This window comes from Pseudomonas sp. LTGT-11-2Z, assembly GCF_003691445.1.
In the GTDB taxonomy this organism is placed as follows: Bacteria; Pseudomonadota; Gammaproteobacteria; order Pseudomonadales; family Pseudomonadaceae; genus Aquipseudomonas; species Aquipseudomonas monteilii.
In genome coordinates this window covers 4,171,092-4,281,229 of sequence record NZ_CP033104.1, presented here as the reverse complement: position 1 = coordinate 4,281,229, position 110,138 = coordinate 4,171,092, and the positions used below count along the sequence as shown (strand labels likewise).

The following is a 110,138-nucleotide window of genomic DNA, read 5'->3' as shown; positions in this document are numbered from 1 at the left end:
GCTTTCCGCCAGCACAGCCTTGACCCCCAGCAGGTTGGTGCCCTTGGCTGCCCAGTCGCGGCTTGAGCCGGTGCCGTATTCCTGGCCGGCAATCACCACCAGCGGGGTGCCTTCCTGCTGGTAGCGCATGGCCGCGTCGTAGATCGACAGCTTCTCGCCGCTGGGTACATGCAAGGTGTTGCCGCCTTCTTCACCCGCCAGCATTTCGTTGCGAATACGGATGTTGGCGAAGGTGCCGCGCATCATCACTTCATGGTTGCCACGCCGCGAACCGTAGGAGTTGAAGTCGCGTGGCTCCACCCCCTGCTCACGCAGGTAGCGCCCGGCGGGGCTGTCGGCCTTGATGTTGCCGGCCGGTGAGATGTGGTCGGTGGTCACCGAGTCGCCCAGCAGTGCCAGCACACGCGCACCCTGAATGTCGACGATCTGTGGCGGCGGGCCGCTGATGCCGTCGAAGAACGGCGGGTGTTGGATGTAGGTAGAGTCGGGCTGCCACACGTAGGTGGCGGCCTGCGGCACCTCGATGGCCTGCCATTGCGCATCGCCGGCGAACACTTCGGCATATTCCTTGTGGAACATCGCCGTGTCGACCTTGGCTACGGCTTCGGCAATTTCCTGCTGGCTGGGCCAGATGTCGCGCAGGTAAACCGGCTGGCCGTCTTTGCCGGTACCCAGCGGGTCACGCGTCAGGTCCAGCCGTACGCTACCGGCCAGGGCGTAGGCCACCACCAGCGGCGGCGAGGCCAGCCAGTTGGTCTTGACCAGTGGGTGCACACGGCCTTCGAAGTTGCGGTTGCCCGACAGCACCGACGCCACGGTGAGGTCGGCGCTGCCGATGGCTTTCTCGATCGCTTCATCCAGCGGGCCCGAGTTGCCGATGCAGGTGGTGCAGCCATAGCCGACCAGGTCGAAGCCCAACTGGTCGAGGTAGGGGGTGAGCCCGGCGGCCTTGAAGTAGTCGGTGACCACCTTGGAGCCCGGTGCCAGCGAGCTCTTGACCCAAGGTTTGCGTTGCAGGCCCTTTTCCAGCGCCTTTTTCGCCACCAGCCCGGCCGCCATCATCACACTGGGGTTGGAGGTGTTGGTGCACGAGGTAATCGCTGCAATCACCACGGCACCATCGCGCAGGGTGTGAGTCTGGCCTGCATGGTTGTAGTCGATCTCGCCCGCCTGGTCGGCGTTGCCCACCGCTACGCCGCCGCCACCTTCGCTCTCCAGGCGGCCGACGTCCTTGGCCAGTGGTTTGGGTTGCAGCTCGATGAAGTGGTCAAAAGCCTGGCTGACCTGGCCCAGCGCTACCCGGTCCTGTGGCCGTTTAGGCCCGGCCATGCTGGCTTCGACCTCGTGCATGTCCAGCGCCAGGCTGTCGCTGAACAGCGGTTCCTGGCCAGGCAGGCGCCACAGGCCTTGAGCTTTGCAGTAATGCTCGACCAGTTGCACGGTCGCTTCGGGGCGGCCCGACAGGCGCAGGTAGTCCAGGGTCACCTGATCGACCGGGAAGAAACCGCAGGTGGCGCCGTATTCCGGCGCCATGTTGGCAATGGTCGCCCGGTCGGCCAATGGCAGCTCGGCCAGGCCATCGCCGTAAAACTCGACGAACTTCCCCACCACGCCTTTCTTGCGCAGCATTTGCGTAACCGTCAGCACCAGGTCAGTGGCGGTGATACCTTCGCGCAGCTTGCCGGTCAGCTTGAAACCGATCACTTCGGGGATCAGCATCGACACGGGTTGGCCGAGCATGGCCGCCTCTGCCTCGATGCCTCCGACACCCCAGCCGAGCACGCCCAGGCCATTGATCATGGTGGTGTGCGAGTCGGTACCCACCAGGGTGTCGGGGAAGGCGTAGGTGCGGCCATCGGCTTCACGGGTCCACACCGTGCGGCCCAGGTACTCCAGGTTGACCTGGTGGCAGATGCCGGTGCCCGGCGGCACTACGCGGAAGTTGTCGAAGGCGCTCTGGCCCCAGCGCAGGAAGGCATAACGCTCGCCATTGCGCTGCATTTCGATATCCACGTTCTCGCCGAAGGCTTGCGGCGTGCCGTAATGGTCGACCATTACCGAGTGGTCGATCACCAGGTCCACCGGTGACAGCGGGTTGATCCGCTGCGGGTCGCCGCCGGCCTTGGCCATGGCGGCGCGCATGGCGGCCAGGTCGACCACGGCCGGCACGCCGGTAAAGTCCTGCATCAGCACCCGCGCCGGGCGATACTGGATCTCGCGGTCAGAGCGCCGCTCGCTTAGCCACTGTGCAAGGGCGCGCAAGTCGTCGCCGGTGACGGTATGGCCGTCCTCCCAGCGCAGCAGGTTTTCCAGCAGCACCTTCAGCGACATGGGTAGGCGTTGCAGGTCACCCAGCTGGCGGGCGGCCTCGGTAAGGCTGAAATAGTGATAGGTCTGGTTGCCGACCTGGAGGGTCTTGAGGGTGTTCAGGCTGTCGAGCGAGGGCATTGCCAACTCCTTCTACGCCGGTGCCCGGCAATTACTCAAGGTCTGCCGGTGTCACCGCTCTGTTTCGGTCCGCACGGTACGGACCTGGCTGAAAGGTCAGGTTAGACCGCTTTACGGCCCCTGACCCTTTTCTGGACCGGCGGGGCGTGTCGCAGGTTCCGATCTTCCTTTATCATCGCCGCCCTGCCGGCGCCTGTTGCGCGCCAGCCGTAGTGGAGTGAGAGATGAATACCCTGTTCATGCATTGCCGGCCCGGTTTCGAGGGCGAGGTTTGCGCCGAAATCAGCGAACATGCCGCCCGCCTGGGCATTGTCGGCTATGCCAAAGGCAAGCCACAAAGTGCCAGCGCCGAGTTTGTCTGCAGTGAAGACGGCGGTGCCGAGCGGTTGATGGGGGCGCTGCGCTTCAACGAGCTGATTTTCCCTCGGCAGTGGGCCCGTGGCGGTTATGTCGAGTTACCGGAAAGTGATCGTATCAGTGTGCTGCTGGCGCAGTTGACCGACTTCCCGGTGTTCGGCAGCCTGTGGCTGGAAGTGCTGGACAGCAACGAAGGCAAGGAATTGTCCACCTTCTGTCGCAAGTTCGAAGTGCCGCTGCGCAAGGCCCTGGAAAACGCCGGTCGCCTGGTCGACGACGCCAGCCGCCCACGGTTGCTGCTCACCTTCATCAGCGGCCGGCGGGTGTTTGTCGGCCTGGCCCCGGCCAACAACAGCGCGTTGTGGCCCATGGGCATCCCGCGCCTGAAATTCCCCCGCGAGGCACCCAGCCGTTCGACCCTCAAGCTGGAAGAGGCCTGGCACCAGTTCATCCCGCGTGAGCAGTGGGAACAGCGCCTGGGCGATGACATGACCGGTGTCGATCTGGGTGCCTCGCCGGGTGGCTGGACCTACCAGCTGGTACGTCGTGGCATGCTGGTGACGGCCATCGACAACGGGCCGATGGCCGAAAGCCTGATGGACACCGGCCTGGTGCAGCACCTGATGGCCGACGGTTTCACCTGGCAGCCGAAGCAGCCGGTGGACTGGATGGTGTGCGACATCGTCGAGAAGCCGGCGCGCACCACTTCGCTGATCGAAACCTGGCTGGGTGAGGGGTTGTGCCGCGAGGCAGTGGTCAACCTTAAATTGCCGATGAAGCAACGCTATGCCGAAGTACGCCGGTTGCTCGACCGCATGGAGGCGACGTTCAAGGCGCGCAAGATCAGGGTATCGATTGCCTGCAAGCAGCTGTATCACGACCGTGAGGAAGTGACCTGCCATCTGCGCAGACTGGACCTGAAGCCGCGCTGATTTCGGGGGCTGCAAGCCAGCCCCTTGGTTGAAGCGAGCCTATGCGCGACAATAACGATCATTTGCGGAGCCCCCCATGACCGATTTCACCCCCGATGCCATCCTCGACGCCACCGGCCTGAATTGCCCGGAACCGGTAATGATGCTGCACCAGCACGTGCGCAACCTGGCGGCTGGCGGCCTGCTGAAGGTCATCGCCACCGATCCGTCGACCCGCCGTGACATTCCCAAGTTCTGCAACTTCCTCGGCCACGAATTGCTGCAGCAGCAAGAGGACGCCGGCACCTTCCTGTACTGGATCCGTAAAAAAGCCGACTGAAGCGCTCTGGAACACGCCCCGCGTTGCGCCTACACTGCGTTCCCCAGACAGGAGAGCGCCATGCTGATAGTTGCCGACGAGAACATCCCGCTGCTCGATGCCTTCTTCCAGGGTTTCGGTGAAATTCGCCGCTACCCGGGCCGAAGCCTCGATGCCGCCAGCGTCAAGGACGCCGATATCCTGCTGGTGCGCTCGGTGACCAAAGTCGACCGCCAGCTGCTCGAAGGCAGCCGCGTACGCTTTGTCGGCACTTGCACCATCGGTACCGATCACCTGGACCTGGACTACTTTGCCGAAGCCGGCATCCGCTGGAGCAGTGCGCCGGGCTGCAATGCACGCGGCGTGGTCGACTACGTGCTGGGCAGCGTACTGACCCTGGCCGAGCTCGATGGCGTGGCACTGCCCGATCGCGTGTATGGCGTGGTGGGTGCGGGTGAGGTGGGCGGCCGCCTGGTGCGGGTGCTTCACGGCCTGGGCTGGAAAGTACTGGTGTGCGACCCGCCGCGCCAGGCCGTCGAGGGTGGCGACTACGTCAGCCTCGAGACGATCTTGCAGCAGTGCGATGTGATCAGCCTGCATACCCCGTTGCAGCGTGCCGGCGAGCACCCGACCTGGCACTTGCTGGGCCAGGCGCAGTTGGCGCAGTTGCGCCCAGGGGCCTGGCTGATCAACGCCAGTCGTGGCCCGGTGGTGGACAACGCTGCCTTGCGCGAGCTGCTGCTGGACCGTGAAGACGTGCATGCGGTGCTGGATGTGTGGGAGGGCGAGCCGCAGGTCGACCTGCAACTGGCCGACCTGTGCACGCTGGCTTCGCCGCACATTGCCGGCTACAGCCTCGATGGCCGCCAGCGTGGCACGGCGCAGATCTACCAGGCGTTGTGCCGCTTCCTCGGCGTGGACGAGCAGGTGCAACTGGCAGACTTGCTGCCCCGGCCGCCACTGGCACAAATCGAACTGGATGCCGGCACCGACCCGGCCTGGGCCTTGGCGACCCTGTGCCGCGCCGTGTACGACCCGCGCCGCGACGATGCGGACTTCCGCCGCAGCCTGAGCGACGACCCGCAGCTGCAGCGGGCGGCGTTCGACCAGTTGCGCAAGCAGTACCCGCCACGTCGCGAGATCGAAGGGCTGGCGGTGCGCTTGCGGGGTGAGTCGCCACAGTTGGCGCAGCTGGTCAGTGCCTTGGGTGGGGTGCTGGCCTGATTCAGGCCAATAAAAACCCGGCGCGAGCGCCGGGTTGCAAATAATTCGTCGGTCAACCTTTGCGTACGCGCTCGGCCCGGCTTTCTTCCAGGGCCTTGCAGGCCTGCTGGATCATTTGCTCGGTGATCGGCACTTCGCGCCCCTGGGCGTCGATGATCGAACCGCACACCTGCGGTTGCGGGGTGGTCCGGGGCTTCTGGTTGTCACTGCCATGCTGCAAGCTCATGCACTGTCTCCTCATCAGGTTCAAGCTCAAGTTAGCCCTGCGCCGTGACTGGCCTGTGACAGCTTCTGTGTCACGGCAGCAACAGTCCAACAGAAACCAGGTGAAAGCTCCAGCGACTGGTTATACCGATGGGCTATAGCAACCTGCGGGCATTCCCACAGCCTGGATGAGTGGTAGTCTGCGGTTTCCCCCGCATTATGGTCGTCGCCATGCCCGAATCGGTTTCCCCACGTCAGCGCCGCGCCTTGCGCCTGGCCTGGCAGTTCGTCCGCCCCTATCGCCGGCAAGTGCTGCTGGCCTTGCTGGCCCTGGTGGTCACTGCCGCCATCACCCTGTCGATGGGGCAGGGCATCCGCCTGTTGGTGGACCAGGGCTTCATGACCCGCTCCGCGCACCAGCTCAACCAGACCATCGGGTTGTTCCTGCTGCTGGTGCTGGCCCTGGCGGTGGGCACTTTCAGCCGCTTTTACCTGGTCTCGTGGATTGGCGAGCGGTGTGTGGCCGATATCCGTCGCGCCGTTTTCGATCACCTGATCGGCCTGCACCCCGGCTTTTTCGAAGACAACCGCAGCTCCGAGATCCAGTCGCGGCTGACGGCGGACACCACCTTGCTGCAGTCGGTCATCGGCTCATCGTTGTCGATGTTCTTGCGTAACGCGTTGATGGTCATCGGCGGCGTGGTGTTGCTGTTCATCACCAACCCCAAGCTCACCAGTATCGTGGTGGTGGCCCTGCCGTTGGTGTTGGCACCTATCCTGCTGTTCGGTCGCCGGGTGCGCAGCCTGTCGCGGCAGAGCCAGGACCGGGTGGCCGATGTGGGCAGCTACGTGGCCGAAACGCTGGGGCAGATCAAGACGGTGCAGGCCTACAACCACCAGGCGCACGACCGCGAACTGTTCGCGGGCACCGTCGAAGCAGCGTTCAGCGTGGCCCGCAAGCGGATTGCCCAGCGTGCCTGGCTGATCACCCTGGTGATCGTGCTGGTGTTGGGGGCGGTGGGGGTGATGTTGTGGGTCGGCGGCATGGACGTGATTGCCGGGCGTATTTCTGCTGGCGAGCTGGCTGCATTCGTGTTCTACAGCCTGATCGTCGGTAGCGCCTTCGGTACCCTCAGTGAGGTGATCGGCGAGCTGCAGCGTGCCGCCGGTGCCGCCGAGCGTATTGCCGAACTGTTGGCTGCGCGCAGTGCAATCCTGCCGCCCGAGCTGGCGCAGGCGCTACCAAAACAGCGGGCCAGCGGGCACATCGAATTGCAGGAGGTGGTGTTCGCCTACCCGTCACGGCCTACGGTGGCGGCTGTCGATGGCCTGAGCCTGGCCATCGAACCTGGGCAGACCGTTGCCCTGGTTGGCCCCTCGGGTGCAGGCAAGTCGACGCTGTTCGATTTGTTGCTGCGTTTTTACGACCCACAGCAAGGGCGCATCCTGCTCGATGGTCAGGCGATTACCGCCCTCGACCCTGACCAGCTGCGCCGCCAGTTCGCCCTGGTGGCGCAAAACCCCTCGCTGTTCCGTGGCACGGTGGAGGCCAACATCCGTTATGGCCGGCCCGAGGCGACCCTGGCAGAAGTCGAGGCAGCCGCCCGCGGTGCCTATGCCGATGAATTCATCCGGCAGCTGCCGCAAGGCTACCAGACGCCCTTGGGCGAGGGCGGTATCGGGCTTTCCGGTGGGCAGCGGCAGCGCCTGGCGATTGCCCGGGCGTTGCTGGTGGATGCGCCGATCCTGTTGCTGGATGAAGCCACCAGCGCCCTCGACGCACAGAGCGAGCACCTGATCCAGCAGGCGTTGCCCAGCCTGATGGCCGGGCGCACCACGCTGGTGATCGCCCATCGCCTGGCCACGGTGCAGCATGCCGAACGTATCGCGGTCATCGACAAGGGGCGGCTGGTGGCGGTGGGCACACACCGTCAGTTGATCGAGGAAAGCCCGCTGTATGCGCGGTTGGCGGCCTTGCAGTTCACCACAGGGTAGGGTGTCGCGGTTTTGTAACATTTTTGTAGCAATTGCCTGAGAGTATCTGCCTCAACTGTTGCGTAAGTGCTCGACCTGGCTGCCATTGCTTGATGGCAGCTTTTTTTTGGCCTGGCAGTAATGGGGGCTGCACAGCGGCCCCAGCCCTCTCTCTCTGGTTCCGAGACCCTAGATGTTGCGTAAATCCCTCAGAGTGCAAATTCTCTCGCTGCTCGGCGGCAGCCTGGCGGCGATGTTGCTGATCGCCCTGGTGTGTTTCCAGTTCCTATCGTCCAGCGTGCGCGGTTATGCCGAGCTGGTCGACGGGCCGCTACGGGCCTCGCAATTGATCGACGAAGCCAACCTGCAATTCAAGATACAGGTACAGGAATGGAAGAACGTGTTGCTGCGCGGGCGCCAGCCAGCGGACATGGACAAGTACTGGCAGCAGTTCCAGGCCCGTGAACAACAGGTTCAAGAGCTGCTCGGGCAGTTGATCGACAGCAGCGACGCCAGGCTCAAGGCGCAGTTGCAGCAGTTGCGTGACAGCCATCGGCAGTTGGGCCAGGCCTATGCGCAGGGCCGCCAGGCTTTCCTTGCCGCAGGTGGTGACCCGGTAGTCGGCGACCAGGCGGTCAAAGGCGTGGACCGTGCCGCCAGCGAGCAGATGAGCGAACTGGTCGAGCAGCTGCGTGCCGATGCGCGCCAGCGTGCGGCCAGCATCAGCGCCAGCGCCGAGCGCACGGTATGGCTGGGCTTGCTGGTGATGTTGGCTTCGGCGGTGCTGGTGGGGCTGCTCAGCCTGTGGCTGGTCAACCGTAGCCTGATCGAGCCGATCCGCCAACTGATCGAGTATGTCGCACAACTGAGCCAAGGGCGTTTCGCCGCCCGGGTCGATAGCCGCCGTGAAGATGAACTGGGGCGCCTGGCGCGGGCTGCCAACACGCTGCGCGACTTCCTTGCCGATACCGTTGGCCGCCTGCAGGACAACGCGCAGGAGCTGGAAGGCGCCAGTGGCCAGTTGCGTAGCATCGCCGGCGACATGGCCCGTGGCACCCACGACCAGTTCCAGCGTACCGACCAGGTGGCCACGGCCATGCACGAGATGTCCGCCACCGCTCAGGAGGTCGCCCGTCACGCCGCCGAGGCCGCTCGCGCGGCAGATGACGCCGACCACAGCGCCCAGGCCGGCGAGCAGGTGATGCAGCAGACCATCGACATTATCGGTGTGGTCAACCGTGAAATCGCCGGTACGGCGTCGGTAATCCGCGACCTGGAGCACGACAGCACGCGCATTGGCAAAGTGCTGGAGGTGATCCGTGGCATCGCTGAGCAGACCAACCTGCTGGCGCTCAACGCAGCCATCGAAGCGGCCCGTGCTGGCGAAGCCGGGCGTGGGTTTGCAGTGGTTGCCGATGAGGTGCGCAGCCTGGCCCAGCGCACCGCTGCATCGATTGCCGAGATTCACCAGATCATCGAAGCCGTGCAGTCGGGGGCGGTAGAAGCGGTCAAGGCGATCGAAAGCGGCCAGCAGCGCAGCGAGGAGGGGGCCGAGCAGGTGCAGCAGGCCGGGCAGATGCTGCAGCGCATCACCCAGTCCGTAGAGGCGATCCGCGACATGAACCGACAAATCGCCACGGCGGCCGAAGAGCAGACCAGCGTAGCCGAAGACATCTCGCGCAACCTGATCGAAATCACCCGTATTGCCACGGCCAACCAGCAGGCAGTGCAGCATACCGAGCAGGCCGGGCAGCGCTTGCATGGATTGTCGGGGCAGTTGGGTGAGGTGACCTCGCGCCTGACGGCCTGACCGTTTTCAGGCACAACAAAAAGCCCGCGCAAGGCGGGCTTTTTGCTGCGATTTTGGTCGGAGAGACAGGATTCGAACCTGCGGCCTTCTCGTCCCGAACGAGACGCGCTACCTGGCTGCGCTACACTCCGATGAACAAAATCCTACTGCATCCCGTTTTTGCACACAAGCCCTTGTTGTTTAAAGGGGCTTTGCAAAACGGGCGCCTGGATCACAGCTCTTTGACTGTGCGGATCTGGTCCTTGTTCAGGCGGGTGCGCTTGCCATCCAGTTGCTCGAATTCGTAGAAACCGGAGTCTTCATCATACTTCGGGGTGTCCGTGGCCTGGATTTCGCGGCCATCGTTCAGGGTAATGACGGTCGGCGAAGCGCAGCCGGCAAGGGCGCCCAGGCCCAGGGCGAGCAGGAAGGCAGGTAGGGTCCGTTGAATCATCGTGTTTCTCCAGTGCGATGGTGCTAGATGTCAGTTAAGACGCAGGGTGTCCATGCAAGTTCCTTCTTTAGTGCAGCATAGCGGCAAACCCGGCCTATTGACCGAGGGCAATCGCCATGGGCGCAACGTCGGGAAAGGTGCGCTGTGATATAACTGCGGCCATCTCATCCTGTTGTGACGGACACCCATGAAAGCCAAGGCAGATACCCCCTTCGTGGCGCTGAACATCGCCGTGCTCACGGTCAGCGACACCCGTACTTTCGACACCGACACCTCCGGGCAGCTGTTCGTCGATCGCCTGAGTGCAGCCGGCCACCGTTTGGCCGAGCGCGTGCTGCTCAAGGATGACCTGTACAAGATCCGCGCCCAGGTTGCCACTTGGATCGCCGATGACAACGTGCAAGTGGTGTTGATCACGGGGGGGACCGGCTTTACCGGCCGCGACAGTACGCCCGAGGCGGTGGCCTGCCTGCTGGACAAACAGGTGGAGGGGTTTGGAGAGTTGTTCCGGCAGATCTCCGTGGCCGACATTGGCACATCCACTGTGCAGTCGCGTGCCTTGGCCGGGCTGGCCAACGGTACCTTGGTGTGCTGCCTGCCGGGCTCGACCAACGCCGTGCGCACCGGCTGGGATGGCATCCTTGCCGAACAACTCGATGCCCGCCATCGTCCGTGCAACTTCGTTGCGCACCTGAAGCAGGCAGCGGCCTGTGACAGCCGTGGCTGAGGCCGGCCAGGCCCGGCCGCTGATGCCGGTGGAGCAGGCCCTGGAGCAACTGCTGGCGCTGGCCGAGGCGGCGCCCATCCACGAGACCGAAAACCTGCCGTTGGCCGACGCCGAAGGCCGCGTGCTGGCCACCGACCTGGTGGCCTCGCTCGACCTGCCGCCCTGGCCGAACAGCGCCATGGACGGTTATGCCTTGCGCAGCGCTGACTGGCAGGGCCAGCCGCTGCCGGTCAGCCAGCGCATTTTTGCCGGGCATGCGCCACAGCCGCTGCAGCCAGGCACCTGCGCGCGAATCTTTACGGGTGCGCCGGTGCCGGAAGGCGCCGACTGCGTCGAGATGCAGGAAAACACCGAAGGGCTCGAAGATGGCCGGGTACGCTTTCTTGAAGCGTTGCAAACCGGGCAGAACATACGCCCTCAGGGCCAGGAAACCCGCAAGGGTGAGCAGGTAATGAGCGCCGGCACCCGCCTTGGGCCGATCGAACTGGGCCTGGCGGCGACCCTGGGCCATGGTCGCCTGGATGTGGTGCGCAAGGTACGGGTGGCGGTGCTGTCCACCGGTGACGAGCTGGTCGAGCCCGGTTTGCCGCTGGGCCCTGGGCAAATCTACAACAGCAACCGTCGGCTGCTGGTCAGCTGGTTGCAGCGGCTGGGCTGCGACGTGGTCGATGCGGGCATCCTGCCGGATGACCTTGCACGTACCCGTGCCTGCTTGGCCTCGCTGGGCGACGTTGACCTTATCTTGTCTACCGGCGGTGTCTCGGTGGGTGAGGCCGACTACCTCGGTGCAGCCCTGCGCGAAGCCGGCGAGCTGGCGTTGTGGAAACTGGCGATCAAACCGGGCAAACCGCTGACCTTCGGCCACTTCCAGGGCGTGCCGGTGATCGGCCTGCCGGGCAACCCGGCCTCGACCTTGGTCACCTTTGGCCTGCTGACCCGGCCCTACCTGCTCCGTCGTCAGGGGGTGGCCGATGTCACGCCGCTGCGTTTCGACATGCCGGCGGGCTTCGACTGGCCCAAGCCTGGCACGCGCCGCGAATACCTGCGCGCGCGCATCGAACAGGGCCAGGTGCGCATCTACAAGAACCAGAGCTCGGGGGTGCTGCGCAGTGCCGCCTGGGCCGAGGGCCTGGTAGAGGTGCGCGAAGGCAGTACGCCGAAACAGGGCGATAGCGTGCCGTTCATCCCGTTCAGCGAGCTGCTTGGCTGAGCGGCCCAGCCAGGCACTGCCCAGCGGTGCGGCCTCGGCGGGTGCTGCCTGGGCCAGGCGCATGTGCACGTTCTCCAGTTGCTGGGCCGCCACGCTCCAGTCGTGGCGTTGACGGGCGAATTGCCGCCCGGCATCGCTCAGTTGGCTCATGCGCCAGGGCTGGTTGAGCAGTTGGGTGATCAGCAGGGCGAGCTGGTCACCGTCATCACTGCCCAGGTAGTGCTCACCGTTGTTCGCGGCCAGGCCCGATACGCCTTTGCCGGTGGTGATCACCGGCAGGCCGGCGGCCATGGCCTCGAGGATTTTTACTTTGGAGCCGCCGGCATAGCGCAGCGGGGCGAAGAACAGTGCCGAACGCTTTTGCAGCTCGCGCAGGTCAGGGCGGTAGCCGAACCATTCGATGCGCGGGTCGTTCCAGTGCAATTTCCAGCTGATTGGCAGCGCATGCCCGGCTATCGCCAGGCGCACCGCCGGGTTGCTCATCCACACTTGCGGCATGATGTCTTCCAGCGCCCACTCGATGGCTTCCAGATTGGCGCCATACTCGAAGTTGCCCACGAACAACAAGCGCTGGCTATGCAGCGCCGGTTGCACGTGCTGGTAGAAATCACAATCCACACCATTGACCACCACGTTCACCGGGCGCCCGCTGATCTGCGCGATCAGCTCGGCATCGTGAGCGCTGACCGCCACCAGCTCGGTAGGTTGGCGTAGCACCCGCTGTTCCCAGCGCCGGTAGCGCCAGCGGTCAAAGGCATTGAGCGGGCGTAGCCAGAGCGGCAGGCGGTCGTGGCAGGCACCGCCCATCACGGACTCCAGCGTGTGCTCGCTGAGCATGTAGGGCAGCCCGCGTGCCTGCAAAGCCTTTTCGAACGGCTGGAAGCTGTAGCTGTGCTCGATCTGGATCACGTCCCACGGTTCGTCCAGCAATTGCTCGAAGCGGTGCCGCAGGCAAGGGGACAGGCCATTGATGATCGCCCGCATGGGGTAGTCGATGATTGGCGAAGCCAGCAGGTTCAGCGGGCTGTGCAGTGGCCGACGGGGTAGCACGATCAGCCGCTCGAGTAGCGGCTCCAGGGCTTCGCGGGCCGCATCGCTGAGCGGGATTTTCGACTGCACCAGCAGGGTAATGCGGTGGCCTTGCTGTGCCAGTGCGCGCATCAGGTGGTATTGCCGGGTCTTGCTGCCGCTGGTAGTTGGCCAAGGCAGGTACGGCAGTGTCCAGAGAATGCGCATGACCCGAAATCCTCGCTGAGGGCTGCGGATGAAAAGACGCGCCCATCGGCAGCGCTATGCACACCACTGCCGGGGGCGCGTCCATGGCCAGGATCGAGATTGGCCCGGCGAACAGAAGTCAAAAGGCTGACATCCCTGGGGAAAATGTTGGCCTGGGTCAAAAACTTGTCAAAAGTTCATCTTCTGAGCATAGCCGCGCATTGTCGGGTGTGGGAAAAAGACCGCGCCTGCTTCGTTATTTTTTTGCACCCATGCAACGATCCGTTGCTGCGTATGGTCGAGATCTGGGTGGTTCAAACTCACGGAGAAGCGCAATGCAAGGGCGCAAGGCAATGCTGATCTTGCACGGTAAGCAGGCGATGAACGAGGAACTGCGCAGCGCTGTGCATGACCTGCGCGGTACCGGCTGGGCGCTGGATGTACGTGTCACCTGGGAGGCGGGTGATGCGCAGCGGCTGGTTGGTGAGGCACTAAGCGCGGGCTACAGCCATATCGTTGCCGGTGGTGGGGACGGCACTTTGCGCGACGTGGCCGAAGCCATGGGGCTGGCCGGCGCCGATGCCAGCCTGGCGCTGTTGCCCCTTGGCACTGCCAACGACTTCGCCCGAGCCGCTGGTATACCGCTGGAGCCTGCTGCGGCTCTGGCGTTGTTGAACACGCCGGCCCAGGCGGTAGACCTGGGCCAGGCTGGCGACCAGTTGTTCCTTAACATGGCCACAGGCGGATTTGGCAGCCAGGTCACCGCCAGCACTTCCGAAGACCTGAAAAAAGTGCTGGGGGCGGCGGCCTACCTGTTCACCGGCTTGTCGCGCTTCAGCGAACTGCAGGCAGCTTCGGTGGAACTGCAAGGGCCAGATTTTCAGTGGCAAGGGAGCTTGCTGGCACTGGGTATCGGTAATGGCCGCCAGGCTGGGGGAGGGCAGGTGCTATGCCCTGAAGCGGTGGTGAACGACGGTTTGCTGGACATCGCCATCCTGCCTGCGCCGCAGGAAGTGGTTGGGGCTTTGCGCGATCTGCTGGCCGGTGATGGCCTGTTCGTTCGGGCGAGGCTGCCCTGGGTGGATATCAAGAGTTCGCAGGGGCTGGATATCAACCTCGATGGCGAGCCGTTGCAGGCCGACAACCTGCGCTTTCAGGTCAGGCCAGCCGCGATACGCCTGCACCTGCCGGTCGGGTCGCCATTGCTCAGTCGTCCAGGCTGATGATCTTCTCGCGTACGGCAAACAGTACCAGGCCAGCCACGTCATGAATCTGCAGCCGCTTCATGATTTGCGAACGGTGGGTTTCGACCGTCTTGATAGACAGGCCAAGGCCTGCAGCGATTTCCCGGGTGGACTTGCCGCGTACGATCAGGCGCAGGATTTCCAGTTGCCGGGCCGTGAGGTTATGCCGCTCGCCAGCGGCCTGCTTGCCCTGTTTGGTGTGCCGTAGCGCCTGGTTGATGACGGTGTGGGCGATGGCCGGGCTGAGGTAGCGCTCGCCGTTGCGCACCGCGCTCAGGGCCTGTTCCAGCTCGGTGGCGCTGGTGTCCTTGAGCAGATAGCCGTGGGCGCCGCTTTCCAGTGCCCGCATGATCAGGTCGGGGTCGGTATGCATCGACAGAATCAGCACTTTGCAGGCGTTGCCGCTGGCCCGCAATTGAGTCAGGGCGTCCAGGCCGCTGGTGGAGCGCATCGAAATGTCCAGCAAGACGATATCGGGCGCCAGCGTGCGCACCTGTTCGAGCAGTTGGCCGCCATCGTCAGCTTCGCCGATCACGTCATAGCCAGGGATGTCACAGACCAGCGCGCGCACCCCGGCGCGGATCAGCGAGTGGTCGTCAACCAGCAGCAGTCTACAGGTCATGGGTAGCAGTACTCCGGGCACGTTGCTGGCTGCGCGGGGGCCAGGGGAAGATCGCTTCGATCTGCGTGCCCAAGCCAGGCTGGCTGGTGATGTCGAGGCTGCCCTGCAACGCGGTTACCCGCTCCTGCATGCCGGCCAGACCGCGCTGGCCGGCCTCGGCCGGGTGCCGGGCGGGGATGAAGCCACGGCCATCGTCGTGGATCGACAGTGCCAGCCCTTCAGGGTTGCGCTGCAGGCGGATGACCAGGTTGTTTGCCTGGGCGTGGCGCAGCATGTTGGTTACCGCCTCCTGGGTAATGCGGAACACGGCCATGGCCACGGCTTCGTCGATGCCGCCCAGGCGCTGGTTGCACGCCAGGCTCCAGTGAACGCTGCTGCTGGCCAGGGTACGTACCAGGTGCGCGCGCAGGCTGGCTTCCAGGCCAAGGCTGGCGAGCTGCCGGGGGTTGAGCAGGGCGGACACATCGCGCACGTTGCCCAGGGTGTCATCCAGCGTGCCGCGCAGTGCATCGCAGTGGCCCTGCAGCTCGTCGGGTATACGCCGCTGCAGCCACTGCAACTGCAGCTTCGCAGCGGTCAGCAATTGGCCGATGTCGTCGTGAAGTTCGCGGCTCAGATGCTGACGTTCGTCTTCCTGCACCTTGAGCATGCGCTCGGCCAGTTCGGCCGGGCGCAGGCTGATCGACCTGGCGCCCAGCCCCAGTTGAACGGCGGCGCCCAGCGTCGCGACCAGATGCAGCACCAGCAGGCTGGCCGGGATGGCCTGGTTGGCCAGGTACAGCGCCAGGTTCGCAACCAGCGAGGCCACGCACAGCCCGACCGTTGCCCAACGCAGCAGGGCAGCGCGGGAGCAGCAACGCAGAGAAGTCTTCAAGCGTGGGGACATAAGTAGGAAAGCCACTGAAGTATTGCTGATGGAGGCCTTGCACAATGCTGGTCAGAGGCTTTGGCGCAGTACTTTCGATGTTTTTTCGAATGCGTGGTCTTGCAACCTTGGTTCAGGTTGCAAGCCTTGGTGGGGGCGCATATTACCACTTTGGATTGCATCGGTCGCGGCTGGGAAACGCTTTGAAACGCCTGCTAGTCCGGTCTTTTCGGGTAGCAAAGTGCCACCCTTTAATCGTGCAGTACGCACTTGTGCTGTAACTAGCGTGCTCAGGGTTCAACTTGGGCCACTGAAACGCTGGAGAACTTTCCAAGTTTGACCATGGTAGGGCTTGAACAGCGGTACTTAGTTGCACTATGCGTCAATTAAAGCGCCGGGTTAGAGCGGTCAGGGCGGCTGCTGGCTGCCACTTCACCTTGGGTGTGAATGCACACGCTGCCTTGCTCATCGCATGACGTACAGGCTGACGCAAAAGGTTGTTGCACGACTTTCGCCAACTCACCCAGTAGCACCAGTTGCTCGCCGATGTCCAGGTTCAGCCGCCCGGTACGGGTGTCGATCAGTTCCAGTTGCCAGGCCAGTAGGGTCAGGCACTCCCCTATCGCGGGTAGGGCTGCACGTTGTAGGCAACCACCGTGGCAGGCTGGGGCGAGCAACTGTTGAAGGGCAGTGGTGTAATAGGCGACTTCACGCAGGCCCAGGCGTGTGGCCTGGCGGGCGAGGCTGTCGAGGGCGTTGCCCAGGCAGCGGCAGGCATCCAGATCATTGTCGATCAGTTCCAGATGTTGCAGGCATTCCTGGGCCTGGGTCAGCAGTACCTGGGCATCCAGCAGGAAGCCCTGCGGGGCGTCGTCGAACGATAAGGCAGTGTCCATGGTCAGGTCCCCGCGCGTGGGGTAGGCGCAGGGGACGGGCACGCCGAAACGATAGCTAGCAAAAGCCTGACTCCATTCATGCAGTGAGAATGGCGTCACATTAATGGCTAAAGGATATCGCGAACATCAGGTTGCACCCGATTGCGACTAAGGGTTTCCCTGATGTGGGGCCAGGGTGGGGAACTTTTGCAGCACCCTCGGTTTATCCCGGTGTGCCCGCAGTAAAACATGATGGTAAAGTGATATCAATTGCCTTTGCGGTATTTTCCCGCAAGGGTCAAGGTGCGCGTGAAACCGCCGATACAGGGTAGATGATTTCACCTTTTCCGACTCAAACCTGGGGGTTTCCAATGGCTGGCATTCTCGACACGGTAGACCAACGCACGCAATTGGTGGGTGAGAACCGCCTGGAAATTCTGATGTTTCGCCTGGCCGGTCGCCAGTTGTTCGCGATCAACGTGTTCAAGGTGCAGGAGGTGCTGCAACTGCCCAAACTGACCTTGATGCCCCAGCGCCACGCCTTCGTCTGCGGTGTGGTCAACCTGCGCGGGCAGACCCTGCCGGTGATCGACCTGTCCCAGGCGATTGGCATGCGCCCGCTGCAGCCGGGGCCGGACAGCACCATCATCGTCACCGAGTACAACCGCTCGGTGCAGGCCTTCCTGGTAGGTGGTGTGGACCGTATCGTCAACATGAACTGGGAGTCGATCATGCCACCGCCTTCCAGTGCCGGGCGCCAACACTACCTGACAGCCATCACCAAGGTTGATGACAAGCTGGTGGAGGTTATCGACGTAGAGAAGGTGCTGGCCGAGATCGTGCCGTACAACGCCCGGGTCTCCGGCGACAAACTCGCCGACCCAGTGCTGGCCCGGGCGCGTGGCCGCGAGGTGCTGCTGGTGGATGACTCCAGCGTGGCCTTGGCGCAGTTGCGCGATACGCTGTCCCAGTTAGGCGTGAAACTGCATGTGGCCAGTGATGGCCTGAAAGCGCTACGTATGCTCAAGGGCTGGGCCGATGCCGGTGAAGACGTATGCGAGAAGCTGCTGATGGTATTTACCGATGCCGAAATGCCGGAAATGGACGGCTACCGGCTGACCACCGAGATCCGCAGTGATGCACGCCTGCGCCAGCTTTATGTGGTGCTGCACACCTCGCTGTCGGGCAGTTTCAACGAGTCCATGGTGAAAAAGGTGGGTTGCGACAACTTCCTGTCCAAGTTCCAGCCTGATCGCCTGGTCGACGTGGTCAAGCAACGCCTGCTATTGGACACCGCCACTGCGTGAACCCTGGGCCGGCCAGGTATAAGCTTGGCTTTTGGCATGACACGAGGCAGCAGGGATGTTTCTCAGTGAGTTGTATCGATACCCTGTGAAGTCGGGGCAGGCGCAAAGTCTGCAGGCTTCACCGGTTGGGTTGCTGGGGTTGCAAGGTGACCGGCGCTGGATGGTGGTCGAGGAAGAAAACGGACGCTTCCTGACCCAGCGCGCATGGCCACAACTTGGCCAGCTGCAGGCGTGTGCAGACGACAGCGGCCAGTTGCTGCTGCAGGCGCCCGGGCAGGCACCGTTGCGGGTACCTGTACCCGCTGCCGACGAAGCCCTGCGTGGCGTGACCATTTGGCGCGATACGTTGCGAGTGCCTGATGCAGGCGATGAAGTGGCGGCCTGGCTGAGCGAACTGCTAGGCAAGGCCGTGCGCCTGGTGCATTGCCCGGAGCAGCGTGCGCGCTACCTGCCCAATGGTTATGGTTTCAACAGTGACCGGGCGGCGTTTCCGGATGGTTTCCCCTTGCTGCTGATTGGCCAGGGCTCGCTCGACGAGCTCAGCCGGCGTGTTGGCCGGCCCATGGAGATGCTGCGCTTTCGGCCCAACCTGGTGGTGCACGGCGCTGAACCCTTCGCCGAAGATGGCTGGAAGCGGATTCGTGTCGGCAGCTTGGTGTTTCGTGTGCTCAAACCGAGTGTGCGGTGCATATTTACCACGATTGACCCGGCTACCGGGGAGCGCAGTGCCGACCGGGAGCCGATGGCCACGCTCAAGACCTTTCGCGAGAAAGAGGGGGATGTGCTGTTCGGGCAGAACCTGGCGGTGGATGGGAATGGGTGGCTCGAGGTGGGGATGAAAGTGGAAGTCCTTGAATAACTGTTTGTCCGTATTGGCCCCTTCGCGGGTTTACCTGCGAAGAGGCCGGTTCAGGCTCGGCGAACCTTACATGTCATCGAAATACCGCTCGTGCCAATCCACCAGCGGCTGTGGCGAATTCAACTTCTGCCCGTAGATCACCGAATACGACAGCACGTTTTGCACATACTGGCGTGTTTCGTCGAACGGGATCGACTCCACCCACACATCGAAGCTCAGGTGCTTGGCGCCTTTCAGCCACTGGCGAACGCGCCCGGGCCCTGCGTTGTAGGCCGCCGAAGCCAGCACACGGTTGCCGTTGAACTGGCTGTGCACCTGGCTCAGGTACGCGGCGCCCAGCTGGATGTTCTTGTCCGGGTTCAGTACCTGCGCCGGTGACGCCAAGGGGATGCTGAACTTGCGAGCGGTTTCCTTGGCTGTGGCCGGCATCAGTTGCATCAGGCCGCTGGCACCCACCGGCGAGCGCGCATCCTCCATGAATGCACTTTCCTGGCGGGTGATGGCGAATACCCAGCTCGAATGCAGGCCGCGGACCTTGGCTTCGCGCACCAGCGTGTCGCGGTGGGCCATCGGGAAGCGGATGTCCAGATCGTCCCAGTACTGCGCCTGGCTAATGGTGCGGATAGCCGGGAAGTACCAGCGCAGCTCATAGCCCAGGCGCGCCTGGGCAACCATTTCGTCGCGGTTGAAGTGGCGGCTGACGTGGTACCACTCGCGGCGGCCTTCCACGATCTGGCCGCGGGCGTGGAATTCCAGCGCGCGCTGAATGCCGGGTGTGTTGCGTACCTTCTTGACCAGTTGCGGGCTTAGCAGCAGCGGCTTGTTGTTCAGCTGGTAAGGTGTTTGTGCCCGGTCGGCAGCAAGGAAACCATAGAAGTCACGCTCACGCGCCACGGTTTTGTACAGCAGCGGGATCTGCGGGTTGTTCGGCTGTGCCAGCTCCAGGCTGCGAGCCTGCCAGTATTTCCAGCGGCTGCTGCTGGCCAGGTCCTGGGGCAGGCGCTTGGTCAGCTCGTAGGCGTCTTCCCAGCGGCCCAGGCGTAGCAGCAGTCGCAGGCGCCACTCGCTGACGGTGTTGTCCCGTAGCTCTGGGTCGTAGCGGGTCATCAGGTCGAGGGCGCGCGGGTCGTAGCGGCGTGCCAGGGTCAGGCCGATTTCACGGGCGATGGCCACTTTCTCGTCGCGGGAAAAGTGCATGCGCTGGGCGTAATCGTCCAGCAAGGCCATGGCCCGCTCCGGGTCCTGGCGGGCCAGGCGGCGCAGGCCGAGGCTGACCACGTCGGACATGGCTTCGTTGACCGGGGTGAAGCGCGACGGCTGGTTGAGCAGCTCAGGTTTTTGCGCTACGTCGACCAGCAGGCGCCCTTGCGGGCCGAGGGTGGTCAGGGTCTTGATCAGGTTGTTGGCCAGGGCGTAGTTGCGAGCCTGGGCCGCCAGCTTGGTACGTTCCCAGCGCTTGGCCTCGGTCAGCTGGCCTTCGGCGGCCCACATGCCGAACAGCGTGTCGCACGCGGCAGGTTGTGACTTGCCGACGTTCCACAGTTTGTCGGCCGTGGCGTAGCCCTCGGCACGCAACCCATGGCTGAGCTGGTACTGGCCGTTGAGGCAGTCCAGTTCGGTGAAGTTGAGCTTGGGGTCGTAATATTTGACGAAGGTGTCCCACTCGCCCCGTTCGGCCAGCCAGCGCAACCAGCGCAGTTTCATCCAGTTGGCCTGGGGCAGGTCGCCGTGCTTGGCGAGGAAACCTTCGATTTCCTGGTTGCTGGCGCTTTTCAGGCGGGCGGTAAGCTCGTCGTAGGCCAGGTAGGGCGTCAGCGGGTAGTCGTTCAGGGCCTGGGCATAACGCAGGTACGGGCCTTTGTCGCCTTTGGCCAGCGCACGCTTGGCCTCGTCGTAGTACTGGCGTTGCAGGGACAGGTCGGTGGCCTGCGCCGCGCAGGTGGCAGCGGTAAGCAGGAGGCAGGATGCAATATGTAACAGGCGGCTGCGCATGATACGTCCGGGCAGTTGAACCATGGGGAAGTGACGGCGGAGCCAGCACTGTTGAAAGCTATTGCCTTAGCTTAGCTGTTTGCCGGCAGCGGGTGAAAGGACTGTGCTTGTATCGGGATATTAAGTTCGACCAGATGTCGCCAGGCACTCGCCGGTTGGCCTGGCGGATGCCGTCGAGGGCCAAGTCAGGTAGAATGCGCGCCCGATTTATGGAGACCAACATGACCCTGCTCAAATTCAGCGATGTGTCCCTCGCATTCGGCGCCATGCCGCTGCTGGACAAAGTGTCCTGGCAGATCGCTCGTGGCGAGCGGGTGTGCATCATCGGCCGCAACGGCACCGGCAAGTCGAGCATGCTGCGCCTGGTCAAGGGCGAGCAGAAGGGCGATGACGGTGAAATCTGGCGTGCCCCGGGCCTGAAGATCGGCGAATTGCCGCAGGAACTGCCGGTGGCCGACGAACGTACGGTGTTCGATGTGGTGGCCGCTGGCCTGGACGGCGTGGGCGAGTTGCTGGCGCAGTTCCACCACCTGAGCATGAACATCCAGGGTGACGAAGACCTGGAAAAGCTCATGCACGTCCAGCACGAGCTGGAAGCCCGTGATGGCTGGCGCCTGCAGCAGGTGGTAGAGAGCACCCTCAGCCGCCTGCAACTGCCCGCCGACAAGACCCTGGCCGAGCTGTCCGGTGGCTGGCGCCGCCGGGTGCTGCTGGCTCAGGCGCTGGTGTCCGAGCCCGACCTGTTGCTGCTCGACGAGCCCACCAACCACCTGGACATCGGTGCCATCGCCTGGCTCGAAGAAGCCTTGCGCGGCTTCAACGGTGCGGTGCTGTTCATTACCCACGACCGTTCCTTCCTGCAGAACCTGGCCACTCGCATCCTCGAGCTGGACCGTGGCGGCCTGATCGACTGGAACGGCGACTACGCCAGCTTCCTGGTGCACAAGGAGGCGGCACTGGCCGCCGAAGAGACGGCCAATGCGCTGTTCGACAAGCGTCTGGCCCAGGAAGAGGTGTGGATTCGTCAGGGCATCAAGGCCCGTCGTACCCGCAACGAAGGCCGTGTGCGTGCGCTGAAAGCCTTGCGTGTGGAGCGTGGCGAACGCCGCGAGCGCCAGGGCAAGGCCAACATCCAGATCGAAGCGGCGGAAAAGTCCGGCAAGCAGGTGATGGTGCTGGAAAACGTCAGCTTCCATCACCCTGACGGGCCGATGCTGGTCAAGGACTTCTCCATGGTCCTGCAGCGCGAGGACCGTATCGGTCTGCTGGGCGCCAACGGTACCGGCAAGACGACCTTGCTCAAGATGATGCTCGGCGACCTTGAACCGACCGCAGGCAAGGTAGAACGCGGCACCAAGCTCGAAGTGGCCTATTTCGACCAGATGCGCCACCAGCTCGACCTTGAAAAGACCGTGATCGACAACCTGGCCGAAGGCCGCGACTTCATCGAGATCGACGGCCAGAACCGCCACGTGCTGAGCTACCTGGGCGACTTCCTGTTCAGCCCGCAGCGTGCGCGCACGCCAGTCAAGGCGCTGTCGGGTGGTGAGCGTGCTCGCCTGCTGCTGGCCAAGCTGTTCAGCAAGCCGGCCAACCTGTTGGTGCTCGACGAACCGACCAACGACCTGGACGTGGAAACCCTCGAGTTGCTCGAAGAGGTGCTGTCCAACTACAAGGGCACTGTGCTGATCGTCAGCCACGACCGGGCCTTCCTCGACAACGTCGTCACCAGCACCCTGGTGTTCGAAGGCGAGGGCAAGGTGCGCGAGTATGTCGGGGGTTATGAGGACTGGATTCGCCAGGGAGGCTCGCCAAAGCTGCTGGGCGTGACCGAGAGCAAGGGCGGCAAGTCGGCCCTCAACAGCGCGGTGGTGGAGAAGGTCGAGGCCAAGCTTGCGCCTGTTGCTGTGCCGGTGGTGGAAGAGGCCTCGAAGAAGAAGCTCAGCTATAAGCTGCAGCGTGAGCTGGAGATGCTGCCGGGGCAGATCGACGCGCTGGAGCAGCGCATGGCTGAAGCCCAGGAAGAAGTGAATGCGGCGGGCTTCTATCAGCGGCCGATTGCGGAGACTTCGGCGGTGCTGGCCAAGATCGAGAAGCTGCAGGGTGAGCTGGATGTACTGGTAGAGCGCTGGGCTGAGCTGGAAGGCTGATCAGATTTCAATCTGTACCGGCCTCTTCGCGGTTTTACCCGCGAAGAGGCCGGTACAGGTTAAATCATTCCCTCTTCAGCAACCGCACCGCCAGCACATCACACGGCGCCCCATGCAGCACGTCATTGGCCGTGGAGCCCAGCAACAACGCCAGGCCGTGACGGCCATGGCTGCCGACCACGATCAGGTCGCATTTCTGGTCCTTGGCCAGTTGATGGATTTCCTGGCGCGGCTGGCCATAGGTCAGGTGTGAGTCGCCGCGGTTGATGCCCGGGTATTTGTTGAACAGGCGGTCCATGCGCTCCTTGGCCTGGTCGAACTGCTGCTGTTGCAGCTGCGACAGGTCCATTGGCACGTCACCGCCGAACGCCATGGCCATCGGTTCGACGATGTGCACCAGCGACACCTTGGCGTTCGAAGGCGCGGCCAGCGCCATGGCGCGTTTGATCACCGGGTCGCATTCTTCGGTCAGGTCGACGGCGACCAACAAATGTTCGTATTGCATGAGCGGTACTCCTGACAATCGCGATAGAAGAAGTATGGTCGCTTTCGGGCGGGTCTTCCGTGAAAAATGGCTAACCAGCTCATTTGCAACGCTTTATGGGATCTACTGATATGACGGTATTGCTGGTGGTGTCAATCCTTGCGCTGATTCTCAGCCCGCTTTCCTGGCTGCGTTCCTCGCGCAAACAGAGCGAGCAGATGAAACTGCGCCTGGAAGCACGGCGCATGGGCCTGGCCATGCAGCTTGCGCCGCAGCAATGGCCGCACTGGCTGGAAAAGGAGCCGCCAAGCCCTTGCCCGCAGTACCACCGCGCCCGGCGCCGTGGGCACGAGGACAACTTCAGCTTCTGGCAGGTCAGCCCGGGGGTGTGGTGGAACCAGTGGCGTGAACCCTGCGAAGACCCGCGCTTCGTGGAGGCCCTGGCGCGCTTGCCGGCGAGCGTTTACAAGGTCGAGGCGGATGCTCGGATGATCGCGTTGTACTGGACTGAGCGGGGCGATACGGCTGTATTGCAGGATGTTGCCTACTTCCTCGAAACCCTCGCCTGAATCATGCTCATACGCCTTCTAGGGGCGGGTAGGCATCAGCCCGGTTAATCTGGCCTGAAACGACAAAGCGGCGGCTCGGCAGAACCCTGAAGGGGTGGGGTGCCAAGTCGCCGCTTTGCGTTCTGCTGCGCAGAAAAGGCCAGGCAGGCCGGGTATTCATTCAAGCAATTGGCAGTGTAGCCGCCCAGGATTGCCGTGCAAGTGGAAAGTTGCAGCACACTGCAAGTGGCTGTGGTCAATCGCTGACATGAATGGCCGGCGATCACTGTCATCATGTTTTGTACCAAGACGATACAAAATGACTGGAAAGTCGCGTTTTCGCCATGCTCGTGAGCATTTGACAACGCCGATCTTTTCGGAGAATGTGTGCACACCCAAATCAAACGGGCGTATGAATTGAGCGTTTGTATGTCATGACGCCAAGCCATACTTCCGACTAGCGCGCTGACGGGTGTGCCTGGGGCGGGGCAGTTAGGCCTGCTTTTGCTGCAGCGATCGGCGTGTACAGTTCAGCTTCCATATCGTGGAGATCAGTTGATGATTTACGAAGGTAAAGCCATCACGGTTAAGGCTCTTGAAAGTGGCATCGTCGAGCTCAAGTTCGACCTCAAGGGTGAGTCCGTCAACAAGTTCAACCGCCTGACCCTGAGCGAGCTGCGCCAGGCCGTCGATGCCATCAAGGCCGATGCCTCGGTCAAGGGCGTGATTGTCAGCAGTGGCAAGGACGTGTTCATCGTCGGCGCCGACATCACCGAGTTCGTCGACAACTTCAAGCTGCCCGAGGCCGAACTGGTCGCCGGCAACCTGGAAGCCAACCGCATCTTCAACGCCTTCGAAGACCTCGAAGTGCCGACCGTTGCCGCCATCAACGGCATCGCCCTGGGTGGTGGCCTGGAAATGTGCCTGGCCGCCGACTACCGGGTCATGTCCACCAGCGCCAAGATCGGCCTGCCGGAAGTCAAGCTGGGTATCTACCCGGGCTTCGGCGGCACCGTGCGTCTGCCACGCCTGATCGGTTCGGACAACGCCATCGAGTGGATTGCCGCCGGCAAGGAAAACCGCGCCGAAGACGCCCTGAAAGTGGGTGCCGTCGACGCTGTGGTCGCCCCTGAGCTGCTGCTGGCCGGTGCCCTGGACCTGATCAAGCGCGCCATCAGCGGCGAGCTGGACTACAAGGCCAAGCGCCAGCCGAAGCTGGAAAAGCTCAAGCTCAATGCCATCGAACAGATGATGGCCTTCGAAACCGCCAAGGGCTTCGTCGCTGGCCAGGCCGGCCCGAATTACCCTGCGCCGGTCGAAGCCATCAAGACCATCCAAAAAGCTGCCAACTTCGGCCGCGACAAGGCGCTGGAGGTCGAAGCCGCAGGCTTTGCCAAGCTGGCCAAGACCTCGGTTGCCGAAAGCCTCATTGGTTTGTTCCTGAACGACCAGGAGCTCAAGCGCAAGGCCAAGGCGCATGACGAAATCGCCCACGACGTGAAGCAGGCTGCCGTGCTCGGCGCTGGCATCATGGGTGGCGGTATCGCTTACCAGTCGGCGGTCAAGGGCACCCCGATCCTGATGAAGGATATCCGCGAGGAAGCCATCCAGCTGGGCCTTAACGAGGCTTCCAAGCTGCTCGGCAACCGCGTCGAGAAGGGCCGCCTGACCCCGGCCAAGATGGCCGAGGCGCTCAACGCCATTCGCCCGACCCTGTCCTATGGCGATTTCGCCAATGTCGACATCGTCGTCGAAGCCGTGGTCGAGAACCCGAAAGTGAAGCAGGCCGTGCTGGCTGAGGTGGAAGGCCAGGTGAAGGACGATGCGATTCTCGCCTCCAACACCTCGACCATCTCCATCAACCTGCTGGCCAAGGCGCTCAAGCGCCCGGAAAACTTCGTCGGCATGCACTTCTTCAACCCGGTGCACATGATGCCGCTGGTGGAAGTGATCCGAGGCGAGAAATCCAGTGAAGTGGCGGTCGCCACCACCGTGGCCTACGCCAAGAAAATGGGCAAGAACCCGATCGTGGTCAACGACTGCCCGGGCTTCTTGGTCAACCGTGTGCTGTTCCCGTACTTCGGCGGCTTTGCCAAGCTGGTCAGCGCCGGTGTCGACTTCGTGCGTATCGACAAGGTGATGGAAAAGTTCGGCTGGCCAATGGGCCCGGCGTACCTGATGGACGTGGTCGGCATCGACACCGGCCACCACGGCCGCGACGTGATGGCCGAAGGCTTCCCGGACCGCATGAAAGACGAGCGCCGCTCGGCCGTTGACGCGCTGTACGAAGCCAACCGCCTGGGCCAGAAGAACGGCAAGGGCTTCTATGCCTACGAAACCGACAAGCGCGGCAAACCGAAGAAAGTCTTCGACGCCACCGTGCTGGACGTGCTCAAGCCTGTCGTCTTCGAGCAGCGTGAAGTCACCGACGAAGACATCATCAACTGGATGATGGTCCCGCTGTGCCTGGAGACCGTGCGTTGCCTGGAAGACGGCATTGTCGAAACCGCCGCCGAAGCCGACATGGGCCTGGTCTACGGCATTGGTTTCCCTCCCTTCCGCGGTGGTGCGCTGCGCTACATCGACTCGATCGGTGTGGCCGAATTCGTTGCCCTGGCCGATCAGTACGCCGACCTGGGGCCGCTGTACCACCCGACCGCCAAGCTGCGTGAAATGGCCAAGAACGGCCAGCGCTTCTTCAACTGAGCGGTCAACGAGCTAGAGCGAGAGATTTGATATGAGCCTGAATCCAAGAGACGTGGTGATTGTCGACTTCGGTCGCACGCCAATGGGCCGCTCCAAGGGTGGCATGCACCGCAATACCCGCGCCGAAGACATGTCGGCGCACCTGATCAGCAAGCTGCTGGAACGCAACGACAAGGTCGACCCGAAAGAGGTCGAGGACGTGATCTGGGGCTGCGTCAACCAGACCCTGGAGCAGGGCTGGAACATCGCCCGCATGGCCTCGCTGATGACCCAGATCCCGCACACCTCTGCAGCCCAGACCGTCAGCCGCCTGTGTGGCTCGTCGATGAGCGCGCTGCACACGGCTGCCCAGGCGATCATGACCGGCAACGGTGATGTATTCGTGGTCGGTGGCGTGGAGCACATGGGCCACGTCAGCATGATGCACGGCGTCGACCCCAACCCGCACCTGTCCTTGCACGCCGCCAAGGCTTCCGGGATGATGGGCCTGACTGCGGAAATGCTCGGCAAGATGCACGGCATCACCCGTGAGCAGCAGGACCTGTTCGGCCTGCGTTCGCACCAGTTGGCCCACAAGGCCACGGTCGAAGGCAAGTTCAAGGACGAGATCATCCCGATGCAGGGCTACGACGAGAACGGCTTCCTGAAGGTGTTCGATTTCGACGAAACCATTCGCCCGGAAACCACCCTCGAAGGCCTGGCATCGCTCAAGCCTGCGTTCAACCCGAAAGGCGGTACCGTCACTGCCGGCACCTCGTCGCAGATCACCGACGGCGCCTCGTGCATGATCGTGATGTCTGGCCAGCGCGCCATGGACCTGGGTATCCAGCCATTGGCGGTGATTCGTTCGATGGCGGTGGCCGGTGTCGACCCGGCAATCATGGGCTATGGCCCGGTGCCTTCGACCCAGAAAGCCCTCAAGCGTGCCGGCCTGACCATGGCCGATATCGACTTCATCGAGCTCAATGAAGCCTTCGCCGCACAGGCCCTGCCAGTGCTGAAAGACTTGAAAGTGCTCGACAAGATGGATGAGAAGGTTAACCTGCACGGCGGCGCCATTGCCTTGGGCCACCCGTTCGGTTGCTCCGGGGCACGTATTTCGGGCACCCTGCTCAACGTCATGAAGCAGAATGGCGGTACCCTGGGGGTGGCGACCATGTGCGTCGGCCTCGGCCAAGGTATCACCACTGTCTTTGAACGCGTCTGATCGCGTAGCGGGACAGCAGCCGGGGCCTTGTGCCCCGGTTTTTGTTTTTTTCAGGTTCAAGTCAAGAGGGTGCGCAACATGCAGATACAACCAGGCGTATACCGGCATTACAAAGGGCCTGAGTACCGTGTCTTCAGTGTTGCACGGCACTCCGAGAGCGAAGAGTGGATGGTGTTCTACCAATGCCTGTATGGTGATTACAGCTTCTGGGTACGGCCACTTTCGATGTTCCAGGAGTCTGTCGAGGTTGACGGCGAGCAGGTGCCACGCTTTGCTTTGGTCAAGGTCGAAGAGGGGCTGCCTGGGTTGCTGGGCAAGTCGCACGCATGATCGTTCGAGCTTGACCTCACCCTTTTGCCACTATATATAGCGGTGCCGCGTCTGGCACCTGACGCGTTTTTCATCTTCAGATTCAGGAATACTCCGATCCATGGGCAAATCGCTGGTCATTGTGGAATCCCCGGCCAAGGCCAAGACCATCAACAAGTACCTGGGCAACCAGTACGTGGTGAAGTCGAGTATCGGCCATATCCGAGACCTCCCCACCAGCGGTTCGGCCAGCGCGAGCAAAGAGCCAGCCGCCAAGCGTGGTAAGGCCGCGGGTGAGGCTCCGGCCCTTTCGCCAAAAGAAAAGGCCCGTCGCCAGTTGGTGGCACGCATGGGTGTCGACCCTGACCATGGCTGGAAGGCCAAGTACGAGATCCTGCCTGGCAAGGAAAAGGTGATCGAAGAGCTGCGCCGCCTGGCCAAGGATGCCGACACCATTTATCTCGCAACCGACTTGGACCGCGAAGGGGAAGCCATTGCCTGGCACCTGCGCGAAGCCATCGGTGGTGACGACACCCGCTACAAGCGCGTGGTGTTCAACGAAATTACCAAGAAGGCCATCCAGGAGGCCTTCTCGCAGCCAGGCGAGCTGGATATCGACCGGGTCAATGCCCAGCAGGCCCGCCGTTTCCTCGACCGTGTGGTCGGTTACATGGTTTCGCCGCTGCTGTGGGCCAAGATTGCCCGTGGCCTATCTGCCGGCCGTGTGCAGTCGGTGGCGGTAAAGCTGGTGGTGGAGCGCGAGCGCGAAATCCGCGCGTTCATCCCGGAAGAGTACTGGGAGATCCACGCCGACCTGGGCACCGCCAAAAACGCCAAGGTGCGTTTCGAGGTGGCGCGCGAGAAGGGTGAGGCGTTCAAACCGCTGAACGAAGCCCAGGCCATGGCTGCGCTGGAGAAGCTCAAGGCCTCCAGCTACAGCGTGGTCAAGCGTGAAGACCGCCCGACCAGCAGCAAGCCATCGGCACCGTTCATTACCTCCACCCTGCAGCAGGCGGCCAGTAACCGCCTGGGCTTCGGGGTGAAGAAAACCATGATGATGGCCCAGCGTTTGTACGAAGCTGGCTACATCACGTATATGCGTACCGACTCGACCAACCTGTCGGCCGATGCCCTGGACATGGCGCGCAGTTACATCGAGCGCGAGTTCGGCAAGCAGTACCTGCCGGAAGCACCGCTGGTATACGGCAGCAAGGAAGGCGCTCAGGAAGCGCACGAAGCGATTCGTCCTTCTGACGTGAATACCCACCCGACCAAGCTCAGTGGCATGGAGCGTGACGCCGAGCGCCTGTACGAGCTGATCTGGCGCCAGTTCCTGGCCTGCCAGATGCCGCCGGCGCAGTACCTGTCCACCAGCGTCACCGTGGCGGCAGGCGACTTCGAGCTGCGCGCCAAGGGCCGCATTCTCAAGTTCGACGGTTACACCCGCGTGCTGCCACAGCAGAGCAAGCCGGGCGAAGACGACGTACTGCCAGAAATGGTCCAGGGCGAAGCGCTGAAGCTGATCCAGATCGACCCGAGCCAGCACTTCACCAAGCCGCCGGCGCGCTTCACCGAAGCCAGCCTGGTCAAGGAAATGGAAAAGCGCGGCATTGGTCGCCCGTCGACCTATGCGGCGATCATCTCGACCATCCAGGACCGTGGCTATGTGACCTTGCACAACCGCCGCTTCTATTCCGAGAAGATGGGCGACATCGTCACCGAGCGCCTGTCGGAGAGCTTCTCCAACCTCATGGATTACGGCTTTACCGCCGACATGGAAGAGAACCTCGACGACGTGGCCCAAGGCGAGCGTGACTGGAAGAACGTGCTCGACGAGTTCTACGGCGATTTCAGCAAGAAACTGCAGACTGCCGAGTCCAGCGAAAACGGCATGCGCGCCAACCAGCCGACCATGACCAACATTGCCTGCAAGGAATGTGGCCGGCCGATGATGATCCGCACCGCTTCCACGGGTGTGTTCCTGGGTTGCTCGGGTTACAGCCTGCCGCCGAAAGAGCGCTGCAAGGCCACCGTCAACCTGGTGCCGGGTGACGAGATTGCCGCTGATGACGAGGGCGAGTCGGAGTCGCGCGTGCTGCTGGGCAAGCATCGCTGCCCGATTTGCGCCACGGCGATGGACGCCTACCTGCTGGACGAGAAGCACAAGCTGCACATCTGCGGCAACAACCCGGATTGCGCCGGCTACGAGATCGAGGAAGGCAACTACCGCATCAAGGGCTACGAAGGGCCGAGCCTGGAGTGCGACAAGTGCGGCAGCGAGATGCAATTGAAAACCGGCCGGTTCGGCAAGTTCTTCGGTTGCACCAACCCGGCATGCAAGAATACCCGCAAGCTGCTCAAGAGCGGCGAGGCTGCGCCACCGAAGATGGACAAGGTGGACATGCCTGAACTCAAGTGCGAGAAGGTCGACGACACCTACGTGCTGCGTGACGGCGCTTCGGGGTTGTTCCTGGCGGCTAGCCAGTTCCCGAAAAACCGCGAAACCCGTGCGCCGTTGGTGTTGGAAATTGTGCCGCACAAGCATGAGATCGACCCCAAGTACCACTTCCTGTGCGAAGCGCCGCAGAAAGACCCGGAAGGCCGCCCGGCGGTAATCCGCTACAGCCGCAAGACCAAGGAGCAGTACGTACAGTCCGAGGTTGATGGCAAGCCGACCGGCTGGAAGGCGTTCTACGACGGGAATGCGTGGAAGGTTGAAGACAAGCGCTGATTCTTCAGTGCAGCAATTGGGGCCGCTTTGCGGCCCCAATCATTTATGATGCATGTACTCGCCTTGCAGCCTTAGGGAGGCCACTGAAATGGCCCAGGAACTGTATACCCGTACCAACCAGAAACTGTTCTTCGCCGGCCTCGCCCTGGAGTCCATGGCCAAGGCCGAGCAAAGCCAGGCCATGAACGCTCAAGGCCTGGTGCAAGCCGAACGCGAATCGGCGCTGTTCCATCTGTACGGCGCGCTGCTGGGCCTGTGTCATGAGATCGGCGGCTTCTACCGCCTGCCGGTTGTTGCAACGGTCGAGCAAGCGCTGGCTGACGATACCTTGAACGGCATCGCCATCCCGGAAGTGGCTGAGCTACTGGAAATCGCCCGCCAGCGTGAAACCTGGCTGGCGCAAATGCTGGATGCTTATGCCAATTTGTTCCGACCACCTGTCGCGAAGAAGGCGCCGAAAACTGACGTTACCCAACCCCTGATCCAGGCCGTCAACCTCGATGAGCACGAGCATCCTGCACTGTCGCGTGCCGAGCTGGAAAGTTGGCGCAACAACCTCAAGAGCTTGGTGAGACGCTTCCGCGACGCGTTGAGTGAGTGCTGATAGCCGCAACGGCTGGTACACTAGCGGCCTTTCGCGGAGAACTGCCATTTATGTCTACGTCGTTTCTGGAAATTGTCGAGTTGCCTGATGGCCGCATCGAACTGCGTCGCGCCGAGGATGAGGGCTCTCTGGTAACCCTGGATTTCTCGGAAGACGCCAAGGTGTTCCTGCAGGGCCAGCATGTGGAAGTGGCCAAGGCCATGCTCAGTGTGGGCGTGCAGATGGCCGGTCGCCTGATGGATGGCGAGCTTGAGCGTGATGAAGGGCCGCGTGTGCTGCACTAAGGGTGCAGCAACGTGTCAGGCTTTTTGAAGTGACAGGCAAAGCCTGAACATCAGCCGAGGCGGATGTTCAGGCTTTGTGCATTTCCGGCACTGGCCGCGCGTAGCAACTGTTGGCGTGCAGTGGCATTGACGCTACCCAGCCAGCTCACCACGGTGTGGCTGAGGCCAAGGCGCAAGGCCTCGCAGGCTAGTTGCAGCGGGCTTTGATTGCTGCGAGGTTGCAGCAGCAAAATACGTTCACGGTTGAGCCCGGCATCGCGCAACCAGGCCTGGGTCAGGCTGGAGGGCGGAGCGATCAGGGTCAGCCAGCGGGCCTCGTCCTCTTCGCTCAGCTCGCGCAGTACCGGTGCCAGCAGGCTTTGGCAGTGCCCAGGGGCGCCGCGCAGCGACAGTTCGCTGAACAGCTCGGGTTGGCTGCTCTTGCGTGCCAGTTCACTGGCTTTCAGGCCCGGTAGCACGGGCTGGGCGAGAAAAGCTTCGAACAGGGGCAACTGGGCTTGCTCGGGTGCGTGAATGAACTGCTGCATGACGCCTCCTGGATCAGCGGCGAATGACGCCGACGCTCAAGCCCTCGATCACCAGCTCCTGTTCTTTCAGGTCGACTTCGATGGGGGCGAATTCGGGGTTTTCGGCAAGCAGCCATACCTTGCTGCCCTCACGCTTGAAGCGCTTCACGGTTACTTCGTCGCCGATGCGGGCCACCACGATCTGGCCGTTGCGGGCTTCGCGGCAGGTGTGTACCGCCAGCAGGTCGCCGTCGAAGATGCCGACGTCTTTCATGCTCATGCCGTGTACGCGCAACAGATAGTCGGCTTGGGGGTGGAAGAAGGCGGGGCTGATGTTGCAGGATTGCTCGATGTGCTGTTCGGCAAGGATCGGCGCACCGGCAGCAACCCGGCCGATGATTGGCAGGCCGCTTTCTTCGGCTTTGGCTTCCAGGCCGGGAATGCGGATACCACGGGAGGCGCCCGGGGTCATCTCGATGGCGCCTTTGCGGGCGAGTGCCTTGAGGTGTTCCTCGGCGGCGTTGGGCGACTTGAAGCCCAGCTCCTGAGCGATCTCGGCGCGCGTCGGCGGGAAGCCGTTGTCTTCCAGGCAGCGTTTGATGAACGCGAGAATTTCGGCTTGGCGTGGCGTCAGTTTCAACATGGTGAGCGCTCTGTCTTTTTGTACAGTGACTGGGATTATATACAGTACTGGATGCGCTGCAAGCCAAAAGGCGCAATAAACAGCAGAGGTGGCGCTTGCAGCCGGCCGTCTGGCGCTTTTAAATGGCGACCGCCCGGTCACCGAGCCTTGACAGAAGCGGGGCTGAAACGTATGTTTCAAACACTTGTTTGTCTGGCGGAGTACCCGGAGTAGTCATGGCCCAATCGGAAACCGTTGAACGCATTCTCGATGCTGCCGAGCAGCTGTTCGCGGAAAGGGGGTTCGCCGAAACCTCGTTGCGGCTGATTACCAGCAAGGCCGGGGTCAACCTGGCGGCCGTCAACTATCATTTCGGCTCCAAGAAGGCGCTGATCCAGGCTGTGTTCTCGCGCTTCCTCGGCCCGTTTTGTGCCAGCCTGGAGCGTGAGCTCGAGCGGCGTCAGGCCAAGCCGGAACAAAAACCCAGCCTTGAAGAGCTGCTGGAAATGCTGGTGGAGCAGGCGCTGGCGGTGCAGCCTCGCAGCAACAATGACCTGTCGATCTTCATGCGATTGCTGGGCCTGGCTTTCAGCCAGAGCCAGGGCCACCTGCGGCGCTATCTGGAAGACATGTACGGCAAGGTATTCCGCCGCTACATGCTGCTGGTCAACGAGGCCGCGCCACGCATTCCACCGCTGGAGCTGTTCTGGCGTGTGCACTTCATGCTCGGCGCCGCAGCCTTCAGCATGTCCGGTATCAAGGCCCTGCGGGCGATCGCCGAGACCGACTTCGGCATCAATACCTCGATCGAGCAGGTGATGCGCCTGATGGTGCCGTTCCTGGCGGCCGGCATGCGTGCCGATAGCGGTGTCACCGATGACGCCATGGCCACCGCCCAGTTGCGCCCGCGTACCAAGACCAGCGTCAGCGCTACCACCGCCAAAGCCTGAAGGCTGGGCGGGGCAGGGCGCTTCGGCTAAGCTAGCGCCCATGCCCGACCTCGATCTGTTGCACATTTCCCTTGCTGACCAATGCCTGTACGGTTTTGCCCGTGGCCAGTTGCGCGTGCGCGTGCCAGTGTCCACGGCGCGTAACGGAGTCGGTGAGCGCAACGGTTCGGGGTGTACGCCGCGCGGCCTGCATCAGGTGCGGGCAAAGATTGGCGCAGGCCTGCCGCTGAATGCGGTATTGGCCGGGCGGCGCTGGACGGGTGAGGTGTGGTCGCCGGAGCTGCACGCGCAAAACCCCGAGCGCGACTGGATTCTCACCCGCATCCTCTGGCTCAGCGGCTGCGAGCCTGGTGTCAACCGCCTGGGTGCGGTCGACACGTTCCGCCGCTATATCTACCTGCATGGCACTCCGGATACGGAACCCATGGGCGTAGCGTTGTCCCATGGCTGCATACGCCTGCGTAATACCGACTTGCTAAGCCTGTTCGAGCGGGTGCCGGTCCATTGCCCGGTGCGCATCGAACAAGCTGCCTGCCCCCAGTGGGCTTCTCTCAGTCTTCAATGAAGGATTACCCATGACCGTCAGCCTGCAAGGCTCCCTGATGGTGGATATCGCCGGTAAATGGCTGACCGCCGAAGACCGTCACTTGCTGCGCCAGCCCGAAGTGGCTGGCCTGATCATCTTTGCCCGCAACATCGATAGCCCGCGCCAGGTGCGTGAGCTGTGTGCGTCGATCCGCGCCATTCGCCCCGACCTGATCCTGGCGGTAGACCAGGAAGGTGGCCGTGTGCAGCGCCTGCGTCAGGGCTTTGTGCGCCTGCCAGCCATGCGTGCGCTGGCCGACAATGACAATGCCGAGTACCTGGCCGAGCAATGCGGCTGGCTGATGGCGACCGAGGTGCTGGCGGTTGGCCTGGACCTGAGCTTTGCCCCGGTGCTCGACTTGGACCACCAGCGTAGCGCCGTGGTTGGCAGCCGCGCCTTCGAGGGTGACCCGCTGCGTGCCACGCAACTGGCCGGGGCCTTCATTCGCGGCATGAATGCGGCGGGCATGGCCGCTTGTGGCAAACATTTCCCGGGGCATGGCTGGGCCGAGGCCGACTCGCATGTGGCCATCCCTACCGATGAGCGCAGCCTTGAGCAGCTGCGCCAGGCCGACCTGGTGCCGTTCACCCGCCTGAGCGGGCAACTGGCAGCGGTGATGCCGGCGCATGTCATCTACCCGCAGGTCGACAACCAGCCAGCCGGTTTCTCGCGGCGCTGGCTGCAGGACATCCTGCGTGGCGAGCTGGGCTTCGACGGGGTGATCTTCAGTGATGACCTGTCGATGGCCGGGGCACATGTGGTGGGTGATGCGGCCAGCCGTATCGAGGCGGCGCTGAGTGCCGGCTGTGACATGGGCCTGGTGTGTAACGACCGGGCGGCGGCTGAGCTTGCACTGAGTGCGGCGCAGCGGATGAAAGTGAAGCCCTCGCCGCGAATTGCGCGGATGCGTGGGCAGGGGTTTGCGCGGACCGATTACCGACAGCAGCCGCGCTGGCTGGAGGCGTTGGGGGCGTTGAAGGAGGCCCAGCTGGTTGATTGAGCCGAAGCGTAGGTCTTGAGTTTTCCGGGGTTGCCGAGATCGAGCGCCGCCCGCGCGGCGCTCGATCTGACGGGCGACAAAACCCTCAAGTCATGCGCCCCGAAACACTCACCGCCCACGCTTCCCCGGCAGCGGCGCAAACAACGCCTCGATTTCCTCATCCCCCATGCGCCATTGCCCAGCCTGCCCGCCATCCAGCAAGCTCGCCGCCAGCGCCGCCTTCTCTTGTTGCAGCAACTGGATCTTCTCTTCCACCGTACCCCGGGTAATCAGCTTGAACACGAACACCGGCTTGTCCTGGCCAATGCGGTAGGCGCGGTCGGTGGCCTGGTTTTCACTGGCCGGGTTCCACCAGGGATCGAAGTGGATCACCGTGTCCGCAGCCGTCAGGTTCAGCCCCACACCACCTGCCTTGAGGCTGATCAGGAACACGTCGCTGTCACCTTGCTGGAATTGCTGTACCGGCGTGCGCCGGTCGCGGGTGTCACCGGTCAGCAGGCTGTAACGGATTTTGCGCTTTTGCAGTTCTTGCTCGATTAGCGCCAACATCGAGGTGAATTGCGAGAACAACAGTACCCGCCGCCCTTCGCTGAGCAGTTCTTCGAGCATTTCCAGCAGCGCTCCCAGCTTGCCCTTGTCGGCCTGGTTACCCTTGCTTTCCACACCCTTGACCAGGCGCAGGTCGCAGCACACCTGGCGCAGCTTGAGCAGGGCGTCGAGGATGACGATCTGGCTGCGGGCGGCGCCATTGCGGGCGATTTCGTCGCGCACTTTCTTGTCCATCGCCACGCGCACGGCCTCGTAGGTGTCGCGCTGGGCGTCGCTCAGCTCCACCCAGTGCACCATCTCGGTCTTGGCAGGCAGCTCGGTGGCCACCTGTTCCTTGGTGCGGCGCAACAGGAACGGGCGAATGCGTGTAACCAAGTGAGCCAGTCGCTCGCTGTCGCCATGGCGCTCGATGGGGGTACGGTAGTCCTGGTTGAAGCGCTTCAGGTCACCCAGCCAGCCGGGCATCAGGAAGTGGAAGATCGACCACAGCTCGCCCAGGTTGTTTTCCATTGGCGTGCCGGTCAGGCACAGGCGCTGGTTGGCCTGCAGCTCGCAGACGGCGAGTGCGGCCTTGCTGGTGCTGCTCTTGATGTTTTGCGCCTCGTCCAGCACCAGTACATGCCAGGGTTGGCTGCGCAGGTGTTCGAGGTCGCGTGGCACCAGGGCGTAGGTGGTCAGCACCAGGTCGTAGTCGTGCAGCGTGGTGAAATGCTTGCTGCGCCCTGGGCCTTGCAGGGCCAGCACGCGCAGGTCGGGGGCGAAGCGCTGGGCTTCGTCCAGCCAGTTGGGCACCAGGCTGGTCGGCATCACTGCCAGGGCGGGAGCGGTCAGTCGCCCGGCCTGCTTTTCCAGCAGCAGGTGCGCCAGGGCCTGCAGGGTCTTGCCCAAGCCCATGTCGTCGCCCAGGATGCCGCCGGTGCCTATTTCGCGTAGTGCCTGCAGCCAGTTAAGGCCCTGTTGCTGGTAGGGGCGCAGGCTGGCCTGCAGCCCTGTCGGCGGGGCTACCTGCAAGTCGCGGGCGTCGCGCAGGCGGCGGCCCAGATCCCGCACATGTGCGCCGCCTTCCCAGTGCAGGGGCAAGCCTTCGATCTCGTTCAGGCGTGCGGCATCGGCGCGGTCCAGGCGCAGGGACCGGCCGGCTAAGTCTTCGTGCAGGTACAGCTCGCCCAAGGTGCCCATTACGGCCTTGATGCGGCCGTAGGGCAGGGCAACGCGCAGGGCCGAAGCATCGAGGCGGCCGCGGTTGAGGTCGATCAGCAGGTGCTCGTCGTCGCTGCGCCGGGCCAGTTCGCTGGGGCGCAGCAATTCCGGGTTACTGCGCAGCAGTTGCAGTACGATCGGCAGCAGGCTGTGGCGCTGGCCGTCGACCACGATACCCAGCTCCAGGTCGAACCATTCATGGCCGGGGGCTTCGTCGATGGTGGCGTACCAGTCGTCCACCTCTTGCAGGTTGAAGGCGAAATCGCGGTGGATGTCGATGTCCCACCCGGCTTCGCGCAGGCGCGGCAGGCCTTCGCGGGCAAAGCGCAGCCAGGCTTCGTCGTCTGGCAGCTGAAACATCTCGCCGGCGCTGTCGGGCAGGGCCTTGCTTTGTCGGGTGGCGGCTTTGAAGCCCAGGTCGCGCAGCACCTTGCGCAGCGCCTGCTCGGCCTGCGGCTGGCGGCGGATGCGCTGGCTGGTGTTGTCGACCAGGCGGGTCAGCGGTTTTTCGTCGCTGCCGCTGGCGCGTAAACCGTCATAGTCGAACGCCAGTGCGGCCCGATGCTGCATCTGCCGCTGCATGCGGCCGGTCTTGGGCATGTAGGCGCTGAATTCGAGGCTGCCCAGCGTCATTTGCGGCCTGGGTTGAATACTGTCGATCTCTTCACTGCGTACGCTTGTAGGCGTTGGAACCTGGCGATTCAGCGCATTCAACCGGTGGCTCAGGGGGATGATCAAGTGTTCGGGCACCGTAGGTGCGCTTGCCAGTTGGCTGGCAATGAACGGGTCAAGGCCATGTTCAAGCTTGCCAGTCATGCCCGTTTGAGTATCGATGTAGTAGAGCGGGTCGAGCGGCAGTGCCACGTCATGCATCCGTTCGTCATTGTGCCACGAACCGCGATAGCTGCCGTTCTCAAGCCTCATCCAGCGGAACTCGGCTTGCAGGGGCGGCCCAGGGATTAATGGCAACTGTTGCTCGGCATGAATCAAGCGCCCACTGGCAAGTGCGAATTCATACAGCTCTGCACCTTGTTTACCTTCCAGTCTTGCGATGGGCATGCTGGAATTATTGGCAAGGGCGTCAATCAACCTGAGGATGCGCAGATCTTCATCTGTGACATAACGCGGCGTGTAATAGAGCATTTCAGGCAGCGAGCTGGCACGCCCCAGGTTCAGCTGACCATCGGCTTCGCGGGTGCCTTTGGATACGCTGAGCGTGCAAACGCCATGGTCGTTAACGACCTTGTAGTAGAGCGAGGGGCCTTTGCGCTTGGCGGGTTCAGCGGGCTTGGTCGGGACTTCCAGAGTTTCGACCCAGTGGGCGAGTTCAGGGGGGAGGTCGAGCGAGTGCTGGGTCGTTTCGGCAGGTGCAGGCAGGGTGTCCTGATCGCCTTCGCCGCAATCCGGGCCCTGTTCCAGCAGGTAAAGTGCAGCGGCGCAATGCTTGCAGTTCTCACCTACTGGGCATGTGCAACTGCCCTCGCATTCCAGGCCATCTTCAGTCATGTCCAGGGTTATGCGCTGGTAGTAGGTGCGGCCCGCTGAGCCTGTACACTCAGCGCGGATCGTCATGCCCAGGATCGATATGATCGCGCTTCTGCCTTCATCGGCATAGTCCCGACCGCGCCGCAGGGTCTTGCGATCAAACGACATAGTCCAGCCATTGTGCGCCCGCACAAAGAACTGCGCATCGCTCTCGCTCACGTCACTGCTCCATCATCTCCGGGTCCACCACCGGCATTTTCGGCGTACCCGGTGGCGTCACCTTCAGCAGCACGGCCAGGTGGCCGCCGTCGAGGAAGGTCAGCTGGCCGCCCTTGACGTTGCTGTTGCTCTGCTTGAACTGCTCGCTTTGCAGCACGTTGCCGTTGCCGTCCAGCTGGTTGACCCAGAAGTTGGCGTCGACAGTGATGAAGCGGCCTTCGGCGATGCTCAGGTTACCTTCGATGGGGAAGTGGCCGAACTGCTCAGCACCTTCGCCCAGGGCAATGCGGCTGGGCTCGCTGCCCACTTGCTGCTGCCATGCCTTGTGCATCAATACGGTGTAGTCGGCAGTGGCTTCCAGGCGGGTGGCTTCGTCCTCCAGCGCCAGGCGGCGCTCGGCATCCTTTTCCAGGCGTGGGGCGCCGGCGCTCCAGTTTTCCGGGGCGAACGGGCTGGTGAAGGCGGGCACGCTGTTTTGCCGCACCAGGATCATTTCAACCTGATACAGGCCTTCGGCGAAGGCGGCTGGCGCAAACAGCGCCAGCAGCAGGGTCAGGCTACGGATGGCACGCATGGATCTTCCTTAGGCAGGCTGTGGGGTCAGGCGCTCGAACAGCGCCTCCAGGGTGTTGAAACGTTCGTCGGGGCGCTCCATCGGCACCAGGAAACGGAACTGGGTCGCACCTTCGAACTTGTAGCGTTTGGGCTGCCCCTGGATCAGCTTGATCAGGGTCAGCGGGTCGACCGGGGTTTCGGCCTCGAACTCGAGCTTGCCGCCATTGGGGCCGGCGTCGACTTTCTTGATGCCGAGCTTTTCCGCAAGCAGCTTGAGCGAGGTCAGGCGCATCAGGTTCTTGGTCGGCTCCGGCAGCAGGCCGAAGCGGTCGATCATTTCCACTTGCAGGTCTTTGAGGCCTTCTTCGTCGGCCGCCGAGGCAATGCGCTTGTACAGGATCAGCCGTGCATGCACGTCGGGCAGGTAGTCTTCGGGGATCAGCGCCGGCAGGCGCAGGTTGATCTCCGGGCCACCACCCAGTGGCTGTTCGAGGTTCGGCTGGGTGCCTTTGCGAATCGCCTTCACCGCACGTTCGAGCATTTCCATGTACAGGGTGAAGCCCACCGCCTGGATCTGCCCGCTTTGACCTTCGCCCAGCAGCTCGCCCGCACCGCGGATTTCCAGGTCGTTGGTGGCCAGCACGAAACCGGCGCCCAGGTCCTGGGTGTTGGCGATAGCCTCCAGGCGTTTTTCGGCGTCGGCGCTGACTTTCTGCCGGGTGGGCGTGAGCAGGTAGGCGTAGGCCTGGTGGTGGCTGCGGCCGACCCGGCCACGCAACTGGTGCAACTGGGCCAGGCCGAACTTGTCGGCACGCTCGATGACGATGGTGTTGGCGCTGGGCACGTCGATGCCGGTTTCGATGATGGTCGAGGCCACCAGCACGTTGAAGCGCTTGTGGTAGAAGTCGCTCATCACCTGTTCCAGCTCGCGCTCGCGCATTTGCCCGTGGCCAATGCCGATGCGCGCCTCGGGTACCAGTTCGGCGAGGTCGGCGGCGCATTTTTCGATGGTTTTCACATCGTTGTGCAGGTAGTACACCTGGCCACCGCGCAGCAGTTCACGCAACAGCGCTTCCTTGACCGTGCTCATGTTCTGCTCCATGACGAAGGTGCGCACCGACAGGCGGCGCGCTGGCGGCGTGGCGATGATCGACAGGTCGCGCATGCCCGCTACCGCCATGTTCAGCGTGCGCGGAATCGGCGTGGCGGTGAGGGTAAGGATGTCGACCTCGCTGCGCAGGGCCTTCAGTTGCTCCTTCTGGCGCACGCCAAAACGGTGTTCTTCGTCGATGATGGCCAGGCCTAGGTCCTTGAAGCGCACATCGTCCTGCAGCAGCTTGTGGGTGCCGATGAGGATGTCGATCTTGCCTTCGGCCAGGTCGGCGGCAGCGGCGGCCACTTCCTTGGCGGATTTGAAGCGGCTCATCACTTCCACGGTCACCGGCCAGTCGGCGAAGCGGTCGCGGAAACTGTTGTAGTGCTGCTGGGCGAGCAGGGTGGTGGGCACCAGCACGGCCACCTGGCGGCCGCTGTGCACAGCGATGAACGCGGCGCGCATGGCCACTTCGGTTTTGCCGAAGCCGACATCGCCGCACACCAGACGGTCCATCGGCTTGGGTGCCAGCATGTCGGCACGCACGGCTTCGATGGCGGCTTGCTGGTCCGGGGTTTCTTCGAAAGGGAAGCCGGCGCTGAAGGTGGCGTAGTCGGCAGACGGGTCGGCAAACGCATAACCCTTGCGCGCAGCGCGGCGGGCATAGATGTCGAGCAGCTCGGCGGCCACGTCGCGCACCTGTTCGGCGGCCTTGCGCTTGGCTTTCTGCCAGGCCTCCGAGCCCAGCCTGTGCAACGGCGCCAGCGCGTCGTCGCTACCGGTGTAGCGGGCGATCAGGTGCAGGTTGGCCACTGGCACATACAGCTTGGCGTTCTCGGCGTATTCCAGGGTAAGGAACTCGGCGGCCTGGCCGTCGATTTCCAGGGTGGCCAGGCCCAGGTAGCGTCCTACACCGTGGTCGATGTGCACCACTGGCGCGCCTTCGCGTAGTTCGGTGAGGTTCTTGATGACGGCGTCGTTGGCGGTTTCGCCACGCTTGTCGCGGCGTCGGCGCTGCATCACCCGCTGGCCGAACAGCGGGCTTTCGGCCACTAGGGCCAGGCCTGGGTCGTCCAGCACCAGGCCGTCGTCCAGCGGAGCAATGGTGATTGCCAGGCGCTCGCTGCCGGTAATGAAATCGTCCCAGCCGTCGACGGTATGCGGGCGCAGCTTCAGCCGGTCGAGCAGTTCCAGCAACACTTCGCGGCGGCCCGCCGATTCGGCGGTGAACAGCACGCGGCCGGGGAACTGGTCGAGGAAGTTGGCCAGTTCGGCCAGTGGCTGGTTGGCCTTGGCCTCGATGGCCAGGTTGGGCAAGGCGCGTGCCGGGAAGCGCTCGCGGCCCGCGCCCGGGTCGAGGTCTTCGCTGCTGACCACCACCCGCGGCCACTGCTTGAGCCGGGCAAAGCAGTCTTCCACCGGCAGGAACAGCTCGGCCGGTGGCAGCAGTGGCCGGCTCAGGTCGCCGCGACGGTCTTCATAGCGCCCGCGTACGTCGTTCCAGAAGTGTTCGGCGGCCTGCTCCACACCGGGCAGCGAGAACACCTGGGTGTCGGCTGGCAGGTAGTCGAACAGGGTCGAGGTTTCTTCGAAGAACAGTGGCAGGTAGTACTCGATACCGGCGGGGATGATACCGCTGGCCAGGTCTTGGAAGATGGCGCTGCGGCGGAAGTCGACGTCGAAGCGCTCGCGAAAGCGCGCCTTGAAGCGGGTCACTTCCTCTTTCTGCATCGGGAATTCGCGTGCCGGCAGCAGGCGCACCGAATCCACCTTGTCGATCGAGCGCTGGGTCTCGGGGTCGAAGGTGCGCAGCGTCTCGATCTCGTCATCGAACAGGTCGATACGGTAGGGCAGTTTGCTGCCCATCGGGAACAGGTCGATCAGCGCGCCGCGCACGGCAAACTCGCCATGCTCGTACACGGTGTCGACGCAGCGATAGCCGCTGGCCTCCAGGCGCGTACGCATCTGTTCCACGTCGATGGTCTGGCCCACATCCAGCACCAGGCTGCTGCCTAGCAGAAAGCGTGTGGGAGCCAGGCGGTGCAGGGCGGTGGTGACCGGCACCACGAGGATGCCGTGGCTCAGCTCCGGCAGCCGGTACAGGCTGGCGATGCGCTGGGAAATGATGTCTTGGTGTGGCGAGAACAGGTCGTAGGGCAGGGTTTCCCAATCGGGGAACGGCAGCACCGGCAGGTCTGGGGCAAAGAAGCGCAGCTCCTGTTCCAGACGGTCGGCGGCCTGGCTGTCGGCCGTCAGCAGCAGGGTGAAGCGGCCAGCGCTGCTGGCGGCCTCGGCGATGGCAAGGCTGAGGGCGGCACCGGGCAGGTTGCCCCAGGTTTGTTTGCCGGCCGTGGCCGACATTTGCGGTAGGCGCAGAACTGACACGGGAGATTGCACTCCAAGCGTTGCGGCAAAGAGACCGATTGTACCGGTGCCAGTGCCGCCTGTCAGGCTTGAAAGGGCATGAACGCTGGCTTGCGTGACTGCGACAGGCGCTCATTGCCGGTTCCGCGTTGGGGCGTCATAATGTAGCCCCTTTTTTCTGTCCCTACATGTGGAAGGTTCCCGTGACTCAGAAGCCCGACCAGTGTCTTGGTGAGTGGATTGATCGTGAAGCCCTGGCTGAAGCGATGATCCCGCTTATCGGTCAGCTCTACCGCAACAACAATGTGGTGAGCTCGATTTATGGCCGCAGCCTGATCAACCGTTCGGTTATCTCGATCCTCAAGGCGCACCGCTTTGCGCGTCATCGTCAAGCCGACGAAACCGAACTGTCCGTCCACGAGACATTCCCACTGCTCAAGGCCATGAGCGAGCTGAAACTGGGCGCCGCTTCGGTCGACCTGGGCAAGCTGGCCAACAAGTTCAAGCAGGAAGGCAATGGCCGCACTGCCGAGCAGTTCGTCCGTGAAGAGCTGGCTGACGTGGTTGGCCAGCAGAACGCTTCGGCCCGTAAAGGCACCGACGTTGTCCTGTACGGCTTCGGCCGCATCGGCCGCCTGCTGGCGCGCATCCTGATCGAGAAGACTGGTGGTGGCGACGGCCTGCGCCTGCGCGCCATCGTCGTGCGCAAAGGCGCCGAAAACGACCTGGTCAAACGTGCCAGCCTGCTGCGTCGTGACTCGGTTCACGGCCCGTTCGATGGCACCATCACCATCGATGAAGCCAACAACACCATCACCGCCAACGGCAACCTGATCCAGGTTATCTACGCCAAGAGCCCGAGCGAAGTCGACTACACCCAGTACGGCATCGACAACGCGCTGATCGTCGACAACACCGGCGTATGGCGTGACGCTGACGGCCTGGGCCAGCACCTGGCCTGCCCGGGCGCTGCCCGCGTGATCCTCACCGCACCTGGCAAGGGCGCGCTGAAGAACATCGTGCACGGCATCAACCACGGTGACATCGCCGCCGATGACAAGATCATCTCGGCAGCTTCCTGCACCACCAACGCCATCGTGCCGGTGCTCAAGGCCATCAACGACCAGTACGGCATCGTCAACGGCCACGTCGAAACCGTTCACTCGTTCACCAACGACCAGAACCTGATCGACAACTTCCACAAGGGCAGCCGCCGTGGCCGTGCCGCGCCGCTGAACATGGTTATTACCGAAACCGGCGCCGCCACTGCTGCCGCCAAGGCACTGCCAGTGCTGAAGGGCAAGCTGACCGGCAACGCCATTCGCGTGCCGACGCCGAACGTTTCGATGGCCATCCTGAACCTGAACCTGGAAAAGGCCACCTCGCGCGACGAGATCAACGAGTACCTGCGCCAGACCGCCATGCACTCGGAACTGCACAAGCAGATCGACTACGTCAGCTCGCAGGAAGTGGTTTCGACCGACTTCGTCGGCTCGCGCCACGCCGGTGTGGTTGACGCTGAAGCCACCATCGCCAACGACAACCGCGTTGTTCTGTACGTCTGGTACGACAACGAGTTCGGTTACAGCTGCCAGGTGGTTCGCGTGATGGAAGAGATGGCCGGTGTGAACCCGCCAGCGTTTCCACGCTAATGCGCTTGTAAGGCAATGAAAAAACGGGAACCTTCGGGTTCCCGTTTTTTTTGGCTGGAGTAAGTTGTGTGGCGTCTGTTAGATCGAGCGCCGCCCGCGCGGCGCTCGGTATGTGCCACACCACAGAATCCAAGCCAAGCACCCAGGAACCGATTTTTTGCGCAAAGCCTTACTGTCCTTCCTCCTGCTGCTAACCGCCTGCAACCAAGGCCCTACCCTGGAGCGCCTGGGTGGCCCGACCATGGGCAGCAGCTACAGCATCCAGTACGTCCGTGAGCCCGGCGGCCCGGCGCCGGAACAGGTGCAAGCGGCGGTCGAAACCATCCTGGGCGACATCGACCAGCACTATTCGACCTATCGCGCAGACTCCGTTGTCAGCCTGTTCAACCAGTTGCCCGCCAACCAGTGCCTGGCGCTGCCGCCCGACATGCTCGAACTGGTCAACCTTGGCCAGCACCTGGCCGAGCAGAGCGATGGCGCCTTCGACCTCACCGTCGAGCCCTTGCTCAACCTGTGGGGCTTTGGCCCTCAGGCCCGCCACGAGCAGGTGCCGGACCCGCAAGCCCTGGCCCAGGTGCGCCAGCGCGTGGGCTACCGGCACTTGCACATCAAAGGCCAGGCCCTGTGCAAGGACGCCCCGGTGCAGCTCGACTTCAACAGCATGGCCGCCGGCCATGCCGTCGACCTGATAGCCGCTCGCCTGCAAGCCATGGGCGTAACCCGCTTTGTCGCCGAGGCCACTGGCGAGCTCAAGGCGGTCGGCCGCAAACCCGATGGCAGCCCTTGGCGCATCGCCCTGGAACTGCCCCGCGAAGACCGCCAGATCGCCCGGCAGATCATCCCGGTCAATGGCCTTTCAGTATCAACCTCGGGTGACTATCGGCACTATTTCGAGCAGAATGGCCGGCGCTATTCGCACGCCTTCGATGCCCGCCTGGGGCGCCCGGTGCAACATGACCTGGCCGCCGTCACCGTGCTAGACGCTTCGGCGCTGCAGGCCGACGGTTATTCGACGCTGCTGCTGATCCTTGGCCCTGAGCGTGGCTGGGATTTTGCCCTGGCGCATGGCCTGGCTGCGGTATTGGTGACTCGGGCCGAGGGTGGCTTCGTCTCCCGAGCTACGCCCGCATTCGAACGGGCGGTGAAAGGCGATTGAAAGCGCAGGCAGGGATGATTGCCGCCAGGGAATGGGTAAACCATATGTAGTGCGGGCGAAATTGGCCTACGACGCGACCAAGGGTTAATGTGCGCGGCGTTCACGCTTGATTAGACTGCACCCGAATTTTCTCATGACGCCCCGGCGGCATGATCGCGCCCCGCGAGCGACCGTGGCTTGCGGGCCAGTTCTGAAGGAGTACGCATGGCTGTCTACAACTACGACGTAGTGGTGCTGGGTTCCGGCCCGGCCGGTGAAGGCGCGGCAATGAACGCCGCCAAAGCAGGGCGCAAGGTAGCGATGGTCGATGACCGTCGCCAGGTTGGTGGCAACTGCACCCACCTGGGTACCATCCCGTCCAAGGCACTGCGTCACTCGGTGCGGCAGATCATGCAGTTCAACACCAACCCGATGTTCCGTGCCATCGGTGAGCCACGCTGGTTCTCGTTCCCGGACGTGCTGAAAAGCGCCGAGAAGGTGATTGCCAAGCAGGTGGCATCGCGCACTGGCTACTACGCCCGTAACCGCGTTGACTTGTTCTTCGGCACCGGCAGCTTTGCCGACGAGCAAACCGTCGAAGTGGTGTGCCCGAACGGCGTGGTGGAAAAACTCAACGCCAAGCACATCATCATCGCCACTGGCTCGCGCCCGTATCGCCCGGCCGACATCGACTTCCACCACCCGCGCGTGTACGACAGCGACACCATCCTCAGCCTCAGCCACACCCCGCGCAAGCTGATCGTGTACGGCGCCGGTGTGATCGGTTGCGAATACGCCTCTATCTTCAGTGGCCTGGGCGTGCTGGTAGAGCTGGTGGACAACCGTGGCCAGCTGCTGAGCTTCCTGGATTCGGAAATTTCCCAGGCGTTGAGCTACCACTTCAGCAACAACAACATCACCGTGCGCCATAACGAAGAGTATGAGCGCGTCGAAGGCCTGGACAACGGGGTTGTCCTGCACCTGAAGTCGGGCAAGAAGATCAAGGCCGACGCCTTGCTGTGGTGCAACGGCCGTACCGGCAACACCGACAAGCTGGGCCTGGAGAACATCGGTATCAAGGTTAACGGCCGTGGCCAGATCGAGGTCGACGAGGCCTACCGCACCAGCGTGTCGAACATCTACGGTGCAGGCGACGTGATCGGCTGGCCAAGCCTGGCCAGTGCCGCCCATGACCAGGGCCGTTCAGCGGCTGGCAGCATCGTCGACAATGGCAGCTGGCGCTTCGTCAATGACGTGCCGACCGGCATCTACACCATTCCGGAGATCAGCTCGATCGGCAAGAACGAGCAGGAGCTGACCCAGGCCAAGGTGCCGTACGAAGTGGGCAAGGCCTTCTTCAAGGGCATGGCGCGTGCGCAGATCGCCGGCGAGCCGCAGGGCATGCTGAAGATCCTGTTCCACCGCGAAACCCTGGAAATCCTCGGCGTGCACTGCTTCGGCTACCAGGCTTCGGAAATTGTCCACATCGGCCAGGCGATCATGAACCAGCCGGGTGAGCACAACAACCTGAAGTACTTCGTCAACACCACGTTCAACTACCCGACCATGGCCGAAGCCTACCGGGTAGCTGCCTACGACGGCCTGAACCGGCTTTTTTGAGCGGCTCCGACCGGTGGCCTGAGCCGGTCGGAGAGACCGATTTCAACCCTACCCGAGGGTGGTCTTGGCCAAACCGGGAAAGTCTGTAATCAGGCTGTCCACGCCAAAGTCAGCGAGCCGGCGCATCAGTGCCGGTTCGTTGACCGTCCACACCGACACGTGCAAGCCCTGGCCCTGTGCTTTCAACAGGCGCTCGGGGGTGCACAGTGTCCAGTTCAGGGCCAGTATCTCGCAGCCGTAGTTCTGCGCCACCTTCAACGGGTCGAGCCAGGCGTATTCGGCTACCAGCCCGCGTTTCACGTCTGGCACCAGCTCCTGGGCTGCGCCCAATACTTCGCGTGAGCTGGAGGTGATGGTTACCTTGTCCAGCAGGCCGTATTGCTGGGCCAGTTCGCGGATCGCCAGCACGGTGGTGGCGGCGCGGGTGCGCGAAGCGCTCTTGACTTCCAGCTGCCAGTGCTCGAACGGGCACTTCTCGAACAGTTCTTCCAGTTTTGGAATAGGGCAGGGCTGCACATGGCCCGGGCCGCCTTTACGTGCGTCGATTTTCACCAGGTCGGCGGCCGGGTGCTCGACCACCTTGCCGCGTTTGCCGGTGGTGCGCTTGAGGGTAGGGTCGTGTATCACCATCAGCTCGTTGTCGGCCGACAGGTGCAGGTCCAGCTCGCAGCGGGTGACGCCGTGGGACAGGCACTGGCGAAAGCTGGTCAGGGTGTTCTCGGGTGCTTCGCCCTTGGCGCCGCGATGGCCGTAGATCAGGGTCACGTTCGTTCCTTCAAATCAGGGGGAAATAGGCTCAGGAGGCGGGGTCGTTCTGTTCCAGCTGCTGGCGCCGTTGTTGTTGCTGGCGCTGCAGGATGTAGCGGGCCAGCAGTTGACGCTGGGCGTCGGTCATGTCGGTAAACTCGGTGCCGACCTCGAAGCCGCCCTCCGGGCGCGGGTCGCAATGGGTGACCTTGCCGCGCAGCAGCAGGCCATGGGCGCGCGGCATCAGCACCATTTTCACTTTTACCCGGGTGCCGGGGGCAATCTGCGTGGCCTGGGCGAATTCGATACCGCCTTCGGAGATGACCACCGGCAGCGGCTGGCCGACTTCGCCAAGCAGGGTTTGTGCAACCACCGCGCTAAGCAGGTCGAGGCGCTTGTTCTGCGCCCGCAGGAAGGCAGCGAGGGTGCGGTCCTTGTCACTCAGCTGGCGCAGCAGGTGCTGTGACTCGAAGTCGGACAGATGCAGTTCGCTGAGCAGGTTGAACAGCGGGGAATCATCTTGCAACACATCTGGGTCGAGGGCTTCGGCCGCGCTGAGGGGGCTTATTTGAAGTGCGATCCGATCTTCGATGCGGTAGTATTCGCGGCGATCTTCTTCGTCTAATGTCGTCATGGCGAACCCAAGGTAGCGGCGGTGGTCCGAGTGTAAAGCCGCCGTAGGCGCCTCGCCACAAGGACGTTCCCTTTCATCCGAACAAGCCCCGACATGTTCAGACCTCTTTTCGCATTCATCGGTACGCGTTATACCCGTGCCAAACGCCGTAATCACTTCGTCTCGTTCATTTCCCTGACCTCGATGATCGGCCTCGCCCTGGGCGTGGTGGTGATGATCGTGGTGCTGTCGGTGATGAACGGTTTCGACCACGAGATGCGCACCCGCGTGCTCGGTATGGTCCCGCATGCCACGCTGGAGAGCGGCCAGCCCATAACCGACTGGCCTGCCCTTGCCCAACAAGTAAAGCAGAATCCGCAGGTGGTGGCGGTAGCGCCTTTCACCCAGATGCAGGGCCTGCTGACCCATGACGGCAAGGTGCAGAAGGTGCTGCTCAACGGCATCGACCCGGCCCGCGAGCGCGAGGTGTCGATTATCGACAACTTCATCTTGCAAGGCCGCCTCGACCAGCTGGCGCCGGGCGAGTGGGGCATCCTGATAGGCGACAAGGCTGCGGCCAAGCTGGGTGTGACCATTGGCGACAAACTCACCTTCGTCGCCCCCGAAGTCAGCGTGACGCCTGCCGGCATGTTCCCGCGCATGAAGCGCTTCACCGTGGTGGGCACCTTCCATGTGGGCGCGGGGGAGATCGACGGCTATCTGGGCCTGACCAATATCAGCGACCTGTCCCGCCTGCACCGCTGGAAGCCCGACCAGGTACAGGGCCTGCGCCTGAAGTTCGACGACCTGTTCCAGGCGCCACGGGTGGCCTGGAGCATTGCCCAGCAGCTGGGTGACCAGGAGTACTACAGCCGCGACTGGACCCGCACCCACGGCAACCTGTACCAGGCCATCCGCATGGAAAAGGCCATGATCGGCCTGCTGTTGCTGCTGATCGTGGCGGTGGCGGCGTTCAACATCATTTCCACACTGGTGATGGTGGTGAACGACAAGCGTGGTGACATTGCCATCCTGCGCACACTGGGCGCCACGCCCGGGCAGATCATGCTCATCTTCATGGTCCAGGGCACGGTAATCGGGGTGATCGGTACCCTGATCGGCGCCGTGGTCGGGATTGTTGCCGCGCTGAACGTGAGTGCGGCGATCGCCGGCATCGAGAAACTGATCGGGCACAAGTTCCTCAACGCCGACGTGTACTTCATCGATTACCTGCCCTCGCAGATCCAGGCCCAGGACGTGTACATGGTCTGCGGTGCGGCGCTGGTCCTGAGTTTCTTCGCCACCCTGTACCCGGCCTGGCGTGCGGCCCGCACCCAGCCTGCAGAGGCGCTACGTTATGAGTGAGTCGCGCATGAGTGATAAAGCCGTTCTGAGTTGCCGCAACCTGGGCAAGTCCTACGACGAGGGCCCGGAGTCGGTGCAGGTGCTGTCCGGGCTCAACCTGGAGCTGCACGCCGGCGAGCGGGTGGCCATTGTCGGCAGCTCCGGTTCGGGCAAGAGTACCTTGCTCAACCTGCTGGGCGGCCTCGACCGGCCGACCCAGGGCAGCGTCTGGCTGGCCGGCGAAGAACTGTCGGCGCTGGGCGAGCGCGCCCGTGGCCTGCTGCGCAACCGAGAGCTGGGCTTTGTCTACCAGTTCCACCACCTGTTGCCAGAGTTCACCGCCATTGAGAACGTGTGCATGCCGCTGCTGATCGGCCGCACGCCCATCCCCGAGGCCCGTGAGCGCGCCGAGGCGCTGCTCAAGCGCGTGGGCCTGGGCCATCGCCTGAACCACAAACCGGCCGAGCTGTCCGGTGGTGAGCGCCAGCGTGTGGCGATTGCCCGGGCCCTGGTCAACCGCCCTGGCCTGGTGATGCTCGACGAGCCGACTGGCAACCTCGACCACCATACCGCCCAGGGCATCCAGGAGCTGATGCAGGAGCTGTCCAGCGCCTCGCGCACGGCGTTCCTGGTGGTGACCCACGACCTCAACCTGGCGCGGCAGATGGACCGTGTATTGAAGCTCGACGACGGCCACCTGGTGGCCATCTGATCGACTGCCCGGGGTGGCAGGTGCCGCCCCGTTTTCCTGTTTTCACTGGGTGATTCCGTACATGTTCAGACCCTTGCCCATTTTCATCGGCGCGCGCTACACCCGAGCCAAGCGTCGCAACCACTTCATCTCGTTCATTTCGATGACCTCGATGATCGGCCTGTCGCTGGGTGTGCTGGCGATGATCGTGGTGTTGTCGGTGATGAACGGCTTCCAGCGTGAAATGAGCGCGCGCATTCTTGGCCTGGTGCCGCATGCTGCCATCCTGGGCGTGCAGCCGATGGACGACTGGCACAAGGTGGCCGACGCGGCCCTGCAGAACCCGGCGGTGATGGCGGCAGCGCCGATTACCGAAATGGAAGGCATGCTGTCGTACAAGGGGGCGATGCAGCCGATCCAGGTGGGCGGTATCGACCCGGCCGAAGAGGGCAAAGTCTCTATCGTTGGCCAGCACATCGTGCAGGGCCGCTTGCAGGACCTGCAACCGGGTGAGTTCGGCGTGGTCATCGGCGAGCTGACGGCGCGTCGCTTCCGCCTGAACACCGGCGACAAGCTGACCCTGATCGTGCCGGAAATCAGCAAGGAGCCGGGCGGGATTACCCCGCGTATGCAGCGCCTGACCGTGGTCGGTATTTTCAAGGTGGGCGCCGAGCTGGACGGTTCGCAGGCTTACATCCACGTGGCGGATGCCGGTGAGATGCAGCGCTGGGCGCCGGGCCAGGTGCAGGGCGTGCGGTTGAAACTGCATGACCTGTATGCCGCGCCGCAGGTGTCCAAGGCCATCGCTGCCGGGCTGGGCGATGCCTACCGCGCCGATGACTGGTCGCACACCCAGGGTAGCCTGTTCAGCGCCATGAAGATGGAAAAGACCATGATCGGCCTGTTGCTGATGATGATCATTGCGGTGGCCGCGTTCAACATCATCGCCACCCTGGTGATGGTGGTGAACGACAAGGGGCCGGACATTGCCATCCTGCGTACCCTGGGCGCCACGCCGGCGCAGATCATGGGCACGTTCATGGTTCAGGGCAGCCTGATCGGCATTGTCGGTACGTTGATTGGTGGCGTGCTGGGGGTGATTGCGGCGTTCAATGTCAGCCAGATCGTTGGATGGCTGGAGCGGGTGAGCGGGCAGCACATCTTTACGTCGGATGTGTACTTTGTCAGCAGCTTACCATCGCAGTTGCAGTGGGGGGATGTGGCGATCATCTGCACTGCGGGCCTGGTGATGAGCTTTTTGGCGACCATTTACCCGGCATATCGGGCATCGCAGGTGCAGCCGGCGATTGGCCTGGCGGTTTGATGTTTACCTGAGAGTCTGGGGGCTGCGAAGCAGCCCCAATTTCAACGATCCTGAGTGAACTCGATCAAAAACCGCGTCCACCCATCCTCGCATTCCGCCCGGATGCACCCGCCATGGGCCTGCACGATCGACCGGGTAATCGCCAAACCCAACCCCGCATGTTCGCTGCTGCCTTCCCGTCGCGCAGGGTCGACCCGGTAGAAGCGGTCGAACAACCGTGGTAGCGCCGCAGGGTCAATAGCCTGCCCGGTATTGGCCACGCAGATTGTAGGCCCCGGCTCCAGCGTCACCCTTATCTGCCCGCCCGCCGGGGTAAACCGCAGGGCATTGTCCAGCAAGTTGGACAACGCTCGCCGCAGCATATGCCGGTCGCCCTGCAACACGGCTTCTCCCTCACGCAACATCTGCACCCCGCTGTCCTCGGCGAGCGGCGCGTAGTACTCCAGCAGTGCATCCACTTCTTCATGCAACGCCAGCGGCGCCTGCCCCGGCACCAGCAGGCCGTGATCGGCCTTGGCCAGGAACAGCATGTCGTTGATCATCTGCGCCATCCACTGCAGCTCTTCCAGGTTGCCATGCAGCGCCTCGCGGTACTCCTCCAGGCTGCGGGGGCGGGTGAGGGTGACCTGGGTGTGGGTCAGCAGGTTGGACAGGGGCGTACGCAGCTCGTGGGCGATGTCGGCAGAAAACGCCGACAGGCGCTGGAAGGCATCGTCCAGGCGTTGCAGCATGGCGTTCATGCTGGTGGCCAGCTCGGCCAGTTCTTCGGGCATCTGCGCCACCGGCAGGCGGGTGGTGAGCGAACGTGCCGACACGCCAGCGGCCACCTGGCCCATTTGCCGCAAAGGGCGTAGCCCACTGCGTGCGGCCCAGGCGCCAAGCAGCGCGGTGGCCAGCGCCGACAGGCCGACGGTTAGCCAGATCAACCGTTGCATGCCTTGCAGGAAGTGCTGGTGGTGGGTGATGTCCAGGTAAAGGGTGAGTTGCGGCGACGGTGTTGTGCCTTGTGCCAGGTGCATGGCCAGGCTGCGGTAGTCGGTACCTTGCGCGTGCAGGGTAGCCAGCCCGGCGGGCCGTGGTGCCTGCGGCAGCCCTGTGCGGCTTTCGAACCAGGTGGTGCCGTCGTTGCCGCTGATGCGCAAGGCCAGGTCGGCCTGGTGGCTCAGCTCATCGTGCAGGGCGGGCAGGCGGGCCTGTAAATCTTCCGGCGTGCTGATGCCGGCCAGTTGTGCGCGGAACAGCGACAGGCGCGAGTCCAGCAATTGTTGGTCCAGCTCGACGAAATGCTGCTCGCTGGCCTTGCTGAACAACAGGCCGGCACCAAGCGAGACGGCTGCTGTGCAGGCGGCGAACAACAGGGCCAAACGGCTGCCGAGGGAAAGCCTGCGCATCAATCTGCACGCTCTTCGAGTACATACCCCATGCCGCGTACGGTGTGGATGAGTTTGTTGGGGTGCGGGTCGTCAATCTTCAGTCGCAAGCGGCGGATTGCCACCTCGATCACGTTGGTGTCGCTGTCGAAGTTCATGTCCCATACCTGCGAGGCAATCAGCGATTTTGGCAGCACCTCGCCCTGGCGGCGCAGCAGCAGTTCGAGCAGGGCGAACTCCTTGGCGGTCAGGTCGATGCGCTGGCCGGCGCGCTCGGCGCGGCGGCGGATCAGGTCCAGGCGCAGGTCGGCCAAGCTCAGGATGGTGTCCTGGCCGGGGTTGGTGCCACGGCGCAGCAAGGTGCGCACCCGGGCCAGCAGCTCGGAGAAGGCAAAGGGCTTGACCAGGTAATCATCGGCGCCCAGCTCCAGGCCGTGCACGCGGTCTTCGACGGCGTCGCGTGCGGTGAGGAACAGTACCGGCGTGTCGAGGCCGGCCTGGCGCACCGCTTGCAGGATTTGCCAGCCATCCCTGCCGGGCAGCATCACGTCGAGGATCAGCAGGTCATGGTCACCGGTCAGCGCCAGGAACTGGCCGGTTTCGCCATCGGTGGCCAGTTCGGTGGCGAAGCCGGCTTCGCTCAGGCCTTGGCTCAGGTACTGGCCGGTGCGGGCCTGGTCTTCGACGATCAGCAATTTCATTGGGTAGCTTGCCTCCAGCAAGGGCCGGGTGATGCTTGAAATGATACGTGACTATCCCGGTCGTCACTCAAGCTGACAACGTTGTAATCTCCCTGTCAGGTTGCCGCCAGCCGTCCCCGACTAAGGTCGCCTCATACTGTTGTGCATGCCCGGAGTCATCATGAAACACCTGTTCATCGCCGCCACCCTTGCCTTGGTCAGCCTGCCAGCCTTTTCTGCCGAGGCGAAAACCTTCGCCTTCGGCGAGCCGGCCCCGGCGGCCAAAGCCAGCCGCACGGTGGACGTGGTGCTCAAAGACATTGCCTTCGAGCCCAAGAGCCTGCAGGTAAAAGCCGGTGAGACGGTGCGCTTCGTGCTGGTCAACGAGGGCAAGCTGCCGCACGAGTTCAACCTGGGTGACAAGGCCATGCATGCCGAGCACCAGAAAGAAATGGTCGCCATGCAAGGCAGGATGTTCACCCAGGCCATGAATCATGAAGGCATGGATCACAGCCAGATGATGGATCACGGTGGCGGCCATGGTCACGGCGGTGGCAATACCGTGCTGGTAATGCCCGGCCAGCGCGCCGAGCTGACCTGGACCTTCCGCCAGTCGGCGCCCATCGAGTTTGCCTGCAACGTACCAGGGCATTACCAGGCCGGTATGGTCGGGGCCTTGACCATCGAGTGACTTGCCCTGCAAGGCGGGGTGCAAAACCGGTAAACTAGGGGCAATTTCGAACCTTTAGGTCAGTTTCCATGCATCCCGCTGCCGAACACTCCCCGCTGGGCAAATCCAGCGAATACATTGCCACCTACTCCCCGGAGCAGCTGTTCCCGATTCCGCGTACTGCCAAGTGGGCCGAGCTGGGCGTCACTGCGCAGACCTTGCCCTGGCAGGGCGTGGATTACTGGAACTGTTTTGAGCTGAGCTGGCTGCTGCCGTCGGGCAAGCCTGTGGTGGCGATCGGCGAGTTCGCCATTCCGGCTGATTCGCCGAACATCATCGAATCCAAGTCGTTCAAGCTGTACCTCAACTCGCTGAACCAGACGGTGTTCGCCTCGCTGGGCGAGTTGCAGGCGTGCCTGGAAAAAGACCTGTCCGCTGCCGCTGGCAAGCCGGTGGGCGTGAAAGTGCGGACCTTGGCCGAGGTCGAGGCCCAGGGTGTGGTGGCTTTGCCGGGGCTGTGCATCGATGCGCTGGATGTGGCCATCAGCAACTACGAGCAGCCGCAGCCAGAACTGCTGCACTGCAACCCGGAGCGGGTTGTGGAAGAAACCTTGCACAGCCACTTGCTGAAGTCCAACTGCCCGGTTACCGGCCAGCCGGACTGGGGCAGCGTGGTGGTCGAGTACAAGGGCAGGGCGCTGGACCATGCCAGCCTGCTGACCTACCTGATCAGCTTCCGCCAGCATGCCGACTTCCACGAGCAGTGCGTGGAACGCATTTACCTGGACTTGAAGAACCTGCTGCAGCCGGAGCACCTGACGGTGTATGCGCGTTATGTGCGCCGGGGTGGGCTGGACATCAACCCTTACCGCAGCACCGGGGCCATCAGCCCGCAGAACACGCGGCTGGTTCGGCAGTAAGGTATGGGGGCCGCCAAGCGGCCCCCGGCTATTTCAGATCCCCATGCTGTGCAGCGAGTTGGCAATACTGCGCAGGGTGGCGGTGAGGTCGGGGTGGTCGGCCTCGAAGCGTTCGATCGCCAGGTTCACGCCATCCACCAAGTTGTTGTCCGGCGTGGCTTCCTCAAGTTTCAGTTGCGCCTCAATCTGGCGCGCTTCTTCGTGCAGCGCGGCCAGCTCTTCTTCCGAAAGCGGTACGTTGCGGTCCAGTTGCTCGCGCAAGCTGTTCAGGCGCTCTTGCAATTCGCGGGCAGGCATTGGCAGTTCTCCATCAATGGCTTGGCAAGCCATGGACCTCAGCGAAGCGGCAAAGGTTCTGGCCTGTCTTCAGCGTAATCCACCTGCCGCCGCTTTGCATGATCCGTGTCAAAGGTGCTGTATCAGGGTTTTTCACCTTTGCGCCGGCGCTGCGCGATGTCCTGCAGGCAGGTATCCAGTGCTTCGAGGTGGTCGATTACCGAATGCACGCCCAGGCTGAACAGCTCCAGCGTCGCCTTGCCGCGGGCCAGGTCTTGTTCCTGTGTACTCATGGCTTGCCATTGCTGCGAGCTGCGGTCGCAGAGCGGGCTGCAGGCCGCCAGGCCCACCGTCCACAGGCCCGCGTTAAGGCCCGACTGCAGCAGGCGCGGGTCGCCGCTGACCAGCACGCAGCCGTCCAGGCGTTCGCTGTCCAGGCTCATCAAGGCCTGCCAGCAGGCATTGGGCGCTGGCCAGCGGACGCCGTTGACCAGGTGCCCTGGCAGCCAGTCGGGCAGCACATGGGCCAGGCGTTTGCTGTGGGCGGCGGTGAGGTCATCCAGCCAGATGCACGGCACCTGGCGATGACGCAGGCTGGCGAGGGTGGCCAGTGCGCCGGGGGCGGGTGAGGGGGCGCCGCCATTGGCAGCCTGCACCAGGCAGCCGCGCAAGCCGAACAGCACAGCAGTGAATGCAGGTGCAGCGTCCATGGCAACTTCCCCCAAATAGTCCGCAGGCTATTCGCTGATTGTTACCGGCCTGTGACAGGCTCGCCCGCGCAACAGTTGTTCACAAAATATTGAGCAAAAATGTGTAAAGCTGTTTATCAGGCCGCAAGCCTCTATACTGCCGCCTTACCAGCAGCGCGCCCCGTTGCGCGTGCGGCCGAGAAATTCGATGGAGAGACATCTATGCGTAGGATCGGTGCCAGTGTGATCGAACGAGTCACCCAGGCCTGTGTCTGTGCCAGCTTGCTGCTGGCGCCCGTGGCAGCCACCCAGGCCGCCACCGAGGAAGATCCCTGGGAAGCGGTCAACCGCCCGATCTTCCGTTTCAACGATACCCTCGACACCTATGCCCTGAAGCCATTGGCCAAGGGCTACCAGACGGTCACCCCGCAGTTCCTTGAAGATGGCATCCACAACATCTTCCGCAACCTGGGCGACGTGACCAATCTGGCCAACGACCTGCTGCAGCTCAAGCCTCATGCAGCGGGCGTGGACACTGCGCGGCTGATCGTCAACACCACGTTCGGCCTGGGCGGCTTCTTCGATGTGGGTACCAAGATGGGCCTGCAACGTAATGACGAGGACTTTGGCCAGACCTTGGGTTATTGGGGCGTGCCGAGCGGCCCTTACGTAGTCATCCCGCTGCTGGGGCCGAGCACCGTACGTGACGGCGTAGCCAAGTACCCGGACACCTACACCAAACCCTACCGCTACATCGACCATGTGCCGACGCGCAACTCGATCTTCGCCCTGGATGTGGTCGACACCCGTGCCGACCTGTTGTCGGCCGAAAAGCTGATTCAGGGTGACAAGTACATCTTCATTCGCAACGCCTACCTGCAGAACCGCGAGTTCAAGGTGAAGGACGGCGAAGTCGAAGACGACTTCTGATCCGTGAGCCTGGGGCTGCAACGCGGCCCCAGGTTCAGTGCATCGCCAGAATCCGCAACCCGAACTTCTGCTGCCCGCCCGCCTGGTCGGCAATCCATACCACTTCGGTGCTGGCATGCAGCCCTTTCAGCGCCGGGTGGTCTGAGTCGATCCGCACCTCGATATGATCCCCCACCAGAAAGCGCTGCGGTGCTTGCACCTGCATGCCGCCGCTGGACAGGTCCAGGCACACGGCCGCAATCACCTGGCCCTCATGCAACAGGCTGACCTCGGTGTCGAGGCGCATACGGATAAAGTCGCGTTTCTCGCTGTGGCTGGAGGGCGTGTGGGGCATGCTGCATCCTTCCCATCGGGTTGCGCTGGTCGACTTTCTTATAACTCCCGGTGATTTGCCCTGTAAAGAGCGGCGAGGTCGACCCTTGCATGCTTGAAACCCCTGCCGGATGGGAGTACCGTCTGCGCCTTACAAGGTAGCTCTGACAGTTGCCGGAGAGTTGCCGGGCAGGTGTTCTTGTCCTACAACTCAAGTAGAGTGTGACCCTAAAGAATTCCCGTAGCTGGCCGTCTGCCTTGCCGACACCGCTGCACCAACCTAAATCGGCGCCGTTCGCCCACATGCAGAAAACCAGTGCAACGCTGCTGATCATCGATGACGACGACGTGGTCCGTGCGAGCCTCGCCGCCTATCTTGAAGACAGTGGCTTCAGCGTCCTCCAGGCCGGTAATGGCCAGCAGGGGCTTCAGGTCTTCGAAGAACACCAGCCCGACCTCGTGATCTGCGATCTGCGCATGCCGCAGATGGGCGGCCTCGAACTGATCCGCCAGGTCAGCGAGCGCGCGCCGCAGTTGCCGGTGATCGTGGTGTCTGGTGCCGGCGTCATGAGTGATGCGGTGGAGGCGTTGCGCCTGGGCGCCGCCGACTACCTGATCAAGCCGCTGGAAGACCTGGCCGTACTCGAGCATTCGGTGCGCCGCGCCCTCGACCGTTCGCGCCTGGTGCTGGAAAACCAGCGCTATCGCGACAAGCTCGAAGCCGCCAACCGCGAACTGGAGGCCAGCCTGCACTTGCTGCAGGAGGACCAGACCGCCGGTCGCCAGGTGCAGATGAACATGCTGCCGGAAAGCCCCTGGGCAGCCGGTGAGTTCGCTTTCGCGCACCAGATCATTCCGTCGCTGTACCTGTCGGGTGATTTTGTCGATTACTTCCGCGTGGACGAGCGGCGCATTGCCTTCTACCTTGCCGATGTTTCCGGGCATGGCGCGTCGTCGGCCTTTGTCACCGTGCTGTTGAAGTTCATGACCACGCGGCTCATGTTCGAGCTCAAGCGCAGCAGGATGCGCGAGTTCAAGCCGTCGGAAGTGCTTAGCCATATCAACCGCGGCCTGATCAATAGCAAGCTGGGCAAGCACGTCACCATGGTCGGCGGTGTGATCGACGAAGAGTCCGGTCTGCTGACCTACGCCGTGGGCGGTCATCTGCCGCTGCCGGTGCTGTACACCCCCGATAATGCCCGCTACCTGGAAGGCCGTGGCCTGCCGGTGGGGCTGTTCGAGGAGGCCACCTACCAGGATCTGGTAGTGGAGCTGCCACCGCAGTTCAGCCTCAGCCTGATGTCCGATGGCATTCTGGACCTTTTGCCGGGTGACACGCTCAAAGATAAAGAAACCGCCTTGCCGGAGATCGTCAAGGCAGCAGGTGGCAGCTTGGATGGGCTGCGTCAACGATTCGGATTGGCTACGCTTGGGGAGATGCCGGATGATATCGCCCTATTGGTGTTGAGCAGGAACCTTCAATGAGTACCGGTAGAATCCAGTTCGCCGAGCAGAGTGGTACCTTCGTACTGAAATTTGTCGGTGAAGTGCGCCTGACCCTGTGTTCGGCGCTGGATGCGACGATCGAGAAGATTTTCACGGCGTTGAACTTCTCGGCGATTGTCATCGACCTGACTGAAACCGAAAGCATCGACAGCACCACCCTGGGCCTGCTGGCCAAGCTGTCGATCCTGTCGCGGCAGAAGGTGGGCTTGCTGCCGACTGTGGTTACCACTAATCCAGACATTTCCCGGTTGCTGCAGTCGATGGGCTTCGATCAGGTGTTCAACATCGTCGATCGCCCAATCCCGTGCCCGGAATGCCTGACCGACCTGCCATCGCAGGACCAGAACGAAGACGTGGTGCGCTCCAAGGTGCTGGAGGCGCACAAGATCCTCATGGGCCTGAACGACTCCAACCGCGAAGCGTTCCATGACCTGGTCAACGCGCTGGAGCGAAGCTGACCTGTTGCCTGGCTACCGCCCGGCAACAAACTCGGTTGCTTCAGCGCCGCCGGCATCCAGCTGAAGTACCCGCACTGGCCGCCCCTGTTCGTCGAAGAACACCTGCCCCAACCCCGCCCCGTTCCAAAGCCGCTCTCCAGCCTTGCTGTGGCTGGGCGTACGCGGTACCACTTCCATCTCCCGGCGCCTGGTGAACCAGTTCAACGGCGAGCGTGGCGAATACAGCCAGCGGTTGAGCCGGTCGAGCACATCCAGCAAACGCCGGGGGAACTCGTTCTTGATCCCGCTGCTGGTCACCTGCCACAAGTGCGGGCTGCGCTGGCGGTGGCGGATCAGCACTTCATAGACGAACGAGTAGTGCACATCCCCGGACAGCACCACATAGTGCCCCGGTGTACGGGAGTGGCGGAAGATGTTGAGGATGACCTGCGCCGCCCCTCGGTGGGCCATCCAGTTTTCGGCATCTACCAAGAGTGGATAGCCTAGCCAGCTGAACACCTTTTGCACCGTCTCGATCAGCTTCACGCCAAAAATCGGCGCAGGTGACACGATGACCGCAGACGGGTGGTCGAGCAGTGCTTGCTGCAACTCGCTCAGCGCCTCCCAATCGAGCAGGCCGGACGGCTTGGCCAAACTGCTTTCACTGCGCCAGCGCCGGGTGCGGGTGTCCAGCACCAGCAGGGGCGGGTTTGTGGGCAGGCTGAAGTGCCAGCCCTGGAAGCGCAACAGCTCGTCGATCAGCTCATCCTGGTGTTGGCTGGTCAGCGCCTGGCATTGCTCGGTCAGTGGCTTGCAGCCGTCCGGGTTGTTACCCCAGGCCTGGCACAGCAGGTAGCCGAGCAGGGCGTTGCCGATAATGCGCCGCGAGAACGGATGGCCGTAGGCGGTTTCTTCCCACTGTGCCGAGAGGTTCCAGTCGTCGGTGATGTCGTGGTCGTCGAAAATCATCAGGCAGGGCAGGTGGGCCATCACCCGCGCCACCTGGTCGAGGTTGTCGGCAAACGCCTGGATCAATGGCAGCTCTTGCCGGTAACGGGCCTGGCGCTGGTCGGTAAGACCGGTGGGCATGTCCAGGTTCACCAGTTGCCAAGGCACCGGTGACCACACCAGCAGGTACATGGCCATGACCTCGGCGAAGGTCACCAAGTGGTTGTCGGCGTTGCTGGACGAGAAAATCGGCTTGCGCTTGCCGCCAAAAAAACGCTCGCGCAAGGTGTCGTTGTGTTCCTGCGCCGGCAGCAGGTCGGCGCGGTGGTAGTAGCTGGCCGGGTGCTGGTAAAGCGCCTGGCTATCCGGCACCACCGCACCCTCCAGCTGCTCGTCGAACAGGCCCAGGCGCGCGATCAGGGTATGGATGGCGCGCAGCATGGGGCCGGCGACATCGTCGGCGTACACTTGGTCGCCGGTCATCAGCAGCACGGCCGGGCGGTCTTCGGGCTTTGTGCAGGCCTTGAGCAGGCGATCGGCGCACAACAGGCCATCGGCAGCGGGGTGGTGCGGCTTGCGGCAGGAACCGTGCAGCAAGTGGTCGAGGCGGTCGCGCAGCACCAGGCTTGGGCGCTGGGTGCCGGGGTAGAGCAAGTGTGGCGCCCAACTGGCGATGCCTTGACCGTTGATCATCAGATCGTAGTCAAGCAGCTGGTTGCAGGGCAGGGGATTTGCGAAGTGGATATCCAGCAGGTGAATGAAGGCCTGCTGGCCGACCGGGAGAACCTGGCAATCGACCTGGGCCTCGCCTGCGGGGCAGATGAAATCGGGTTGCAGCGGTTGGGTGGCGACCAGCCAGATGGCCAGGCGCTGGGGCTCCAGGCGGCGCAGTACCGGGCCGGCGAGCACGAGGGGCAATGGGGTAGAGGGGGTCATCGACAGCTCGGGTGGCTATGCGGGCCTCTTTGCGGGCAAGCCCGCGAAAAGGCCCTGGAATTCAGTACACAACTAAAACAGGGCAAAACAAAACGGGCGGAAAATGCTGAACACCTCCCGCCCGTCAGGCAAACCCGAACTGTATCAGGCCTTTTCAGCCATTAACTTCTCCAGCTTTTCCTGGTCCCGCGCAAACTGGCGGATACCCTCGGCCAACTTCTCGGTGCCCATGGCATCTTCGTTCATCGCCCAGCGGAACTGGCTTTCATTCAGCTGCTGCTTGGGTTCACCCGCATTGCCAGGCTTGAGCACGCGCGGCAGCTCACCCTGGTCATCGCTCAACTGCTGCAACAGCTCAGGGCTGATTGTCAGGCGGTCGCAACCGGCCAGTTGTTCGATCTGGCCGATATTGCGGAAGCTGGCGCCCATGACCACGGTGTCGTAGCCATTGGCCTTGTAGTAGTCGTAGATGCGCGTGACCGACTGCACACCAGGGTCTTCGGCGCCCACGTATTCCTTGCCGGTGCTTTTCTTGTACCAGTCGTAGATACGGCCCACGAACGGAGAAATCAGGAACACCCCGGCATCGGCGCAGGCTTGTGCCTGGGCGAAGGAGAACAGCAGGGTGAGGTTAGTCTGGATGCCTTCCTTCTCCAGCTGCTCGGCGGCACGGATGCCTTCCCAGGTGGAGGCCAGCTTGATCAGCACGCGGTCTTTGGAGACCCCGGCTGCGTCATACAGCCCGATCAACTGGCGGGCTTTGGTCAGCAGAGCCGCTTCATCGAACGACAGGCGCGCATCCACTTCAGTGGAGATACGCCCCGGGATGGCCTTGAGAATGCCCGAGCCCACGGCCACTGCGAACTTGTCGCAAGCCAGGTCGACATTGCCCTTGGCATCGGCCTTCACCTGCGTGAGCAGATCGGCATAGCCCGGGATGGCGGCGGCCTTGAGCAGTAGCGACGGGTTGGTGGTGGCATCGACCGGCTTCAGGCGGGTGATGGCATCCAGGTCCCCGGTGTCGGCGACCACGGTGGTGAACTGCTTGAGTTGTTCCAGCTTGGAGGTCATGGGCGTGCTCTGTCCTGTGCAATGACTCGACATTACCCGAGCCCCGACGGCCGCTCAAGGGCCGTCGAAACCATGCAGGCAAGCGGTGGAAGCAGGCTTGCCCGCGAAGGGCGGTGCGAAAGGTGAAGATTCGAGTCGCAAGCCGGCCCGAGGTTCCCAATCCCGCCTTGTCACCGCCCTTGCAACAACTCCACTGCCTGATCAAACACCGCCAACGGCTCAGCGGCCTTGTGAATATCCGCCGACAGCAATTGGCGGAAGCGCCGAGCGCCCTTGAACCCCTGCGCCAACCCTAGAATGTGCCGGGTAACGTGATGCATCGCGCCACCACTTGCCATATGCGCCACGATGTAAGGGCGCAGCTGTGCCAGTGCCTCGCTACGGCTGACCACCGGCGCCGCGCTGCCAAACAGCTGCTGGTCTACCTCGGCCAGCAGGTAAGGGTTGTGATATGCCTCACGCCCCAGCATCACGCCATCGAAGGTTTCAAGGTGCGCCTGGCATTCGGCCAGGGTCTTGATCCCGCCGTTGAGCACGATCTCCAGGTCCGGGAAGTCGGCCTTCAACTGCGCTGCCACGTCATAGCGCAGCGGCGGGATTTCGCGGTTCTCCTTCGGCGACAGCCCCTCCAGGATCGCGATGCGCGCATGCACGGTAAAACTCCGGCAGCCAGCCTCTCGCACCTGCCCAACGAAGTCGCACAGTTCGGCGTAGCTGTCGCGGCCATTGATGCCAATGCGGTGCTTGACCGTCACCGGCGTCGACACCGCATCACGCATGGCCTTCACGCAATCGGCCACCAGCGCCGGGTGTGCCATCAGGCAAGCGCCGATCATGTTGTTTTGCACCCGGTCGCTCGGGCAGCCGACGTTGAGGTTGACCTCGTCGTAGCCGGCCTCCTCGGCCAGGCGCGCGCAGGCAGCCAGGTCGGCGGGCACACTACCGCCCAATTGCAGGGCCAGCGGGTGCTCGGAGACGTCGTGGCGCAGGAAGCGGTGGGCGTCGTTGTGGAGAAGGGCGCCGGTGGTGACCATCTCGGTGTAGAGCAGGGTTTGGCTGGAGAGCAGGCGCAGGAAGAAGCGGCAGTGGCGGTCTGTCCAGTCCATCATAGGTGCAACGCTGAAGCGGCGTGACGGCTCAGGGCGCGTGGTTTGTGGCTTTGAGGCTGATTCTAGGGGCATTCTGGTCTACGCATTTTTGTACCATTTTTGGGCGTTTTTGGGCGTTTTTGGTGTGACAGTGGTACGATGTACCACCGCCACTCACGCTTGGGCCACCGAAAATCATGGCAACGATCAGAGCAAGGAAAAAGGCCGATGGGACGGTCAGCTACACCGTCCAGATCCGCCTCAAGAAAAAGGGTGTCATAGTTTACCAAGAAGCCCAGACATTCGCCCGCAAGCAGGCTGCTCAAGCCTGGGCGAAGCGACGAGAGACCGAATTGGCGGTACCTGGTGCGATCGAGCGGGCCAGCCGCAAGGGGCACACGGTCAAGGAGATGATCGAGCGCTACCTGATCGAGGCGGAGAAAGCCCGGCCTCTCGGTGAAACCAAGCGGCTTACTCTCAATGCCATCAAGAAGAGCTACTTGGGGGAGAAGGTCGATTCGGACATCGGCCAGCAGGTCCTGGTGGATTATGCGCTTTGGCGCATGGGGCCAGAAGGTGGCTCCGTAAAGCCTCAGACTGCCGGCAATGATTTGGCTCACCTGGGTTCGGTTCTTTCCTTGGCCAGGGCGGCTTGGGGGTATGAGATCAATCCCTTGGCAATGTCCGACGCTCGTCTCGTCCTGAAGAAGTTCGGTTACAACATGCGGAGCCGCGAGCGAGATCGCAGGCCTACATTGGATGAGCTCGATAAAGTGATGGAGCACTTCTTCGAGATGCTGCAGCGCAGGCCGTCAGTCATCCACATGCCTAAGGTGGTGGCGTTCGCGATATTTTCGACAAGACGAATGGACGAAATCACGCGCATCCTCTGGGACGATCTGGATGAGCACCGGAAAGCAGTGAAAGTGCGGGATATGAAAAACCCCGGTCAGAAGCTGGGTAATGATGTCTGGTGTCACTTACCAGATGAGGCATGGCAGATTGTGCAGAGCATGCCGAGGGAGTGCCCGGAGATATTCCCGTACAACACTGACTCGGTCGGTACTGCTTGGGCTAAAGCGTGCAAGATGAAAGGTATCGAGGACCTGCACTTTCACGATCTACGCCACGAAGGTGTGAGCCGGCTGTTCGAGATGGATTGGGATATACCCAGAGTTTCGAGTGTATCTGGCCATCGCGATTGGAACTCGATGCGGCGTTATACCCATTTGCGCGGTCGAGGAGACGTGTATAAGGGCTGGAAGTGGTTGGACCAGATTATCCAGGCGCCGGTGAAGCTCGGCGCCCGGGTAGGCTAGTTAGCTTGCGCGTAGAGGTTTGTTCAACTGCGCGCATTCAAGCCGCGCAGCTTCCCTTTGTCGGTCCAGGTACATGGCCAGATCAGCGATATGCACGCCTCTGGCACTTTTCTGACTAGCTTCGAGCCTGGTTATCGGAAGCTGGATTTGTCCGGCCAGCACCTTTCTTTGAAACATATCAGGCGTCAAGTGCGTGAAATAGTCGGTGCATACCTGCTCTATTGAGATAATGGCTTTGCCATTGTATTGCGCCATTAGAACGAAAGCGGTGTTCATGCACGCCTCCCCAGTGCTCGTTTTGCCGCCACATTAGCCATGTAGGCTGACCATTTATCGCTCTCGCGCAGTTGGCGGATTCGACTGCATTTCGAGTGTCGCCTAGTCGACCTGCCTTTGCCGCATACATCGCAGATGGCAGGCAGATCGAGGCTGTGTGAGGCCATGGGTGGCCTGGTGCGCTCAGTCATAACTCACTGCCTCGCTGCCATTGTTGATGGCGTCCAGTGCGGCTTGGTCAAGCAAACGATGCATGTGGTTAGTACCTTGCTCATCCTCACGCTGCAGTTCGTGGATGATTTCCTGTATCAATAACGTGCCGTTCTGGATGCTGATCGGAGCGCCTCTGTAGTCGACCGGCCATTCCGGTGAGCAAGTGACTGCGTGTAAGAGGCACTCGGTGGTGATGCGGATAACCAGTTGGTCGCCTTCGACTCCCACCGTTGGCAGCACGTCGATTAGCTCGGCCGATTTCGCAGTTGTTGGAGTTAGGATGCGATCCAGCTCATCAGCTACGTCCTGCATGCCAACAGCTGCTGCTGCGTCAAGGGCTTGCTCCAGCAGCTCATTGGGCACACTAACCATTCGGTTGGTGTCGTTCATGGCTGCGCCTCACGTGCCATTTGGCGATCCAGGCGTTCGATCTCGGCCAAGATCAGGGCGCCGGCCTTGATGAGCATCAATCGCGGGCTGGTTGGCTTCCAGTGCTCTTTCGCCCAAGGCCAGAGTCCTGTTGGTCTTGAATTGAGGTAGTCGATGTGATCGTCTTGGCTAGCGCCCCTAGGATCTGCCCAGAATGCGTAGGCGCCTGCAGCCTGGGCGAGTTGCCCCGTGGTGTATTGGTCGTCACGCTCAAGGGTGTGGCCCTCTTCGCGAACTTGACGGCGCCGTTCAGCCAGCAGGTCTCGGATTGCAGTGCTCCAGGTTGGGCTCTGTTCCTCAAGCAGCTCGCGGGTCTCCTTGATCTGGTCGTTGAGGCCCTGGTCACTCACGCTGGTGTGTTGGACCCAGTCCTCCAGTAGGGAGCAGGATCTTTCGGCCAACAGGAGAAGCTGGAAGTTGAGGTCGGGCTGCTCGCCCTCCGCTTTGTCGAGGCTGTGGCAAGACGCTGCACCGGCGCAGGGGAGGCCGGAGAGCTGGATATTGCTGTCGGGCTTACAGCCCTCGGCGTTTATATGGCGGTGGCGCTCGATCTCGGCGATCAAGCCCAACACTGTCGCGGGCGGTAGTGCCGTCCCATAGTCATTCAGCGCGGCGGAGTCGTATTGGTTTGCGGCAGCAGCAGTGGCGAGTGCCTTCAGTCTGATGATGTCGATAGTCATGCTGTAGCCCTCCGGCTGATGATGAAGCCAGCTGCCTGGCGGACCTTCGAGCAACTCTCGTGATTACCTTTGGTTCGCGGCTTGTTGCAGACATCACACATAACGGACATCGCCGCCCGGCAGAGGGGCTGCATGCCTGTTGGGGTGCGTGTCGTAGGGGTGTAGGTCCGTGAGGTGGTCACAGCGAATACCTCTCATGGGGGCGGCGGGCGTTCGGGCTTAGTGCTAGGTGCTCGTAGCCGGTGATGTTGTTAACAGTCGGTAACGTGCTTTCCGGAATGTTTACAGTCGGGCGCTGGTGCGGTTGGACCAGGGCAGCGATGAGCACGCAGGCCAAGATCAGGCTGACCAGTTGCCAGATGCTTGTTGCTTTATGCACTTTGGCGGCCCTCGTTGAGCTGGCTCAGTACCTGTTTGCTAGCCAGATCGAACAGTTCGTCTGCGGAAACAGGCCTGACGGACTGCTCGAAGTTGCGCACGGCGTCAAACCGGGTGCGGTACAGCCCGGCCTGGCCGAGCCAAGCGGCTGCATTGTGCTCGGCGTTTGACACCGGACAGCCGTGAGCTTCTGGGACTGAGCCATCATGGGTGCGCCTGCATTTCCGGCAGTGATACAGGCCGCCGTCGTCTGCCTCGCTCATGTACCAATCATGGTGATGCGTGCTCATGCGGCCTCCCGCTGGTACAGATCGATCAGATCTTTGGCGTTTGCGGCGATCAGGTCTTCCGCTTCGTCGGGGCATACGCTGTTGCCAATCAGCCGGATCTGGTTGGTGTTACTGATGGCGCGCCACTCCAACTCGCCGGTGCGCTGGTTCTCGAATAGCCCTCGATCAAGGATGTAGTCAGGGCTGAAGCCCTGTGCAAGCTTCAACTCTGGCGCCTTCAGCATGCGCAGGGTGAAGTCGACCACCGCGTAGTCGCCCAACAGCACCAGGTCGGCCGACTCAGGGAAGTGCTCGGGCAGATAGGTGTGCAGGAAATGGGCGCACTTCCGGGCTCGCTCCATCAGTTCCGGCGGCAGAATGGCGGCTGGCACTTGCACGATGGTGACCAGCGCCATGCGCTCTCTCGTTGGCAGCGTGTGCATAGGCTCTTCCACGCCTTGCCACTGCCCGCCCGTGCCGTAGTACTTCACCAGGTAGGCGGTGGCCAGCCGCTGATTAGTGCCTCGTCCGAGAATGGTGCTCAGTGGAGCCTTTGCAGCCCGCCCGTCACCGTTGTAGAACCCGCCGTTAGCCTGCTCGAAGTGACACGCGGCCAAAGCGTGTTGCCCGCTGCCTGTGGTCAGGGCGTTGACGGGCTGCAAAAGGCTGCTGCTGGTGCAGCCCTTGCGCAGCGTCACCATGGCGGCAGTGGCCATTGCCTGTTCGCCCCGGTTTGCTCCGGTAATGGTTCGAACTGCCTCTGTGACAGGATAACCCGAGCGCTCACCATGGTGGGTCAGATGCGTGAGGTGTGCTGCTGCCATGGCGAAGTGGCCACCCTTCACTTGGGCAACTTGGGTGCGCAAAGGCTCTGCAATGCTGAAGGTTCGCTGGTTGCTCGCGTTGGCGAACTCGGTGAGGCTGGCGGCAGCCAGCTGCCGATCGTTCAACGGGATGACAAACGGTTGCTCGGCCAGCACGGTGTGCCGCCAGAATCCCTTCGCGACCCGGCGGCAGGTGTTGTCTACCAGCGGGCGCTTGCGGTCGAGGATGCTTTTGCCCAGGTCGGAAAAGTCGATGCACTCCGCCGCGGTTCGCCATGGCAACTGGTCGGCCTGAGGGTTCTCGTGTCTCTTGGGTTTGGTCCACACAATGGGACGGCCATCGGTGCGACCGATCAGGAACAGGCGCTTGCGGATGGTCGGTGACCCAGCGTTGGACGCACGGCGTTCTTTCCATTGCACGTTGCAGCCTAGGCCGCGCACCAGAGCTTCCATGGGAACCCACTGGCCGATGCAGTCCATGATTTCCGCCATGTCGGGATGATCGGCAGGCAGGCCGGTGGTAAGGCAGGATACGAACGCCCTGAAGGTGCGGCCCATCTCGGTCTTGAGCGGTTTACCAGCATCGTCCAGCGGTCCCCAAGCCTGGAACTCCTCGACGTTCTCCATGAGGAACAGGCGCGGGCGTGTCGCAAATACCCAGCGGACAACGACCCATGGCAAGGAGCGAACACTTTTGCTGCGTGGCGCGCCACCTTTGGCCTTGGAGAAGTGCCGGCAGTCCGGTGAAGCCCACAGGATGCCAACTGGCTGGCCGCCGGTTGCCTTCAGTGGATCAACTTCGTAAATGTCGCTGATGTAATGTCGGGTCTTGCGGTGATTAGCTCGATGAACAGCGATAGCAATAGGGTTGTGGTTTATGGCCACATCCGGGTCGCGATAGGCGCGTGCGCCGCCGCTGCTGGCTCCGCCCGCGCCTGCGAACAGATCCACGTACAGCTCCCGCTGGAAGGGAAGGGCCTGCTGCTGCGCGCCTGCAACGTTGATGTGTTGAGCGGTCGTCATGCTGCCACCTCAGCGCTTGCGGCACTGGCTGGGGTTTCGCGCAGTTGGGTGTGAATGCGTTTAGCCAGACCGTCCAGTCCTGCGGCTTGTAGCCTGGCACGCGATGCCTGCTGAGTTGCCTTCATTGCGGTTAACGTCCGCTCGGTGAGGCTCAGGGTTTCCAAGGCGCTGATGAGCAGCTCGTAATCCGCCCTGGTCACTGCCAGTCCGGTATACGACATGATCCTGGCTTCGAGCTCGCGGACGTTGCCTTTGAGATGGGCTACAGCCATGTGGTGCTTGCGCTGGCTCGCCTCGGCTTGAACTCGCGCTTCGTCCAGGTCCACCTGCAGGCTTTGTATCTGCAATTTCAGATCGGCCTGCAGACGCTGTTTCCCGATTTCCAGGCCCCTGTTGAAGGCACGATGCCGAGCTTTCGCGAACAGGAAAGGCAGGATGGCCAGGGTGACCAGAAAGATGATGCCCAGGGCAAGAACTTGTTGATGCGGTTGCATGTGCTGTGCTCCAAATGCAGCCCTCCGCCGTTGGTGTGAGAGTCGGCGGAGGCCATATGCCCCTGATGGCCGGGGCCGCCTGGTCAGGCAGATTGGGTAGAGCGTTCGGCCTGCCGGTCGAGATAAGCGGCAAGGTTGTGCAGGTAGATCACGTGCTGGGCTTTCTTCGAGCTGTCGATCTTGCTCAGCTGAAGATCAATACGTCCTTTGTTGATCAGCTCTTTGAACCGCCTGTCTGACCCGATGTGGGGGAAATATCGCTCTCTGACGGCAGTGAGCGTTGGGCAGGGGGTGGTCCACTCGCTGCGGAGCTGTTCCAGCGTACTCATGCGCATTTCCCGATACCGTCAGGGCTGGGCCGAAGCTTCGCGCGGACTGCTGCTGCGAGCTGCTCTTTAGTGGCTCCCGTCACTGCAGCGCAGACATCGCCCTGGTCGTCAGTCACCACGGCGCCAAGGGGAAGCTGTCGGTTTACGGTGGCGATAACGTAGGCTGTCTGACCCGTCTGCAGGACCTCTTCAACGCTGACTTGCGCCTCCATGAGAGCAAGCGCTTCTTCCGTTTGGGCTGCGGAGTCAGCCCGGCCATTCGCGATGTCCTGCACAAAATCTCTCAAGGACTGGCACTTGGTGGAGAGGGCGCGCGGAAGTTTCAGGCTGCTGCAAAGCGGCCCAAGGGTCACCTTGATGCTGTGATGCGTACTGTCATTTTCGATCTCGATCTGTGCATCGACCGTGGCTTCGGGACGCTGCAATTTGCAGGTCGCAGTGCCGCCGTTATCCAAGGTGCGTTGCAGCAGCATGATCTGGCGAAGGGAGATCCTGAATTCGCTCATGCAGCACCCCCATTGGCAGGTACAGCATGGGCTTTACCTTCGAGCGTGACGACCAGCTGCAAGCCAGTGCTGCGCTGGAATGCCTGTATTTTTGCCACGCTGCTGCAGGCGGTTGGATGGATCAGAATTGCTACCGATCCGTTGTGCTGTGCTGATTTCATTCTTCGTGTCCTTGATGTGAGAGAGGGGCACGAAGCTGAAATTAGCAAAAGCTAAATAATTGTTCAATAGCAGATGCTAAATTGCATGGGCGTGGTTGCGCCCCGGCGGATGGCCGGTAGGACACAACCCGAGAAGGCGTTAGAGCTTTTTCGCGTTCCAGGCCAGTAGGACACGGGCCTGGATATGCATCCGCTCGATCATCGACTCGTCGATGGTAATCGGCGGGTAGATAGGATTGTCGGAGATCATTCGGAGCTGGCCCCCAGTCAGACGCTGCAGGCGTTTGATGTAGAGATCGCCATCGAGGGTGAAGACATAAATTGCGTCTGTCTTCACTTCGGTGATCCCGCGATCCACAAGCAGGGCATCACCGTCTGCGAATGTGCCAGACATGCTGTCGCCGTCGCCAGTGATGATCGCCAGGTTGTCGATGTTGGAGAAACTTAGGCCCTGCATCCTGAGCCAGTCTAGGTGAACCGTCATGTCGCGGATGACTTCAATGTGCATTTCCGGGGCTGCCTTGCCATGCCCCATAGAAGCCGCGACATCGAGATGCGGAATCAGAACGTAGTTCTTGTCCTTTGCTGCCCTGGTGGGCAGGCGAACCACGTTGGTTGGGGCTGCGATGGAGGGTTCCTCCATTGGAGGAGATGTCAGCGTCCCTGCTGCAAGCCCAATCTTGAGCTCGAGATTAAGCGCAGCCTTTTCCCCCAGCTTGCGATGGCCGTTGAGCAGTTGCGACAGGTACGACGCGTCTAGGTCGTGAGCCTCGGCGAATTCCTTCTGGCTCAGGTTCCCCATGATCGTACGGAGGGAGGCGATGCGCCTTTCGTTAATGTCCATCTGCAGATGATTGCTTTCCGTTAGCAAACAGTAAATTACGAGTTGCTATTGCCTTCATAATTAGCAATTGCTAATCTGCTGGGCATTGGAGGTGTCTATGACGCTTAGCGAATATTTGAAAACGATAGACAAGGAAGGGGTCGACGCCCTCGCACGGCACTGCGGAACATCGGTCGGCCAACTGAAGCAAGTGGCTTATGGGAACCGCCGCGCAGGTGCGGGGTTGGCTGTCAATTTGGATCGAGAAACGGGAGGAGAGGTTACTTGTGAATCGCTGCGACCGGACATTGACTGGGGATACTTGAGGCAAGGAAAGGGGTAAGAACGCTGGGCCAGGACTCTCACCTCCCAGCCCAGCTATGACAGTACGAAGCACCATCACTCTCGTCGGCCGGTGGCCTCTCTCACAAGTTCAGCCGGACGACTATTACCACATGCCATGCCCGCACAGCACGCAAGGCACAGCACACAGGTCGTGGTCGTAGGATAGGTCTTACATGATCCTATGACTAGGCCGTAAACCGAGGATTTACGGTTATGAGCAGGATTGATCTTTTGCCGGGCGCAGGTCCGGTACTCACTTTGCGACAAGCGCTCTATCGCGCGGGTCGTGATTATCACGGCGGTATCACCAGGCTGGCCTTCGACATGGGGCTCGAGGTGGATGCCCTGCAGAAGAAGTTGCACCATGCCGACGACCGCCGCTGGCCAACCCCTGACGAACTGGAAGAGATCGTGCAGTGGACCGCTGATCCTCGGCTGCTTGATGCGCTGGTTCGTCCTGCCGGTGCGGTCTGGTATCGCCCCAAGCCTGTGCCTGCTACCAACGATGCCTTGCAGGCGGTTGCGAAGCTTCTGGCCGAGTCCGGTCAGTTCGTGGGTAGCCTGCATGATGGTGCCTCGGACAACGTTTGGACCTTGGCGGAGGTGTTGAATCTGGAGCAGCGGGGCATGGAAGTCATCCGACAAGTTCTCGCCATCATGGCGGGCGCGCGCGAAGCCATGGAGGACGCAAGCCATGGCTGATGCCGTCGATTTTGCCAATGACCGCGCTGAGTATTTCCTCCAGTTGTCGCTGCAGCGTCTTGCGCGGCTTCCGGTCAAGCCAAGCGCGCAAATCTGCGAAGACTGCGATGAGCCCATCCCGCTGGCCCGTCAATTGTCAGTCTCCGGTTGCGAAACCTGCATCGATTGCCAAGAGTTGCGGGAGCGCCGGAGATGAGCGAACGCCCAACTCCTACCACAGCTGATTGGGCGCGGCGTTACATTGAAACCTTCGGTCTGGCTCTGGTTCCTATCGAACCGGGTGAAAAGGGGCCGAAGGGTGCCGGATGGAACAAGCCTGGTGGCTATTTCACGGATGCCTCGAAAGCTGAAGCGTTCTGGACTGCGAGCCCGAACCACAACCTCGGTGTTGTGCTTGGGCCGAGTCGTGTCTGCTCGCTTGATGTTGACGATGTCGAGCTAACCCGGCAGGTGCTGCAGCAGACGCTTGGGCTCGATGTCGACGCACTCGCAGACGCGTACCCCACCTCCGTGGGCAACCCTGAACGATTCCGCGTGATGTTCCGCGTCCCTGAGGGGGTGGAACTGAGTCGCCACGCCTTGGTTTGGCCAAACAGAAACGACCCGGATGGCACCATCTACAAAGGGCTCATGGTCCAAGTGAAAGCTGCCATGGACGCCGGGGATGCAGGTCGCGAGGCCGCTTTCCGCATGGCGGCTGAGCCTTTCAAGAAAGTGACGGTGTTCGAGTTGCGGGGTGGCCTGGTGCAGGACGTATTGCCCCCATCCATTCACCCGGGCACGCACAAACCATACACATGGCGTACCCCTCCGACAGCTGATGGCTTGCCAGAGCTGCCTGACGACTTGTTGGCAATCTGGCAGGACTGGGATGAGTTCAAACCGAAGGGGGAGGCCGTTTGCCCTTGGAAACCGAAGGCGGCAACACCTGTGCCTGCAGCTCGTCCCATGGCCAAACCATCAACAGCTACAGCACGCTCTGGTGAGCGGCTCCCCGAGGTCATCCCTGAATTCAATCGTATCCATGACATCGCAACGATGATTGAGGCGCACGGTTACAAGCGCGTCGATGGGAAGTGGTTGAGCCCGCACAGCAGCTCAGGCATACCCGGTGTGACAATCACGGAGGGCAAGCTTTACTCGCATCACACCTCGGACCCGCTGGCGAACGGACACAAGAATGATGCATTCGATGTGTTCTGCATCCTGGAGCACGACGGCGACCAGAAGGCTGCGACTAGGGCGGCAGCTCGGATCCTGGGTATTGACGCGAAGTCACGTCCGCCGGCACCGCCGCCATTGGGCGAACTTCCCCGTGCCCCATCGGTAGTGGAGCCGGCCGAGCTGCCTCCGGTCGTCGATAGCAATGTCGAGCATCTTCCCCGCACCCCATCAGACGTCGAGGCCATCAGCCCGGCCGACTCCTCGGCCACCGGGGGGCCGGGGGGAGATGCCCTGGACATTGATGCTGCAATGCGCCGATTTGCCCTGGTCGAAGGTTCCACGAACGTATGGGACTTCGACAAGCGACGGTCGATGAAGCGGACAGGCTTCGAGGCCTTGGTCGGCAAGCCACTCTCGAAAGCGTGGATGGAGCGGACCGACAAGAAGCTCATCGCTTTCGAGCAGGTGCAAGAGCTTGAGCAGGCCCGGAAGATGTCCAGCAAGAAGGGTGGAGCGCTGAAGCTTGAACCGCTCGACCGGTACATCTACATCGATGGGACAAAAGAGGCCTGGGATCGTGAGAAGAAGCGTCGGTTGCCCGAGGGCAGCGTCAAGATGGCCTTGGGGGATGCCTATCAGCTCTGGCTGAACAGCCCGGAACGGCGGGTGGTGGACGTCGATCACATCGTGTTCGACCCAACGATGACCAAGGACCCGGCTATCTACATCAACACTTTTGAGGGCTTGCCGCTTGAGCCGGTCCGTGACGATGCTGCGTGCGAGAACCTGCGGTGGCTGATCTCGTTCCTTTGCAACAATGACGCCGAAGCGTTGGATTGGCTGGTCAAGTGGCTGGCCTATCCGTTGCAGCACATGGGCGCAAAGATGGACACCGCGATTCTGTTCCACTCAACCATGGAAGGCTCGGGCAAAAGCCTGCTGTTCGCGGACATCATGGGCGAGCTATACGGTCGCTACGGTGCCACGGTTGGCCAGGCACAGCTGGAGGGCAATTTCAACGCCTGGCAAAGCGGCAAGCTTTGGGCCGTGTTTGAAGAGGTGGTGAGCCGTGACCAGCGCTACAACCAGGTAGGCAAGATCAAGCACATGATCACCGGTAAGACGGTGCGCATGGAATCCAAGTTCATCAACGGCTGGGAAGAATCCAACCACATGAACTCGGCGTTCTTGAGCAACGAGATCATGCCATGGCCGATCAGTGAAGACGACCGCCGGATGCTAGTGATGTGGCCACTGGAGACTCTGCCCGCCGAAAGGCAAAAGGTTATTGCCCGAGAGTTGGCCAACGGTGGGGTGGCTGCCTTGTACGGATGGCTGCTCGATGTCGACCTTGGGGATTTCAACCAGCGCACGCGTCCGCCAAAAACTGAAGCCCGCCAGAGGCTTGTTGAGCTGAGTCGCACGGCTTGGCAGACCTTCTTCTACCTTTGGCGAAACGGCGAGTTGGGGCACGGTCTATGGGGCTGCTGCCTGACTTCCGATGTGTACGCCATGTTCCTTGAGTGGTGCTCCCACAACAAAGAGAACTCCATGAGCCACACGAAGTTCTCGCTGATGTTAAGCGCGAAGGTGGAGAAGACACGCCCTATCCCCTGGACTGATGGCAGCTCTCGCCGATTTGCGGCGTTCTTTGTGCCCAGCGAGGGTGATCCTTCCCTGCCCCCATCCATGAAGTCGGCCGAGCTGGGCAAGACCGTTGTCGAGTGGCGTGCCCGAGCAAAGCTGGCGGGCTGGAACGTCGACAGTTGGGACCACATCAAGAGGCTTGCGGCATGACTCTGCCATTAAGTGTGTTGGGTGTGTTGGGTTTGTGTTGGGTTGGTTTCGGTAAGCCAACACACATTCAGGCCCCGGAATCTGTGGCTTTGGGGGTATGTGTGTTGGGTGTGTTGGGTTTGTGCGCACGCGCGCGCGCGCGATTTTTTTTAATCGCTGAAATCGAACGGGGAGGAAATCTCTATGCGAACCCTGAAAAACCCAACACACCCAACACACTCAACACAGTTACTTCCAATCCATTGAATTCATTGAGTTTTGAGTGTGTTGGGTTTGTGTTGGGTTTGCCAAATGCGTGTTGGGTACTGGCCGGGGAGGGCTGGCGATGACGAAGGACCAAGGATTGCGCCTACAGGGGCAGGTGGATCACGCGCTGCACCGCATCGATATGGCGGCACTTATCGACCAGTCCGAACGCCTGCGTCTGGTGGCCGAGCTGATGAAGCATTGGGGAGAGCGGCGTGGGCAGCTTGGGCTGGATGCCAGCTTGGGCAGTCAAATGGGCAGCATCATGGAATGGAAGGGAGCTGCACCGCGCGGAGGCTCATCCGGTTCGCGAATTTTGGTCAGCGGTGCAGGCCTTGATCACGCGGCAGCAGAGGTTGACGCGGCAGTGGTCCAGCTGGAGCGGCGTGATCCGCGCGGGGCTACGCTGGCCAAGCTGGCCCAACTGCGCTACCTGTATGGGGCCACGGTGCGCGAGCAGATGCGCGAGGTTGGGCTGGCTGAGGACGCCGACCGTACCTACCGAAACTGGGTTAAGGCCCTTCACCTGCAGGTGTTTGCCATCCTGGCCGCCCGCGCTGGCCGCGTCCGCCAGCAGACCGTTCGTCGGGTGAATATGCGACTTGCGTGCAACATTGATGAGACATAACCACCACATGGCGACGAACCGAAAATAGGCCCTTTTCGGTTTTTCCGGTGGCATGTAAAAAGGCGCCACGATATCAAAAGTGCGCTTAGGCGCTTCCCCCACAAGCACTGTGCTGTGCAAGCCGCTCCGAATTGTCGGCGCACCGAGAACCCTGCCAACTGGCGGGGTTTTCTTTTTCCGGCGCCGTGCTTTGCCAATGAGGCTTACATGAACAGCGAGCAACAAACGTTAGCCGAACTGCCGATCTGGATGGTGATAGTGCTGTCCCTAGTCGGCGGTGTTTCGGGAGAGATGTGGCGGGCGGATATGGCGGGCGCTCGCGGTTGGGGGCTGATTCGCCGGTTGGCGTTGCGCTCTGGTGCCTGCGTGACCTGCGGTCTTTCGACAAACATGCTGCTGTACGCCCTCGGCGTTTCGGTATGGGCGGCAGCAGCGGTTGGTTGCTTGGCTGCGATGGCCGGTGCCGATGTCGCGATCAGCCTCTACATGCGCTGGGCCGCCAAGCGGCTGGGGCTGGGGCAGGTGCCGCCGGTCGGCGGTGAGGGGGGGCAGTGATCCCCGCCGGGGAGTGGGGCGTGCGGCGCCCGTCGATTTTTGGGTCCTCCCCCGGGGCCGCCCCCTACACGGGTGCGCAGACTCGCGGTTTCCCTGCAGCTGAAGTTCCTGCAGGGATGTCCGTCTTTTCAAGGACTTAGTGATGGGCAAGACAGTCAGCAAGCTCGAGCTGGCCGAGATCATCGGTCGTGATGAGCGGACCCTGAGCCGTTGGCAGAAGGACGGCATGCCAGTGATCGAGTTCGGCGTGGGTCGTGGCAACGAAAACCAGTACGACACCCAGCTGGTGATCGAATGGCTCATGCGACAGGCCGCACTGAACGGCAAGAAGGAATCGACGCGTGACCGCCTTGACCGATTGCGCGGTGACCGCGAAGAAATCGCGTTGGCCCGCGAGCTGGGCGAGGTGGTGATTGAGGCCGAAATGGTTGAGCGCTTCGAGGCGGTGATTACTGCTGCGAAGATCGAGCTGCTCAATACCTTCCCTGATGAGTTGGCGGCGACGTTATCAGCCAGGTATGGCGTGCAGGTCGATGACCAGCTGATCCGCGAGCCCATCGAATCAATACTGAGGAGGTTGTCCGCGTATGACGAGGACGACGATCTCGCTGGGGATTTTGACGAGTCGGACGACGAGGAGGGCTCTGAAGAAGACGGCGAGTAAAGCCATGGCCCGGGTCTGCCGTAAGTGGGCGCCCCCGCCAAGAATGACCATCGCCGAATGGGCCGACAGATTCCGCTGGCTGGCCCCCGAAGAGTCAGCTGCACCAGGTAAGTACCGCTTCGAGATGACCCCGCATCTGATCTGGCCGGGTGGACCGCTAGAAGCGCTGGACGATCCGAATGTATTCGAGATCGTGGGGCGCAAGTCAGCACAGGTAGCCTGGACGTCGGGCGTGCTGGGTAACGCCATCGGCAAATGGATTGATCTCGACCCTTCGCCCATCTTGATCCTGTTTCCCAAGGCTGAAGCGGCCAAGCAGTACGTCGCGGAAAAGCTGGAGCCGATGATCGAAGCTACCAAGCGGCTGCGGAAGAAGGTCGACCTGCGCAGTCGAAAGTTGCAGCAGCGCCAGGACTTCAAGCGGTTCCCCGGCGGCTTTCTGAAAATGGTGGGCTCCAACAGCCCGGCCAGTGTGAAGTCCACGCCGGTGCCTCGGGTCGCCATTGAAGAGCCTGATGATTGCAACCTGAACCTGCGGGGGCAGGGGGACAGCATCAAACTGGCGAAAGAGCGTCTCAAGACGTTCCGCCGGTCGAAGATCATCATTGGTGGCACACCGACTATCAAGGGCCTGTCTGCCATCGACGCCGAGCTTGAATTATCCGATAAGCGTGTTGGCTTGGTGCCGTGCCACGGTTGTGGCCAGTCCCACGCGCTGAGCTTCGACCACCTGCACTGCGACGAAGACGAGCATTACTTCCACGAGGTGTACGGCAAGCGCCGACCGGAAACGGCTTACTACGCGTGCCCGCACTGCGGCGAGATCTGGGATGACCATCAGAAGAACGCCAACCTCGCGCATGGATACTGGGAAGCGACGGCTGAATTCCGTGGTATCGCCGGCTACATCCTCAATGAGTTGTATGCCAAGTTCCATGGCTCCCGCTTCGAGGTGCTAATGGAAAAGAAGCTGCAGGCGGAATACGCCGTGCGACAGGGCAACATCGGTCCGATGATTGCGTTCACCAACAGCTCAATGGGTGAAAGCTACGAGTACAAGAGCGACGCGCCAAAGACGGACGAGCTGGAGAAGCGCGCCGAGCCCTATGCCGAGATGACTGCCCCGAAGGGCACGCTGTTGGTCACGGTCGGCGTCGACGTTCAGGGTGATCGTCTCGCCCTGGTCATGGTCGGTTGGGGGAGGGGCGAGGAGTCCTGGCGATTGTACTGGGGCGAGCTACCAGGCAACCCCATCGATCCGCACGACCCGGTGTGGACAGAACTGGACAAGATCATCGCGACTCCCATACCTACCGAAAGCGGTGCGCAGCTTGCCGTGTCGGCAGTCAGCGTCGACAGCTCTGACGGTAATACCAGCGACGCGGTGTACACCTACGTTCGAGATCGCCAGCGTTTCAACATCATGGCAATCAAGGGCGCGTCCATCGACAGCCGGGATAGGGAGATTTTCACCAAGCCGGCCCAGTCGGCAGACACCAGCCAGGACAACACCAAGGCCTCGAAGTACGGCTTGCGCGTGTTTATCGTCGGTACCCACAAGGCCAAGACGCTTATCGATGGCCGGATGAAGCTCAAGGGCGCTGGGCCGGGGCGGATGCACTGGTACAGCGAGATCCGCTCGGACTACTACGAGCAGGTGACCAACGAGGTGCTGGCGCCGCACCCGCGTAACCCCAGCAAGATGGTCTGGCAGAAAAAAGCAGGCCGGCGCAACGAGGCGCTGGACTGCGAGGTGTACGCCTTGCACGCGGCTCGCAGCCTGAAGACGCACCTGCTGCGTGATCACGAATGGGACCAGCTGGAGCAGCAGCTGCTTCAGCCCACCCTCTTCACAACTGAGCAGGCGGTGGCGCCGGTTCCCCGCCGTGCGGTTGCGCGCGGCAGAGGCACACGGAGCCGCGTCAGCTAATCGAGGTTCACCATGACAGATGCACAACAACGTCTCGACGAGGTCCGGGCGGCGATCTCGAACGTCCTGAAAAACGGGCAACGCTTGCGGCGACAGGATCGAGAGGTCCAGCTGGCTGAGCTGAACAGCTTGCGCTTGCTGGAGAAACAGTACGCCACCGAGGTTGCTGCGGAAACGGCTGCCCGGCAGGGCCGTGGCCGTAACCGCGTTTCCTACGTGGGGATCTGACCATGTGGCCGTTCCGAAAGCGGGATTCGGCTGCCGAGCAGCTAATGACCGAAGCTATCCGTGTGGCCAGAGCATCAGTCGAGGGGCAGCAGATCGTTGCCCAGGGCGGCGGCGGCGGCGTCGAAACCCGCTGGCGGGGCGCCTCTCGGGTGCTGCGCAGCGTTGCCAGCTGGATCCCTGGCCTGGGTAGCCCTCGGCGTGACTTTAACCACAGCGAGCGCCGCATGCTGGTGGCCCGCTCCCGCGATGCGATGCGCAATCACTTGATCGCCCGCGCGGCGATTACCCGGTTGCGCACTAACGTTGTGGGTACCGGGCTGGTCTGCCGTGCCCAGGTCGATCATGAGGCGTTGGGCCTGACCGAGGAAGAGGCAGAGCAGCTCAACAGCCAGCTGGACCGCCTGTGGTCGCTGTACGCCGATGATCCACGTGAGTGCGATGCCGAAGCATCGCTCAACCACTACCAACTGCAGGCCTTGGTGCTTGTCTCGTCGATGCTGGCAGGTGACGTATTTGTTGCCAGCCCCGATCAGGAACGGCCTGGTTGCATCTTCAGCACCCGATTGCAGCTGATCGAGTCGGACCGTGTAGGCAACCCGAACGGCGGAATGGACCGGGCGGACCTAGTAGAGGGGGTGGAGTTCGACGGACTGGGCGCTCCAGTTGCTTACCACGTATGCACTGGCTACCCCGGTGAGCATGTGCTGGGCAAGTCTCTGCAGTGGGAGCGGCTGAAGGTGTTCGGTGCTGAAACCGGGCGTCGCCGGGTGCTGCATGTGATGGCTGACAAAGAGCGGCCAGGGCAAAAGCGCGGCGCACCGTACCTGTCACCAGTGCTTGAGCCACTGCAAAAGCTGGAGCGGTATAGCAGCGCAGAGCTGATGGCAGCGGTGATCTCGGCAATGTTCACCGTTTTCATCAAGAAGGGCGACAACTTCAATAACAACAACCTGCCGATGTCCGCACTGACGGAGGAGCAACCGGGAGGTGATGACACCTCCGACGGTGCAATAGCACTGGGGGAAGGGGCCATCGTTGACCTCGGCGTGGGTGAGGAGCCAGTGGTGGCCAACCCCAGCCGGCCCAACGCCCAGTTCGATCCGTTCTTCACCGCAGTGGTGAAAGAAATCGGCGCCGCCCTGGAGCTGCCGCTGGAGGAATTGCTGTTGCATTACAGCAGCAGCTACAGCGCTGCCCGGGCGGCCATGCTACAGGCCTGGCGGTTTTACAGCCTACGCCGCTGGTGGCTGGCCTGTGATTTCTGCCAGCCAAGCCGCGAGTTGATCATCGACGAGGCCGTTGCACGGGGCTTGGTCGATTTGCCGGGTTACAACGATCCAGCCAAGCGCAAGGCCTATTGCCAGGCAATCTGGATTGGCCCGGCCCGTGGCGCGATTGATGAGCTTAAGGAAGCCAATGCGGCGGGTAAGCGCATCGAGATCGGCGTGAGCAACGAGACGCTGGAAACGGCGGCAATGACCGGTGAGCCCTGGCAGCAGGTTATCCGCCAGCGCACTCGTGAGGTTGCATACCGACGCGAGCACAACATGCAGGCCCTGCCGAAGAGCGGGCTCGAGTCTCCGCCTGAACATAACCCCAAAGAGGAATAAGCATGCCTCGAGCACTTGAGCTGGCTGCCTCGCAGCCCTGGCTGATGATGCCCGACGCCTTGGACAACCTGCTGACCATCTCCGACCGCATGGGCGATCCGGTGGCTTTGGCGACCAAGCGCGGCGAGCGGCTGGACGAAACCCGACGAGTCATCATGCGCGGCAGCGTAGCGGTGGTGCCAGTCACCGGCCCGATCTTTCGGTACGCCAACCTGTTCACCGAGATCAGCGGAGCAACCAGCACTCAGATCCTGGCGACCGACATCCAGCGCGCGCTGGACGACCCCAAGGTCAAATCCATCGTGCTCAACATCGACAGTCCAGGTGGCGTGGCCTCGGGCATCAACGAACTGGCCGAGATGATCTACGCCGGGCGGGACCGCAAACGGATTGTTGCCTACATCGGCGGCATCGGTGCTAGCGCGGCCTACTGGATCGCCTCAGCAGCGGGCGAGATCGTTATCGATGAGGCCAGCCTGGCTGGCAGCATCGGCGTCGTTGTCGAGGCCGTGGTCGAAGACGAAAAGAAGACCGGTCGCACGCGCTATCAGATTGTCAGTCGCAACGCACCGAACAAGCGGCCCGACCTCGGCACTGAGGAAGGCCGCGCCAAGATGGGCGAGACCATCGACGCGATGGCTGAAGTTTTCGTGGGCAAGGTTGCCCGCAATCTCGGCGTGGCTGCCGAAAAAGTGCCCGAGATGGGTGACCACGGCGGCATTCGTGTCGGCGTCGACGCCGTCAAGCACGGCCTGGCCCACCGCGTGGGCTCGCTGGAATCCCTGATCACCGAACTGGCCAAGCCGGCCATCAACTCTCCAAGGATACACACCATGACTACCGTCAAGACCACGGCAGAACTGCGCGCGGCCATTGCCGCTGGCACCGACCCAAACACTATCGAGATCGCCCAGGCCGATCAGCCTGACACCGTAGCGATCCGCGCCGAGGCTGCCACCGCTGAGCGTGAGCGCATCAAGGGTATCAACAGCCTGGCAGTCAAAGGCTTCGAGAAGGAAATCGGTGCGGCAATCGACGATGGCAGCTCAGTGGAAGCCACCGCGCTGGTGCTGTTCAAGGCCTCACAAGATCGCGGTATCTCGCTAGCCGGGATCAAGGGCGATGCGCAAGGCGTCACCGGCACCACCCCGCCGGAAGGCGGCAAAGGAGGCGAGCGCAAGGTCGCCGTCAGCGCAATCGTGTCTGGCGCCACGCGCCGTTAATTAGGAGCCCCTCATGGCAAACCCCGACCGCAAGACCTACCTGCCGCGCGAACTCTCGGCAGGTGATTTCCCCATCGTGATGGACACCGGCGTCATCGCTGCGGGCCAGCAGTTGTCCCGTGGTGCTGTGCTGGGCCAGGTCACCGCCTCTGGTGAATATCTGCTGTGCAAGGCCGCAGCTGAGGACGGCTCCCAGACGCCTACGGCGATCCTCGATCAGGACGTAGACGCCACTGATGGCGCAAAAAGTGCGCCCATTCGCCTGACCGGCCAAGTGCTGGGCAGCCAACTCACCCTAGGTGAGGGCTTGACCCTGGCGGCTGCGAAAGCGGCGCTGCGTCCTCTCTGCCTTTTCGTTCGTTAATCGGAGCCCACATGACTGACATTTTCGACACCCTGACCATGCTGGAAGCCGTTGAGCAGATGCCGACGCCGCGCCGCTTCCTCATGGACACTTTCTTCAACGCTTCTGCCCCCGAGACCTTCCCGACCGAGACGGTGACTATCGACATCGTGAAAGGGCAGCGCAAAATGGCGCCGTTCGTCCATCCGACCCTGCCGGGCAGCGTGTCGCTGCGCACCGGCTTCTCGTCTTCCACCTACCAGCCGCCCTACATTCAGCCCAAGCGCGTGACGCGGGCCGAGCAGATCTTGAAGCGCAGTGCTGGTGAAACGCCATTCTCGACCCGTACCGCCCTGGAGCGTGCTGGCGAGCGGCTCGGCCGTGACCTGATGGACCTCGACGGTGAGATCACCCGCCGTGAAGAGTGGATGTGCGCCCAGGCACTGACCACCGGGCGTATCCGGGTTGTTGGTGACGGTGTGGACGACACGATCGACTTCCTGATGGAGGACACCCATAAGGTCGCCCTCGCCACCGGCCGTTGGAATACGGCAGGTTCCGACCCCATTGCCAACCTGCGTCAATGGCGCCGCCTGATCGCCAAAGACTCCGGGCGGTCTGCCAACGTCGCTGTGCTTAGTGGCGAGGCGCAGGATGCCTTCCAGAGCAATGAACTGGTGATGAAGCAGCTCAACACCCGGCGTGTGGATATGGGCTTGATCAAGCCAGAGGAGTTGCCCGACGGGGTCACTTACTTGGGCTACCTCAATGACCCAGGTGTCGATCTTTACACGTATGACGAGTGGTACCTGGCTGATGAGGGCGGTGAGATGCCGATGGTGCCAGCTGGTGGATTGATCCTCGGTTCCACCTCGACCCGTAACGCCATGTTGTACGCGGCAATTCAGGACTTGGACGCCATCGAGAGCGGCCTGGTAGAAGCTGCGCGTTTCCCGAAGAGCTGGGTCACCCAAGAGCCGAGCCAGCGCTGGCTGAAGCTGCAGTCGGCCCCGCTGCCCGGGATGTTGGAACCAAACGCTTTCCTCTACGCCAAGGTGGTGTGACATGGCTGCCAAGATCGAGTACGTGGTGGTGGACGGCTGCATTCAGGATGGGACAAAGGTCGTCAAAAAGGGCGAGGTCTTCATGTCGTCCAACAAGGAGGTGCTGGAGCTGCTTATCGAAGAGGGGAAGATTGCTCCTCGCGGCAAGCTGCCGAGCAAGGACGAACAAGACGACGGTGACTGATCGTGGGCTTCCGTGACCAGGTGGCGTTCATGGACCGGGCGCTGCTGGATGCCCTGGGGGACGAGGCTGAAATCGAAGGGGTAGCCGATCCGGTACCGGGGTTCTTTTCGGCCCCCTGGCTCCAGCCCAAGCTTGGCCAGATCAACACAGGGGTCCGCGAGCCTGTTTTTGCCGTTCGTATCGCCCATGCGAATGGCATTAAGGAGGGGACGCACCTGGTGATCAAGCTTGCGCCCGAGGATGGTGGTGGGCGTTACGTCATCGCGGGCAGGAAGCCTGACGGGACCGGTTGGATCAACCTGACACTGCGTGAGGTGCGTTCATGAGTGTTGGCAGTTACCACAAGGAGTCGGCAAGCAGCGGCCTGATCACGCTGCAGGCAAGGCCCCAGGACGTAAGAGGCTTTGAGCAGTTCGCTCAGTTGGTGCCCAAAGCTATCGCTGCAGCGCAGCGGCGAGCCATCAATAAGACCCTTCGCTGGCTCAGAGCCAAGATTGCCCGCGAAGTAGGTGTTCAGGAGCGCATCGCTATATCTGCCGTGCGAAAGCGCTTGCTGGCTTACCCAATGGGCAGCAACGGTCAGGGCAAGCTTTGGTTCGGGATCAAACCGATTGAGGCCAGCCGCGCTGGTCGGCCTCGGCAAACTCGCTCCGGGGTATCGGTAGCGGGGCGGCATTACAAAGGTGCCTTTTACCGCCGGGTTTATGGCGACCAGGCTGACATCTGGATCCGCGCGGGCAGCAAGCATTTCACGGATGAAGACTACCCCGACAGCATGATCGAGGCGCGTCGAAAGGGGCGCTCGGGTTGGATTGCTGAATCCAGCAGCATTGGCCGTTTCCCGCTAGCCAAGGCAAAAATCTCACTAGAAGACGTCCGGCCTCATTTCGAGACCTGGACCAATCGCGCCCACGACCGGTTGCTAGTGGTCATGAAGCAAGAGTTGAACTTCGAGCTGCAAAAATTTTTGCGGAGGACTGGCAATGGCTGATGAGCCGATACCGCTTTCCCAGGTATACGCTGCGATTGAGCAGCACATCGGGGCTGCAATACCTGGTCTCGCTTATGTCGGAACCATGCCAGCAGGCATCGATGTCGTTCCGGTGCCAGCCGTCGTGTTGGAGCTGGCCGGGTTTGATGATGCGGACAAGGATCCGGGTACCGGTGAGACCGCAGTTGATGCCCGTTTTGAGGCGCGCGTGATCGTGGGGGCCGAAGAGGAAAACTGCCTCCATGTAGCTGCGTTTGTCGCGGCTCAACTGGCTGTGTTGCTGCGTATGCAGTCATGGGGCTTGGCTGTGGAGTTCGCCCAGTTTGTGCGGGCGGAGCGGGACTGGAGCCGGCCAGAGCTGGATAGTTTCGCGGTTTGGGTCGTCGAATGGACTCAGATTATTTACCTGGGCGAAGAGGAGTGGCCCTGGCCCCGAGAGCCCGGCCCATTGAAGTTCGCCTTCGACCCGGACAGTGGCCCCGGCAACGAGGATCAGTATCGAGAGCCGGAGGCGCTGGCATGAGTTACGCGGCCGCGCAGATGGACCGCATGCTGGCCGGCCTGGTGATCCCCTGTTACGTCGTGGCGGTCGACCTGGTCGCCGCCAAGGTGCGGGTGACCGACGGCGGCGACTGGACGAGCGCCTGGGTGCGCTGGCATGCCCTTGCCGCTGGCAAGGCCCGCCACTGGCGCGCGCCGAGCATGGGCGAGCAGGGTGTGCTGGTGAGCCCGAGCGGCGAGCCTGCGCAAGGGACGTTCGTTCCAGGGCTGTATGGCAACGCTGGTGCCCAGCCGGACAACCGCGACCATGTCGAGGTGTGGCGTTTCGATGATGGCGGCTCCCTGGCCTACGACTGGGCGGCCAAGAGCTACACCATCAAGCTGCCCAGTGGCACGGTCAACATCGAGGTCGGCAGCAGCAAGGCAGTGATCACTGACGCTGCGATCAATGCCGAGTCGGCCGCGATCAAGGCCAAGGCGCCGGTCATCACCTTGGAAGGCAGCGTGGAGATTGTCGGGCCGTTACGCGTAACGGGCGACATCCTCGGCCTTGGGAAAATCATCGACACCGCCGGTAACACGGCGAACCACAAGCACTGACAGCCCGCATTCGCGGGCTTTGTCTTTTCTGGAGCCTCACATATGGCAGTCAAGAAAACCGCCGAGACTGACGCGGCAACGGATGCGGCCGAATCCGCAGTTGCACCTGGTGCCGACGGCACCGACACCGTCGTTGCAGCCGCTGAGTCGGCCGGCGTGACCTTCACCGACCGCGTTTTCACCTCGCGCTCGCTATTCCTGCAGGCCGGTGATGACCTGCGCGAGTTCAAGGTGCAGGCCGGCCGCGTGACCGTCCAGGCCGACGACGCCGAGGCGCTGGCGTTCCTGCGTGGCCTTACCGACCTGCAGCAGCTGGATGGCTAAGCATGATCGGCCTGGACCGCAGGACCGGCCAGAAATCCACCGGCCTCGATCATTTGAAACAGTCGATTGAGGACATCCTGACCACGCCCCTGGGTAGCCGCCGGATGCGGCCTGAATACGGCTGCAATCTGCGCCGCTTTGTCGACCTGCCAGTTAACGAGGGCTGGAAAAGCGCCGTGCAGGCCGAGGTCGCCCGCGCCCTGGGCCGCTGGGAACCGCGCCTGCAGCTGGAGCGCGTCAACGTCGTTTCGGTGCTGGATGGCCAAATCGGCCTGTTGCTGACGGGCCGGTATCTGGGTAGCTCGGCCGTAGTTGAGGTGAGCGCATGATTGACCTGTCTTTACTGCCCCCGCCCGACGTGGTGGAAACCCTGGCGTTCGAGACGCTGTATCAGGAGGTCCTTGGTATTTTCCGCGCCCATATGGGCGACCAGTGGACCGCTCTGTTGGAATCCGACCCGGTGGTCAAGCTGATGGAGGTCATGGCCTACCGTGAGCTGATGGTGCGCGCCCGTGTCAACGCGGCGGCCAAGGCCAGCTTGCTCGCCTATGCCAAGGGCGCCGACCTCGACAACCGCGCGGCTGACTACGGTGTGCAACGCCTGACCATCCGCGCGGCTAACCCCGACGCGGTGCCGCCCCTGGAGGCGGTGATGGAAAGCGACGAAGCGCTGCGCTACCGCACGCGGCTGTCGCTGGAGGCACTGTCCGTCGCCGGCAGTAGCGGGGCGTATGAATATCACGCGCTGAGTTCGTCAGCCGAGCTGGTGCACGTTTCGGTCGATTCGCCCCGGTTTTCCGGGGTGCCGGTGCCAGCCGCGGTTAAAGCGCAGTTGCCGGCCGGGGCCATTGTCGTGGTCTGCGACTACGATGCTGGCCTAGCCAACCCGCTGCCTGGCGATGTTTCTCTGGCCGTGTTGGCACGGCCTGAAAGCACCGTGCCGGAGGCGCAGCTGGTGACCACTGTTCTCAAGGCGCTGTCGGCCGATGACGTGCGACCGGTGACGGATCGGCCGCGCGTACAGAGCGGCATCCCGACTGACTTTCAGGTTGAGGCGGTGCTATGGATGGACGATGGGCCAGACCCTGACGTTGTTCGTGCAGCTGCCAGGGTCAGCCTGGATGCCGCCATCGCAGGTGCGCGGCGTTTGGAGGGGCAGTTGCCTGTCTCGGCCATCTATGCGGCGTTACATGTAACAGGAGTTGGCCGTGTCGATCTGATCAAGCCGGTGGAAGGGGTGGTGTGTGACAAGCGGCATTACCCGCGTGCCACGTCCATTGCCCTTACCACCAAGGTGGTCACATGAGCCTGTTACCGCATAACGCCACGCTGCTGGAGCGCGCACTGGAACGCGCCGGTGAGTTCGGTGTGGACCCGGACATTATTCGGGGCGTGGCCGACTCGGCGCGCTGCCCGCCAAACTTCCTGCCCTGGTTGGGCTGGGCGCTCAAGGTTGAAGGCTGGGAAGCGGCCTACACCGACGAGCAGCGCCGCGCGCTGAGTCGCGAGGCGATCCCGGTACACAAGACCAAGGGCACCGTTGGCGCAATCCGGCGAGTGCTCAAGGCGGTGCGAGTCAATGGGGAGTTCAGGGAGTGGCACCAAATACCGAACGCTGCCCCGTACACATTCCAGGTCACGGCCTGGGCCAATGACAACCGGGCGGGCGAGGGTTCGATTATCTCGCCCGAGCTGGGCGCGCGCCTGCGTGCTCTGGTCGACGCGGCGAAGAACGAGCGCAGCCATTACGAGTTTCGGCTGGGTGCGCGCTTTGACGGCGGCCTGGTGCTGGGTAACGCGTTCCAGGCGCGTGCCGTGCAGCATCAGTCCATGGATGCCCAGGCGGTGCCGGTCGATCCCACAGCGCAGACGGTGCTGTTTGCCAACGCCATCAACGCGTCCAGTGTGTCCCGGCGGTTTGCCGAGGCGCAGGGCGTACCCATTCAAGCAGAAGGTGCCCCGCTGGTGGCCAACGCGGCGCAGGTGCGCACGGTCGTGCGGGGCTACATGGAGGCTGTTCTATGAGTACAGGTTTGCAACCTGTCATCACCAAGGCCGGCCTGGCTGCGATCCTAACGGCGACGAAAACCGGTCTCTCGGCTGAAATCGGATTTATCGCCTTGGGCAGCCAGGCCTACACCCCGTCAGCAGATCAAAAGACCTTGCGCAACGAGGTGGCGCGCTTTCCGATTTCCAGTGGCGAGAAGCTGAGCAGCACCCTGTTGCACCTGACCGCTGTCGCGTCCGGTACGACCGGCTACTGGGTCCGCGAGATTGGCATTTTTCTCACGGACGGCACGCTGTTGGCAGTTTGGTCGCACCTCACCGAGGCCCTGGCCTACAAGGCCGCCAACATCGACCTACTGCTTGCTTACGACCTGTCGCTGGCGGCGCTGCCGGCGGATAGCGTGACCATTATCAGCACAGCCGCCGGCCTAAACCTGACGCTGGCTGAGCCTCTGGCCGCGATGGCTACGGCGCTTGTTGCCGAACAGCTTCGGGGCCGGGAGCAGGAGGAGCGGCTGGCCAGCCAAGAGCGCCTGCAGCGCATTGCGGGGGAGCAAATCGGCGGTCTGCTGGACCGCATGGCTACTGCCGAAAAGTCCGCTTCCGAAACGCGTGATGCTCTGCTGAGCGCGACGGTTGCCAATGCCACGGGCCTCATGGCCCTTCAATACACCGTTCTCCAACACATCTATGGATCATAACCATGAGCCTTGAAACCGAAATCGCCGCGCTGGTCGCGGTTAACAACAAGCTGGTCGACTATTACAGCGGCAAGAAGGCTGCGATTGATGCAGCTGTGTCTGCAGCTGTCGCCGCCGCGCCGTCCATTGTCCGTGTCTACTGGGTAGACCAGCAGCTGGGGGACGATGCCAATGGCCTGGGCACCGAGGCCAGTCCATTCAAGACCTTGCAGCGGGCTGTCGATGCTACCCCTGACGGGGGGCGGGTGCAGGCGTGGCTGTCCAAGGATTATGTGTTGGACAAGCACATCAACCTGACCGGCCGGCGGCTAATCGTTGCTGGCGCTGCAGGATCGGGCCGAAAGCTCATTTGCAACGAGTTCATGCCCGAGGGCGACACCCAGCTGCGCGTGGGGTCGTTCTGGCTATCGAACGACTCAACCGTACAGCTGGTGAACGTGACGGTCAGTCTCCCGGCTTCGAGCGCTGGCGAGCTGAGTGCTTACTACGCACTTGTGTTTGCCAGCGGTTCGTCGGCGCCGATCTTGATGCAATTGCGCATGTACAACTGTGCATTCGAGCTGCGCGGCACCTACCGGGGCAAGCTGTTCGGTCCGGGCTCCGTACTGTTCGTGTTGTCGATGATCGGCACGGCGGTGCCTTCTGCACTCAATGGTCTGCTGATCCCCGGCATCGCCGCCGGCACCCTGTCGAAGGATGTAGGCCACGTCATCACTAACCTGTCGAGCCTGTGAGGCAACCATGCAAAAAACCTTTCTGAACGTCGTCTACGGCGACAGCACCTATAACGGCTTTGACTTCGAGGCGCTGCCCATCGGGGCTGCGCTGCTGGTCGCCCAGCAGCAAATCGAGCAGGCGGCCGACCAGGCGCTGGCGGCGACACTGGGCGACCCGCTGCGCGCTATCGAGAACCAGTTGGCCGAGGCCGAGGCGAAGGCCTTCAAGCTGGCAGGCTACGCCGGTGAGGTGCCGCTGACTGTACAGGCCATGGTCGAGGCCCAGGGCGTCGAGCCCTCGGAGGCGGCTGAGTCGATCCTGCAGGAGGCGCAGGTCTGGCACGCGGCGGTCTGTTCGATCCGCGCAGCCCGACTCAAAGGCAAGGTCGAGGTGCTCAAGGCTACTACCCATGCGCAGGCCGAGGCCTACGCAGACGAGGCAATCAACGCCATCCGCGCGAGTGTGCCCGGCGCCGTCTGACACTCTCGCCGCATTCCCTTGAGCGCCCCGGTTTCGGGGCGTTTTCGTTTCTGCAGGGCCGCCGCGTGCGGCCCTTTCTTTTGGAGCTTTCCATGACTGGATTCTTTCACGGCGTTACCGTAACGAACGTGGACACCGGCGCCCGCAATGTCGCGCTGCCGTCTTCCTCGATCATCGGCCTGGTTGATACCTTCACCGAGGGCGCGAACGTCTCGGCCAAAGTCGGTGACCTGTTGCTGATTACCAACGAGCGCGAGGCCGTTGCCGCGTTCGGTGCCGATGCCGCCATCACCAAGGCCTGCCGGGCGATCTATACGCGTTCCAAGGCGGTTATCGTCGCCACGGGCGTGGCCAAGGGCGCCGACGCCGCCGCGCAGATTTCCGCGATCATTGGTGGAGTGCAGGCCAACGGCAAGCGTACCGGCCTGCAGGCGCTACTCGACGGCAAGAGTCGTTTCAACGCCCAACCACGCCTGATCGTTGCGCCCAAGCACAGTGCGACCCAGGCCGTCGCGACCGCAATGCAGTCGATTGCGGAAAAGCTGCGCGCCGTGGCGATTGTCGACGGCCCCAATACCACTGACGAGGCGGCCACCGCCTATGCCAAGTCTTTCGGCTCCAAGCGCATTTACATGGTCGACCCAGGCGTGCAGATGTGGGACACCACCGCCAACGCGACGGTCGACGCGCCGGCCTCGGCCTGGGCTGCAGGCGTGTTTGCCTGGACCGACAGCGAGTATGGTTTCTGGTCCTCGCCTTCGAACAAAGAGTTCGTCGGCATCACCGGCACCACCCGCGCCATCGAGTACCTGGACGGCGACGAGACGTGCCGGGCCAACCTGCTGAACAACGCCAATATCGCGACGATCATCCGTGACGACGGTTTCCGTCTGTGGGGTAACCGCACGCTGTCGAGTGATCCGAAATGGGCTTTCGTCACCCGCGTGCGAACCATGGACATGGTCATGGACGCGATCCTGTACGGCCACAAATGGGCGGTGGATCGGGGTATTACCTCGACCTATATCCGCGACGTGACCGAGGGCCTGCAGGCGTTTATGCGCGATCTGAAAGCCCAGGGCGCAATCATCAACTTCGAGGTCTACGCCGACCCGGTGCTGAACACGGCCAGCCAGCTGGAGCAGGGCAAGGTGTACTGGAACATCCGCTTCACCGACGTACCGCCGGCCGAAAACCCGAATTTCCGTATCGAAGTCACCAATCAATGGCTGACCGAAGTCCTCGACCAAGTCGCGTAAGGAGCGCATCCCATGGCAATGATTCCCGAAATTCTGGCCAACATGAACCTGTTCGTGGACGGCGTCAGCTTCCAGGGCGATGTGCCCAGCCTGACCCTGCCCAAGCTCACGCTGAAGATGGAAGAGCACCGCCCCGGTGGCATGGATATGCCGATTGAGATGGATGTGGGCATGGACAAGATGGAGTCCAACTTCACCACCACCGGCGTGCGCAAGGAGTCGCTGAAGTTCTTCGGCCTGGCTGACGGCAACGCGTTCAACGGGACGTTCCGGGGTTCGTTCAAGGGCCAGCGAGGCGAGACCAAAGCGGTGATCGTCACTCAGCGCGGCACCCTGAAGGAGCTGGATATGGGGGACTGGAAGCCAGGCGACAAGGCCGAGTTCAAGCATGCTGTGGCGTTGACCTATTACAAGCTCGAGGTCGGCGGGGAAGTCATCTATGAGATCGATCCAGTGGCGATGAAGCGCGTCATCAACGGTGTCGACCAGCTGGCCAGCCAGCGCCGCGACCTCGGCCTGTAATCCCCTGCAACCCTTCCGCATTCCTTTCTGATTCAAGGACACCAAGTCATGAGCAAGCCAGCACCGAAGTACCTCAAGCTGACCGCTGAAAATGTCACCGTCACCCTGACCAAGCCAGCCGAGATGAATGGTATCAAGGTGGACACCATCACCCTGCGCGCGCCGACCGTGCGCGATATGCGCATGTCCAGCCAGACCTCGGATGGCGACGACGAGCAACGCGAACTGAACCTGTTCGCCTCCCTGGCCGAGGTCAGCATTAAGGACCTGGAGGGCCTGACTTACAAGGATTACAACCGTATCTCGACCGGTTACACCTTTCTGGTGCGAGAGGACGAACTGTAATCCCGAAGGCATGAAGGCCGCCGCCAAGCGACTGGCGGCCGAGCTGAATTTCTCGGCCGAGGAAATTATGACCATGTCCTATGCCGACGTGGTCTGGTGGCTTACAGATTGAGCTTTGCATAGGGGGCTCCGGTGGCGAACAAACTAGCGTTAGCGCTGGTGATAGGCGGCACGGTCGCCTCATCGGTAGGCGCCGCATTCAAAACGGTTGAAAACGGCATCCAGCGGTTGGAGGCCAAGGGCAACAGGGCCAAGGTGCTGAAAAGCACCATCGGCGAAACCATCAAGCTGCGCGAGGAATGGAAGCGCGCCCACGACAGTGGTGCTGCCGGTGCCGACAAGCTGTTGCGCAAGCTGAACGGCAACCTTGAGGCGCTGCGCAACCAGGGCGTCGAAGTCGGACGCCTTAAGCGTGAGTACCAGCGCCTTGGCCGCGAAGCTCGTGCCGCCGGTCTGCAGATGAAGGGACACCAGCAACTGCAGGCGGGCAAGGAATCGCTCAAGTCGAACGTAGGGCAGGCAGTGGCCGCCACGGCCGCTGTCGCTGCGCCGACGATGATCAGCGCGAATTACCAGGCGATCATCCGCGACATTGCGATCAAGGCTGACATCGTCAACAAGCCACAGGAACAGCAGCTAACCCGGACGGTGATCGGCACGGCCGCTGACACCGGGATGGCGCGCAACGACGTGGCCGCCTTGGTCAACCAGTTGGTCGGTGCCGGCATGGAGCTGGATAAAGCGCTGGCCTACGCGCCGGTGGCGGCCAAGTTCGCCGTCGGGCAAGGCGCCTCGGGCGTCGACACGGCGTCAATGATCCAGGCGCTCGAGCAGAACGCCAAGATCAGCGATCCGAAGGTCATGCAGCAGGCGCTGGAGGCCATTGCCTACCAGGGCCAGGCGGGTAGCTTCGAGGCCAGCGATATGGCCCGGTGGTTCCCGCAACTGCTGGCCGGCATGGAGAAGAGCGGCATCACCGGGCTGGATGCGGTGACGTCGCTGGGCTCCATGCTGCAGGTGCAGATGAAGACCGCCGGTGGTTCTGACGAGGCTGCCAACAACCTCAAGAACTGGATGGAGAAAATCGGTTCCGGCGACGTGGTCAAGGCCTACAAAGACGCCGGCATCGATTATCAGGCTTCGCTGAATACCGGCCTGCAGAAGGGAATGAACGTCATTGAGGCGTCCATGGCCCTGGCCATGAAGTACGTTGAAAAGACCGACCCGGACAAGGCCAAGAAGATCGAGGCGGCCAAGGCGCAGATCGACAAGGAGGTCGACCCGGAGAAGGCCAGGGCAGCACTGGACGCCTTGGAGAAGACCCTGCGTACCGGCGATATCTTCGCCGACATGCAGGTCAAGGCGGCGCTGACCGCCTACGGGCAAAACCGGGGATTGTATGAGGAGCTGAAGGCCAACTCTGCCAACACGCAGAAGGTCGGCGGCATCCTCGACAAGAACCTGGCCGAGCGTCGCGAAACCTCGGCCCAGCAATGGGCAGAGACGGTGCAGGCGGCTGACGACGCCATGCGCAGCATTGGCGATGCCATCCGCCCAGCGACTGACATGGCGGCCAAAGGGCTGACAGCGGTTGCCCGTGGCATCACCGCCCTGTCGGACACCTTCCCGGCGGTCGTGACGGGCATTGCTGGTACCGTGGCGGCCATCCTCGCGTTACGGACCGCGTCTAGCGCGTTCAAGATCGGCAAGGGTGTGATCAACATCGCGCGCGGCCGTGGCCTGGAGCGTTTCGCCGGCCGTGCTGATCGTGGTGCACAGGCGCCCATCAAACTGCCCAAGACAGGCAACAAGGTGCTCGATACCGGTTTGGGTGCGTTGGGCAAGGTGTTTGGAGCCACGACCAGTAATGACCCCGCCCCAATCGCCGACAGCGATCCGCAGCGCGTGTTTGTAGTCAATGCTGACGCTATTGGACGGGTCGGCGGTAGCGTGGCCTCTTCTGGTTCTGCCGAGCCCGGTAGCCGTCGTGCACGCCGTCGACGGCGGCGTCGAGCTGGTATGCCGACCAATGCGCGGCGCTCGCCTGTTCCGTCCGCAGCCAAGGCGCATGTGCCAACGGCGGGCGTTGCGGCGCTCGCTGTTGCTGCCGAGGCAAACAAGCTGGGGCGCATGGTGCGAGGCGTGCGCGGCATCACCAAGGCTGCCGGCAAGCTGCCTGGGGGCAAGCTGATTGATGCGGTACCCGGCGTGCTCGACGTAGCGCTGAATGCCGAAACCCAAGACGAGAAGGCCGAGGGTTACGGTGGCGTGGCGGGCGGCATGGCCGGGGCCATGGCGGGAGCAGCAGCAGGCGCGGCGATTGGTTCGATTGTGCCGGTCATTGGCACTACTGTAGGTGGCATCGTCGGGGCGGCCCTGGGCGGCCTCGGTGGCGAGTCCATCGGCGGTTGGCTGGGTAAGCGCTGGTTTGGGGAAGAAGCGCCCGAGACGGAAGAAAAGGCGCCCGTGCCTGCGGCACCAGGCGAGGCGCTACGCGTAACGCTGCAGCCGCAGGGGAACAAGCCTGTTACTCCGGTCGTGCTCGAGGCTGGCAAGCCGGCGCCGGTGCAGCCCACCATGGGCGAGTCCGTGCGCAGCCAGCCCAAGGCCAGCGCGTCCGACCCCGTTCCGCCACCGGTTAGGCCGGTGGTCATGCCAGCACCGCACGCGCTGATGGTCCCGGCAGCACCGGTGGCACCTCTGGTGCTGGCGACAACTGCGACTAAGGCCGCCCAGGTCCCGACACACCAAGCGGCCTCCCAGCCGGCACCCCGGCCTGATGCTCTGGGTGGTGTGGTGCGCGACATGCCGACCCAGGCAAAGGCGCCGGAACCAAAGCTCCCCGAGCCGGCTAAGCCAGCCCAGGCGCCCCCGCTCAAGCCGCCGGCCCCGAAGGTGGACCAGGCCTTTACGTTCGCACCGTCGATCAAGGTCGAGGTGCTCGGGGATGTGAAAGAGCCAGAGCAGCTGGTGCGCGAAATTGAGTCGCCGCTGCGCCGCCTGTTTGAGACTTGGCAGCGCGAAGCGGAGGCGCGCATGGCGTCGGCCCAGTTGTTCGATCAACCACACGTTTAAGGAGGGTCTATGCCCTACATGGAACAGCTGGAATCGTCCCTATCCGGGCTGGTTTCAGCTGGGGAGGCTGGGCGCAAGGGGGTGGATGGCATGCTGTCACCGCTCAATGGCGCGGTCGGCAGCATCACAGGCGCCGCATCAGAACTGGAAAACATCCCGTTTGTCGGACCCGAGGCCGGGGAAAAACTGGGGCGCATCGTGCGTAGTATCAACGTGGCCCAGTCCCAGGTGGGGCAAGTGGCTTCGATGTATAGCCGTGCCGTCACCGGCGCCGCCCAAGTGCAGGAGCGTCTGGGCACATTCAAGACGATGGCGGCTAAGGTCACAGCCGAGGCCAAGCGGGTGGCGGGACTGGTTAGCCCGTCGCTTGCCAACATCCTACCTTCGGGCGGGCTGCTGGGCTCGGCCACGCCGCTGCCCGAGGCGGTAGCGCCGTTCCCCCACCTGCTGATCATCCAGCCGCACGACCCCAAGCTGCAGCCGTACTACTTCAACCTTGATACCGCGCCCTTTGACGAGCTGCGCCGGCAGGCGTCGTTCCGCTGGGCCGGCCAAGAGCGCTTGCGCCGCAGTGTGGCGCAGCAAGCCGTTGGTCTGGGTGAGGAAAAGATAACGCTCAAGGGCGCGATCTTCCCCCACCACAAGGGCGGCATCAAGCAGCTGAACGTGCTGCGCAGCGTCGGCCGCAACCTGCAGGCGCTGAAGCTGGTCACGGGCTACGGCGAGGTACTGGGTGACTGGTGCTTGGTGAACGTTGAGGAAGAGCAGGGCTACCTGCTGGCAGGCGGCATTCCCCGGAAACAAGGGTTCACCTTGGAGTTTGTGAGCTATGGCAACGACCTGCAGAACGTCTAGCGGGGATTTGTTGGATGTGATCTGCCAGCACCATTACGGGCACCTCAATGGCACCGTGGAGGCGGTGCTGGAGGCAAACCCGGACCTGGCCAGGGAAGCGCAGCCGTACCGCGCTGGCTTGCTGATCCAGTTGCCCGCCCTGTCGGCGCCGGCCATGGAACTACTGCAGCTGTTCGACCGATGACCCCGCGTTACGTGTAACGAGCCCCGCCCTGTGCGGGGTTTTTCATTTCTGGAGCAAGCATGAAACCGACGTACCGTATCGTCGCGGATGGCAAGGACATTACCGCGCTGATCAATGACCGCCTGTTGCTGTTGCGGATATCGGACAAGCCCGGCATGGAGTCGGACGAGTTCGAACTGCGCATTGACGACCGCGACCAGGCTGTTGCGCTTCCTGGGCGCGGCGGCCGGGTGGAGGTGCTGCTGGGCTATGAGGGCCAGCCCCTTAAGCGCATGGGCGCCTTTACCGTCGACGAGGTGCAGCTGTCTGGCCCGCCGGACACCATGACCATTCGCGGCAAGGCCAGCGACATGCGCGGCAGCGGCAAGACCGTACGTAGTGGCAGCTGGGAAAACGTTTCGCTGTCGCAAATCGTCAACGAGGTGGCCAAGCGCAACGGCTGGGAGCCGGTGTGCCCGGTGACCACCAAGATCGAGCGCGTCGACCAGCGCAACGAGTCGGACTTCAACTTCGTCACTCGCCTGGCCAAGCAGTACGACAGCACCGCCAAGGTGGCTGAGGGCAAGCTGCTGGTCATGCCTCGGCAGGGCGGAAAAAGCATCAGCGGCAAGACCCTGCTGGTCGTGACCATCAACAAAACCGAGGTCGGGCGCTACCAATTCCGCTTCGGGGATCGCGGCGCGCAGAAGGCTGTGCGGACCCAGCACCAGGACAAGAAAACCGGCGCCCTGCAGGTGGTCCAGCTGGACAACGACGAGGCCCCCGACGGCCTGCCCCCGGTGCATACCGACCGCCATATCTATCCCGACAAGACTGCCGCCGAGCAGGCCGCCAAGGCGCGCTTGGCGGCGTTCAACCGCAGCACCGCCGGTGTGCGCCTGGAAATGGCCGGGCGTACTGACCTGTTTGCCGAACGCACGATCAACGCCCAGGGCTTCAAGGTCGGCCTGGATGGCGAGTACCTGGTGGACAGCGTCGAGCAGGTATTCACCGCCAGCGGCTGGACTACGACCGTGGAGTGCAACGGCGGCAAGAAGGGCAAGGCCAAGGCCTCGGGCAAAAAGAAGAAAGACGACAACAAGCCGCTCAGGGTTGAGCAGCTGTAATCCTAAAGCCGCACGCGGCAGCAATTGGAAAATGAATGGCTATCTCAGTACAACAGCTACAAAAGATCTACCCGAACGCCGGCCCGAAAGCCGGCGTTTTTGTTCCCGGCCTCAACGCCACCATGGGCAAGTTCGCCATTATCACGCGTCTGCGTATGGCTGCGTTCCTGGCCCAGATAGGGCATGAGTCGGGCCAGCTGCAATACGTGCGTGAACTCGGCAATGACAGGTACCTGTCGAAGTACGACACCGGGCGTCTGGCCCAGCGTTTGGGCAACACGCCTGACGCCGATGGAGATGGCCAGCTTTTTCGAGGGCGTGGCCTCATCCAGGTAACAGGCCGGTTCAACTACGAAGCCTGCAGCGAGGCCCTGTTCGGTGACAGCCGTCTGCTCAATACACCGGAGCTGCTCGAGCATCCAGTCTATGCATCGATGTCGGCCGGCTGGTTCTGGCAGAAGGAGGGACTGAACAGCCTGGCTGACAAGGGCGACATGCTGGCCATCACGAAGCGGATCAACGGCGGTACCAACGGCCTGGATGATCGTATGGCCATCTACAAGCGAGCCCTTGAGGTGCTGCAGTGACCGCCTGGGGCGGTCGCCTGATCGCCGTGGCGACCTTGGCGCTTGCTTGTGCCATCGGTGCCCGGGCAGCGTGGGTATGGCAGGCGAATACCTATGGGAAGCAGCTCGCCGAGCAGGCTGACGACTACCGCAAGCAGCTGGCGGAGAAGGATCGCCTGCACGGCCGTGAACGTGAGGAGGCTGCTGCGGCTGCGCTCAACCAACTGGCAGAGCAGCAGGATGCGCGCCGCGCCGTGGAGGCTCGCCTGCAGGATCAGAACAACACGCACTGGAAGGAAATGAACGATGCTCAACAAGCTCAGGCTCGTCTGCGTGACCGGCTTGCTACCGCTGATTTGCGGCTGTCAGTCCTTGTCGACACCGGAGCCCTTACCGCCCAGGGTTGTGACCGTGGGATGCGAGAAGCCGCCGGCTCCGGAGGCGTGGTACATGACGCCGTACGCGCCCAACTTGACCGAGCGCATGCTCAACGAATTGTCGCCATCACCAATGAAGGCGACCGGGGACTGATTGCGCTGCAGGCCTGCCAGGCCTACGTCCGCGAAGTCACCAAGTGAAAAGAGGCGAGCCGGGTGGATGCGCCAACATCCAGCCCGGCCCGCCGAACCCGCAGACCCTTCCTGCAAGTCCAGCCGTGGCCTCTGCTTTGTGCACAAAGCGCGGCGAGCCTAACACCTGTTTATCCATACAGTAAAGACTTGCATACACTATGACCTCTCCAATCATCCCCTGGATGGGTGGCAAACGCCGCCTGGCCGACCGCTTGATCCCTCTTTTCCCCCCTCATGAATGCTATGTCGAAGTCTTTGCCGGCGGAGCCGCGTTGTACTTCATGCGTCCCCAGCCAGCTCCGGTGGAGGTGCTGAACGATCTCAATGGTGACCTGGTCACCCTTTACCGCGTTGTGCAGAACCACCTGGAGGAGTTCGTGCGCCAGTTCAAGTGGGCGCTCAGTTCCCGTCAGGTCTTCGAGTGGCAGAAGATGACGCGCCCCGAGACCCTGACCGACATCCAGCGTGCTGCCCGGTTCTTCTATCTCCAGCAGCACGCTTTCGGTGGCAAAGTCACCGGGCAGACGTTCGGTACCGCAACCACCGGGCCGGCCATCAATCTGTTGCGTATCGAGGAGAATCTATCCGCCGCGTGGCAGCGACTCGCCGGCACCTACGTGGAGAACCTGTCCTGGCTCGCCTGCGCTGAGCGCTACGATCGAGCACACACGTTCTTTTACATGGACCCGCCTTACTGGCAGACCGCCGGCTATGGCGTGGATTTCCCCTTCGAGGAATACGAGCGCATGGCGGAATTCATGCGGCGCTGCAAAGGTAAGGTCATGGTGAGCATCAATGATCACCCCGACATTCGACGGGTATTTGAGGGGTTTCACTTTGAAACTTTAGATATTTGTTACACTAATACCAATCAGCGTCAAGGTAAAGCCGAGATTACTGGTGAGCTGATCGTTATGAACTGGAACCCTAAAGAATTAGGGCTGCTACTTTAACTGCAAAATTTTTTATCGTAGGCCAAAAAACACTGACTGTAGTCAGCAGCGCTCCTAGTAGAAGGGGGACCGCCCACTTGATGGCTGCTTCGGCGCTCCATTTCAACGCCAGTTTTGGGAGAGAGGGCTCGGTCGGTTTGTCTTGGGTGGCGCTGCTCACTCCGGCGTGGCAATTCTTAGCCTGGATGCGGGGTATGCCTACGGGATTTGTCACCTTAACCAGCGTCTCTCCAGTAGTTGTACAGTCAGTGGCATCGACTTTGCTCTGTCCTTCGACTTCAAACATGGCCATGGGCGTGCATCCTAATGAAGATTGCTAAGGGAGTTAAATTCCAGTTGATAAAATGTTCATCGTGAAAGACGTTTCGGGCGCTTATTCGCACATCGGTACCTTTAACCACTGTTTTCGTGCCAAGGGCTCTAACATTCTTGAGTATTACTGTGCTGTCATTAGCTAAAACAGCAGTCTCCATGTTGGTGAATGTTCCGCCTGTCATTTCAAAAGTGGAGCCGCCTTCGATTTTTACGCCGATCATCCAGTTTCTCCAATGGCAATGTATGTTCATTAACAGAGTATAGTGGCATTTTGCAAGCCTTCGCTTCCCTTTCACCAAGCGGCAGAGGCTATGCTCAACCGATAAACCAGCCGGTGATATCAATCCAATGGTTGGAGCGAAGGTTTTGGTTGTTCAGGACCTGATCGATGTTGATGAGCTCCTTCAGGTGCTAATCCGCAGACGCCAACTCCCATGCGGTGGCATTAGCGCCTGTCGGTTATCCAGCAGGCGCACATTGACGTAGGAATGATCTCGCAGCTACTGTATGTTTATACAGTTTATCCGGATCCTTCCCTATGACCATCTCCTTCATCGGTACGCCCACGGGCGGGCCCGCGATGCTGCCGGTGTACTCGTTCCGTGTACCGGCAGGCTTCCCATCGCCAGCTGCTGATCATCTAGAGCGACACATCTCCCTCGACGAGCTCTTTGATTTGAGAGCTCCGCATGTTTACCTGGTGCAGGTTGAGGGCGACAGCATGCAGGGCGCCGGTATTTATTCCGGGGATTTGCTGATCGTAGACCGTAGTCGTGATGCCGAACACGGTGACATCGTGATTGCGGCCATCAACACGGAGCCGGTGTGTAAGCGGCTATACCGGCGTAACGGGGTGGTGATCCTCCAGTCTGAGAACCCGGCTTACCCGTCCAGGCATGTCATGGAAGGTGATGACCTGGTGATCTGGGGCGTGGTCCGCTACAGCGTGCGTGACCATGCGCAGTGACCAGGTGTTTGCGCTGATCGACTGCAACTCGTTCTATGCGAGCTGTGAGCGTGTGTTCCGACCGGATCTGGCCAAGACACCCATCGTGGTGCTGAGCAACAACGACGGTTGCGTGATCGCTAGGTCGTACGACGCGAAGCCGTTCGTCAAAATGGGCGAGCCATACTTCCAATGTAAAGACACGCTGCAGCGGCACGGCATTGTGGCCTTCTCATCAAACTATGCGCTCTACGGCGACATGAGCGAGCGCGTCATGTCGCTGATTGAGTCGATGGTGCCGGCGGCAGAGGTGTATTCGATCGATGAATGCTTTGCCGATTTGACCGGGGTTCAGGGCAACCTTACCGAGTTCGGTCGCCAGGTGCGGGCCAAGGTGCTCAAGTGCACCGGCATCCCGGTAGGGGTAGGTATTGCCCGTACCAAGACTCTTGCGAAGCTGGCCAACCACACTGCGAAGCGGCTGCAGGCGCAGACCGGAGGCGTGGTCGACATCTGCGACCCATTCAAGCGAGACTGGGTGTTGCGCAACACCGAGGTCAAGGAAGTCTGGGGGATCGGCCGGCGGATGACGGCGCACCTTGAGTCGATGAGAATTCGCACGGCGATGGACTTGTCCAAGACGGACCCGTGGACGCTGCGCCAGAAGTTTAGCGTGGTCGTTGAGAAGACCGCCCGGGAGCTCGCCGGCACACCGTGCCTTGAGCTCGAGGAGGCTGTGCCGCCTAAGCAAGAGATCTGCTGCAGCCGGATGTTCGGCAAGCGCCTGACTGAATTGGCGCCGATCAAGCAGGCGGTGGCCAGCTATGCCGGCCGGGCGGCCGAGAAGCTACGGGGGCAGGGTTCTGTGTGCAAGCGTATGCGAGTGAGCATCCGCACGGGCATGTTCAACCCGGACGAAGCCAAATACGCCAAGGGCGTTCTGGTGGAGCTGCCGTATCCCACCAACGATACGTTGCTGCTCACCAGGGCGGCCACCGAGGCGGTGGAGCAGGTCTACCGGTCAGGGTATCGATACAGCAAAGCCGAAGTGCTGCTAATGGATCTTCGGCAGCCGGGCGAGTTCACCGACGACTTGTTCGCGGTGACGCAGCCGGTGGCATGCGACCGGCTGATGTCGGTGCTGGATGAGATAAATGGTAAGTACGGCCGGGGGACGATGCGTACGGGCAGCGTCCCCCAAACCCCCGATTGGGGGATGCGCCGCGAGATGATGAGCCGCTCATATACAACCCGGATCGATCAGCTGTGGCGGGTGCGTTGAGCATTAGCATAGAACGTGTTGACCGCCCCGGCCATTTACCTGCCGCCCTTAATGCCCAGTTTCTTTTGAGGCTATTCCTCATTATAGATGAGGGACGTTTTTGCTGAGCTTGGAGGTTGTACACGATGCATTAGGGGCTCGTCTTGTGAAATGGCGCGGGAGTCTTCCTGCTGTTTTTCTTTGAGTACGGCGAGCACTTTTACCGCCAAAGATAAGAAATTTTGAAGGAATCCCCTGCTTAGGCGTAACGAATGAAATGAAACGTGGTGCGCAAGTGCTGGTGGTGAGGACTGGGAAGGGTCGAAAACTAGTACTGTCTTAGCGGTCTCGTATGAGTTTTGGTCTAGGTGAGCAATCCATTTATCGCGCATGTGCTTTAATGAGATGTGGGTACTGATTTCTTGTTCATTTAGATGCTTTTTGATGTGGCATAGATATAGGTTTCTTTGTTGCGCAGCTCTGAGGAAGTGGTAATTTTGGAATACATTACCACGGATGAATTAACTAGGCTTGTGACAATTAGTGCTGTTGGGTCTTTGCTAGATAATTCGAATGACTGCTGAGTGTTCTCGCGTCCAATCAGGTCTATAGCTATCTGCAGCGTTGGAATGATTTGCTCTTCAAAGTCTTTTATTGTCAGTTGATTTAAGTTGCAGGCCAGGGCGCGCTCGTCTGTCAGCTCAATAAGAGGGCATTTGGTGTCATTGTGAATGAAGCTGACTTTGCAGGATCCGTTGGCTAATGTATCTTTATGTATAATTACATCTTGTGGAAATGATCTGTTCATATGATTTCATCCATGTGGTGTTTTGCAGAACATTGTTAATGCCTGTCTAATCGAAATCCCAGTCTATGTGTGGCTGGGCAAACCATACGCCTCTCTATGCCATTTTAGGTCCATTGATGCACTGATTCTTGGATAAAAAGCGCCAAAGCTCTGATGTATTGGGGGTTGGGCTGTTCTTGCTACAGCCACAATCTGGGTGTATGCAACGAGGAATTATCAGTCGTGATCTTCGATTAGGCGCAAAAAGTGTGGAAAGTTGGAATAATCAAAGTTCTCATCCACTTCTGAGATCCGCGCTATGATCTGGTTGTGGTCGGTCTCAGCTCGGCCCCGATGGTAGGTTTGATTGTTCACTACAATGCGTTCTAGCATGAAGCGTAGCGCGTCGGCGTCAAAAAGGCTAAGGTTTGGCTGGATTGCGTTTTGGAATCTTGAGTCCGCAGTGTTAAAGCTTCCGCTTCTAGCGTAATAAGCCCCCATTAGCTTGCAGCAATTTCTTTGCCATTCTGCCGAGTCTTCAAATGAAAGAAGTATAGTCCATAGTTCTTGATCGATCGTTGGGTTGTTAGCGCCAGCAATCCAAGTCAAGAGATCACTATAATGGGCTTCAAGACTGTTTTTGGTAAACCATCCAAGAATTTTGCCGTGTTCATCATTTTCGATGTGATGCGATATTTTTAGTTGTGCTGCATCTGGTAGGCAGGCATAAAGCTGAGGGTTTTTTGCAAGGTAATAAGTCAGGTAGGTCAGTCTCATTCCGCCTGATGCAATGTTGCCGTAGAAGTCTTGATCTTCTCTGATTGTGTCGGGGATGCGAGTGTGCTGTCGGGCGCTGATGCATTCGAGTACATGCAAGTGAAGTTGTCGATATTTGTTGCATTCCTCATTATCAAGTCTGAATGTGAGTTTCCAGAATGTTTTAAATAGAGCCATTTGTGTCTCTGGCTTTAAGCGTCGGAGATATCTGGTTTCTAAGTATTGGTTAACTTTGGTGCGGGTGTTTAGGGCGTCGGCGCTCTCGGAAATGTCTGCTAATAATTCATCTGTAATCTTGTTCGTGTAAAATGGAGGTTTTGTTAGTAGTCCTTCTAATGTATTTCTAAGTAGTGCTCTAGTTGTGTCCTTGTTAGGTGAGTGTAGTTCACGGTCTCGATTGAGTGTGGGGTGGGCTGAAAGGTGTCGTTGTTTTTGCAGTGACCTCAGGTTCTCGTACTCTAGGGAGTCAATTAATTGTGTGTTTCTGAAAACCTCGTCTACTAAGGTTATTTCCCAGGCTGACGAAGTTGGTTGGTTCTCTTGGGTCGCGCCGATGTCAGCTAAAATTCTCCTGGCTGTAGCGTCGTTGTAGATATCCACAAGGCTCTGAAGCTTGTAAATTATGTCACATACAGCTACTGACCATAGCATAACCACTGCAGATCGATAGTTTTCGTTTTGATACGAAGACAGGACTTCTTTGAAGTAAAGCTTTGTCTTTGAAAAATGGATCTCTTCTGAAACATGTTCTATTGAAAAAGTACCCATAAGTAGCCTCTTGTCAAAAGGGGTAAGCTTCCAGCGTTAATCATGACGCTTGGGAAGGACTCGATGGCAGGGTGCCATCGAAAAGGCTGACGATAAAGAGGGAGGCAAGAGGACAAGAGATACAGTGGTAGAAAAGTGGTACAGGCATGATGTGGAAGGTGTAGAGGCCTTATGGAATAAGGTCTCTGAAAAAACTATGCCCAATCCATCATAGGTGCAACGCTGAACCGGCGAGAGGGCTCAGGGCGCGTGGTTTGTGGCTTTGAGGCTGATTCTAGGGGCATTCTGGTCTACGCATTTTTGTGCCATTTTTTGGGGTTTTTGGTGTGGTGGTGGTGCGATGTACCAATGCCAGCCACGCTTGTACCACCGGAAATCATGGCAACGATTAGAGCAAGGAAAAAGGCCGATGGAACGGTTGGCTATACCGTTCAGATCTGCCTCAAGAAAAAGGGTGTCCTAGTCTACCAAGAAGACCGGACGTTCGCCCGTAGGCAGGCTGCTCAACGCTGGGCGAAGCGACGGGAGACCGAATTGGCCAGGGCGGCGTGGGGCTATGAGATTGACGCGCAAGCAATGCCAGATGCGCGCCTCGTGCTGAAGAAATTCGGGTACAACCATAAAAGACACGGACTCAATCGGCACAGCCTGGTCGAAGGCATGCAAGATGAAAGGGATAGAGGACCTGCACTTCCACGACTTGCGTCACGAAGGGGTGAGTCGGTTGTTTGAAATGGACTGGGACATACCCAGGGTCTCAAGCGTATCTGGTCACCGTGATTGGAACTCGCTGCGGCGATATACCCATTTGCGTGGGCGAGGGGATGGGTATAAAGGTTGGAAGTGGCTGGATCGGATCATTCAGGCACCGGTTAAACTCGGCGCCCGGGCTGAGTAGGCGGGTGGATAACGATGCTACCTCTATATGCGCTTAGTGGTGGTAGGCATCGGCTGTGTGTCGATTGCGGGCAGTCGCGAACGGCTGCTCTCGACCCTTTGCAGCCATTCGAGGTACCAAACCAAGAGCGACTCAAAAATCACATCCGCACGTGATCGATTGTCATTGCTCTTGACCCGTCGTTGCCCCCCCCTAAAATAGCGATCCCAAATCAAGGAACGATTTCATGATCACCTGTCATGTCAGGTACATCATCGACCCCCATCAGATCAATGCGTTCGAACGCTATTCTCGCTCTTGGATTCCGGTAGTAACCCGAATGGGTGGCCAGCATCACGGCTACTTCCTACCGGCTGAAGGAGCAAATAACGTCGCGTATTGCCTCTTTAGCTTCTCCAGCCTTGCCGACTACGAACGGTATCGGCAAGAAGCCGCAGTCGATCCTGAATGTGTACGTTTGGTTGAGGAAGCGTCCGAATTGAAGTTCATCGTGAGCTACGAGAGAACCTTCCTTCGCCCTTTGCTTGCGTGATGCTCAGGCAACCTCAGCGTCATGCGTATTGAGTCGGTCTGGCCTAACATCGTCACACTCATGCGAGTTTCAATGGATCGATAGCCAGCGCCCCTATGCGTGGCTGCGCTACGTACTGAAACTGTTGCCGCATACGTCAACAGTTGGTGACTTCGAAGCGTTGTTGCCGTGGAACTGTAAGCCAGTAATGCCACGGTAAACTAAGACCTCACCTTGTAGGCAGGTGGGGTTGATAAATTGGTTCGATTTTTCAAGTAAGGACACAAGCATGACCAAGTACAAACTCATCCTGCTCCTGCTGGCGACTGCGGGAATGGCGGGCTGTGTAACCACCGAGCAGATGCCGGACGGGACCACCAAGATTCGCTTTTCGGACGAGGCTGTCAATTCGCTGACCTCGATGATGCCTAATGCCCTTGTGACCGGGGTTGCGGGTGGTGCAGGTGGGGGGGCGGTCAACCTTATCCCCACTATAAGCCCGCTGGGGACCGGTGAGCCACTGTACCTCAATGGGCAGTTCGAGCTGCAATGCGCATCTGCTTTGCTTTACAGCGCAAAGTCTGGGCGGCCGCTGGAGGCGCAGATTAGTAATAAATGCCGCTCCAGCTACTTCTTGCGCCAGGAGCAGCTCAGGATGGCGGGCAAGCCCTATGATCGGGGGGCGCCAGCTTATGAGCCGTCCAATCCGCCAAATGAATACTGGGCCAAAGTGGTGGGTCGCACGGTAAGCCAGTTGGCGGCTACGGATAAGTTCCCTGCGCGGTTTGCCGGGTATCCGCGGATCGAGAACGGTGGCGGTATCACGATTGCCGTACGTTTGCTGGGGGAAACCCAAGGGACTTATGCTGCATTGGCGACCACGCCAGCACGTACGCCGGTTGTTCTGGATGATGCGCAGTTCGAGCTGGGGATGCGCCAGCGTGCGGCTAGTGTCAGCAACCAGGTCGTGGATGCTATCGCGTGTGATGCGGTGCTTGCTTACAGCAAGACCGTGGACAAGGGGCCTAGGCCATCGAGCATTTATGCCAGTGCATACACGCGGTATGAGGTGTTGTTCACGGTTGCATCCATGGGGTGCAAGGACAGCACCCGGCAGTTCAAGACTGCTTCGCGATAGCGCGTGAGTTCACCTGCTTTTGTCGGTTTTGTGCCTGCATTTTTGGCTAAGGGTTCATGTTCCAGATGCCGTCTGCGGCTGACTCGATGATCCCTGTGGTGGGTATATCGGCAGCGTTCAGCCAGTCTTGGCTGACGTCAGCCTGCTGTGCGGCACGTTCGTGGGCAAACTCGCGAGCCAGGATGGAGCCCTCGACCGATGTTACGAGCGTTGGGTAAGCCTGGCCACACTCGCCCAGCAAGGGCTGCATGTGTTCAACTGCACCTTGTCGGCATTCATTTTCATGAGCTGAACTGCTCTGGAGCCCTTCATGCAAGATGATGAAAATACCTGCCACGACTTAGGTGCCGAGATGGAATTGCCGGATGGCGTTTTTCCGCCGATGTCTGGCTACACCCACGAAGATCTGTCTGCGGTTGCCCAGATCGCTACCCAGGCTTTCCTGGAAAGACAGGGCGTTGACCCTGGCCTGATTCGCGAAACCATCATTTCACTGGTCTCTCATCTGTACGCCAAGTTTGAAGAGCAGGGTGTCGAGTTCCAGATCGCGACGTGGTATCAGAAACCGTATGACAACCTGGACAGGCGTAAGCGCAGCGTCACCAGCATGGCTGAAGAGTTCGGAGTGCTTGCACTGCATGCCTCGGCGGACGCTTTGCGAGGATCGCCACTCATGACCAGGGGGCGTGAGTTCTGGGAACCACTCATCGACCAGGCCGGGTTTGCAATACGTGATCACATTCTGAGGTTGAATGCGGACTGATCCGACGTATGTTCATAGGGAAATGGCATGAATGATTCATTGCACGTCACGGTGCACTTTGATGGTACTGGCAGCAACAAGGACATGGCCAGCCCAAGGCTACCCACACCAATGTTGCCCGATTCCGAGCGCTGTACGACGCTGACATTCATCCGCCACCCTGTGCCAGACTGCCGGTGGGCATGCTAACGACAGGCGGATCGAAGGAGGTGGCGGATGGATCACAACTGGGGTGCGGGCAGGCGCGGTGGCGGCCTGGATGGCGGTTATACCGGGTCGCTGGACCATGCGATCTCCAACTTGCATGTCGGGCGCAGCCAGGGGCAGCAAGAAGGGCGCAAGGAGGGCTTCGATGAAGGGCATTCCCACGGCTACTCGCAAGGCTGGGATGCGGGGGCGGCGTGCGCCAATGAAAAATTGGAGCCGCTGAGGGGGCATCTCCGGCAGTATTTCGAGGAGGCAGTGCAGCTCAGGGCCGTTGTAGAGCGCCAGGAGAAAATGATTGACCTGATGTACCAACAACTCTCCCAAGTCGCAAAAGCGGGCAAGCGCGCCGAGGGCGGACAGACGACGGGAATGTCAAAAGCGTTTGAGGCGTTGCAGAGCACCAATGACCTGTTGCAGGCAAGGGTTGAGGTCATGGATGAGCATTATGCAGCAGCGCTCGAGCAATCCAGGCTTCGAGACCAGCAGTACAAGCGCAGCTTGGTGTTCATGCAGGCAGTGCAAGGGGTTCTTGAAGAACTTGTCGCCAACGATACCCCCGAGGCACTGCACATCCGGCAGCGTTTTGTTGAGCGTTACCAGGATCAGGTTGCCCAGGGTTTACGAGGCGGGGATATCCAGATTGCCCCGGAACTGGACGAGGTGTTCCAGAAACTATTGCCCGAAACCCAGCAATTCATTTTAAGGATGCAGCATTCCGTCGCCCCGGGGCAGGATGCTGACGGCCCCTAACCAATGCTTTAGGCCCTCAGGCAGGGGCAGCACTTATCGAGGGTCTTCGGGCGCCTGACACGTGCCTTCTATCACGCCGTGCCGCGGCGTGGAGAAATCACAGCTCTCGCCTTCATGGCGACTGGCGCACGAACGCTAGGCAGAGACTGGCTGTCGACGCTCCCAATACAACACCTTGATGCGATTGCGAGCTTTATTGAGGAAGACAGTAGGGCAGGCAGTTGTTGGTGATTTGGTGCTGTATTGTAGCCTCTGTTGAATGTCCGCAATGGGTCGTTAGCTGCCCTCGCCAAAGGCAGGTCCGGGTTGATCGTCGACGATGTCGCCGGCCACCGGCGCCTTGCCAGGCGAAGTGCAATCTCCCGGGTAGCCGGCCCGAAACGTCTTGTTTACGGGCAAAACCGGGGACTGTATGACGAGCTGAAGGCCAACTCTGCCAACGCGCAGAAGGTCGGCGGCATCCTCGACAAGAACCTGACCGAGCGCCGCGAAACCTCGGCCCAGCAATGGGCGGAGACGGTGCAGGCGGCTGACGACGCCATGCGTAGCATTGGCGATGCCATCCGCCCGGCCACTGACATGGCGGCCAGAGGATTGACCGCTGTGGCCCAAGGCATCACCAAACTGTCGGACGGGTTCCCGGCGGTCGTGATAGGCATTGGCGGCGTTGTGGCGGCCATTCTGGCGTTCAAGACAGCGTCCAGTGCCTTCAAGATCGGGCGGGGTGTGCTTAATATCGCGTGCGGCCGCCGGCTGGGGCGTGCCGCTCATGAAGACAACGCGGTCACAGACTTGCCTAAAACTGGCAGCAAGGTGATCGACGCTGGTCTGGGTGTATTGGGCAATGGCTCACTGCCTTGGGTGGGGTAAGTAACAGGTAACTGACCGCTGCGCACAGGCAGCTTCCTTGATAGGCCTCTTTCACTGGCGCTTCCGTGCAGGTGGGAAGCGCCAGCGTAACTGCCCCGGCTTGATCCGTCGACTGGCCAGGGCGGCCTGTTGGCCGCTTTTCAGTGCTGCGCGCTATCCACCGCGATGCTTTCACCGGAAACGTCGGCATACCTGGCACTGCGATCGGCTATGGCGTAATGAATCAACCCGCCCAAACTGGCGCCGAAGAACCACGAGAACTGCGACAGCGTGTC

General features: G+C 61.6%; 114 protein-coding genes, 1 tRNA gene and 5 pseudogenes (2 of these 120 cut by a window edge). 79 read left to right on the top strand and 41 right to left on the bottom strand.

What is annotated here, in order from left to right; translation table 11 throughout:
* Window positions 1-2,448 carry the 5' portion of an aconitate hydratase AcnA gene (gene acnA, locus D8767_RS20120; RefSeq protein WP_060709819.1) on the bottom strand. 294 nt of this gene lie to the left of the window's left edge, so the window shows 2,448 of its 2,742 coding nt (coding positions 1-2,448); it begins with the start codon at window positions 2,446-2,448; its stop codon lies beyond the left edge, outside the window.
* A gap of 224 nt (window positions 2,449-2,672) precedes the next feature.
* Between acnA and rlmM the strand changes: the two genes are divergently transcribed.
* The 3 genes from rlmM to pdxB all read left to right on the top strand — a co-directional run bounded on the left by rlmM (window position 2,673) and on the right by pdxB (window position 5,259).
* Window positions 2,673-3,737: a 23S rRNA (cytidine(2498)-2'-O)-methyltransferase RlmM gene (gene rlmM / locus D8767_RS20115; RefSeq protein WP_016714878.1), complete on the top strand. Its 1,065-nt coding sequence runs from the start codon at window positions 2,673-2,675 to the stop codon at window positions 3,735-3,737.
* Window positions 3,738-3,813: 76 nt separating this feature from the next.
* A complete protein-coding gene (gene tusA / locus D8767_RS20110) occupies window positions 3,814-4,056 on the top strand; it encodes a sulfurtransferase TusA (RefSeq protein WP_003248727.1) in 243 nt (80 codons plus the stop codon).
* 60 nt (window positions 4,057-4,116) lie between these two features.
* Window positions 4,117-5,259 (top strand): 4-phosphoerythronate dehydrogenase PdxB, encoded by a 1,143-nt coding sequence (gene pdxB, locus D8767_RS20105; protein WP_016714879.1) that lies wholly within the window; start codon window positions 4,117-4,119, stop codon window positions 5,257-5,259.
* A gap of 52 nt (window positions 5,260-5,311) precedes the next feature.
* Here the strand turns inward: pdxB and D8767_RS28840 are convergent, their stop codons facing one another.
* Window positions 5,312-5,485, bottom strand: coding sequence for a PA1571 family protein (locus D8767_RS28840; RefSeq protein ID WP_016714880.1), 174 nt, complete (start codon window positions 5,483-5,485; stop codon window positions 5,312-5,314).
* A gap of 209 nt (window positions 5,486-5,694) precedes the next feature.
* On the opposite strand from D8767_RS28840, the gene D8767_RS20100 reads away from it, so the two are divergent.
* The 3 genes and pseudogenes from D8767_RS20100 to D8767_RS29735 all read left to right on the top strand — a co-directional run bounded on the left by D8767_RS20100 (window position 5,695) and on the right by D8767_RS29735 (window position 9,247).
* Window positions 5,695-7,458 (top strand): ABC transporter transmembrane domain-containing protein, encoded by a 1,764-nt coding sequence (locus tag D8767_RS20100; RefSeq protein WP_028699749.1) that lies wholly within the window; start codon window positions 5,695-5,697, stop codon window positions 7,456-7,458.
* A 172-nt stretch (window positions 7,459-7,630) separates the two neighbouring features.
* Window positions 7,631-8,314, top strand: a pseudogene (locus D8767_RS29740) (methyl-accepting chemotaxis protein); the annotation flags it as partial.
* A gap of 165 nt (window positions 8,315-8,479) precedes the next feature.
* Window positions 8,480-9,247, top strand: a complete 768-nt coding sequence (locus D8767_RS29735) for a methyl-accepting chemotaxis protein (protein ID WP_372237808.1) — start codon at window positions 8,480-8,482, stop codon at window positions 9,245-9,247.
* 54 nt (window positions 9,248-9,301) lie between these two features.
* Here D8767_RS29735 and D8767_RS20090 read toward each other — a convergent pair.
* Window positions 9,302-9,378 (bottom strand) — tRNA-Pro (locus D8767_RS20090).
* An 80-nt stretch (window positions 9,379-9,458) separates the two neighbouring features.
* Window positions 9,459-9,680 carry a YgdI/YgdR family lipoprotein gene (locus D8767_RS20085; RefSeq protein WP_013971697.1) on the bottom strand — a complete coding sequence of 74 codons (222 nt, stop codon included), beginning with the start codon at window positions 9,678-9,680 and terminating at the stop codon, window positions 9,459-9,461.
* A gap of 187 nt (window positions 9,681-9,867) precedes the next feature.
* Between D8767_RS20085 and moaB the strand changes: the two genes are divergently transcribed.
* Both moaB and glp read left to right on the top strand, forming a co-directional pair.
* On the top strand, window positions 9,868-10,407 hold the full coding sequence (gene moaB, locus D8767_RS20080; RefSeq protein ID WP_016714883.1) for a molybdenum cofactor biosynthesis protein B: 540 nt from the start codon (window positions 9,868-9,870) through the stop codon (window positions 10,405-10,407).
* A complete protein-coding gene (gene glp / locus D8767_RS20075; protein ID WP_016714884.1) occupies window positions 10,391-11,617 on the top strand; it encodes a gephyrin-like molybdotransferase Glp in 1,227 nt (408 codons plus the stop codon). Before moaB ends, glp begins: the two co-directional genes overlap by 17 nt.
* Here glp and D8767_RS20070 read toward each other — a convergent pair.
* Window positions 11,609-12,853 (bottom strand): annotated as a pseudogene (locus D8767_RS20070) (glycosyltransferase family 4 protein); the annotation flags it as partial. The gene glp and the pseudogene D8767_RS20070 sit on opposite strands and share 9 nt — an antisense overlap.
* 314 nt (window positions 12,854-13,167) lie before the next feature.
* Between D8767_RS20070 and yegS the strand changes: the two are divergent.
* Window positions 13,168-14,055, top strand: a complete 888-nt coding sequence (gene yegS, locus D8767_RS20065; protein WP_016714886.1) for a lipid kinase YegS — start codon at window positions 13,168-13,170, stop codon at window positions 14,053-14,055.
* Here yegS and D8767_RS20060 read toward each other — a convergent pair.
* The 3 genes from D8767_RS20060 to D8767_RS20050 form a co-directional block, all read right to left on the bottom strand.
* A complete protein-coding gene (locus tag D8767_RS20060; RefSeq protein ID WP_016714887.1) occupies window positions 14,039-14,698 on the bottom strand; it encodes a response regulator transcription factor in 660 nt (219 codons plus the stop codon). The two genes, yegS and D8767_RS20060, sit on opposite strands and share 17 nt — an antisense overlap.
* The gene (locus D8767_RS20055; protein WP_016714888.1) at window positions 14,688-15,584 is read right to left on the bottom strand and encodes a sensor histidine kinase; all 897 of its coding nucleotides are present in this window, start codon (window positions 15,582-15,584) and stop codon (window positions 14,688-14,690) included. The genes D8767_RS20060 and D8767_RS20055 overlap by 11 nt, the downstream gene beginning before the upstream one ends.
* A gap of 365 nt (window positions 15,585-15,949) precedes the next feature.
* On the bottom strand, window positions 15,950-16,459 hold the full coding sequence (locus D8767_RS20050) for a histidine kinase (RefSeq protein WP_122048396.1): 510 nt from the start codon (window positions 16,457-16,459) through the stop codon (window positions 15,950-15,952).
* A 350-nt stretch (window positions 16,460-16,809) separates the two neighbouring features.
* Between D8767_RS20050 and D8767_RS20045 the strand changes: the two genes are divergently transcribed.
* Both D8767_RS20045 and D8767_RS20040 read left to right on the top strand, forming a co-directional pair.
* Window positions 16,810-17,745 (top strand): chemotaxis protein CheV, encoded by a 936-nt coding sequence (locus D8767_RS20045; protein ID WP_016714890.1) that lies wholly within the window; start codon window positions 16,810-16,812, stop codon window positions 17,743-17,745.
* A gap of 55 nt (window positions 17,746-17,800) precedes the next feature.
* Window positions 17,801-18,604: an MOSC domain-containing protein gene (locus D8767_RS20040; RefSeq protein ID WP_016714891.1), complete on the top strand. Its 804-nt coding sequence runs from the start codon at window positions 17,801-17,803 to the stop codon at window positions 18,602-18,604.
* A gap of 66 nt (window positions 18,605-18,670) precedes the next feature.
* On the opposite strand, the gene D8767_RS20035 is transcribed toward D8767_RS20040, so the two are convergent.
* A complete protein-coding gene (locus D8767_RS20035) occupies window positions 18,671-20,596 on the bottom strand; it encodes a transglycosylase SLT domain-containing protein (RefSeq protein ID WP_016714892.1) in 1,926 nt (641 codons plus the stop codon).
* Between the two features lie 221 nt (window positions 20,597-20,817).
* Here D8767_RS20035 and D8767_RS20030 point away from each other — a divergent pair, with 221 nt between their 5' ends.
* A complete protein-coding gene (locus tag D8767_RS20030) occupies window positions 20,818-22,746 on the top strand; it encodes an ATP-binding cassette domain-containing protein (protein WP_016714893.1) in 1,929 nt (642 codons plus the stop codon).
* 64 nt (window positions 22,747-22,810) lie between these two features.
* Here D8767_RS20030 and D8767_RS20025 read toward each other — a convergent pair whose 3' ends face one another.
* On the bottom strand, window positions 22,811-23,251 hold the full coding sequence (locus D8767_RS20025; protein WP_016714894.1) for a universal stress protein: 441 nt from the start codon (window positions 23,249-23,251) through the stop codon (window positions 22,811-22,813).
* A gap of 110 nt (window positions 23,252-23,361) precedes the next feature.
* Between D8767_RS20025 and D8767_RS20020 the strand changes: the two genes are divergently transcribed.
* From D8767_RS20020 to D8767_RS19990, 7 genes are all read left to right on the top strand, one after another.
* Entirely contained in the window at window positions 23,362-23,799 is a 438-nt protein-coding gene (locus D8767_RS20020; protein ID WP_016714895.1) for a hypothetical protein, read from the top strand.
* Window positions 23,800-24,336: 537 nt separating this feature from the next.
* The gene (fadB, locus tag D8767_RS20015; protein ID WP_016714896.1) at window positions 24,337-26,484 is read left to right on the top strand and encodes a fatty acid oxidation complex subunit alpha FadB; all 2,148 of its coding nucleotides are present in this window, start codon (window positions 24,337-24,339) and stop codon (window positions 26,482-26,484) included.
* Window positions 26,485-26,515: 31 nt separating this feature from the next.
* Window positions 26,516-27,691 carry an acetyl-CoA C-acyltransferase FadA gene (fadA, locus tag D8767_RS20010; protein ID WP_013971712.1) on the top strand — a complete coding sequence of 392 codons (1,176 nt, stop codon included), beginning with the start codon at window positions 26,516-26,518 and terminating at the stop codon, window positions 27,689-27,691.
* A 78-nt stretch (window positions 27,692-27,769) separates the two neighbouring features.
* Complete coding sequence (locus tag D8767_RS20005) at window positions 27,770-28,021, top strand: DUF1653 domain-containing protein (RefSeq protein ID WP_016714897.1); 252 nt, start codon at window positions 27,770-27,772, stop codon at window positions 28,019-28,021.
* 100 nt (window positions 28,022-28,121) lie between these two features.
* Window positions 28,122-30,731 (top strand): type I DNA topoisomerase, encoded by a 2,610-nt coding sequence (topA, locus tag D8767_RS20000; RefSeq protein ID WP_016714898.1) that lies wholly within the window; start codon window positions 28,122-28,124, stop codon window positions 30,729-30,731.
* An 88-nt stretch (window positions 30,732-30,819) separates the two neighbouring features.
* Window positions 30,820-31,335, top strand: coding sequence for a DUF6586 family protein (locus D8767_RS19995; protein ID WP_016714899.1), 516 nt, complete (start codon window positions 30,820-30,822; stop codon window positions 31,333-31,335).
* A gap of 50 nt (window positions 31,336-31,385) precedes the next feature.
* Window positions 31,386-31,619, top strand: coding sequence for a hypothetical protein (locus D8767_RS19990; RefSeq protein ID WP_003248777.1), 234 nt, complete (start codon window positions 31,386-31,388; stop codon window positions 31,617-31,619).
* A 50-nt stretch (window positions 31,620-31,669) separates the two neighbouring features.
* Here the strand turns inward: D8767_RS19990 and sulA are convergent, their stop codons facing one another.
* Together sulA and lexA are read right to left on the bottom strand one after the other, a co-directional pair.
* The gene (sulA, locus tag D8767_RS19985) at window positions 31,670-32,146 is read right to left on the bottom strand and encodes an SOS-induced cell division inhibitor SulA (protein WP_016714900.1); all 477 of its coding nucleotides are present in this window, start codon (window positions 32,144-32,146) and stop codon (window positions 31,670-31,672) included.
* Between the two features lie 13 nt (window positions 32,147-32,159).
* Window positions 32,160-32,768, bottom strand: a complete 609-nt coding sequence (gene lexA / locus D8767_RS19980; RefSeq protein ID WP_016714901.1) for a transcriptional repressor LexA — start codon at window positions 32,766-32,768, stop codon at window positions 32,160-32,162.
* A gap of 215 nt (window positions 32,769-32,983) precedes the next feature.
* Between lexA and D8767_RS19975 the strand changes: the two genes are divergently transcribed.
* The 3 genes from D8767_RS19975 to nagZ are packed head-to-tail and all read left to right on the top strand — an operon-like array spanning window position 32,984 to window position 35,283.
* Window positions 32,984-33,697, top strand: a complete 714-nt coding sequence (locus D8767_RS19975) for a TetR/AcrR family transcriptional regulator (RefSeq protein ID WP_016714902.1) — start codon at window positions 32,984-32,986, stop codon at window positions 33,695-33,697.
* Between the two features lie 40 nt (window positions 33,698-33,737).
* On the top strand, window positions 33,738-34,262 hold the full coding sequence (locus D8767_RS19970) for a L,D-transpeptidase (protein WP_016714903.1): 525 nt from the start codon (window positions 33,738-33,740) through the stop codon (window positions 34,260-34,262).
* A gap of 22 nt (window positions 34,263-34,284) precedes the next feature.
* Window positions 34,285-35,283: a beta-N-acetylhexosaminidase gene (gene nagZ, locus D8767_RS19965; protein ID WP_172455937.1), complete on the top strand. Its 999-nt coding sequence runs from the start codon at window positions 34,285-34,287 to the stop codon at window positions 35,281-35,283.
* A 108-nt stretch (window positions 35,284-35,391) separates the two neighbouring features.
* Here the strand turns inward: nagZ and D8767_RS19960 are convergent, their stop codons facing one another.
* Genes D8767_RS19960 through mfd form a run of 3 tightly spaced genes read right to left on the bottom strand, consistent with a single transcriptional unit; the run spans window position 35,392 to window position 42,769 of the window.
* Window positions 35,392-38,736: a DEAD/DEAH box helicase gene (locus D8767_RS19960; RefSeq protein WP_016714904.1), complete on the bottom strand. Its 3,345-nt coding sequence runs from the start codon at window positions 38,734-38,736 to the stop codon at window positions 35,392-35,394.
* Window position 38,737: 1 nt separating this feature from the next.
* Window positions 38,738-39,310, bottom strand: a complete 573-nt coding sequence (locus D8767_RS19955; protein WP_016714905.1) for a CsiV family protein — start codon at window positions 39,308-39,310, stop codon at window positions 38,738-38,740.
* 9 nt (window positions 39,311-39,319) lie between these two features.
* Window positions 39,320-42,769, bottom strand: coding sequence for a transcription-repair coupling factor (gene mfd / locus D8767_RS19950; protein WP_122048395.1), 3,450 nt, complete (start codon window positions 42,767-42,769; stop codon window positions 39,320-39,322).
* Window positions 42,770-42,936: 167 nt separating this feature from the next.
* On the opposite strand from mfd, the gene D8767_RS19945 reads away from it, so the two are divergent.
* The 3 genes from D8767_RS19945 to sthA all read left to right on the top strand — a co-directional run bounded on the left by D8767_RS19945 (window position 42,937) and on the right by sthA (window position 47,155).
* Window positions 42,937-44,400, top strand: a complete 1,464-nt coding sequence (locus D8767_RS19945) for a glyceraldehyde-3-phosphate dehydrogenase (protein WP_016714907.1) — start codon at window positions 42,937-42,939, stop codon at window positions 44,398-44,400.
* Between the two features lie 157 nt (window positions 44,401-44,557).
* A complete protein-coding gene (locus tag D8767_RS19940; RefSeq protein WP_029380325.1) occupies window positions 44,558-45,556 on the top strand; it encodes an FAD:protein FMN transferase in 999 nt (332 codons plus the stop codon).
* Between the two features lie 204 nt (window positions 45,557-45,760).
* Window positions 45,761-47,155, top strand: a complete 1,395-nt coding sequence (gene sthA / locus D8767_RS19935; RefSeq protein WP_016714908.1) for a Si-specific NAD(P)(+) transhydrogenase — start codon at window positions 45,761-45,763, stop codon at window positions 47,153-47,155.
* Window positions 47,156-47,203: 48 nt separating this feature from the next.
* On the opposite strand, the gene D8767_RS19930 is transcribed toward sthA, so the two are convergent.
* Together D8767_RS19930 and D8767_RS19925 are read right to left on the bottom strand one after the other, a co-directional pair.
* Window positions 47,204-47,920, bottom strand: coding sequence for a glycerophosphodiester phosphodiesterase (locus tag D8767_RS19930; protein WP_016714909.1), 717 nt, complete (start codon window positions 47,918-47,920; stop codon window positions 47,204-47,206).
* A gap of 31 nt (window positions 47,921-47,951) precedes the next feature.
* Window positions 47,952-48,536, bottom strand: a complete 585-nt coding sequence (locus D8767_RS19925; RefSeq protein WP_016714910.1) for a PilZ domain-containing protein — start codon at window positions 48,534-48,536, stop codon at window positions 47,952-47,954.
* 93 nt (window positions 48,537-48,629) lie between these two features.
* Between D8767_RS19925 and D8767_RS19920 the strand changes: the two genes are divergently transcribed.
* The 3 genes from D8767_RS19920 (at window position 48,630) to D8767_RS19910 (ending at window position 51,874) form a co-directional block, all read left to right on the top strand.
* Window positions 48,630-49,880, top strand: a complete 1,251-nt coding sequence (locus D8767_RS19920) for a lipoprotein-releasing ABC transporter permease subunit (RefSeq protein ID WP_016714911.1) — start codon at window positions 48,630-48,632, stop codon at window positions 49,878-49,880.
* Between the two features lie 7 nt (window positions 49,881-49,887).
* A complete protein-coding gene (gene lolD, locus D8767_RS19915; RefSeq protein ID WP_174244669.1) occupies window positions 49,888-50,571 on the top strand; it encodes a lipoprotein-releasing ABC transporter ATP-binding protein LolD in 684 nt (227 codons plus the stop codon).
* 61 nt (window positions 50,572-50,632) lie between these two features.
* Entirely contained in the window at window positions 50,633-51,874 is a 1,242-nt protein-coding gene (locus D8767_RS19910; protein ID WP_025754455.1) for a lipoprotein-releasing ABC transporter permease subunit, read from the top strand.
* A gap of 41 nt (window positions 51,875-51,915) precedes the next feature.
* On the opposite strand, the gene D8767_RS19905 is transcribed toward D8767_RS19910, so the two are convergent.
* Complete coding sequence (locus tag D8767_RS19905; protein ID WP_016714914.1) at window positions 51,916-53,268, bottom strand: heavy metal sensor histidine kinase; 1,353 nt, start codon at window positions 53,266-53,268, stop codon at window positions 51,916-51,918.
* Window positions 53,265-53,945, bottom strand: coding sequence for a two-component system response regulator CinR (gene cinR, locus D8767_RS19900; protein WP_016714915.1), 681 nt, complete (start codon window positions 53,943-53,945; stop codon window positions 53,265-53,267). The genes D8767_RS19905 and cinR overlap by 4 nt, the downstream gene beginning before the upstream one ends.
* Window positions 53,946-54,105: 160 nt before the next feature.
* On the opposite strand from cinR, the gene D8767_RS19895 reads away from it, so the two are divergent.
* Window positions 54,106-54,615, top strand: coding sequence for a plastocyanin/azurin family copper-binding protein (locus D8767_RS19895; protein ID WP_016714916.1), 510 nt, complete (start codon window positions 54,106-54,108; stop codon window positions 54,613-54,615).
* A gap of 68 nt (window positions 54,616-54,683) precedes the next feature.
* Entirely contained in the window at window positions 54,684-55,514 is an 831-nt protein-coding gene (gene queF / locus D8767_RS19890) for an NADPH-dependent 7-cyano-7-deazaguanine reductase QueF (protein WP_016714917.1), read from the top strand.
* 33 nt (window positions 55,515-55,547) lie between these two features.
* On the opposite strand, the gene D8767_RS19885 is transcribed toward queF, so the two are convergent.
* Together D8767_RS19885 and D8767_RS19880 are read right to left on the bottom strand one after the other, a co-directional pair.
* On the bottom strand, window positions 55,548-55,811 hold the full coding sequence (locus tag D8767_RS19885) for a DUF4404 family protein (RefSeq protein WP_003248815.1): 264 nt from the start codon (window positions 55,809-55,811) through the stop codon (window positions 55,548-55,550).
* A gap of 122 nt (window positions 55,812-55,933) precedes the next feature.
* Window positions 55,934-56,500, bottom strand: a complete 567-nt coding sequence (locus D8767_RS19880; protein WP_016714918.1) for a hypothetical protein — start codon at window positions 56,498-56,500, stop codon at window positions 55,934-55,936.
* A gap of 201 nt (window positions 56,501-56,701) precedes the next feature.
* On the opposite strand from D8767_RS19880, the gene D8767_RS19875 reads away from it, so the two are divergent.
* On the top strand, window positions 56,702-57,409 hold the full coding sequence (locus D8767_RS19875) for a VacJ family lipoprotein (protein WP_016714919.1): 708 nt from the start codon (window positions 56,702-56,704) through the stop codon (window positions 57,407-57,409).
* 34 nt (window positions 57,410-57,443) lie between these two features.
* On the opposite strand, the gene D8767_RS19870 is transcribed toward D8767_RS19875, so the two are convergent.
* Complete coding sequence (locus tag D8767_RS19870) at window positions 57,444-57,743, bottom strand: PilZ domain-containing protein (protein ID WP_016714920.1); 300 nt, start codon at window positions 57,741-57,743, stop codon at window positions 57,444-57,446.
* Between the two features lie 281 nt (window positions 57,744-58,024).
* Here D8767_RS19870 and rssB point away from each other — a divergent pair, with 281 nt between their 5' ends.
* Entirely contained in the window at window positions 58,025-59,206 is a 1,182-nt protein-coding gene (rssB, locus tag D8767_RS19865; protein WP_016714921.1) for a two-component system response regulator RssB, read from the top strand.
* Window positions 59,203-59,685 carry an anti-sigma factor antagonist RssC gene (rssC, locus tag D8767_RS19860; protein WP_009686305.1) on the top strand — a complete coding sequence of 161 codons (483 nt, stop codon included), beginning with the start codon at window positions 59,203-59,205 and terminating at the stop codon, window positions 59,683-59,685. Before rssB ends, rssC begins: the two co-directional genes overlap by 4 nt.
* 12 nt (window positions 59,686-59,697) lie before the next feature.
* Here rssC and D8767_RS19855 read toward each other — a convergent pair whose 3' ends face one another.
* The 3 genes from D8767_RS19855 to dusA all read right to left on the bottom strand — a co-directional run bounded on the left by D8767_RS19855 (window position 59,698) and on the right by dusA (window position 63,800).
* Entirely contained in the window at window positions 59,698-61,548 is a 1,851-nt protein-coding gene (locus tag D8767_RS19855) for an alkaline phosphatase D family protein (RefSeq protein ID WP_016714922.1), read from the bottom strand.
* A gap of 144 nt (window positions 61,549-61,692) precedes the next feature.
* Window positions 61,693-62,619 carry a transaldolase gene (tal, locus tag D8767_RS19850; RefSeq protein WP_016714923.1) on the bottom strand — a complete coding sequence of 309 codons (927 nt, stop codon included), beginning with the start codon at window positions 62,617-62,619 and terminating at the stop codon, window positions 61,693-61,695.
* A gap of 170 nt (window positions 62,620-62,789) precedes the next feature.
* Window positions 62,790-63,800 carry a tRNA dihydrouridine(20/20a) synthase DusA gene (gene dusA, locus D8767_RS19845; protein ID WP_016714924.1) on the bottom strand — a complete coding sequence of 337 codons (1,011 nt, stop codon included), beginning with the start codon at window positions 63,798-63,800 and terminating at the stop codon, window positions 62,790-62,792.
* A 104-nt stretch (window positions 63,801-63,904) separates the two neighbouring features.
* On the opposite strand from dusA, the gene D8767_RS19840 reads away from it, so the two are divergent.
* Window positions 63,905-65,026, top strand: coding sequence for a site-specific integrase (locus tag D8767_RS19840; protein ID WP_122048394.1), 1,122 nt, complete (start codon window positions 63,905-63,907; stop codon window positions 65,024-65,026).
* On the opposite strand, the gene D8767_RS19835 is transcribed toward D8767_RS19840, so the two are convergent.
* The 10 genes from D8767_RS19835 to D8767_RS19790 all read right to left on the bottom strand — a co-directional run bounded on the left by D8767_RS19835 (window position 65,027) and on the right by D8767_RS19790 (window position 71,452).
* Window positions 65,027-65,302 (bottom strand): pyocin activator PrtN family protein, encoded by a 276-nt coding sequence (locus D8767_RS19835; RefSeq protein ID WP_122048393.1) that lies wholly within the window; start codon window positions 65,300-65,302, stop codon window positions 65,027-65,029. It abuts the gene before it with no gap.
* A 183-nt stretch (window positions 65,303-65,485) separates the two neighbouring features.
* On the bottom strand, window positions 65,486-65,905 hold the full coding sequence (locus tag D8767_RS19825) for a hypothetical protein (protein WP_122048391.1): 420 nt from the start codon (window positions 65,903-65,905) through the stop codon (window positions 65,486-65,488).
* The gene (locus D8767_RS19820) at window positions 65,902-66,624 is read right to left on the bottom strand and encodes a hypothetical protein (protein ID WP_122048390.1); all 723 of its coding nucleotides are present in this window, start codon (window positions 66,622-66,624) and stop codon (window positions 65,902-65,904) included. Before D8767_RS19820 ends, D8767_RS19825 begins: the two co-directional genes overlap by 4 nt.
* Window positions 66,625-66,995: 371 nt before the next feature.
* A complete protein-coding gene (locus D8767_RS29330; RefSeq protein WP_256658597.1) occupies window positions 66,996-67,292 on the bottom strand; it encodes a hypothetical protein in 297 nt (98 codons plus the stop codon).
* Complete coding sequence (locus D8767_RS19810; RefSeq protein ID WP_122048389.1) at window positions 67,289-69,118, bottom strand: DNA cytosine methyltransferase; 1,830 nt, start codon at window positions 69,116-69,118, stop codon at window positions 67,289-67,291. Before D8767_RS19810 ends, D8767_RS29330 begins: the two co-directional genes overlap by 4 nt.
* A complete protein-coding gene (locus tag D8767_RS19805; protein WP_122048388.1) occupies window positions 69,115-69,612 on the bottom strand; it encodes a hypothetical protein in 498 nt (165 codons plus the stop codon). Before D8767_RS19805 ends, D8767_RS19810 begins: the two co-directional genes overlap by 4 nt.
* 83 nt (window positions 69,613-69,695) lie before the next feature.
* Window positions 69,696-69,941 carry a pyocin activator PrtN family protein gene (locus D8767_RS19800; protein ID WP_019096608.1) on the bottom strand — a complete coding sequence of 82 codons (246 nt, stop codon included), beginning with the start codon at window positions 69,939-69,941 and terminating at the stop codon, window positions 69,696-69,698.
* Window positions 69,938-70,447, bottom strand: a complete 510-nt coding sequence (locus D8767_RS19795; RefSeq protein WP_019096609.1) for a hypothetical protein — start codon at window positions 70,445-70,447, stop codon at window positions 69,938-69,940. Before D8767_RS19795 ends, D8767_RS19800 begins: the two co-directional genes overlap by 4 nt.
* A complete protein-coding gene (locus D8767_RS28835) occupies window positions 70,444-70,608 on the bottom strand; it encodes a hypothetical protein (protein ID WP_156676014.1) in 165 nt (54 codons plus the stop codon). The genes D8767_RS19795 and D8767_RS28835 overlap by 4 nt, the downstream gene beginning before the upstream one ends.
* 139 nt (window positions 70,609-70,747) lie before the next feature.
* The gene (locus tag D8767_RS19790) at window positions 70,748-71,452 is read right to left on the bottom strand and encodes a LexA family transcriptional regulator (protein ID WP_019096611.1); all 705 of its coding nucleotides are present in this window, start codon (window positions 71,450-71,452) and stop codon (window positions 70,748-70,750) included.
* A 97-nt stretch (window positions 71,453-71,549) separates the two neighbouring features.
* On the opposite strand from D8767_RS19790, the gene D8767_RS19785 reads away from it, so the two are divergent.
* The 36 genes from D8767_RS19785 to D8767_RS19615 all read left to right on the top strand — a co-directional run bounded on the left by D8767_RS19785 (window position 71,550) and on the right by D8767_RS19615 (window position 99,872).
* Window positions 71,550-71,774, top strand: coding sequence for a YdaS family helix-turn-helix protein (locus D8767_RS19785; RefSeq protein ID WP_019096612.1), 225 nt, complete (start codon window positions 71,550-71,552; stop codon window positions 71,772-71,774).
* Window positions 71,775-71,989: 215 nt separating this feature from the next.
* Window positions 71,990-72,478 carry a phage regulatory CII family protein gene (locus tag D8767_RS19780; RefSeq protein ID WP_026020311.1) on the top strand — a complete coding sequence of 163 codons (489 nt, stop codon included), beginning with the start codon at window positions 71,990-71,992 and terminating at the stop codon, window positions 72,476-72,478.
* Entirely contained in the window at window positions 72,471-72,674 is a 204-nt protein-coding gene (locus D8767_RS19775; protein WP_019096614.1) for a TraR/DksA C4-type zinc finger protein, read from the top strand. Before D8767_RS19780 ends, D8767_RS19775 begins: the two co-directional genes overlap by 8 nt.
* Complete coding sequence (locus D8767_RS19770) at window positions 72,671-75,439, top strand: bifunctional DNA primase/polymerase (protein ID WP_122048387.1); 2,769 nt, start codon at window positions 72,671-72,673, stop codon at window positions 75,437-75,439. The genes D8767_RS19775 and D8767_RS19770 overlap by 4 nt, the downstream gene beginning before the upstream one ends.
* Window positions 75,436-75,768 (top strand): hypothetical protein, encoded by a 333-nt coding sequence (locus tag D8767_RS28830; protein WP_163002511.1) that lies wholly within the window; start codon window positions 75,436-75,438, stop codon window positions 75,766-75,768. The genes D8767_RS19770 and D8767_RS28830 overlap by 4 nt, the downstream gene beginning before the upstream one ends.
* Window positions 75,765-76,313 (top strand): hypothetical protein, encoded by a 549-nt coding sequence (locus D8767_RS19765; protein ID WP_122048386.1) that lies wholly within the window; start codon window positions 75,765-75,767, stop codon window positions 76,311-76,313. Before D8767_RS28830 ends, D8767_RS19765 begins: the two co-directional genes overlap by 4 nt.
* 207 nt (window positions 76,314-76,520) lie before the next feature.
* Window positions 76,521-76,868 carry a phage holin family protein gene (locus D8767_RS19760; protein WP_122048385.1) on the top strand — a complete coding sequence of 116 codons (348 nt, stop codon included), beginning with the start codon at window positions 76,521-76,523 and terminating at the stop codon, window positions 76,866-76,868.
* A gap of 142 nt (window positions 76,869-77,010) precedes the next feature.
* Window positions 77,011-77,532 (top strand): terminase small subunit, encoded by a 522-nt coding sequence (locus D8767_RS19755; RefSeq protein WP_122048384.1) that lies wholly within the window; start codon window positions 77,011-77,013, stop codon window positions 77,530-77,532.
* Window positions 77,533-77,575: 43 nt separating this feature from the next.
* A complete protein-coding gene (locus tag D8767_RS19750; RefSeq protein WP_177412727.1) occupies window positions 77,576-79,462 on the top strand; it encodes a phage terminase large subunit family protein in 1,887 nt (628 codons plus the stop codon).
* 12 nt (window positions 79,463-79,474) lie between these two features.
* Entirely contained in the window at window positions 79,475-79,690 is a 216-nt protein-coding gene (locus D8767_RS19745) for a hypothetical protein (RefSeq protein WP_085625556.1), read from the top strand.
* Window positions 79,691-79,692: 2 nt separating this feature from the next.
* Window positions 79,693-81,300, top strand: coding sequence for a phage portal protein (locus D8767_RS19740; protein ID WP_122048382.1), 1,608 nt, complete (start codon window positions 79,693-79,695; stop codon window positions 81,298-81,300).
* 2 nt (window positions 81,301-81,302) lie between these two features.
* Entirely contained in the window at window positions 81,303-82,523 is a 1,221-nt protein-coding gene (locus D8767_RS19735) for a S49 family peptidase (protein ID WP_122048381.1), read from the top strand.
* A 13-nt stretch (window positions 82,524-82,536) separates the two neighbouring features.
* A complete protein-coding gene (locus D8767_RS19730; RefSeq protein WP_122048380.1) occupies window positions 82,537-82,887 on the top strand; it encodes a head decoration protein in 351 nt (116 codons plus the stop codon).
* An 11-nt stretch (window positions 82,888-82,898) separates the two neighbouring features.
* Entirely contained in the window at window positions 82,899-83,930 is a 1,032-nt protein-coding gene (locus D8767_RS19725) for a major capsid protein (protein WP_122048379.1), read from the top strand.
* A 1-nt stretch (window position 83,931) separates the two neighbouring features.
* Entirely contained in the window at window positions 83,932-84,114 is a 183-nt protein-coding gene (locus tag D8767_RS19720; protein ID WP_122048378.1) for a hypothetical protein, read from the top strand.
* Window positions 84,115-84,143: 29 nt separating this feature from the next.
* On the top strand, window positions 84,144-84,440 hold the full coding sequence (locus tag D8767_RS19715) for a hypothetical protein (RefSeq protein WP_163002510.1): 297 nt from the start codon (window positions 84,144-84,146) through the stop codon (window positions 84,438-84,440).
* On the top strand, window positions 84,437-85,105 hold the full coding sequence (locus tag D8767_RS19710; protein WP_122048376.1) for a hypothetical protein: 669 nt from the start codon (window positions 84,437-84,439) through the stop codon (window positions 85,103-85,105). The genes D8767_RS19715 and D8767_RS19710 overlap by 4 nt, the downstream gene beginning before the upstream one ends.
* A complete protein-coding gene (locus D8767_RS19705) occupies window positions 85,098-85,628 on the top strand; it encodes a hypothetical protein (protein ID WP_122048375.1) in 531 nt (176 codons plus the stop codon). The genes D8767_RS19710 and D8767_RS19705 overlap by 8 nt, the downstream gene beginning before the upstream one ends.
* Window positions 85,625-86,206: a phage baseplate assembly protein V gene (locus D8767_RS19700; RefSeq protein WP_122048374.1), complete on the top strand. Its 582-nt coding sequence runs from the start codon at window positions 85,625-85,627 to the stop codon at window positions 86,204-86,206. The genes D8767_RS19705 and D8767_RS19700 overlap by 4 nt, the downstream gene beginning before the upstream one ends.
* 42 nt (window positions 86,207-86,248) lie before the next feature.
* Entirely contained in the window at window positions 86,249-86,530 is a 282-nt protein-coding gene (locus D8767_RS19695; RefSeq protein ID WP_122048373.1) for a hypothetical protein, read from the top strand.
* Window positions 86,531-86,532: 2 nt separating this feature from the next.
* On the top strand, window positions 86,533-86,859 hold the full coding sequence (locus tag D8767_RS19690) for a GPW/gp25 family protein (RefSeq protein ID WP_122048372.1): 327 nt from the start codon (window positions 86,533-86,535) through the stop codon (window positions 86,857-86,859).
* Window positions 86,856-87,836 (top strand): baseplate J/gp47 family protein, encoded by a 981-nt coding sequence (locus D8767_RS19685; protein ID WP_122048371.1) that lies wholly within the window; start codon window positions 86,856-86,858, stop codon window positions 87,834-87,836. The genes D8767_RS19690 and D8767_RS19685 overlap by 4 nt, the downstream gene beginning before the upstream one ends.
* Entirely contained in the window at window positions 87,833-88,555 is a 723-nt protein-coding gene (locus tag D8767_RS19680) for a phage tail protein I (RefSeq protein ID WP_122048370.1), read from the top strand. The genes D8767_RS19685 and D8767_RS19680 overlap by 4 nt, the downstream gene beginning before the upstream one ends.
* On the top strand, window positions 88,552-89,238 hold the full coding sequence (locus tag D8767_RS19675; RefSeq protein WP_122048369.1) for a phage tail protein: 687 nt from the start codon (window positions 88,552-88,554) through the stop codon (window positions 89,236-89,238). The genes D8767_RS19680 and D8767_RS19675 overlap by 4 nt, the downstream gene beginning before the upstream one ends.
* Window positions 89,239-89,240: 2 nt before the next feature.
* Window positions 89,241-89,972: a hypothetical protein gene (locus D8767_RS19670; protein WP_122048368.1), complete on the top strand. Its 732-nt coding sequence runs from the start codon at window positions 89,241-89,243 to the stop codon at window positions 89,970-89,972.
* Window positions 89,973-89,979: 7 nt separating this feature from the next.
* A complete protein-coding gene (locus D8767_RS19665) occupies window positions 89,980-90,435 on the top strand; it encodes a hypothetical protein (RefSeq protein ID WP_122048367.1) in 456 nt (151 codons plus the stop codon).
* 92 nt (window positions 90,436-90,527) lie between these two features.
* Window positions 90,528-91,694 carry a phage tail sheath family protein gene (locus D8767_RS19660; protein ID WP_122048366.1) on the top strand — a complete coding sequence of 389 codons (1,167 nt, stop codon included), beginning with the start codon at window positions 90,528-90,530 and terminating at the stop codon, window positions 91,692-91,694.
* Window positions 91,695-91,706: 12 nt separating this feature from the next.
* Window positions 91,707-92,216: a phage major tail tube protein gene (locus tag D8767_RS19655; RefSeq protein WP_122048365.1), complete on the top strand. Its 510-nt coding sequence runs from the start codon at window positions 91,707-91,709 to the stop codon at window positions 92,214-92,216.
* A gap of 48 nt (window positions 92,217-92,264) precedes the next feature.
* Window positions 92,265-92,561 carry a phage tail assembly protein gene (locus tag D8767_RS19650; protein WP_122048364.1) on the top strand — a complete coding sequence of 99 codons (297 nt, stop codon included), beginning with the start codon at window positions 92,265-92,267 and terminating at the stop codon, window positions 92,559-92,561.
* A gap of 132 nt (window positions 92,562-92,693) precedes the next feature.
* Window positions 92,694-95,636 (top strand): phage tail tape measure protein, encoded by a 2,943-nt coding sequence (locus D8767_RS19645; RefSeq protein ID WP_122048363.1) that lies wholly within the window; start codon window positions 92,694-92,696, stop codon window positions 95,634-95,636.
* 9 nt (window positions 95,637-95,645) lie between these two features.
* The gene (locus tag D8767_RS19640; RefSeq protein ID WP_122048362.1) at window positions 95,646-96,491 is read left to right on the top strand and encodes a phage tail protein; all 846 of its coding nucleotides are present in this window, start codon (window positions 95,646-95,648) and stop codon (window positions 96,489-96,491) included.
* Window positions 96,466-96,675, top strand: a complete 210-nt coding sequence (locus D8767_RS19635) for a tail protein X (protein WP_122048361.1) — start codon at window positions 96,466-96,468, stop codon at window positions 96,673-96,675. Before D8767_RS19640 ends, D8767_RS19635 begins: the two co-directional genes overlap by 26 nt.
* A 59-nt stretch (window positions 96,676-96,734) precedes the next feature.
* Window positions 96,735-97,781 (top strand): phage late control D family protein, encoded by a 1,047-nt coding sequence (locus tag D8767_RS19630; protein WP_122048360.1) that lies wholly within the window; start codon window positions 96,735-96,737, stop codon window positions 97,779-97,781.
* 35 nt (window positions 97,782-97,816) lie between these two features.
* Complete coding sequence (locus D8767_RS19625) at window positions 97,817-98,368, top strand: glycoside hydrolase family 19 protein (RefSeq protein WP_122048359.1); 552 nt, start codon at window positions 97,817-97,819, stop codon at window positions 98,366-98,368.
* A complete protein-coding gene (locus D8767_RS19620) occupies window positions 98,365-98,925 on the top strand; it encodes a lysis system i-spanin subunit Rz (protein WP_122048358.1) in 561 nt (186 codons plus the stop codon). The genes D8767_RS19625 and D8767_RS19620 overlap by 4 nt, the downstream gene beginning before the upstream one ends.
* A gap of 152 nt (window positions 98,926-99,077) precedes the next feature.
* Entirely contained in the window at window positions 99,078-99,872 is a 795-nt protein-coding gene (locus tag D8767_RS19615) for a DNA adenine methylase (RefSeq protein WP_122048357.1), read from the top strand.
* Between the two features lie 278 nt (window positions 99,873-100,150).
* On the opposite strand, the gene D8767_RS19610 is transcribed toward D8767_RS19615, so the two are convergent.
* Window positions 100,151-100,408, bottom strand: a complete 258-nt coding sequence (locus D8767_RS19610) for a hypothetical protein (protein WP_122048356.1) — start codon at window positions 100,406-100,408, stop codon at window positions 100,151-100,153.
* 317 nt (window positions 100,409-100,725) lie between these two features.
* Between D8767_RS19610 and D8767_RS19605 the strand changes: the two genes are divergently transcribed.
* Together D8767_RS19605 and umuC are read left to right on the top strand one after the other, a co-directional pair.
* Window positions 100,726-101,154, top strand: a complete 429-nt coding sequence (locus tag D8767_RS19605; protein ID WP_122048355.1) for a LexA family transcriptional regulator — start codon at window positions 100,726-100,728, stop codon at window positions 101,152-101,154.
* On the top strand, window positions 101,144-102,415 hold the full coding sequence (gene umuC / locus D8767_RS19600; protein WP_122048354.1) for a translesion error-prone DNA polymerase V subunit UmuC: 1,272 nt from the start codon (window positions 101,144-101,146) through the stop codon (window positions 102,413-102,415). The genes D8767_RS19605 and umuC overlap by 11 nt, the downstream gene beginning before the upstream one ends.
* A gap of 409 nt (window positions 102,416-102,824) precedes the next feature.
* On the opposite strand, the gene D8767_RS28825 is transcribed toward umuC, so the two are convergent.
* Window positions 102,825-103,202, bottom strand: coding sequence for a hypothetical protein (locus tag D8767_RS28825; RefSeq protein WP_163002509.1), 378 nt, complete (start codon window positions 103,200-103,202; stop codon window positions 102,825-102,827).
* A gap of 216 nt (window positions 103,203-103,418) precedes the next feature.
* Window positions 103,419-104,726: a hypothetical protein gene (locus D8767_RS19595; protein ID WP_122048353.1), complete on the bottom strand. Its 1,308-nt coding sequence runs from the start codon at window positions 104,724-104,726 to the stop codon at window positions 103,419-103,421.
* 378 nt (window positions 104,727-105,104) lie between these two features.
* Between D8767_RS19595 and D8767_RS19590 the strand changes: the two are divergent.
* From D8767_RS19590 to D8767_RS19575, 4 genes and pseudogenes are all read left to right on the top strand, one after another.
* Window positions 105,105-105,624 (top strand): annotated as a pseudogene (locus tag D8767_RS19590) (tyrosine-type recombinase/integrase).
* Window positions 105,625-105,850: 226 nt separating this feature from the next.
* Complete coding sequence (locus D8767_RS19585; RefSeq protein WP_016714925.1) at window positions 105,851-106,156, top strand: NIPSNAP family protein; 306 nt, start codon at window positions 105,851-105,853, stop codon at window positions 106,154-106,156.
* Between the two features lie 76 nt (window positions 106,157-106,232).
* Window positions 106,233-106,355, top strand: a pseudogene (locus D8767_RS29325) (transposase domain-containing protein); the annotation flags it as partial.
* 69 nt (window positions 106,356-106,424) lie between these two features.
* Window positions 106,425-107,273 carry a hypothetical protein gene (locus D8767_RS19575; protein WP_016714926.1) on the top strand — a complete coding sequence of 283 codons (849 nt, stop codon included), beginning with the start codon at window positions 106,425-106,427 and terminating at the stop codon, window positions 107,271-107,273.
* A 46-nt stretch (window positions 107,274-107,319) separates the two neighbouring features.
* Here D8767_RS19575 and D8767_RS19570 read toward each other — a convergent pair whose 3' ends face one another.
* Window positions 107,320-107,523, bottom strand: coding sequence for a hypothetical protein (locus tag D8767_RS19570; protein ID WP_016714927.1), 204 nt, complete (start codon window positions 107,521-107,523; stop codon window positions 107,320-107,322).
* 60 nt (window positions 107,524-107,583) lie between these two features.
* Here D8767_RS19570 and D8767_RS19565 point away from each other — a divergent pair, with 60 nt between their 5' ends.
* The 3 genes from D8767_RS19565 (at window position 107,584) to D8767_RS19555 (ending at window position 109,863) form a co-directional block, all read left to right on the top strand.
* Window positions 107,584-108,036 (top strand): hypothetical protein, encoded by a 453-nt coding sequence (locus D8767_RS19565; protein ID WP_016714928.1) that lies wholly within the window; start codon window positions 107,584-107,586, stop codon window positions 108,034-108,036.
* Window positions 108,037-108,252: 216 nt separating this feature from the next.
* Window positions 108,253-108,993, top strand: a complete 741-nt coding sequence (locus D8767_RS19560; protein ID WP_016714929.1) for a hypothetical protein — start codon at window positions 108,253-108,255, stop codon at window positions 108,991-108,993.
* Window positions 108,994-109,248: 255 nt separating this feature from the next.
* Entirely contained in the window at window positions 109,249-109,863 is a 615-nt protein-coding gene (locus D8767_RS19555; RefSeq protein ID WP_305955413.1) for a phage tail tape measure protein, read from the top strand.
* On the opposite strand, the pseudogene D8767_RS29320 reads toward D8767_RS19555, so the two are convergent.
* A pseudogene (locus D8767_RS29320) lies at window positions 109,835-109,948 on the bottom strand (GFA family protein); the annotation flags it as partial. The gene D8767_RS19555 and the pseudogene D8767_RS29320 sit on opposite strands and share 29 nt — an antisense overlap.
* Window positions 109,949-110,003: 55 nt before the next feature.
* Window positions 110,004-110,138: the final stretch of an NCS1 family nucleobase:cation symporter-1 gene (locus D8767_RS19545; RefSeq protein ID WP_016714931.1), read on the bottom strand. The gene runs 1,386 nt beyond the window's last position; 135 of the gene's 1,521 nt are visible here — the last part of the coding sequence; its start codon lies off the right edge, out of view — the gene reads right to left on this strand; the stop codon is at window positions 110,004-110,006.

What these genes read in the sequence shown, in the direction of transcription:
- D8767_RS19690 (WP_122048372.1), top strand. Translation starts at nt 86,533, where the DNA reads ATGATCGGCCTGGACCGCAGGACCGGCCAGAAATCCACCGGCCTCGAT.
- D8767_RS19780 (WP_026020311.1), top strand. Translation starts at nt 71,990, where the DNA reads ATGAGCAGGATTGATCTTTTGCCGGGCGCAGGTCCGGTACTCACTTTG.
- D8767_RS19805 (WP_122048388.1), bottom strand. Translation starts at nt 69,612, where the DNA reads ATGCAACCGCATCAACAAGTTCTTGCCCTGGGCATCATCTTTCTGGTC.
- lexA (WP_016714901.1), bottom strand. Translation starts at nt 32,768, where the DNA reads ATGTTGAAACTGACGCCACGCCAAGCCGAAATTCTCGCGTTCATCAAA.
- lolD (WP_174244669.1), top strand. Translation starts at nt 49,888, where the DNA reads ATGAGTGATAAAGCCGTTCTGAGTTGCCGCAACCTGGGCAAGTCCTAC.
- D8767_RS19810 (WP_122048389.1), bottom strand. Translation starts at nt 69,118, where the DNA reads ATGACGACCGCTCAACACATCAACGTTGCAGGCGCGCAGCAGCAGGCC.
- D8767_RS19750 (WP_177412727.1), top strand. Translation starts at nt 77,576, where the DNA reads ATGACCATCGCCGAATGGGCCGACAGATTCCGCTGGCTGGCCCCCGAA.
- D8767_RS19570 (WP_016714927.1), bottom strand. Translation starts at nt 107,523, where the DNA reads ATGCAGCCCTTGCTGGGCGAGTGTGGCCAGGCTTACCCAACGCTCGTA.
- D8767_RS19785 (WP_019096612.1), top strand. Translation starts at nt 71,550, where the DNA reads ATGACGCTTAGCGAATATTTGAAAACGATAGACAAGGAAGGGGTCGAC.
- D8767_RS19630 (WP_122048360.1), top strand. Translation starts at nt 96,735, where the DNA reads ATGAAACCGACGTACCGTATCGTCGCGGATGGCAAGGACATTACCGCG.
- D8767_RS19730 (WP_122048380.1), top strand. Translation starts at nt 82,537, where the DNA reads ATGGCAAACCCCGACCGCAAGACCTACCTGCCGCGCGAACTCTCGGCA.
- D8767_RS19665 (WP_122048367.1), top strand. Translation starts at nt 89,980, where the DNA reads ATGCAAAAAACCTTTCTGAACGTCGTCTACGGCGACAGCACCTATAAC.
- D8767_RS20030 (WP_016714893.1), top strand. Translation starts at nt 20,818, where the DNA reads ATGACCCTGCTCAAATTCAGCGATGTGTCCCTCGCATTCGGCGCCATG.
- D8767_RS20060 (WP_016714887.1), bottom strand. Translation starts at nt 14,698, where the DNA reads ATGACCTGTAGACTGCTGCTGGTTGACGACCACTCGCTGATCCGCGCC.
- D8767_RS19740 (WP_122048382.1), top strand. Translation starts at nt 79,693, where the DNA reads ATGTGGCCGTTCCGAAAGCGGGATTCGGCTGCCGAGCAGCTAATGACC.
- D8767_RS19855 (WP_016714922.1), bottom strand. Translation starts at nt 61,548, where the DNA reads ATGACCCCCTCTACCCCATTGCCCCTCGTGCTCGCCGGCCCGGTACTG.
- D8767_RS19575 (WP_016714926.1), top strand. Translation starts at nt 106,425, where the DNA reads ATGACCAAGTACAAACTCATCCTGCTCCTGCTGGCGACTGCGGGAATG.
- pdxB (WP_016714879.1), top strand. Translation starts at nt 4,117, where the DNA reads ATGCTGATAGTTGCCGACGAGAACATCCCGCTGCTCGATGCCTTCTTC.
- D8767_RS19975 (WP_016714902.1), top strand. Translation starts at nt 32,984, where the DNA reads ATGGCCCAATCGGAAACCGTTGAACGCATTCTCGATGCTGCCGAGCAG.
- D8767_RS19920 (WP_016714911.1), top strand. Translation starts at nt 48,630, where the DNA reads ATGTTCAGACCTCTTTTCGCATTCATCGGTACGCGTTATACCCGTGCC.
- topA (WP_016714898.1), top strand. Translation starts at nt 28,122, where the DNA reads ATGGGCAAATCGCTGGTCATTGTGGAATCCCCGGCCAAGGCCAAGACC.
- D8767_RS19790 (WP_019096611.1), bottom strand. Translation starts at nt 71,452, where the DNA reads ATGGACATTAACGAAAGGCGCATCGCCTCCCTCCGTACGATCATGGGG.
- D8767_RS19755 (WP_122048384.1), top strand. Translation starts at nt 77,011, where the DNA reads ATGGGCAAGACAGTCAGCAAGCTCGAGCTGGCCGAGATCATCGGTCGT.
- D8767_RS19605 (WP_122048355.1), top strand. Translation starts at nt 100,726, where the DNA reads ATGACCATCTCCTTCATCGGTACGCCCACGGGCGGGCCCGCGATGCTG.
- D8767_RS19800 (WP_019096608.1), bottom strand. Translation starts at nt 69,941, where the DNA reads ATGAGTACGCTGGAACAGCTCCGCAGCGAGTGGACCACCCCCTGCCCA.
- D8767_RS19885 (WP_003248815.1), bottom strand. Translation starts at nt 55,811, where the DNA reads ATGCCTGCCCGCGAATTGCAAGAGCGCCTGAACAGCTTGCGCGAGCAA.
- D8767_RS19640 (WP_122048362.1), top strand. Translation starts at nt 95,646, where the DNA reads ATGCCCTACATGGAACAGCTGGAATCGTCCCTATCCGGGCTGGTTTCA.
- D8767_RS29330 (WP_256658597.1), bottom strand. Translation starts at nt 67,292, where the DNA reads ATGAGCACGCATCACCATGATTGGTACATGAGCGAGGCAGACGACGGC.
- rlmM (WP_016714878.1), top strand. Translation starts at nt 2,673, where the DNA reads ATGAATACCCTGTTCATGCATTGCCGGCCCGGTTTCGAGGGCGAGGTT.
- D8767_RS20035 (WP_016714892.1), bottom strand. Translation starts at nt 20,596, where the DNA reads ATGCGCAGCCGCCTGTTACATATTGCATCCTGCCTCCTGCTTACCGCT.
- D8767_RS19895 (WP_016714916.1), top strand. Translation starts at nt 54,106, where the DNA reads ATGAAACACCTGTTCATCGCCGCCACCCTTGCCTTGGTCAGCCTGCCA.
- D8767_RS19820 (WP_122048390.1), bottom strand. Translation starts at nt 66,624, where the DNA reads ATGACTATCGACATCATCAGACTGAAGGCACTCGCCACTGCTGCTGCC.
- moaB (WP_016714883.1), top strand. Translation starts at nt 9,868, where the DNA reads ATGAAAGCCAAGGCAGATACCCCCTTCGTGGCGCTGAACATCGCCGTG.
- D8767_RS20025 (WP_016714894.1), bottom strand. Translation starts at nt 23,251, where the DNA reads ATGCAATACGAACATTTGTTGGTCGCCGTCGACCTGACCGAAGAATGC.
- D8767_RS19715 (WP_163002510.1), top strand. Translation starts at nt 84,144, where the DNA reads ATGGACCGGGCGCTGCTGGATGCCCTGGGGGACGAGGCTGAAATCGAA.
- D8767_RS20050 (WP_122048396.1), bottom strand. Translation starts at nt 16,459, where the DNA reads ATGGACACTGCCTTATCGTTCGACGACGCCCCGCAGGGCTTCCTGCTG.
- D8767_RS19995 (WP_016714899.1), top strand. Translation starts at nt 30,820, where the DNA reads ATGGCCCAGGAACTGTATACCCGTACCAACCAGAAACTGTTCTTCGCC.
- D8767_RS19925 (WP_016714910.1), bottom strand. Translation starts at nt 48,536, where the DNA reads ATGACGACATTAGACGAAGAAGATCGCCGCGAATACTACCGCATCGAA.
- D8767_RS19700 (WP_122048374.1), top strand. Translation starts at nt 85,625, where the DNA reads ATGAGTTACGCGGCCGCGCAGATGGACCGCATGCTGGCCGGCCTGGTG.
- D8767_RS19595 (WP_122048353.1), bottom strand. Translation starts at nt 104,726, where the DNA reads ATGGGTACTTTTTCAATAGAACATGTTTCAGAAGAGATCCATTTTTCA.
- D8767_RS19565 (WP_016714928.1), top strand. Translation starts at nt 107,584, where the DNA reads ATGCAAGATGATGAAAATACCTGCCACGACTTAGGTGCCGAGATGGAA.
- D8767_RS20020 (WP_016714895.1), top strand. Translation starts at nt 23,362, where the DNA reads ATGACGGTATTGCTGGTGGTGTCAATCCTTGCGCTGATTCTCAGCCCG.
- D8767_RS19875 (WP_016714919.1), top strand. Translation starts at nt 56,702, where the DNA reads ATGCGTAGGATCGGTGCCAGTGTGATCGAACGAGTCACCCAGGCCTGT.
- D8767_RS19745 (WP_085625556.1), top strand. Translation starts at nt 79,475, where the DNA reads ATGACAGATGCACAACAACGTCTCGACGAGGTCCGGGCGGCGATCTCG.
- D8767_RS19625 (WP_122048359.1), top strand. Translation starts at nt 97,817, where the DNA reads ATGGCTATCTCAGTACAACAGCTACAAAAGATCTACCCGAACGCCGGC.
- D8767_RS29735 (WP_372237808.1), top strand. Translation starts at nt 8,480, where the DNA reads ATGGCCCGTGGCACCCACGACCAGTTCCAGCGTACCGACCAGGTGGCC.
- D8767_RS19660 (WP_122048366.1), top strand. Translation starts at nt 90,528, where the DNA reads ATGACTGGATTCTTTCACGGCGTTACCGTAACGAACGTGGACACCGGC.
- rssC (WP_009686305.1), top strand. Translation starts at nt 59,203, where the DNA reads ATGAGTACCGGTAGAATCCAGTTCGCCGAGCAGAGTGGTACCTTCGTA.
- umuC (WP_122048354.1), top strand. Translation starts at nt 101,144, where the DNA reads ATGCGCAGTGACCAGGTGTTTGCGCTGATCGACTGCAACTCGTTCTAT.
- tusA (WP_003248727.1), top strand. Translation starts at nt 3,814, where the DNA reads ATGACCGATTTCACCCCCGATGCCATCCTCGACGCCACCGGCCTGAAT.
- D8767_RS19685 (WP_122048371.1), top strand. Translation starts at nt 86,856, where the DNA reads ATGATTGACCTGTCTTTACTGCCCCCGCCCGACGTGGTGGAAACCCTG.
- D8767_RS19840 (WP_122048394.1), top strand. Translation starts at nt 63,905, where the DNA reads ATGGCAACGATCAGAGCAAGGAAAAAGGCCGATGGGACGGTCAGCTAC.
- D8767_RS19880 (WP_016714918.1), bottom strand. Translation starts at nt 56,500, where the DNA reads ATGGACGCTGCACCTGCATTCACTGCTGTGCTGTTCGGCTTGCGCGGC.
- D8767_RS19990 (WP_003248777.1), top strand. Translation starts at nt 31,386, where the DNA reads ATGTCTACGTCGTTTCTGGAAATTGTCGAGTTGCCTGATGGCCGCATC.
- D8767_RS20005 (WP_016714897.1), top strand. Translation starts at nt 27,770, where the DNA reads ATGCAGATACAACCAGGCGTATACCGGCATTACAAAGGGCCTGAGTAC.
- D8767_RS19615 (WP_122048357.1), top strand. Translation starts at nt 99,078, where the DNA reads ATGACCTCTCCAATCATCCCCTGGATGGGTGGCAAACGCCGCCTGGCC.
- dusA (WP_016714924.1), bottom strand. Translation starts at nt 63,800, where the DNA reads ATGCCCCTAGAATCAGCCTCAAAGCCACAAACCACGCGCCCTGAGCCG.
- D8767_RS19760 (WP_122048385.1), top strand. Translation starts at nt 76,521, where the DNA reads ATGAACAGCGAGCAACAAACGTTAGCCGAACTGCCGATCTGGATGGTG.
- D8767_RS28830 (WP_163002511.1), top strand. Translation starts at nt 75,436, where the DNA reads ATGACTCTGCCATTAAGTGTGTTGGGTGTGTTGGGTTTGTGTTGGGTT.
- D8767_RS19635 (WP_122048361.1), top strand. Translation starts at nt 96,466, where the DNA reads ATGGCAACGACCTGCAGAACGTCTAGCGGGGATTTGTTGGATGTGATC.
- D8767_RS19825 (WP_122048391.1), bottom strand. Translation starts at nt 65,905, where the DNA reads ATGAACGACACCAACCGAATGGTTAGTGTGCCCAATGAGCTGCTGGAG.
- D8767_RS19870 (WP_016714920.1), bottom strand. Translation starts at nt 57,743, where the DNA reads ATGCCCCACACGCCCTCCAGCCACAGCGAGAAACGCGACTTTATCCGT.
- D8767_RS19955 (WP_016714905.1), bottom strand. Translation starts at nt 39,310, where the DNA reads ATGCGTGCCATCCGTAGCCTGACCCTGCTGCTGGCGCTGTTTGCGCCA.
- D8767_RS28840 (WP_016714880.1), bottom strand. Translation starts at nt 5,485, where the DNA reads ATGAGCTTGCAGCATGGCAGTGACAACCAGAAGCCCCGGACCACCCCG.
- D8767_RS19795 (WP_019096609.1), bottom strand. Translation starts at nt 70,447, where the DNA reads ATGAGCGAATTCAGGATCTCCCTTCGCCAGATCATGCTGCTGCAACGC.
- fadB (WP_016714896.1), top strand. Translation starts at nt 24,337, where the DNA reads ATGATTTACGAAGGTAAAGCCATCACGGTTAAGGCTCTTGAAAGTGGC.
- queF (WP_016714917.1), top strand. Translation starts at nt 54,684, where the DNA reads ATGCATCCCGCTGCCGAACACTCCCCGCTGGGCAAATCCAGCGAATAC.
- D8767_RS19675 (WP_122048369.1), top strand. Translation starts at nt 88,552, where the DNA reads ATGAGTACAGGTTTGCAACCTGTCATCACCAAGGCCGGCCTGGCTGCG.
- sthA (WP_016714908.1), top strand. Translation starts at nt 45,761, where the DNA reads ATGGCTGTCTACAACTACGACGTAGTGGTGCTGGGTTCCGGCCCGGCC.
- D8767_RS19770 (WP_122048387.1), top strand. Translation starts at nt 72,671, where the DNA reads ATGAGCGAACGCCCAACTCCTACCACAGCTGATTGGGCGCGGCGTTAC.
- rssB (WP_016714921.1), top strand. Translation starts at nt 58,025, where the DNA reads ATGCAGAAAACCAGTGCAACGCTGCTGATCATCGATGACGACGACGTG.
- D8767_RS19560 (WP_016714929.1), top strand. Translation starts at nt 108,253, where the DNA reads ATGGATCACAACTGGGGTGCGGGCAGGCGCGGTGGCGGCCTGGATGGC.
- fadA (WP_013971712.1), top strand. Translation starts at nt 26,516, where the DNA reads ATGAGCCTGAATCCAAGAGACGTGGTGATTGTCGACTTCGGTCGCACG.
- D8767_RS19775 (WP_019096614.1), top strand. Translation starts at nt 72,471, where the DNA reads ATGGCTGATGCCGTCGATTTTGCCAATGACCGCGCTGAGTATTTCCTC.
- D8767_RS19585 (WP_016714925.1), top strand. Translation starts at nt 105,851, where the DNA reads ATGATCACCTGTCATGTCAGGTACATCATCGACCCCCATCAGATCAAT.
- D8767_RS19970 (WP_016714903.1), top strand. Translation starts at nt 33,738, where the DNA reads ATGCCCGACCTCGATCTGTTGCACATTTCCCTTGCTGACCAATGCCTG.
- D8767_RS20045 (WP_016714890.1), top strand. Translation starts at nt 16,810, where the DNA reads ATGGCTGGCATTCTCGACACGGTAGACCAACGCACGCAATTGGTGGGT.
- D8767_RS28835 (WP_156676014.1), bottom strand. Translation starts at nt 70,608, where the DNA reads ATGAAATCAGCACAGCACAACGGATCGGTAGCAATTCTGATCCATCCA.
- D8767_RS19655 (WP_122048365.1), top strand. Translation starts at nt 91,707, where the DNA reads ATGGCAATGATTCCCGAAATTCTGGCCAACATGAACCTGTTCGTGGAC.
- D8767_RS20085 (WP_013971697.1), bottom strand. Translation starts at nt 9,680, where the DNA reads ATGATTCAACGGACCCTACCTGCCTTCCTGCTCGCCCTGGGCCTGGGC.
- D8767_RS28825 (WP_163002509.1), bottom strand. Translation starts at nt 103,202, where the DNA reads ATGAACAGATCATTTCCACAAGATGTAATTATACATAAAGATACATTA.
- D8767_RS20040 (WP_016714891.1), top strand. Translation starts at nt 17,801, where the DNA reads ATGTTTCTCAGTGAGTTGTATCGATACCCTGTGAAGTCGGGGCAGGCG.
- D8767_RS19765 (WP_122048386.1), top strand. Translation starts at nt 75,765, where the DNA reads ATGACGAAGGACCAAGGATTGCGCCTACAGGGGCAGGTGGATCACGCG.
- D8767_RS19910 (WP_025754455.1), top strand. Translation starts at nt 50,633, where the DNA reads ATGTTCAGACCCTTGCCCATTTTCATCGGCGCGCGCTACACCCGAGCC.
- tal (WP_016714923.1), bottom strand. Translation starts at nt 62,619, where the DNA reads ATGACCTCCAAGCTGGAACAACTCAAGCAGTTCACCACCGTGGTCGCC.
- D8767_RS19705 (WP_122048375.1), top strand. Translation starts at nt 85,098, where the DNA reads ATGGCTGATGAGCCGATACCGCTTTCCCAGGTATACGCTGCGATTGAG.
- D8767_RS19695 (WP_122048373.1), top strand. Translation starts at nt 86,249, where the DNA reads ATGGCAGTCAAGAAAACCGCCGAGACTGACGCGGCAACGGATGCGGCC.
- D8767_RS19710 (WP_122048376.1), top strand. Translation starts at nt 84,437, where the DNA reads ATGAGTGTTGGCAGTTACCACAAGGAGTCGGCAAGCAGCGGCCTGATC.
- sulA (WP_016714900.1), bottom strand. Translation starts at nt 32,146, where the DNA reads ATGCAGCAGTTCATTCACGCACCCGAGCAAGCCCAGTTGCCCCTGTTC.
- D8767_RS19680 (WP_122048370.1), top strand. Translation starts at nt 87,833, where the DNA reads ATGAGCCTGTTACCGCATAACGCCACGCTGCTGGAGCGCGCACTGGAA.
- D8767_RS19735 (WP_122048381.1), top strand. Translation starts at nt 81,303, where the DNA reads ATGCCTCGAGCACTTGAGCTGGCTGCCTCGCAGCCCTGGCTGATGATG.
- D8767_RS19670 (WP_122048368.1), top strand. Translation starts at nt 89,241, where the DNA reads ATGAGCCTTGAAACCGAAATCGCCGCGCTGGTCGCGGTTAACAACAAG.
- D8767_RS19650 (WP_122048364.1), top strand. Translation starts at nt 92,265, where the DNA reads ATGAGCAAGCCAGCACCGAAGTACCTCAAGCTGACCGCTGAAAATGTC.
- cinR (WP_016714915.1), bottom strand. Translation starts at nt 53,945, where the DNA reads ATGAAATTGCTGATCGTCGAAGACCAGGCCCGCACCGGCCAGTACCTG.
- D8767_RS19945 (WP_016714907.1), top strand. Translation starts at nt 42,937, where the DNA reads ATGTGGAAGGTTCCCGTGACTCAGAAGCCCGACCAGTGTCTTGGTGAG.
- D8767_RS19725 (WP_122048379.1), top strand. Translation starts at nt 82,899, where the DNA reads ATGACTGACATTTTCGACACCCTGACCATGCTGGAAGCCGTTGAGCAG.
- D8767_RS19610 (WP_122048356.1), bottom strand. Translation starts at nt 100,408, where the DNA reads ATGATCGGCGTAAAAATCGAAGGCGGCTCCACTTTTGAAATGACAGGC.
- D8767_RS19835 (WP_122048393.1), bottom strand. Translation starts at nt 65,302, where the DNA reads ATGAACACCGCTTTCGTTCTAATGGCGCAATACAATGGCAAAGCCATT.
- D8767_RS19720 (WP_122048378.1), top strand. Translation starts at nt 83,932, where the DNA reads ATGGCTGCCAAGATCGAGTACGTGGTGGTGGACGGCTGCATTCAGGAT.
- yegS (WP_016714886.1), top strand. Translation starts at nt 13,168, where the DNA reads ATGCAAGGGCGCAAGGCAATGCTGATCTTGCACGGTAAGCAGGCGATG.
- D8767_RS20055 (WP_016714888.1), bottom strand. Translation starts at nt 15,584, where the DNA reads ATGTCCCCACGCTTGAAGACTTCTCTGCGTTGCTGCTCCCGCGCTGCC.
- D8767_RS20100 (WP_028699749.1), top strand. Translation starts at nt 5,695, where the DNA reads ATGCCCGAATCGGTTTCCCCACGTCAGCGCCGCGCCTTGCGCCTGGCC.